At 60.2% G+C, this 103202-nt stretch carries 96 protein-coding genes, 2 tRNA genes, 2 rRNA genes, 3 pseudogenes and 1 riboswitch (2 of these 104 cut by a window edge); of the genes and pseudogenes, 51 read left to right on the forward strand and 52 right to left on the reverse strand.

The annotated features are described in order from the left end of the window. The 5 genes from ACY4LX_RS28165 to rplM all read right to left on the reverse strand — a co-directional run. Nucleotides 1–730 carry the 5' portion of a cytochrome c1 gene (locus tag ACY4LX_RS28165; RefSeq protein WP_149661099.1) on the reverse strand. Its footprint begins 50 nt before the window's first position, so 730 of the gene's 780 nt are visible here — the first part of the coding sequence; it begins with the start codon at nt 728–730; the stop codon falls past the left edge of the window. Continuing rightward, nucleotides 730–1941: a cytochrome b gene (locus ACY4LX_RS28170; protein ID WP_149661100.1), complete on the reverse strand. Its 1212-nt coding sequence runs from the start codon at nt 1939–1941 to the stop codon at nt 730–732. Before ACY4LX_RS28170 ends, ACY4LX_RS28165 begins: the two co-directional genes overlap by 1 nt. Then, nucleotides 1941–2534, reverse strand: coding sequence for a ubiquinol-cytochrome c reductase iron-sulfur subunit (gene petA, locus ACY4LX_RS28175; protein WP_054045584.1), 594 nt, complete (start codon nt 2532–2534; stop codon nt 1941–1943). Before petA ends, ACY4LX_RS28170 begins: the two co-directional genes overlap by 1 nt. Before the next feature lie 267 nt (nt 2535–2801). After that, nucleotides 2802–3194: a 30S ribosomal protein S9 gene (gene rpsI / locus ACY4LX_RS28180; protein ID WP_003216038.1), complete on the reverse strand. Its 393-nt coding sequence runs from the start codon at nt 3192–3194 to the stop codon at nt 2802–2804. A 14-nt stretch (nt 3195–3208) separates the two neighbouring features. Next, complete coding sequence (gene rplM, locus ACY4LX_RS28185) at nt 3209–3637, reverse strand: 50S ribosomal protein L13 (RefSeq protein ID WP_092278175.1); 429 nt, start codon at nt 3635–3637, stop codon at nt 3209–3211. A 248-nt stretch (nt 3638–3885) separates the two neighbouring features. Here rplM and ACY4LX_RS28190 point away from each other — a divergent pair, with 248 nt between their 5' ends. Continuing rightward, nucleotides 3886–4926 carry an NADP(H)-dependent aldo-keto reductase gene (locus tag ACY4LX_RS28190; RefSeq protein ID WP_463258443.1) on the forward strand — a complete coding sequence of 347 codons (1041 nt, stop codon included), beginning with the start codon at nt 3886–3888 and terminating at the stop codon, nt 4924–4926. 129 nt (nt 4927–5055) lie between these two features. Here the strand turns inward: ACY4LX_RS28190 and ACY4LX_RS28195 are convergent, their stop codons facing one another. After that, nucleotides 5056–6192 carry an acyl-CoA dehydrogenase family protein gene (locus tag ACY4LX_RS28195; protein WP_054613556.1) on the reverse strand — a complete coding sequence of 379 codons (1137 nt, stop codon included), beginning with the start codon at nt 6190–6192 and terminating at the stop codon, nt 5056–5058. Between the two features lie 244 nt (nt 6193–6436). Between ACY4LX_RS28195 and ACY4LX_RS28200 the strand changes: the two genes are divergently transcribed. Then, nucleotides 6437–7333 carry a GlxA family transcriptional regulator gene (locus ACY4LX_RS28200; RefSeq protein WP_177332697.1) on the forward strand — a complete coding sequence of 299 codons (897 nt, stop codon included), beginning with the start codon at nt 6437–6439 and terminating at the stop codon, nt 7331–7333. A 183-nt stretch (nt 7334–7516) separates the two neighbouring features. Here ACY4LX_RS28200 and zapE read toward each other — a convergent pair whose 3' ends face one another. The 3 genes from zapE to ACY4LX_RS28215 form a co-directional block, all read right to left on the reverse strand. Next, nucleotides 7517–8611, reverse strand: coding sequence for a cell division protein ZapE (gene zapE, locus ACY4LX_RS28205; RefSeq protein ID WP_123410144.1), 1095 nt, complete (start codon nt 8609–8611; stop codon nt 7517–7519). 91 nt (nt 8612–8702) lie between these two features. Further along, nucleotides 8703–10058 carry a tryptophan--tRNA ligase gene (locus tag ACY4LX_RS28210; RefSeq protein WP_463258444.1) on the reverse strand — a complete coding sequence of 452 codons (1356 nt, stop codon included), beginning with the start codon at nt 10056–10058 and terminating at the stop codon, nt 8703–8705. A 24-nt stretch (nt 10059–10082) separates the two neighbouring features. Then, complete coding sequence (locus tag ACY4LX_RS28215) at nt 10083–10712, reverse strand: alpha/beta hydrolase (protein ID WP_463258445.1); 630 nt, start codon at nt 10710–10712, stop codon at nt 10083–10085. A 144-nt stretch (nt 10713–10856) separates the two neighbouring features. Here ACY4LX_RS28215 and ACY4LX_RS28220 point away from each other — a divergent pair, with 144 nt between their 5' ends. Further along, nucleotides 10857–11291 carry a Z-ring associated ZapG family protein gene (locus ACY4LX_RS28220; protein ID WP_123410141.1) on the forward strand — a complete coding sequence of 145 codons (435 nt, stop codon included), beginning with the start codon at nt 10857–10859 and terminating at the stop codon, nt 11289–11291. A gap of 84 nt (nt 11292–11375) precedes the next feature. Here ACY4LX_RS28220 and ACY4LX_RS28225 read toward each other — a convergent pair whose 3' ends face one another. Both ACY4LX_RS28225 and ACY4LX_RS28230 read right to left on the reverse strand, forming a co-directional pair. After that, nucleotides 11376–12101: a YiaD family glycine zipper/OmpA-like lipoprotein gene (locus ACY4LX_RS28225; RefSeq protein WP_149661105.1), complete on the reverse strand. Its 726-nt coding sequence runs from the start codon at nt 12099–12101 to the stop codon at nt 11376–11378. Nucleotides 12102–12202: 101 nt separating this feature from the next. Beyond that, nucleotides 12203–12847, reverse strand: a complete 645-nt coding sequence (locus tag ACY4LX_RS28230; RefSeq protein ID WP_348134017.1) for an MBL fold metallo-hydrolase — start codon at nt 12845–12847, stop codon at nt 12203–12205. A 335-nt stretch (nt 12848–13182) separates the two neighbouring features. Between ACY4LX_RS28230 and ACY4LX_RS28235 the strand changes: the two genes are divergently transcribed. Then, complete coding sequence (locus tag ACY4LX_RS28235) at nt 13183–13992, forward strand: PP2C family serine/threonine-protein phosphatase (protein WP_348134019.1); 810 nt, start codon at nt 13183–13185, stop codon at nt 13990–13992. A gap of 54 nt (nt 13993–14046) precedes the next feature. Here the strand turns inward: ACY4LX_RS28235 and ACY4LX_RS28240 are convergent, their stop codons facing one another. From ACY4LX_RS28240 to ACY4LX_RS28260, 5 genes are all read right to left on the reverse strand, one after another. Then, nucleotides 14047–16785, reverse strand: coding sequence for a LuxR C-terminal-related transcriptional regulator (locus ACY4LX_RS28240; RefSeq protein ID WP_463258446.1), 2739 nt, complete (start codon nt 16783–16785; stop codon nt 14047–14049). 287 nt (nt 16786–17072) lie between these two features. Further along, a complete protein-coding gene (locus tag ACY4LX_RS28245; protein ID WP_149661109.1) occupies nt 17073–18437 on the reverse strand; it encodes a DUF1329 domain-containing protein in 1365 nt (454 codons plus the stop codon). 28 nt (nt 18438–18465) lie between these two features. Further along, entirely contained in the window at nt 18466–20355 is a 1890-nt protein-coding gene (locus ACY4LX_RS28250) for a DUF1302 domain-containing protein (RefSeq protein WP_463258447.1), read from the reverse strand. A 346-nt stretch (nt 20356–20701) separates the two neighbouring features. After that, on the reverse strand, nt 20702–22384 hold the full coding sequence (locus ACY4LX_RS28255; RefSeq protein ID WP_463258448.1) for a fatty acid--CoA ligase: 1683 nt from the start codon (nt 22382–22384) through the stop codon (nt 20702–20704). A gap of 147 nt (nt 22385–22531) precedes the next feature. After that, on the reverse strand, nt 22532–23161 hold the full coding sequence (locus ACY4LX_RS28260) for a LysE family translocator (protein WP_463258449.1): 630 nt from the start codon (nt 23159–23161) through the stop codon (nt 22532–22534). Nucleotides 23162–23475: 314 nt separating this feature from the next. On the opposite strand from ACY4LX_RS28260, the gene ACY4LX_RS28265 reads away from it, so the two are divergent. The 3 genes from ACY4LX_RS28265 to ACY4LX_RS28275 all read left to right on the forward strand — a co-directional run bounded on the left by ACY4LX_RS28265 (nt 23476) and on the right by ACY4LX_RS28275 (nt 26309). After that, nucleotides 23476–24441 carry a 2-hydroxyacid dehydrogenase gene (locus ACY4LX_RS28265; protein WP_463258450.1) on the forward strand — a complete coding sequence of 322 codons (966 nt, stop codon included), beginning with the start codon at nt 23476–23478 and terminating at the stop codon, nt 24439–24441. 32 nt (nt 24442–24473) lie between these two features. Then, nucleotides 24474–25472 carry a methyltransferase gene (locus tag ACY4LX_RS28270; RefSeq protein ID WP_463258451.1) on the forward strand — a complete coding sequence of 333 codons (999 nt, stop codon included), beginning with the start codon at nt 24474–24476 and terminating at the stop codon, nt 25470–25472. A 40-nt stretch (nt 25473–25512) separates the two neighbouring features. Beyond that, a riboswitch (yybP-ykoY riboswitch) is annotated at nt 25513–25636 on the forward strand. Between the two features lie 88 nt (nt 25637–25724). Beyond that, a complete protein-coding gene (locus ACY4LX_RS28275; protein ID WP_463258452.1) occupies nt 25725–26309 on the forward strand; it encodes a TMEM165/GDT1 family protein in 585 nt (194 codons plus the stop codon). Between the two features lie 252 nt (nt 26310–26561). On the opposite strand, the gene ACY4LX_RS28280 is transcribed toward ACY4LX_RS28275, so the two are convergent. Continuing rightward, entirely contained in the window at nt 26562–27377 is an 816-nt protein-coding gene (locus ACY4LX_RS28280) for a M48 family metallopeptidase (protein WP_463258453.1), read from the reverse strand. A 1354-nt stretch (nt 27378–28731) separates the two neighbouring features. Here ACY4LX_RS28280 and ACY4LX_RS28285 point away from each other — a divergent pair. Next, a pseudogene (locus ACY4LX_RS28285) lies at nt 28732–28929 on the forward strand (HAMP domain-containing protein); the annotation flags it as partial. A gap of 111 nt (nt 28930–29040) precedes the next feature. Then, nucleotides 29041–29784 (forward strand): methyl-accepting chemotaxis protein, encoded by a 744-nt coding sequence (locus ACY4LX_RS28290; protein WP_372242364.1) that lies wholly within the window; start codon nt 29041–29043, stop codon nt 29782–29784. Nucleotides 29785–29902: 118 nt separating this feature from the next. Here ACY4LX_RS28290 and ACY4LX_RS28295 read toward each other — a convergent pair whose 3' ends face one another. Genes ACY4LX_RS28295 through ACY4LX_RS28305 form a run of 3 tightly spaced genes read right to left on the reverse strand, consistent with a single transcriptional unit; the run spans nt 29903 to nt 31017 of the window. Next, complete coding sequence (locus tag ACY4LX_RS28295; RefSeq protein ID WP_133840280.1) at nt 29903–30526, reverse strand: SOS response-associated peptidase; 624 nt, start codon at nt 30524–30526, stop codon at nt 29903–29905. Between the two features lie 35 nt (nt 30527–30561). Further along, nucleotides 30562–30822 carry a putative signal transducing protein gene (locus ACY4LX_RS28300; RefSeq protein ID WP_149661117.1) on the reverse strand — a complete coding sequence of 87 codons (261 nt, stop codon included), beginning with the start codon at nt 30820–30822 and terminating at the stop codon, nt 30562–30564. A gap of 12 nt (nt 30823–30834) precedes the next feature. After that, the gene (locus ACY4LX_RS28305) at nt 30835–31017 is read right to left on the reverse strand and encodes a CPXCG motif-containing cysteine-rich protein (RefSeq protein WP_008153387.1); all 183 of its coding nucleotides are present in this window, start codon (nt 31015–31017) and stop codon (nt 30835–30837) included. Nucleotides 31018–31159: 142 nt separating this feature from the next. Between ACY4LX_RS28305 and ACY4LX_RS28310 the strand changes: the two genes are divergently transcribed. After that, nucleotides 31160–32323: a 1-acyl-sn-glycerol-3-phosphate acyltransferase gene (locus ACY4LX_RS28310; RefSeq protein ID WP_178129239.1), complete on the forward strand. Its 1164-nt coding sequence runs from the start codon at nt 31160–31162 to the stop codon at nt 32321–32323. A 209-nt stretch (nt 32324–32532) separates the two neighbouring features. Here the strand turns inward: ACY4LX_RS28310 and ACY4LX_RS28315 are convergent, their stop codons facing one another. Then, nucleotides 32533–32817 carry a hypothetical protein gene (locus tag ACY4LX_RS28315; protein WP_149661120.1) on the reverse strand — a complete coding sequence of 95 codons (285 nt, stop codon included), beginning with the start codon at nt 32815–32817 and terminating at the stop codon, nt 32533–32535. 174 nt (nt 32818–32991) lie between these two features. Between ACY4LX_RS28315 and ACY4LX_RS28320 the strand changes: the two genes are divergently transcribed. After that, complete coding sequence (locus ACY4LX_RS28320) at nt 32992–33198, forward strand: hypothetical protein (protein ID WP_010458215.1); 207 nt, start codon at nt 32992–32994, stop codon at nt 33196–33198. A gap of 211 nt (nt 33199–33409) precedes the next feature. Here ACY4LX_RS28320 and ACY4LX_RS28325 read toward each other — a convergent pair whose 3' ends face one another. Beyond that, entirely contained in the window at nt 33410–33994 is a 585-nt protein-coding gene (locus ACY4LX_RS28325) for a YajG family lipoprotein (protein ID WP_123410123.1), read from the reverse strand. A gap of 205 nt (nt 33995–34199) precedes the next feature. Between ACY4LX_RS28325 and ACY4LX_RS28330 the strand changes: the two genes are divergently transcribed. Beyond that, nucleotides 34200–34433, forward strand: coding sequence for a hypothetical protein (locus tag ACY4LX_RS28330; protein ID WP_054045638.1), 234 nt, complete (start codon nt 34200–34202; stop codon nt 34431–34433). A gap of 736 nt (nt 34434–35169) precedes the next feature. Further along, on the forward strand, nt 35170–36678 hold the full coding sequence (mqo, locus tag ACY4LX_RS28335) for a malate dehydrogenase (quinone) (RefSeq protein WP_149661121.1): 1509 nt from the start codon (nt 35170–35172) through the stop codon (nt 36676–36678). Nucleotides 36679–36826: 148 nt separating this feature from the next. On the opposite strand, the gene ACY4LX_RS28340 is transcribed toward mqo, so the two are convergent. The 3 genes from ACY4LX_RS28340 to ACY4LX_RS28350 form a co-directional block, all read right to left on the reverse strand. Beyond that, nucleotides 36827–37114: a PA4642 family protein gene (locus ACY4LX_RS28340; protein WP_092278109.1), complete on the reverse strand. Its 288-nt coding sequence runs from the start codon at nt 37112–37114 to the stop codon at nt 36827–36829. 63 nt (nt 37115–37177) lie between these two features. Continuing rightward, nucleotides 37178–37663 (reverse strand): hypothetical protein, encoded by a 486-nt coding sequence (locus tag ACY4LX_RS28345; RefSeq protein WP_149661123.1) that lies wholly within the window; start codon nt 37661–37663, stop codon nt 37178–37180. A gap of 151 nt (nt 37664–37814) precedes the next feature. Further along, the gene (locus ACY4LX_RS28350; RefSeq protein ID WP_123509212.1) at nt 37815–38372 is read right to left on the reverse strand and encodes a hypoxanthine-guanine phosphoribosyltransferase; all 558 of its coding nucleotides are present in this window, start codon (nt 38370–38372) and stop codon (nt 37815–37817) included. Nucleotides 38373–38536: 164 nt separating this feature from the next. Between ACY4LX_RS28350 and upp the strand changes: the two genes are divergently transcribed. Both upp and ACY4LX_RS28360 read left to right on the forward strand, forming a co-directional pair. Next, nucleotides 38537–39175, forward strand: coding sequence for a uracil phosphoribosyltransferase (upp, locus tag ACY4LX_RS28355; protein WP_123410117.1), 639 nt, complete (start codon nt 38537–38539; stop codon nt 39173–39175). 2 nt (nt 39176–39177) lie between these two features. Continuing rightward, nucleotides 39178–40452, forward strand: a complete 1275-nt coding sequence (locus ACY4LX_RS28360; protein ID WP_133840270.1) for a uracil-xanthine permease family protein — start codon at nt 39178–39180, stop codon at nt 40450–40452. 139 nt (nt 40453–40591) lie between these two features. Here ACY4LX_RS28360 and hemH read toward each other — a convergent pair whose 3' ends face one another. Both hemH and ACY4LX_RS28370 read right to left on the reverse strand, forming a co-directional pair. Then, nucleotides 40592–41617 carry a ferrochelatase gene (gene hemH / locus ACY4LX_RS28365; RefSeq protein ID WP_463258454.1) on the reverse strand — a complete coding sequence of 342 codons (1026 nt, stop codon included), beginning with the start codon at nt 41615–41617 and terminating at the stop codon, nt 40592–40594. A gap of 13 nt (nt 41618–41630) precedes the next feature. After that, nucleotides 41631–42533, reverse strand: coding sequence for a TIGR01777 family oxidoreductase (locus ACY4LX_RS28370; RefSeq protein ID WP_149661126.1), 903 nt, complete (start codon nt 42531–42533; stop codon nt 41631–41633). A 196-nt stretch (nt 42534–42729) separates the two neighbouring features. Here ACY4LX_RS28370 and ACY4LX_RS28375 point away from each other — a divergent pair, with 196 nt between their 5' ends. The 12 genes from ACY4LX_RS28375 (at nt 42730) to ACY4LX_RS28430 (ending at nt 52873) form a co-directional block, all read left to right on the forward strand. Then, nucleotides 42730–43716 (forward strand): NAD(P)/FAD-dependent oxidoreductase, encoded by a 987-nt coding sequence (locus tag ACY4LX_RS28375; protein WP_149661127.1) that lies wholly within the window; start codon nt 42730–42732, stop codon nt 43714–43716. Next, on the forward strand, nt 43713–43928 hold the full coding sequence (locus ACY4LX_RS28380) for a TIGR02450 family Trp-rich protein (RefSeq protein ID WP_149661128.1): 216 nt from the start codon (nt 43713–43715) through the stop codon (nt 43926–43928). The genes ACY4LX_RS28375 and ACY4LX_RS28380 overlap by 4 nt, the downstream gene beginning before the upstream one ends. A gap of 213 nt (nt 43929–44141) precedes the next feature. Continuing rightward, complete coding sequence (locus ACY4LX_RS28385; RefSeq protein ID WP_463258455.1) at nt 44142–45101, forward strand: YbgA family protein; 960 nt, start codon at nt 44142–44144, stop codon at nt 45099–45101. Further along, on the forward strand, nt 45102–46043 hold the full coding sequence (locus ACY4LX_RS28390; protein WP_463258456.1) for a MerR family transcriptional regulator: 942 nt from the start codon (nt 45102–45104) through the stop codon (nt 46041–46043). 21 nt (nt 46044–46064) lie between these two features. Further along, nucleotides 46065–47510, forward strand: coding sequence for a deoxyribodipyrimidine photo-lyase (gene phrB, locus ACY4LX_RS28395; RefSeq protein WP_463258457.1), 1446 nt, complete (start codon nt 46065–46067; stop codon nt 47508–47510). Continuing rightward, on the forward strand, nt 47503–47925 hold the full coding sequence (locus ACY4LX_RS28400) for a nuclear transport factor 2 family protein (RefSeq protein ID WP_463258458.1): 423 nt from the start codon (nt 47503–47505) through the stop codon (nt 47923–47925). The genes phrB and ACY4LX_RS28400 overlap by 8 nt, the downstream gene beginning before the upstream one ends. Next, nucleotides 47922–48704: an SDR family NAD(P)-dependent oxidoreductase gene (locus ACY4LX_RS28405; RefSeq protein ID WP_463258459.1), complete on the forward strand. Its 783-nt coding sequence runs from the start codon at nt 47922–47924 to the stop codon at nt 48702–48704. Before ACY4LX_RS28400 ends, ACY4LX_RS28405 begins: the two co-directional genes overlap by 4 nt. Then, nucleotides 48701–49948, forward strand: a complete 1248-nt coding sequence (locus ACY4LX_RS28410) for an NAD(P)/FAD-dependent oxidoreductase (RefSeq protein WP_149661134.1) — start codon at nt 48701–48703, stop codon at nt 49946–49948. Before ACY4LX_RS28405 ends, ACY4LX_RS28410 begins: the two co-directional genes overlap by 4 nt. After that, nucleotides 49945–50760 carry a DUF1365 domain-containing protein gene (locus tag ACY4LX_RS28415; RefSeq protein WP_149661135.1) on the forward strand — a complete coding sequence of 272 codons (816 nt, stop codon included), beginning with the start codon at nt 49945–49947 and terminating at the stop codon, nt 50758–50760. The genes ACY4LX_RS28410 and ACY4LX_RS28415 overlap by 4 nt, the downstream gene beginning before the upstream one ends. Beyond that, nucleotides 50747–52018: an SAM-dependent methyltransferase gene (locus tag ACY4LX_RS28420; protein WP_149661136.1), complete on the forward strand. Its 1272-nt coding sequence runs from the start codon at nt 50747–50749 to the stop codon at nt 52016–52018. The genes ACY4LX_RS28415 and ACY4LX_RS28420 overlap by 14 nt, the downstream gene beginning before the upstream one ends. Further along, the gene (locus ACY4LX_RS28425) at nt 52011–52514 is read left to right on the forward strand and encodes a DUF2878 domain-containing protein (protein WP_149661137.1); all 504 of its coding nucleotides are present in this window, start codon (nt 52011–52013) and stop codon (nt 52512–52514) included. The genes ACY4LX_RS28420 and ACY4LX_RS28425 overlap by 8 nt, the downstream gene beginning before the upstream one ends. A gap of 53 nt (nt 52515–52567) precedes the next feature. Continuing rightward, nucleotides 52568–52873 carry a YkgJ family cysteine cluster protein gene (locus ACY4LX_RS28430; protein WP_149661138.1) on the forward strand — a complete coding sequence of 102 codons (306 nt, stop codon included), beginning with the start codon at nt 52568–52570 and terminating at the stop codon, nt 52871–52873. Nucleotides 52874–53010: 137 nt separating this feature from the next. Here ACY4LX_RS28430 and ACY4LX_RS28435 read toward each other — a convergent pair whose 3' ends face one another. From ACY4LX_RS28435 to hemA, 6 genes are all read right to left on the reverse strand, one after another. Further along, nucleotides 53011–53529: an acyloxyacyl hydrolase gene (locus ACY4LX_RS28435; protein WP_463258460.1), complete on the reverse strand. Its 519-nt coding sequence runs from the start codon at nt 53527–53529 to the stop codon at nt 53011–53013. A 122-nt stretch (nt 53530–53651) separates the two neighbouring features. Beyond that, nucleotides 53652–54443, reverse strand: a complete 792-nt coding sequence (gene murI, locus ACY4LX_RS28440; protein ID WP_463258461.1) for a glutamate racemase — start codon at nt 54441–54443, stop codon at nt 53652–53654. After that, nucleotides 54436–55191 (reverse strand): molybdopterin-synthase adenylyltransferase MoeB, encoded by a 756-nt coding sequence (locus ACY4LX_RS28445; protein ID WP_463258462.1) that lies wholly within the window; start codon nt 55189–55191, stop codon nt 54436–54438. The genes murI and ACY4LX_RS28445 overlap by 8 nt, the downstream gene beginning before the upstream one ends. Continuing rightward, nucleotides 55185–56015, reverse strand: coding sequence for a peptide chain release factor N(5)-glutamine methyltransferase (gene prmC / locus ACY4LX_RS28450; RefSeq protein WP_149661142.1), 831 nt, complete (start codon nt 56013–56015; stop codon nt 55185–55187). Before prmC ends, ACY4LX_RS28445 begins: the two co-directional genes overlap by 7 nt. Then, complete coding sequence (prfA, locus tag ACY4LX_RS28455; protein WP_149661143.1) at nt 56016–57098, reverse strand: peptide chain release factor 1; 1083 nt, start codon at nt 57096–57098, stop codon at nt 56016–56018. It abuts the gene before it with no gap. After that, on the reverse strand, nt 57095–58381 hold the full coding sequence (gene hemA / locus ACY4LX_RS28460; protein ID WP_149661144.1) for a glutamyl-tRNA reductase: 1287 nt from the start codon (nt 58379–58381) through the stop codon (nt 57095–57097). Before hemA ends, prfA begins: the two co-directional genes overlap by 4 nt. 182 nt (nt 58382–58563) lie before the next feature. Between hemA and ACY4LX_RS28465 the strand changes: the two genes are divergently transcribed. The 8 genes from ACY4LX_RS28465 to ychF all read left to right on the forward strand — a co-directional run bounded on the left by ACY4LX_RS28465 (nt 58564) and on the right by ychF (nt 65485). After that, nucleotides 58564–60288 carry a tetratricopeptide repeat protein gene (locus ACY4LX_RS28465; protein ID WP_463258463.1) on the forward strand — a complete coding sequence of 575 codons (1725 nt, stop codon included), beginning with the start codon at nt 58564–58566 and terminating at the stop codon, nt 60286–60288. Nucleotides 60289–60292: 4 nt separating this feature from the next. Beyond that, entirely contained in the window at nt 60293–60910 is a 618-nt protein-coding gene (gene lolB / locus ACY4LX_RS28470) for a lipoprotein insertase outer membrane protein LolB (RefSeq protein ID WP_463258464.1), read from the forward strand. 2 nt (nt 60911–60912) lie between these two features. Continuing rightward, on the forward strand, nt 60913–61764 hold the full coding sequence (gene ispE / locus ACY4LX_RS28475) for a 4-(cytidine 5'-diphospho)-2-C-methyl-D-erythritol kinase (RefSeq protein ID WP_149661179.1): 852 nt from the start codon (nt 60913–60915) through the stop codon (nt 61762–61764). A 36-nt stretch (nt 61765–61800) separates the two neighbouring features. Then, a tRNA-Gln gene (locus ACY4LX_RS28480) sits at nt 61801–61875 on the forward strand. 46 nt (nt 61876–61921) lie between these two features. Then, nucleotides 61922–62863, forward strand: coding sequence for a ribose-phosphate pyrophosphokinase (locus ACY4LX_RS28485; protein ID WP_003208392.1), 942 nt, complete (start codon nt 61922–61924; stop codon nt 62861–62863). 141 nt (nt 62864–63004) lie between these two features. Further along, on the forward strand, nt 63005–63607 hold the full coding sequence (locus ACY4LX_RS28490; protein WP_149661147.1) for a 50S ribosomal protein L25/general stress protein Ctc: 603 nt from the start codon (nt 63005–63007) through the stop codon (nt 63605–63607). A gap of 170 nt (nt 63608–63777) precedes the next feature. Beyond that, nucleotides 63778–64362: an aminoacyl-tRNA hydrolase gene (pth, locus tag ACY4LX_RS28495; RefSeq protein ID WP_008153430.1), complete on the forward strand. Its 585-nt coding sequence runs from the start codon at nt 63778–63780 to the stop codon at nt 64360–64362. Between the two features lie 22 nt (nt 64363–64384). Next, a complete protein-coding gene (gene ychF, locus ACY4LX_RS28500) occupies nt 64385–65485 on the forward strand; it encodes a redox-regulated ATPase YchF (protein WP_463258465.1) in 1101 nt (366 codons plus the stop codon). Nucleotides 65486–65648: 163 nt separating this feature from the next. Here ychF and ACY4LX_RS28505 read toward each other — a convergent pair whose 3' ends face one another. Further along, nucleotides 65649–66866: an MFS transporter gene (locus ACY4LX_RS28505; RefSeq protein ID WP_149661149.1), complete on the reverse strand. Its 1218-nt coding sequence runs from the start codon at nt 66864–66866 to the stop codon at nt 65649–65651. 333 nt (nt 66867–67199) lie between these two features. On the opposite strand from ACY4LX_RS28505, the gene ACY4LX_RS28510 reads away from it, so the two are divergent. Both ACY4LX_RS28510 and ACY4LX_RS28515 read left to right on the forward strand, forming a co-directional pair. Then, nucleotides 67200–69257 carry a methyl-accepting chemotaxis protein gene (locus ACY4LX_RS28510; protein WP_149661150.1) on the forward strand — a complete coding sequence of 686 codons (2058 nt, stop codon included), beginning with the start codon at nt 67200–67202 and terminating at the stop codon, nt 69255–69257. Nucleotides 69258–69373: 116 nt separating this feature from the next. After that, nucleotides 69374–69450: transfer RNA gene (locus tag ACY4LX_RS28515), tRNA-Met, on the forward strand. 67 nt (nt 69451–69517) lie between these two features. Here ACY4LX_RS28515 and ACY4LX_RS28520 read toward each other — a convergent pair. Continuing rightward, nucleotides 69518–70627, reverse strand: a complete 1110-nt coding sequence (locus ACY4LX_RS28520; protein ID WP_149661151.1) for a DUF2817 domain-containing protein — start codon at nt 70625–70627, stop codon at nt 69518–69520. A gap of 166 nt (nt 70628–70793) precedes the next feature. Between ACY4LX_RS28520 and ggt the strand changes: the two genes are divergently transcribed. Continuing rightward, entirely contained in the window at nt 70794–72626 is a 1833-nt protein-coding gene (gene ggt / locus ACY4LX_RS28525) for a gamma-glutamyltransferase (protein WP_463258466.1), read from the forward strand. A gap of 111 nt (nt 72627–72737) precedes the next feature. Here the strand turns inward: ggt and ddlA are convergent, their stop codons facing one another. Beyond that, nucleotides 72738–73832: a D-alanine--D-alanine ligase gene (ddlA, locus tag ACY4LX_RS28530; protein ID WP_463258467.1), complete on the reverse strand. Its 1095-nt coding sequence runs from the start codon at nt 73830–73832 to the stop codon at nt 72738–72740. Between the two features lie 124 nt (nt 73833–73956). Here ddlA and ACY4LX_RS28535 point away from each other — a divergent pair, with 124 nt between their 5' ends. Next, on the forward strand, nt 73957–75207 hold the full coding sequence (locus tag ACY4LX_RS28535) for an MFS transporter (protein ID WP_463258468.1): 1251 nt from the start codon (nt 73957–73959) through the stop codon (nt 75205–75207). Here the strand turns inward: ACY4LX_RS28535 and ACY4LX_RS28540 are convergent, their stop codons facing one another. Continuing rightward, a complete protein-coding gene (locus ACY4LX_RS28540) occupies nt 75208–75849 on the reverse strand; it encodes a LysE family translocator (RefSeq protein WP_149661180.1) in 642 nt (213 codons plus the stop codon). Between the two features lie 149 nt (nt 75850–75998). Here ACY4LX_RS28540 and ACY4LX_RS28545 point away from each other — a divergent pair, with 149 nt between their 5' ends. The 3 genes from ACY4LX_RS28545 to ACY4LX_RS28555 all read left to right on the forward strand — a co-directional run bounded on the left by ACY4LX_RS28545 (nt 75999) and on the right by ACY4LX_RS28555 (nt 77897). Next, the gene (locus tag ACY4LX_RS28545; RefSeq protein WP_463258469.1) at nt 75999–76808 is read left to right on the forward strand and encodes an AraC family transcriptional regulator; all 810 of its coding nucleotides are present in this window, start codon (nt 75999–76001) and stop codon (nt 76806–76808) included. Nucleotides 76809–76885: 77 nt separating this feature from the next. Beyond that, entirely contained in the window at nt 76886–77254 is a 369-nt protein-coding gene (locus tag ACY4LX_RS28550; RefSeq protein WP_463258470.1) for a cupin domain-containing protein, read from the forward strand. A 76-nt stretch (nt 77255–77330) separates the two neighbouring features. Further along, a complete protein-coding gene (locus ACY4LX_RS28555; RefSeq protein WP_149661157.1) occupies nt 77331–77897 on the forward strand; it encodes a GNAT family N-acetyltransferase in 567 nt (188 codons plus the stop codon). Here the strand turns inward: ACY4LX_RS28555 and ACY4LX_RS28560 are convergent. From ACY4LX_RS28560 to ACY4LX_RS28575, 4 genes and pseudogenes are all read right to left on the reverse strand, one after another. Next, nucleotides 77894–78043: pseudogene (locus ACY4LX_RS28560) on the reverse strand (flavin reductase); the annotation flags it as partial. The gene ACY4LX_RS28555 and the pseudogene ACY4LX_RS28560 overlap by 4 nt on opposite strands. Before the next feature lie 53 nt (nt 78044–78096). After that, nucleotides 78097–78528 (reverse strand): methyl-accepting chemotaxis protein, encoded by a 432-nt coding sequence (locus tag ACY4LX_RS28565; protein ID WP_372242365.1) that lies wholly within the window; start codon nt 78526–78528, stop codon nt 78097–78099. A 156-nt stretch (nt 78529–78684) separates the two neighbouring features. Next, a pseudogene (locus ACY4LX_RS28570) lies at nt 78685–79413 on the reverse strand (PAS domain-containing protein); the annotation flags it as partial. A gap of 242 nt (nt 79414–79655) precedes the next feature. Continuing rightward, nucleotides 79656–80969: an MFS transporter gene (locus ACY4LX_RS28575; protein WP_149661162.1), complete on the reverse strand. Its 1314-nt coding sequence runs from the start codon at nt 80967–80969 to the stop codon at nt 79656–79658. A gap of 169 nt (nt 80970–81138) precedes the next feature. Here ACY4LX_RS28575 and panB point away from each other — a divergent pair, with 169 nt between their 5' ends. Next, nucleotides 81139–81957: a 3-methyl-2-oxobutanoate hydroxymethyltransferase gene (panB, locus tag ACY4LX_RS28580; protein ID WP_149661163.1), complete on the forward strand. Its 819-nt coding sequence runs from the start codon at nt 81139–81141 to the stop codon at nt 81955–81957. Here the strand turns inward: panB and ACY4LX_RS28585 are convergent. Then, the gene (locus tag ACY4LX_RS28585; protein ID WP_463258471.1) at nt 81942–83339 is read right to left on the reverse strand and encodes an aminotransferase-like domain-containing protein; all 1398 of its coding nucleotides are present in this window, start codon (nt 83337–83339) and stop codon (nt 81942–81944) included. The genes panB and ACY4LX_RS28585 overlap by 16 nt on opposite strands. 182 nt (nt 83340–83521) lie before the next feature. Between ACY4LX_RS28585 and ACY4LX_RS28590 the strand changes: the two genes are divergently transcribed. Next, complete coding sequence (locus ACY4LX_RS28590) at nt 83522–84940, forward strand: short-chain fatty acid transporter (RefSeq protein ID WP_463258472.1); 1419 nt, start codon at nt 83522–83524, stop codon at nt 84938–84940. A 37-nt stretch (nt 84941–84977) separates the two neighbouring features. On the opposite strand, the gene ACY4LX_RS28595 is transcribed toward ACY4LX_RS28590, so the two are convergent. Together ACY4LX_RS28595 and ACY4LX_RS28600 are read right to left on the reverse strand one after the other, a co-directional pair. After that, entirely contained in the window at nt 84978–85322 is a 345-nt protein-coding gene (locus ACY4LX_RS28595) for a HepT-like ribonuclease domain-containing protein (RefSeq protein WP_463258473.1), read from the reverse strand. Then, nucleotides 85319–85609, reverse strand: coding sequence for a nucleotidyltransferase family protein (locus ACY4LX_RS28600; RefSeq protein ID WP_149661167.1), 291 nt, complete (start codon nt 85607–85609; stop codon nt 85319–85321). The genes ACY4LX_RS28595 and ACY4LX_RS28600 overlap by 4 nt, the downstream gene beginning before the upstream one ends. 247 nt (nt 85610–85856) lie before the next feature. Here ACY4LX_RS28600 and ACY4LX_RS28605 point away from each other — a divergent pair, with 247 nt between their 5' ends. The 3 genes from ACY4LX_RS28605 (at nt 85857) to ACY4LX_RS28615 (ending at nt 89588) form a co-directional block, all read left to right on the forward strand. Continuing rightward, nucleotides 85857–87554, forward strand: a complete 1698-nt coding sequence (locus tag ACY4LX_RS28605; protein WP_149661168.1) for an acid phosphatase — start codon at nt 85857–85859, stop codon at nt 87552–87554. Between the two features lie 153 nt (nt 87555–87707). Continuing rightward, nucleotides 87708–88880, forward strand: coding sequence for a hypothetical protein (locus ACY4LX_RS28610; RefSeq protein ID WP_463258474.1), 1173 nt, complete (start codon nt 87708–87710; stop codon nt 88878–88880). Nucleotides 88881–89063: 183 nt separating this feature from the next. Then, nucleotides 89064–89588: an SET domain-containing protein-lysine N-methyltransferase gene (locus ACY4LX_RS28615; RefSeq protein ID WP_463258475.1), complete on the forward strand. Its 525-nt coding sequence runs from the start codon at nt 89064–89066 to the stop codon at nt 89586–89588. Between the two features lie 6 nt (nt 89589–89594). On the opposite strand, the gene can is transcribed toward ACY4LX_RS28615, so the two are convergent. Beyond that, nucleotides 89595–90239, reverse strand: coding sequence for a carbonate dehydratase (gene can / locus ACY4LX_RS28620; protein WP_133840222.1), 645 nt, complete (start codon nt 90237–90239; stop codon nt 89595–89597). A gap of 152 nt (nt 90240–90391) precedes the next feature. Between can and ACY4LX_RS28625 the strand changes: the two genes are divergently transcribed. Then, nucleotides 90392–90796, forward strand: coding sequence for a serine kinase/phosphatase (locus ACY4LX_RS28625; protein WP_463258476.1), 405 nt, complete (start codon nt 90392–90394; stop codon nt 90794–90796). Nucleotides 90797–90961: 165 nt separating this feature from the next. Here the strand turns inward: ACY4LX_RS28625 and rimI are convergent, their stop codons facing one another. Beyond that, nucleotides 90962–91414 carry a ribosomal protein S18-alanine N-acetyltransferase gene (rimI, locus tag ACY4LX_RS28630; RefSeq protein WP_149661172.1) on the reverse strand — a complete coding sequence of 151 codons (453 nt, stop codon included), beginning with the start codon at nt 91412–91414 and terminating at the stop codon, nt 90962–90964. Continuing rightward, entirely contained in the window at nt 91407–92147 is a 741-nt protein-coding gene (locus tag ACY4LX_RS28635) for a P-loop NTPase family protein (protein WP_149661181.1), read from the reverse strand. Before ACY4LX_RS28635 ends, rimI begins: the two co-directional genes overlap by 8 nt. 220 nt (nt 92148–92367) lie before the next feature. Between ACY4LX_RS28635 and mksB the strand changes: the two genes are divergently transcribed. The 3 genes from mksB to mksF are packed head-to-tail and all read left to right on the forward strand — an operon-like array spanning nt 92368 to nt 97173. Then, nucleotides 92368–93645 (forward strand): Mks condensin complex protein MksB, encoded by a 1278-nt coding sequence (mksB, locus tag ACY4LX_RS28640; protein WP_178129241.1) that lies wholly within the window; start codon nt 92368–92370, stop codon nt 93643–93645. Continuing rightward, nucleotides 93635–94336: an Mks condensin complex protein MksE gene (gene mksE, locus ACY4LX_RS28645; protein WP_038981553.1), complete on the forward strand. Its 702-nt coding sequence runs from the start codon at nt 93635–93637 to the stop codon at nt 94334–94336. Before mksB ends, mksE begins: the two co-directional genes overlap by 11 nt. Continuing rightward, the gene (mksF, locus tag ACY4LX_RS28650; protein ID WP_463258477.1) at nt 94333–97173 is read left to right on the forward strand and encodes an Mks condensin complex protein MksF; all 2841 of its coding nucleotides are present in this window, start codon (nt 94333–94335) and stop codon (nt 97171–97173) included. Before mksE ends, mksF begins: the two co-directional genes overlap by 4 nt. Nucleotides 97174–97246: 73 nt before the next feature. Here the strand turns inward: mksF and ACY4LX_RS28655 are convergent, their stop codons facing one another. The 5 genes from ACY4LX_RS28655 to ACY4LX_RS28675 form a co-directional block, all read right to left on the reverse strand. Beyond that, the gene (locus ACY4LX_RS28655) at nt 97247–99550 is read right to left on the reverse strand and encodes a PqiB family protein (protein ID WP_463258478.1); all 2304 of its coding nucleotides are present in this window, start codon (nt 99548–99550) and stop codon (nt 97247–97249) included. After that, entirely contained in the window at nt 99543–100166 is a 624-nt protein-coding gene (locus ACY4LX_RS28660; protein ID WP_149661176.1) for a paraquat-inducible protein A, read from the reverse strand. Before ACY4LX_RS28660 ends, ACY4LX_RS28655 begins: the two co-directional genes overlap by 8 nt. Next, nucleotides 100153–100812: a paraquat-inducible protein A gene (locus ACY4LX_RS28665; protein ID WP_149661177.1), complete on the reverse strand. Its 660-nt coding sequence runs from the start codon at nt 100810–100812 to the stop codon at nt 100153–100155. Before ACY4LX_RS28665 ends, ACY4LX_RS28660 begins: the two co-directional genes overlap by 14 nt. 150 nt (nt 100813–100962) lie before the next feature. Continuing rightward, nucleotides 100963–101078, reverse strand: a 5S ribosomal RNA gene (rrf, locus tag ACY4LX_RS28670). 153 nt (nt 101079–101231) lie between these two features. Next, nucleotides 101232–103202: ribosomal RNA gene (locus ACY4LX_RS28675) — 23S ribosomal RNA — on the reverse strand (it continues 921 nt past the right edge of the window).

A 103202-nucleotide genomic window follows, 5' to 3' on the forward strand; every position in this document is an offset into this window, starting at 1 on the left:
AGAAGAACGCCAGGTAGAGCAATACATAGGTACCGATGCGCTGATGTTGCAGCTTTACCGGGTTAGCCGAGTAAGCGAGGAAGGTTACCAGATTCTTGACCTTCTCATCGAACTGCTCTTCATTCAGCGCACCGCTCTTCGGCACGATGGTCAACTGATCGCACGCTTCATGAGTCAGCGGCGTACCGGTCAGCGGATCATACTGCTTCTTGCCGTCCTCGACGATTTGAACCTGTTTGCAGCCGACCACCTGACGACCTTGCAGGCCGACCAGGACGTTAGGCATGCCGACGTTCGGGAACACCTTGTTGTTCACGCCCCAGGGACGCGCAGGGTCTTCATAGAACGAACGCAGGTAACCGTAGAGCCAGTCAGTGCCACGAACGCGAGCCACCAGGGTCAGGTCCGGCGGTGCAGCACCGAACCAGGTCTTGGCGTCTGCTGGCTGCATGCCGATGCTCATGTGGTCGCCGATCTTGGCGCCGGTGAACACCAGGTTTTTCAGCATCAGATCGTGAGGAATCCCCAGGTCGTCGGCAACGCGCTCATAGCGCTGGAACTTGGCACTGTGGCAACCCATGCAATAGTTGGCAAACGTACGTGCGCCGTCCTGCATGGCCGCTTTATCGGAGACGTCGATATCGACCTTTTCCAGTTCAGGACCGTGTTCGGCCGCGAAGGAAAACACCGGCAAGGCCGCAAGAATCAATACAGCAAATAGCTTTTTCATCAGCCAGTCACCCTTTCCGGAACCGGTTTGGTCTTCTCGAGCCTGGTGTAGAACGGCATCAGAATGAAGTAGGCGAAGTACAGGAAGGTGCAAATCTGCGACACCAGTGTCCGCTCAGGGGTTGGGGCCAATACGCCCAGCACACCGAGAATCACGAAGCAGATGCAGAACACCCAAAGCCAGATCTTGCTCAGCCAGCCCTTGTAGCGCATGGACTTGACCGGACTGCGGTCGAGCCAAGGCAGCACGAACAGCATGGCAATCGAAGCACCCATGGCGATAACACCCATGAGCTTGTCCGGAATGGCCCGCAAGATGGCGTAGAACGGCGTGAAGTACCAGACCGGAGCGATGTGCTCTGGGGTCTTGAAGGCGTTCGCCACTTCAAAGTTCGGTTTCTCGAGGAAGTAACCGCCCATTTCAGGGAAGAAGAACACGATCGAGCAGAAGATGAACAGGAACACCACCACGCCGACGATATCTTTCACGGTGTAGTACGGATGGAAGGCAATGCCGTCCAGCGGTACGCCGTTTTCGTCTTTGAATTTCTTGATGTCCACGCCGTCCGGGTTGTTCGACCCGACTTCGTGCAGCGCCAGGACGTGCAACACCACCAGGCCGAGAATCACGATCGGCAGCGCCACAACGTGCAAGGCGAAGAAGCGGTTCAGGGTGATACCGGAAATCAGGTAGTCACCACGGATCCACTGGGTCAGGTCGTTGCCAATGACCGGGATCGCACCGAACAGCGAGATGATCACCTGGGCCCCCCAGTAGGACATCTGACCCCACGGCAGCAGGTAACCCATGAAGGCTTCCGCCATCAGCGCCAGGTAGATCAGCATGCCGAAGACCCACACCAGCTCACGAGGCTTCTGGTACGAACCGTAGAGCAAGCCACGGAACATGTGCAGATAGACCACGATGAAGAACGCCGAAGCGCCGGTGGAGTGCAGCAGACGCAGGATCGAGCCGTACTCGACGTCGCGCATGATGTATTCGACGGACGCAAACGCTTCTTCCGCCGACGGGGTGTAGCTCATGGTCAGCCAGACACCGGTGACGATCTGGTTGACCAGAACGAGCAGCGCGAGGGAACCAAAGAAATAGAAGAAGTTGAAGTTCTTCGGGGCGTAGTACTTGCTGAGATGGTCTTCCCACATTTTGGTCGCGGGAAAGCGCGCATCAACCCAATCCATGAACTTGCTCATCACGCTTTCTCCGTATCGACGCCGATGACAATGATCTCATCGGTCTCATAGGAATGCGGGGGAACTGGCAGGTTCAAAGGCGCAGGTTGCGACTTGTAGACGCGGCCAGCCAGATCGTAGTGGGAACCGTGGCAAGGGCAGAAATAACCACCTACCCAGTCCTTGCCCAGATCAGCAGGTGCCACTTCAGGACGGAAGGTCGGCGAGCAACCCAGGTGTGTGCAGATACCGATCAGCAGCAGGACCTCTGGCTTGATCGAACGCGTTTCTGGATCGACGTAGGTCGGTTGTGTCGAGTTCTTGGAGGTCGGGTCAGACAGCTGGCCCTCGATCTTTTTCAGATTCCCCAGGATTTCCGCGGTTCGGCGGACAATGAATACTGGCTGGCCGCGCCACTCAGCAATCATCTGCTGGCCTGGCTCGATTTTGCTGACATTCACTTTCACCGGTGCACCTGCGGCTTTCGCCTTGGCACTGGGAAACCATGACCCCACGAACGGGACCGCAGCCCCCACCGCTCCTGCAGCACCCACCACGGATGTGGCTGCTACCAAGAAGCGACGCCGGCCTGCATTCACGCCGTCATTGCTCATTCAGTCCTCTCCCATCAGCTTTGTGGCCTGTTAAATCAGGCATCTACTAAGTTAAATCTATGTACTTATAAAAATTTTGCCGAATGGTAATGAAAAGCCCCAATTCTGACAAGGTAATTACCCAAGGGCTCCACTGCCAAGCCTTGCAGTATAGGGGCTCTACGGCTGTGGCAAGTTGTCACAGCGCAATTCTTTGAGAAATCGCACGCACAAAAAAACGCCCAGCTCCGTGAGGAGATGGGCGTTCTTTTTGAACGTGGAAGCGAATTAACGCTTCGAGTACTGCGGACGCTTACGCGCTTTACGCAGACCAACTTTCTTACGTTCAACTTCGCGAGCATCGCGAGTAACGAAGCCAGCTTTGCGCAGAGCGCCACGCAGGGTTTCGTCGTACTGCATCAGTGCGCGAGTGATACCGTGGCGGATTGCGCCAGCTTGACCACTCACACCACCACCGATCACGGTGACGTAGATGTCGAATTTCTCGACAGTCTCAGTCAGTTCCAGCGGCTGACGAACTACCATGCGGGCAGTTTCGCGGCCGAAGAAATTTTCCAGGGTGCGGTTGTTGATGGAGATGTTACCAGTACCCGGACGCAGGAAAACGCGTGCGGTTGCGGTCTTGCGACGGCCAGTGCCGTAATTTTGAGTCGCCGACATAATGAACTATTCCGTTAAAACTTCAGTTCTTGGGGCTGCTGAGCAGCATGAGGGTGAGCAGCGCCCGCATAGACTTTCAGCTTGCGATACATGTCGCGACCCAGTGGGCCCTTCGGCAGCATACCTTTAACCGCGATCTCGATCGGGGATTCAGGCTTCTTGGCGATCAGTTTTTCGAAACTGATCGACTTGATGCCACCCGGGAAACCGGAGTGGGAGTAGTAGATTTTGTCGGTGGTTTTAGCACCGGTTACACGAACCTGCTCGGCATTGATAACGACGATGTAATCGCCGGTGTCAACGTGAGGAGTGTACTCAGCTTTATGCTTGCCACGCAGACGGCTCGCGATTTCGGTAGCCAGACGACCCAGGGTCTGACCAGCGGCGTCGACGACAAACCAGTCGCGCACAACTGTTTCTGGTTTTGCAGTAAAAGTTGTCATTCTTTAATAGCCTCAGGGGCCGCCCTGTAAATTAGACGGCGGATCTTACTGAATAGTGCGTGCTTTGACAAGTCAAAGGCAGCCGGATACAGACGCTATCGGGGGCTCGGGTCGGCGCGTCCGTTCAACGGCAAGATCTCTTCCGCAGGCGGCGCATCACTTCCACTGCATAAAGAGGTGGGCAATTATGCAGATTGCGAAAAAATATTCAACCTGCTTTTATGATTGTTTTGCCCAAGGAGCACCCGATGGATTATCGACAGCTAGGCCGAACCGATCTGAACGTGAGTGCAATCTGCCTCGGAACCATGACCTGGGGCGAGCAAAACAGCGAGGCTGAAGCCTTCGCCCAGATCGAACGAGCCAAAGGCGCCGGGATCAATTTCATCGACACCGCCGAAATGTACCCGGTGCCCCCCAAGGCCGACACCTACGCCACCACCGAGCGCTACATCGGCAATTACTTCAAGAGTCGCGGCGATCGTGCCGACTGGATCCTGGCCAGCAAGATCGCCGGCCCGGGCAACACCATCGACTACATCCGCGACAAAAACCTGCGCCACAACCGCCAGCACATCACCGAAGCCGTGGACGCCAGCCTCAAGCGCCTGCAGACCGACTACATCGATCTCTACCAACTGCACTGGCCGGAGCGCAGCACCAATTTCTTCGGTCAGTTGGGCTACAAGCACAAGATCGAAGCCAACCTGACGCCGCTGGAAGACACCCTCGAAGCACTCGACGAACAGGTCAAGGCCGGCAAGATCCGCCACATCGGCCTGTCCAATGAAACCCCGTGGGGCACCATGCGCTTCCTGGCCTTGGCCGAAGCCCGTGGCTGGCCGCGCGCCGTGTCGATCCAGAACCCGTACAACCTGCTGAACCGCAGCTTCGAAGTCGGCCTGGCGGAAATCGCCATTCGCGAACAGTGCGGCCTGCTGGCCTATTCGCCGCTGGCGTTCGGGTTCCTGTCAGGCAAGTACGAAGGTGGCGCCCGTCCGCCAAAAGGCCGCCTGAGCCTCTACAGCCGCTTCAGCCGCTATTTCAACCCGCAGTCGGAAGCAGCGTGCAGCCGTTACGTAGCCCTGGCCCGTGAACACGGCCTGGACCCGGCGCAAATGGCATTGGCTTTCGTAAACCAGCAGCCGTTCGTGACCAGCAACATCATCGGGGCGACGTCGCTTGAGCAGTTGGACAGCAACATCGCCAGTTTCGAGCTGAAGCTTTCCGACGAAGTGCTGGCGGGGATCGAGGCGATTCACAAGGATCACCCGAATCCTGCGCCGTAACCAACAGTGATCGTTCCCACGCTCCTGCGTGGGAATGCATCTCGTGACGCTCTGCGTCACATTCAACAGCTGAACGCGGAGCGTCCCCGGCGGCATTCCCACGCAGAGCGTGGGAACGATCACGCGGCATTACAGCGACCGCGCAATAATCTCCTTCATGATCTCGTTGGTGCCGGCATAGATCCGCTGCACCCGCGCATCCGCCCACGCCCGGGCCACCGGGTATTCCCACATGAACCCGTAGCCGCCATGCAACTGCACGCACTCGTCGAGCACCTTGCATTGCAGGTCGGTGCCCCAGTATTTCGCCATCGCTGCCGTCGGCACGTCCAGCTTGCCTTGCAGGTGCAGTTCCAGGCATTTGTCGACGAACACCCGGCCAATCTGAATCTCGGTGGCCATCTCCGCCAGTTTGAAGCGAGTGTTCTGAAAATCGGCAATCGCCTTGCCGAACGCCTTGCGTTCGCGGGTGTAGTCCAGTGTCCATTGCAGCGCTGCCTCGGCCGAAGCGAGTCCGCCGACAGCCACGGTGAGACGCTCTTGCGGCAATTCCTGCATCAAGTAAGCGAAGCCCATCCCGGCCTGCCCCAAGAGGTTTTCCTTCGGCACGCGTACATCCTGGAAGAACAATTCCGACGTGTCCTGAGCCTTCATTCCGACTTTTTCCAGGCGCTTGCCCTTGGCGAAGCCCGGCGTATTGGCTTCCACCAGAAACAGACTGGTGCCCTTCGCGCCCGCTTTCGGATCGGTCTTGGCGACGACAATCACCAGGTCCGCCAGAAAGCCGTTGGTGATGAAGGTTTTCGAGCCGTTGATCACGTATTCGTCACCGTCCAGCACGGCGGTGGTTTTCACCCCTTGCAGGTCGGAGCCGGCACCCGGCTCGGTCATGGCGATGGCCGTGACCATTTCGCCCGACACCAGTTTTGGCAGGTATTTGTGCTTCAGTGCTTCGCTGCCGTAATGCAGGATGTACGGCGCGACGATGTCTGAATGCAGGGAGAAACCGATCCCTGTGAGGCCGAGGCGGCCGACCTCTTCGATCACCACCGCGCTGTAGAGAAAGTCCGCACCCAACCCGCCATATTCTTCCGGCAGGTGCGAACAGAGCATCCCCGCCTCCCCCGCCTTGTTCCACAGCTGGCGGTCGATGTAGCCCTGTTTTTCCCATTGCCCATGGAACGGCACGGCCTCTTTTTCGAGGAACGTTCGCACGCTGTCGCGAAAAAGTTCGTGCTCGGAACTGAACAAGGTTCTGGGGATCATGGGGCACCTGTCGTTATTGTTGGAAGAAGTTGACCTTCAGAGCCTAAGCCGCGCTTGCGATACAGGACACTGGACACATCAGACAAAAAATAAGACGATCCAGCCGTCTGGTGACCACTTTCCCCTATAAGAATAAAGTTGAATTATGTCTAACCAAGTCTCCACGCCCCTGCGGCGCGTCAGCATCCTGGCTATCGACCGGGTTTTCGCTTCCACCCTTATGCAAGCCAAGGATTTCTTCCACCTGGCCAGCCTGCGCTACGGCAAACAACTGGGCCACGGCCTGACACCGGCGTTCGAAACGCGCCTGGTCAGCCCCGACGGCAAACCGGTGAACAGCTTCAGCGATGTGATCATGCCGGTGGACGGCGGCCTGGAAAACGCTGACATCATCATCCTCCCGGCCTTCTGGGACGATTTCGAAACACTGTGCAAACGTTATCCACAGGTGCTGCCGTGGCTGCGCGAACAACACGCCCGTGGCGCCGTGCTGTGCGGCGAAGCCACCGGGGTGTTCTGGCTGGCGGAAGCCGGGCTGCTCAATGGCAAGGAAGCGACCACCTACTGGCGTTTTTTCAACGCGTTTGCCGAGCGCTATCCGCAGGTTCAACTCAATCAGGACAAGCACCTGACCGACGCGGACAACCTGTATTGCGCCGGTGGTACGACCTCGGCGTGCGACCTCTATATCTACCTGATCGAACGCTTCTGCGGCGCCAACGTGGCCCAGGCCGTGGCCCGGGACATTCTCTACGAAGTGCAGCGCAGTTATGCGCCGGGGCGCATCGGTTTTGGCGGGCAGAAGTTGCATCAGGACGTGATCATCCTGCAGATCCAGCACTGGCTCGAAGAACACTTCGCCGACAAATTCCGCTTCGAAGACGTTGCCCGCGAACACGGCATGAGCATCCGCAACTTCATGCGCCGCTTCCAGACCGCCACCGGCGACAAGCCGCTGCATTACCTGCAACGCCTGCGCATCGAAACCGCCAAGGGCCTGCTGTCCGGCAGCCGCAAGAGCATCAAGACCATCAGTTATGAGGTCGGCTACGACGATGCGAGCTTCTTTGCGCGGCTGTTCCGCCAGCACACCGAATTGTCGCCGAACCAGTATCGGCAGCAATTTCAGCAAGCCGCATAAGCGTCCCGACCGATCGTTCCCACGCTCTGCGTAGGAATGCCGCCATGGACGCTCTGCGTGCGCTTCGGAATGTGACGCGGAGCGTCACGGGATGCATTCCCACGCAGAGCGTGGGAACGATCAGTATCGGCGCGCATAAAAAAGGGCCTGCAATGCAGGCCCTTTTTTATTTTCCGAAACGTCCTACGGCTTATGCGCCCGGGACAGGAATTCGTGGGACTGCATCTCCAACAGACGACTCAGCGTGCGCTGGAACTCAAAGTTCAAGCGACCGCCGGTGTACAGGTCTTTAAGCTCGACTTCTGCAGAAATGATCAGCTTCACGTTACGGTCGTAGAACTCGTCGACCATGTTGATAAAGCGTCGGGCGATGTCGTCGGTGGTGACGCTCATCTGCTCGACACCGCTGAGCAGCACGGCGTGGAAGATCTTGCCCAGTTCGATGTAATCGTTCTGGCTGCGCGGGCCGTCGCACAGTTCGCGGAAGTCGAACCAGGCCACGTCATCGCAGGTGCGCAAGGCACGGATTTCGCGGTTTTCGATCATCAGCACATCGTTTTCGGTGGCCGCGGTGCATTCCGGCGTCAAGGCTCGAAAGCTCTTGCGCAAGCTTTCCTGGGACGCTTCGTCCAGCGGGAAGTGGAACAATTCCGCTTGTTCGAGGTGGCGCAGACGGTAATCGACGCCGCTGTCGACGTTGACGATGTCGGTGTTCTGCTTGATCAGTGCAATCGCCGGCAGGAAGCGCGCACGTTGCAGGCCGTCCTTGTACAGGCCGTCCGGCACGATGTTCGACGTCGCGACCAGAGTCACGCCGTTCTTGAACAGCTCTTCCATCAGCGTGCCGAGGATCATCGCGTCGGTGATGTCCGAGACGAAGAATTCATCGAAACAGATCACCCGGGCTTCGTCGGAGAAACGCTTGGCGATGATGGTCAGCGGGTTTTTCTCGCCACCGAGGGTCTTCATCTCTTCGTGCACGCGCTTCATGAAGCGGTGGAAGTGAGTGCGGACCTTTTCCTTGAACGGCAGGGCTTCGAAGAAGGTGTCGACCAGGTAGGTCTTGCCACGACCCACGCCGCCCCAGAAGTACAGGCCCTTGACCGGCGCCTGGTCTTTCTTGCCAAACAGTTTGCCGAACAGGCCCGGCTTGCTCTGCGAGGCCGCGACCAGGTCGTCGTACAGGCGCTGCAAATGACGCACCGCAGTTTCCTGGGCGGCGTCATGGAAGAATTCCGGGCGTTTCAGATCAGCTTGATATCGTTCTAGGGGCGTCATAATTCGTTAGCAAGGCAACAAAAACGGGCCGCCACTGTAGCGACGGCCCGTCAGAATGGCAATCAGCCCTTGGTCGGGCCGAGCCGCTGATTTATTCCTGAACCGGCGTCAACGCCACGCGCAGGGCGTCGATGGCAACGTCGCGAGCGGCGCTGTCGGCGAAGGTCGGGCTGTCGCCGACGCACTCGCCTTCCAGCCAGACGCTGAAGCTCAGGTCTTCGCTGCGCACGTCCAGCGGTTGGCCGGCTTGCAGCTGCTTGGTCACCTGACCAGCGGTTTTACCGTCGGCGAAGTTGCGTGACAGCAGCAATTGCTCGCCATCGGCCGCGAGCAGACGGAAGCGGAAACTGCCGTCGTCTTCACGAAAACTGACGAAACGCGCGGCTTTTGCGGCTTTTTTCTTGGTGGTCGCTGCAACTTGAGTCTGGGCGACAAAAGAACGCAGGCCGACCGCTTCGCGCAGTTCGTGGAGGAACGGCGTCGCCACCGAACGGGCCTTCTTGGCGCCGATCTGCAGCATGTCTTCGAGGTCTGCCGGACGTTCGATCAACTGGTGATAGCGCTCGCGGGACTCGCCCAGTTCGCTGTCCAGCAGTTGGAACAGACGATTCTTCGCCTCGCCCCAGCCCAGGCCCTGCAATAACTCGCTGCGGAACTCGTCGGACTGCGCCGGGGTGGCGAAGGCCTGGAACAAGGTGAACAGGTGCGAGTTGTCTGGATCTTTCGCTTCGCCCGGCGCGCGGGAGTCGGTGACGATCCGCGAAATCGCGTCCTTCATTTCCTTGGCGCTGCTGAACAACGGAATGGTGTTGTCGTAGCTCTTCGACATCTTGCGACCGTCGAGGCCTGGCAGCGTGGCGACGCTTTCTTCGATCAGCGCCTCGGGCATGGTGAAGAACTCTTTGCCCTGACCGAACAAATGGTTGAAACGCTGGCCGATGTCACGGGCCATTTCCACGTGCTGGATCTGGTCACGACCGACCGGCACCTTGTGGGCGTTGAACATCAGAATGTCGGCAGCCATCAGCACCGGGTAGCTGTACAAGCCCATGGTGATGCCGGCGTCCGGGTCTTCGCCGGTCTCGACGTTCTTGTCCACCGAGGCCTTGTAGGCGTGGGCGCGATTGAGCAGGCCCTTGGCGGCGACGCATGTCAGCAGCCAGGTCAGCTCGGGGATTTCCGGGATGTCGGACTGGCGATAGAAGGTCACGCGGTCCACATCCAGGCCACCGGCCAGCCAGGTCGCAGCGATTTCCAGACGCGAGCGCTGAATGCGCAGCGGGTCATCGCATTTGATCAGGGCGTGATAGTCGGCCAGGAAATAGAACGAATCGGCATTGCTGTCACGGCTGGCCAGGATCGCCGGGCGGATGGCGCCGGCGTAATTGCCCAGGTGCGGCGTGCCGGTGGTGGTGATGCCAGTGAGGATACGGGTACGAGTCGTCATGGGTAATCGCTTGTCAGACTGCAATCAATTCGAAAGACGCGGCAGGATCAGATCCTTGAGATCGGTCAGCTTGCCATGAAAAAAGTGTCCGCATTCTGCCACTTTCAGCAGCTCATGGGGGCGATCGAGTTTGTCGGACCATTCGTAAACAAGCTGCGGATCGATGACTTCATCGGTTTCCGGCTGGATCAGGGTCAGCTCGCCTTGCTGCGGCAGTTGATCCTGATCGCCCAGACGCATCACCGCCGGCGCGACCATGAACAGGTGCTTGAGCTGCTCACCCTTGGCTTCCAGACGTCCGCCGAGACTTGCTGCAACAAAACCGCCGAAGGAGAATCCGAACAGCGTCAGCGGCAACTCGGGGTGTTTGACTCGCAGCCATTCGGCCACTGCCTGGGCGTCGTCGACTTCGCCGGTGCCCATATCGTGGGTACCTTCGCTGGCACCGACGCCACGGTAGTTGAAACGTAAAGTAATCAAACCGGCGTCACGCGCAGTGCGCTGCAAGGTCGAGACGACTTTGTTGAGCATGGTGCCGCCCTGCACCGGGTTGGGATGACAGATCAGCGCCAGGCCGCGGGGCTGCTCGCTCTCCAGGTAAAGGGCTTCCAGTTGGCCGACCGGGCCATCAATCACTACAGGGGTTTCGCGCATAAGCAAGGAAGGAACTCCGTGACCTCGAATCGGGTCGACTCGTCTAGCAAATTGTCTGTGCCAATCTATTGCGAGTGAATCGCGGTATACAGCGCAGGTTCGAGCCGTTAACGTAAAGCAAAGCCGTTTATAGAGGAAGGACTCGTGGAACACTCGCTCTTAGTTTGGTTGTTGCCGACTCTTGCCCTGGTTGTGGGTGTCGCCGTTGGTTTCCTGATCGCTCGCCTGGTGCCGAATGCCGCTCCCAGCAGCACGCAACGTCAGCTGGATGACATTCAGGAACGTTTCGACAGTTATCAGAACGAGGTGGTTACTCACTTCAACAGCACGGCCTCGCTGGTCAAGAAACTGACTGCCAGCTATCAGGACGTGCAGGATCATCTCGCCGAGGGTGCCAACCGCCTGGCCCTGGACGAGCAGACTCGCCAACGACTGCTGGCCGCCCTGCACGCTGACGCAGCCGTGGCACCACGGGAACGCCTGACGCCGCCGCGCAATCAGGAGCCGCCTCGCGACTACGCGCCCAAAGCCCCGAACGCGCCGGGCATGCTCGATGAGCATTACGGCCTGAAGAAGTAATCAGGTTTCGCGCACTACAAAAAAGCCCGCCCGATCTGTTGAGGATCGGGCGGGCTTTTTTACGCCTGGGGTTCAGTCAGGCTATTACTGGTACTGCTGAACAGGCTGCCCCTGCTGCTGATACTGCTGGCCCGGAATTGCCTTCAGGTTGACCTCGACCCGACGGTTCTGCGCCCGGCCATTGACGTCACCGTTGCTGGCAATCGGGTTATCCGGCCCGGCACCGCGTGCCGACAGGTTGGCCCCGCTCACACCTTGGGAGGTCAGGTAAGTCGCCACGCTCTGGGCGCGACGCTGGGACAGGTCCATGTTGTGCTGGCGAGCACCCGTACTGTCGGTGTAGCCGACGATCTCGATCTGGTTCTGGCTGAATTCCTTGAGCGAGCCCGCCAGGTTGTTCAACGGCTGGTAGAAGCTTGAAGCGATGTTCGCCGAATCAGTGGCAAAGGTGATGTTACCCGGCATGATCAGCTTGATCTGATCGCCCTGGCGCTGCACCTCAACCCCGGTATTGGCCATGCTGGCCCGCAGCTTTTTCTCCTGCTGGTCGGCGTAGTAACCGTAACCGGCGGCGGAAGCCCCCACGACCGCAGCGCCAATCAACGCGCCTTTACCACGGTTATCGTGACCGATGGCGGCACCGGCCAACGCACCAGCCAAGGCGCCGAGGCCACCGTACTTGGCGGTTTTGCTCATGCCCTGGGAGCCGCTGTCGGCCTGTCCCTGGTTGTCATAAGGATTAGGTGAAGCGCAGCCGGACAACAGGGCCACAGCCGTTGCGACAATAATCAAACGCTGCTTGGTGAACATGAAGAGCTCCTACTTTTGCATTCTGTGGTGCAACGGGCCCAGGCATCGGCCTATGCGGGCGTTGGATCATTGGCGCGAGTAAAAATTCCACTGGTTACAATTCAGGCACGCACAAAAGGGTTCTCGCGCATCTCATCGCCCAGGCGCGTGTCCGGACCATGCCCGGTGACAACGATAGCTTCCTCGTCGAGGGTATACAGCCGTTGCTTGATCGAACGCACGATGGTCGCCTGATCGCCACCCCACAAATCCGTGCGCCCTACCCCGCGCTTGAACAGCGTGTCACCGGCAATCAGCAGCTTAGCTTCTGAAAACCAAAAGCTCATGGAACCTGGCGTATGCCCCGGCGTATGAAGCGCCACACCGCAACCGCAGGCCAGTTCTTCGTCATCGGCCAGCCAGCGATCCGGCGCTGGTACGGGCGTGTAAGGCACGCCGAACATTTGGCATTGCATCTCTAGATTGTCCCAGAGGAATTGATCTTCTTTGTGCAGGTGCAGGGTGGCGCCGGTTTTCTCTTTCAACTGACCGGAGGCGAGGAAGTGATCGAGGTGCGCGTGGGTGTGGATGATGCTGACCACCTTCAGGCCCAGGGCGTCGAGCCGGGCCAGGATCAACTCGTGATTGCCGCCGGGATCGACGACGATGGCTTTTTTAGTGATCGGGTCGCCGATGATGGTGCAGTTGCACTGCAAAGGGCCAACCGGAAAGGTTTCGCGGATAAGGGCTGTATTCGGGGTTTGCATGGGTTTGATCCTGATGCCAAGGCTGGGTAATGCAGTTGTGATCCGCAAAATTGATAGGTTATCCTCGCGCCGCGCCGATTTTGAAACAAGACGGCAGGAAGCCAATGCCCTTTCAATAGAACATGCACTCGTCGATAAAGTGTCCTTTTCTGTCTGCACCGCGCCGCAACATACCGTCCCTGCGAGGCGCCGACCTCCCCAGAGGGCATCCTGACGCGCTGGTTCAAACGACTCTTGAAGCGTTTTTTTGTAACGCTCAACTCAAAAGGATAATGCCATGCAAGACGACTATCTCTTTCGCCAGGAAGACCGCGCCGAAAACCCGGGTCTGAACCATGCCTGAGCAGCCGATCGACTTCACCTGTAAAACCGCCTGCGCTTTTTTGGCAGGACGCTCGCACCTCGAGACTCAAACGCCTTGCCTGGAGTATGTCGCGGCCAGAGCCTCGAACGAAGTGACCTGCATTTCATTGGCCGATGGCGCCGTCTCCCGTGCCCGATCCGATATTGGCGCCCAGGTAGCGGTCACCGCGACCCTGGGTTTTGTCTGCAAGAACTTTGAAAGCCTCTGGCAGAACATGGACAAACACAACGCGAAGGCAGCCCAGCGCCTGGTTAATCGCTGCCTTGACGCGTTCAGGCGCAAATCTGCAAAACTGGGCTGCGAGATCAGCGACCTGGCCTGCACCCTGTCGTTCGTCGCTTACTCAAAAGGCCGTTACCTGGCAGGCCACTTGGGTGACGGCATCATCGCGAGCGTTGATTCGGACGGTCAACTCCAGACCCTTTCTCCTCCAGAAAACGGCGAACTCGCCAACACCACGCTGTTTCTGACGGATCCCAAATCAGCGTCGCGGCTCAGGCTGTGCCGAGGGCAAATCGAAGCAACGGCGGGCTTTGCGATCATGAGCGATGGCTCAGCTGAAAGCCTCTATGACAAAGCCAGCGCCGTCCCCGCCCCGGCGATCCAGAAGCTGCTGGAGTGGAATGCGACGCTACCCAGAAAGAAAATCAAGGACGTGTTGGCCGACAACCTTCAACAGTCCATCGCCAGCAAAACCGCGGATGATTGCTCCATTGGCTTACTGTCGATCCTGAAACGCGATGGGCAACGTCAAGGCGTGGGTACTGGCGAGGCAACGTGAGCGATAACCTCCGACTCAAGACCCACCTTGTATCGGAGGTATTTCAAACGCCGACTACTGCAAGACACCCAACTCTTTCGCCCGGGCGACCGCTTGCGTGCGCCGCTCCACCCCGAGTTTGCTGTTGATATGGCTGGCATGGGTCTTCACGGTGTGGAGCGAAATAAACAGCTGATCGCTGATTTCCTGGTTCGAGCAGCCTTCGGCGATCAACCGCAGCACGGCCAGCTCGCGGTTGCTGAGGTTTTCCGCGCCTGGGGATAACTCCAACGCGGGACGCGCGGCGGTGACGGGCAGTTTCTCCAAAAGGTTTTGCGAAACAGCGGTCGACGCACCGAGCTGCAGTTGTCCACGCAACCAATCCGGATGCTCGGCCAACAACCCGTCGAACGGTTGCAGCACACCACCGGCCGCGGCTTCCAGTGCCTGGGCCAACGCCTTGCGGGCTTCGGGCTCGCGCCCGCCCGCCAGCAGCAACGTAATTTTCTGCGTCAGCGCCATCACGCTGAGCATCTGTCGACCCGATTGTTGCCCATGCTCGAGCAGCGCATTCAATCGCCCTTCCGCCAGCATCGGCTGGCCTTTGATCACGTCCAGCAAAGCTTGCTGCAATTCGATGTGCAGGGGCAGTTGCGGATGGAATTCCGGGGGGGCAGCGGCGCGTTCGCCGTTGTAGGTCTGGCCCAGGCGGGCGAGCCAGGCTTCGGCGAGGTCGGTGCGGCCCTGGGCCAGCCAGAGTTCGCATTTGACCAGAGTGATCATCGCCAGGTAGTAGATCGGCGGGACGTCCCAGATGTGCATCAGCCGTTCGGCTTCGGCCAGTTCGGCGAAGGCCTTGGCGAACTCGCCGCTGTTGCCCTCGAGCCGGGCGATCACACAGTGGCCGATCAACACGCTGATGTCGCGGCAGGCCCGGGCTTCGCCCAGACCGGCCTGCAAACGCAGTCGGGCGGCCTGAGGTTGCGAGCGCAGGGCCAGCAGAAAGCCTTCGTACAAGATCAGACGGGCGCGTACCGCATAGAGCCGTTGCGGCGACAAACCGTGCAGCCGTTGCAGACCCTGGCGGACCTCATCCAGCGAGCGCAGGATCTCCCCGCGCGCCTGCAACACCCGGGCGCGGTCGTAATGGGCCAAGGCCTCGAACAATGGATTGCCGACCCGTTGCGCCAACTCCAGGGACTCGCGATTCAAACCCCGGGCGCGCCACAGGTCGCCATCGGCAATGGCCAGGTTGGACAAGGTCGAGAGGCACATCAGGCGCTGGCCATAGCGCTTGGCCGGCAGGCTCTCCAGCGCTTCGGTGCAATAGAGCAGCGTCAGTTCACGATTGCCGCGCCCCCGGGCGATGATCCCGCTCAGGGCCAGCCATTGCGCCAGCATGGACTTCTGGGCTGTGGCCGACGGGGCTGGCAGGAAGCGACTCAGGTGATTGGCCAGTTCCTCGGCGGCATCCAGTTGGCACGCCAGCCCCAGCGCCCAACTGTAGAGCACGATCAACCGAGGCGTGCTGATCAGCAGGCTGTCGGGCAAGTCCATTTTCCAGCGCAACAGCATGCCGACGTTTTGCTCGGCCAGCAGTTGTTCTTCCGACAGGTTTTGCACCAGGTTCGCCGCGACATCCAGATGCCCGGCACGCAAGGCCTGCTCCACCGCTTCATCGAGCAAGCCCTGGGCGTTGAACCAGCGGCAGGCGCGCAAATGCAGGCTCGCGGCCGGCACCAAAGCCTGGGTCTTGGGCCGCGTGCGCAGCAAGTCGGAAAACAGGTGGTGATAGCGATACCAGTGACCATGCTCATCCAGCGGCACCAGAAACACTTGATGGGCCAACAGGAAACCCAGGATTTCAGCGCTGTCATGGGCCTCGCGCACCGCGTCGCACAGCTCGCTGCAAAAACGCTCCTGGGGCGCTGTGTCATAGAGGAAGGCCTGCACCTCGGCCGGCAAACAGTCGATGACTTCTTCCAGCAGGTAATCGCGGATCAGCCCTTCCCCGCCATGCAGCGACTGCGGTAACGCGCCATCGCTGCCCGCTTCGGAGGCCGCCAGCAACCAGAAACGCAGGCCCGCCACCCAGCCTTCACTGCGCTGGATCAGGTTTTCCAGGGCTTCGCCGCGCAACGAATTGCTGTGGCGATCGAGCAGGGTCAGGGCTTCGTCGTGGGTCAGGCGCAGGTCTTGCTCATGCAGTTCGAGCAGTTGCCGCGACAGGCGCAGCCGCGCCAGGTGCCAGTCCGGACGCTGGCGGCTGGTGACCATGACCAGCAGGCCATCGGGCAGGTGATTGAGGAAGAATTGCAGACAGCGATCGAGTACCGGGCCCTGGGCCAGGTGATAGTCATCCAGCACCAGCAACAGGGGCGTGATCGGCGACAGGTGCACGGCCAGCTCATCGAGCAAACCGTCCAGCCACTCCTCGAACGCAAAGGGTTGATGGCGCTGGCGCATTTTCAGCAGCCCGAGCGCCTTGCTGCCCAACTGCGGAAAGTAATCCTGGAGGCCTTCGAGCAGGCGCTCGAGGAAACGTCCCGGATCGTTGTCCCGCGGGCTCAGCCCCAGCCACAGGCTTTGCCAGTGCGCCGGCAAGCCCTGACAGAACTCCACCGCCAACGAACTCTTGCCAAACCCGGCCGGGGCACTGACCAACAACAATCGACCACCCAGCCCGGCACTCAGCCGCTCGCACAAGCGCGGCCGCAGCACATGGCCATCCGGCAGCGGCGGTCGGAAGAAACGCCCGTCCAGTGCCGCGACGGCAACGCTTGCAGGACCCGGAAGTGGGGACAGATCAGTCATGGCCGGCTCTTGTTTGAAATGCTGTTGGCGGCGTTACAGATGTCCGCAGACTAGCGGTAAACGAAGAGGTATTGAAGGTAGCTGCTACAAATGGCTACAAAAAGACCGTAGGAGCAAGGCTTGCCCGCGATTGGGGCTGGCGCGATGTATCGGGAATCATGCGGTGTTGGTACGGACGCCATCGCGAGCAAGCTTTGCTCCTACGGGGGCGTGGTGGGTCAGGCAAAAAAAAACGCCCCGAACCAGTCGGGGCGTTTTTCGAGGATGCGGCCTCTGTCTACAGCGTGTTAGCGAACACCATCCTGACGCAGTGCAGCCGGGGTGAAGTCGCTGGTGGTGGCGGTGAAGCCGAAGTCATACGCCGACTTCTCTTCGTTCTTCATGCCCAGGGCCAGGTAGCGACCCGATTGCAGGTCATACAGGGTTTCCAGGGCGTACCACGGCACTTGCTTGTCGTAGTAGTTCTCGGCGTGGGCTTCTGCCACGCGCCACAGCTGATTGCGACCGTCGTAATGGTCGATCACCGCTGCCTGCCAGGTGTCTTCGTCGATGTAGAAGTCACGTTTGGCATAGATGTGGCGCTGACCTTCCTTCAGGGTCGCCACCACATGCCAGACCCGGCGCAGCTCGTAACGAGCCAGGTCCTGGTTGATGTGGCCGGCCTTGATGATGTCGGTGTATTTCAGCTTCGGATCGTCGAGTTTGTAGCTGTCGGAGGCGATGTACATCTCTTTCTTGCCTTCGAGTTTCCAGTCGTAGCGATCCGGCGCACCGTTGTACATGTCCAGGTTGTCGGAGGTACGCAGGCCATCGGCGGCGGTACCCGGCCCGTCATAGGACACTTGCGGGGCGCGACGCACACGACGCTGACCGGCGTTGTAGACCCACGCCGAACGCGGTTCCTTCACCTGGTCGAGGGTTTCGTGCACCAGCAGCACACCACCGGCCAGACGTGCCGGCGCAGTCACTTTCTGCTTGAAGTAGAACAGGATGTTGCCCGGGTTTTTCGGGTCGTAGTCCTTCATCTTGTCGCGGAACACGAACTGATCCTGGAAGTACACCAGGCTGAACGAGCCGTTCGGTTGCGGCGTGGCCTGGGTCACCAGACGGGTCACGCTGCCGCCGCGATAGCGGGTGATGTGGTTCCAGATGACTTCGACGCCGCTCTTCGGAATCGGGAACGGCACGGCGGTTTCGAAGTTTTCCAGGCCATTGCCGCCGGACACCAGGTTGGTGTTGGTGGCGTTTTTCTTGATGGCGGCGAACACGTCATCCGGCACGGTAGCGCCGCGATGGGACGGGTAGACCGGCATCTTGAAGGTTTCCGGGTAGCGCTTGAACATCGCGTACTGGCCCGGGGCAAGCTTCTCTTTGTATTGGTCGACGTTCTGCGCAGTGATGGTGAACAGCGGTTTTTCACTGGCGTACGGGTCGGACAGGAAGCCCTTGCTGTCAACGCTGCCGGCATTCTTTGCCAGGGGTTTCCAGGCTGGAATGGAACCGTCGGCATTACCCGCCATTTCGGCGCCCATCGGCGTCAGGCTCTTGCCCAGTTTGTCCGCTTCCGCGGCAGGCACCGCGGCCATGACACTTGTCGCCAGCAGCGAAAGCCCCAGAACACCGGCGTGGAACAGACTCTTTGTTATTTTCATAGGTGTGTTCGTCCTGAAAAAGCAGTGCTTAGAAGTTCACGCCGAAGCTGAGCGCGACGAAGTCACGGTCATCCACGGTGGTGTACTTGCCATCAAAGAAATTGGTGTAGGCCAGGCTTGCGGTGTAGGTGTTCTGGTATTCGGCATCGACACCCAGGCTGACCGCTTTGCGACCTTCCTCGAAGTTGCCGCCAGGGCCAGGCGAGTAACCGCTGACGTCATGGGACCAGGCCACGTTCGGCTTGAGGTTCACCCCGGCAAACACGTCGTTGTATTCCCAGATGGCACGACCGCGGTAGCCCCACGAGGTGGCCGTGGTGAAGCCTCCGTTGGTGCAATTGCGGCTGCGGTTGTTCTGTGGCGAACCCGGGCCGGCGCCGTTGATGGTGCTGGCGTTGAGGATGTTGGCGCAGGTATCGGTGCCGCCGGTGGCGGGCAACTCACCCGGACCGTAGACCGGATCACGGCCGTAGCGGACATCGGACGTGCTTTCCAGGCCGCCGACGTGGGTCACGCCCACTTCGCCCACCAGGGTCAGACGGCTGGCGCCCATGACCTGGTCAAAGAAGTGCGTCAGGGTGGTCTGGAACTGGGTGATTTCCTTGCGGCGATAACCGTGCAGGTCCTGACCCGGTACGCCGGTCAGCAGGGACGCGTTGGACAACGCGCCACCGATAGGACGGACGCCGGCGAACAGGATGTCGGTGGAGTTCAGTTGCACCGGTGCGTTCGGACGGTAGCTCAGTTCACCGCTCCACGCCGTACCGGTAGGCAGGGTGGTGGAGAAGCTCAAACCGTACAGGCGGATGTCTTCCGGGTATTCGACGAAGTATTCCGAATTGCCTGCCACCAGCAGCGGTGCGAGTGCGGCGAACGGCCCTGGCAGCGCCCGTGCAGTGTTGTAGACCGACTGCGGGGCACCGGTGGCGCTGAAGATCGGCGCACGGCTGTGGTAGTTCATGAAGTAGGCGCCGAACTCGGTGTCGAGCGGGTCGAACATGTACTTCAGGGACGCGCCCCACTGGCCGCTGTCACGGGCGTCACGATCGCCACCGCGCTTGACCAGCACACCTTCTTCGTTGACGTCCACGCCATTGGCGGCCAATGGGCCCAACGCGATGGCTGGGATCTGCGAACGCTTGTTCAGCACGCGCAGGTTGCTGTCGCAACCGTCGGCAATGATGTCTGCCTGAGAGAAGAATGTGCCGCAGTTATCGACGACGGTCTGGTCCCACTCGAGCTGGTAGAACGCTTCGGCCGACAGGCTATCGGTCAGGCTCTGGGACACGTAGAACATGTTGACCGGAATCAGGCCTTCCTTGATCTCGGCGCCCGGACGACGGAACGCAGACACGTCGATCGGGTTGATCGAGTTGATGCCGCCGCCGATGAAGGTACTTTCACCCCAGCTCACGACCTGCTTGCCCAGACGCACGGAGCCCGGCTGATCGGCAATGGAGTAGTTGTGGTAGACGAAGGCGTCGAGGATCTGCCCACCGGCGGACTTGGCGCCTTCCTTGCGGTTGTTGTCGCTGATGTCCTTGAACTCGCGACTTTCGTCTTTCAGTTCAAAGTCGTACCAGTACTTGCCGCGGACGAAGACCCCGGTGTCGCCGTATTTCAATTCGAGGTCGTGGATGCCCTTGAAGATTTTCGAGAAGGTTTCCCCGCTCTTGAAGTTTGCGTGACCGTCATCGGACGTCTGGGACAGGCCATGGCCGCCGTTGTTGACGCCGATAAGGTTCTTGTTGGGACTCTGAGTAGACCAACTGGCACCGATCGACAGTGATGAGTCGAACTGACCTTCGATTTCACCGACGTTGAAACTGACGCCGAATGCAGGCCCGGCGAGCGAAGAGGCGATACTGACCGCCAGGGGCAGTTTCGCCCGGCGCCAGAACTGGTTTACTGATGTCATCGACGCTACTCCATGTGCATTATTGTTATGGCAGTGAGTACTTTTAAAAACGTTGTGGATGACCGAGAGCCAAGGCGTCCCGAATTCAATCCCAATGTGCATCGCCCCGTTTGTGCGTGTGCTCCGTTCTTAAAAATCCTTGAGCGGACTATAGCCAGCAGGTAGTACTGCTTGATCCCTCTAAAGTGTGATTTGCAGCTGCCGGCCACTCTGGAACAGTCCTTTCGCCAGTCCGACACATGTCGGCACGGCAAGGATGGCTGAAAATTCGGATTTCACAAGCCAAGCGCTTGCTTGGTGGGGCTGGCGTGCCCTTTCGGGCGCGCCAGGGAAGGTCAGAACACGCTCAAAGCGTCGAGAGGAAGGTGCTGTTGTTGGCCTGCCATTCGGTGATGTCGAGGCGGATGCGCTTCTTGTCGAGCTTGCCGACGCTGGTCTTGGGAATTTCAGTAACAAGGGCAATCTGGCTCGGGATGGCCCACTTGCTCAGATGCCCCAGCTCGACGAACGGCTTGAGGTGCTCCTTGAGTTCACGAGCCCCGATCTCATGCCCTTCGCGGATCACCAGCAGCGCAAACGGCCGCTCGCCCCACTGCGGATCGGCAATCCCCACCACTGCTACTTCACGTACCGCTACGTGACGGCTGATCAGGTCTTCGAGGTCCAGGGACGAGATCCACTCGCCGCCGGTCTTGATCACGTCCTTGATCCGGTCGCGAATGTCGATCACGCCCATGCTGTCCAGGGTCGCCACGTCGCCGGTGTGCAGCCAGCCGCCAGCCCAGAGCTCGGCGCCCTTCTGTGGTTCGTTGAAATAACCTTCGGTGAGCCACGGCGCGCGCAGCACCAGTTCGCCCTGGGTCTCGCCATCGGCGGGCAGGAAATTGCCGTCAGTGTCGACAATGGCCGCCTCTACCAGTGGCCCCGGCACGCCGGCCTTGATCCGATAGGTCGTGCGTTCGTCTTCGGTGCCGGCCATCAATTCGTCATTGAGGTGCGCGCAGGACACCAGCGGCCCGGTTTCCGACATGCCATAAGCAGCGGTCAATTGAATGCCCTTGGCCTTGGCGGCTTCGTACAGCGTGCGGTTGAGCGCACTGCCGCCGATGACGATTTTCCAGCCACCGAAATCAGTGTCTTGGGCGCCTTTGGCGTTGAGGACCATTTGCAGAATGGTCGGCACGCAGTGAGAGAAGGTGACTTTCTCTTTGCGCCACAACTCCACCAGGTATTCCGGGTCGTAGCGGCCGGGATAAACCTGCTTCAGCCCGAGCATCGTCGCCACATACGGCAAGCCCCAGGCGTGCACATGGAACATCGGCGTGATCGGCATATAGACGTCGTTGGTGCCCAGCAGCCGCACGCTGTCGATGGCGCCCATGATGGTCGACACGCCCATGGTGTGCAGCACCAGTTGCCGATGGGTGAAGTACACACCTTTGGGATTGCCGGTGGTGCCGGTGGTGTAGAAAGTGGTCGCGACCGAGTTTTCGTCGAAATCCTGGAAGTCGTACTGGGTGCTCGCAGCGGCCAGCAGTTGCTCGTATTCGCCGACAAGGTTCGGCAAATCGGCGGTTTTTTCTGGCAAGTCGGTCAGCAGCAGGGTTTTCTCAACCGTGGTCAGGTGCCCGGCGATGGCCTGGTACAGCCCCACAAACTCACTGTTGACCAGCACGAAGCGGTCCTCGGCGTGGTTCATGGTGTAGAGGATCTGTTCCGGCGACAGGCGCACGTTGATGGTGTGGATCACGGCGCCAATCATCGGGATGGCGAACATGCATTCCAGGTACCGATGACTGTCCCAGTCCATCACCGCCACGGTGTCCCCGGCCTTGACCCCGGCCGCCGTCAACACATTGGCCAGCCGTGCGACCCGTTCGATCAGGGTCGGATAGCTGTAGCGCAGCTGGTCGCGGTAAATGATCTCGCGGGTTTTCTCGTAACGAGCGCCGGACATCAGCAGTCGTTTGATCAGCAACGGATACTGGTAGGCGCCTTCGGCGGGCGGGATAACGCGAGTCTGCAACATAAGAATCCCTTTTCTGACTACACGGTCTTGGCTTGGAAGATAAGCACTCTAGAGCCCTTATACGCCAACCAAATCAGCCAAAGGTATGATTTGCAGAACCGTACAAATGCTAGCTTTGCGCCAGCATTTGGTAGGATCCGCGTTTGATCAATGCATCTCGGTGAACGCGAGTTTCACGCCGATGGCGATCAGCACCGCGCCCATGGTCCGGTCGAACCAGTGGCCCATGCGGGCGAAACCGGCGCGAACCCGTTGTTGGCTGAATAACCTGGCCACCAGGCAGAACCACAACGCCGTGGCGAACGCGAGGTAGATCCCGTAGCTGGCCTGCACGACCAGTGGCGTGTGCGGGTTGATCACCACGGTGAACAGCGACAGGAAGAACAGCGTGGCCTTGGGGTTCAGGCCATTGGTGACGAAGCCCGAAGTAAACGCGCCACGGGCGGTACGCTCGCCGACTTCCTTGTGCAGGTCGTCCGACACCGGTTTGGCCGGTTGTGCCCGCAATGCCTTGAAGCCGATGTACAACAAGTAGGCGGCCGCCGCCCATTTCAAGGCGTTGAACAGCACAATCGACTGGGACACGATCAGGCCGATGCCGAGCAGCGAATAACCGACGTGCAGGAAAATCGCCGTGCCCACACCCAGCGCGGTCCAGGTCCCGGCGCGGCGACCGTGGGTCACGCTCTCACGCACCACCACGGCAAAGTCCGGGCCGGGACTGGCGACGGCCAGCAGGTGAATCAGGGCGACGGTCAAGAATTCTGTCCAGTACATGGGGGGCTCCTTGGGGAAACTTGGTCGAAAAATAGCGCGAGCAAACTCAATTTCTATGGCTTGCATCACACCTGTGGCGAGGGAGCTTGCTCCCGTTCGGCTGCGAAGCAGTCGTAAAACCGGAAAACGCGGTCCGCCTGATAAAACTCGGCTGCCTGGGTTGGGGCTGCTACGCAGCCCAGCGGGAGCAAGCTCCCTCGCCACAGGTACCGCACCGGCCTTTAAAGTGGCTTGGGGGCGATGAGTAACCATTTGTTTCATCTGGTAGGCTCGGCAGATTACGCCTTCAGTTCATTGCACAAAAGGTACAGTTGATGACGAACACTCGCCGCGCCGTTTTCCTCGACCACCCGTCCCTGGACCTGGGCGACCTCGACCTGACGCCATTGCGCGATTGCTTCAGCGACTTGCAGTTGTTCGCCCAGACCACGCCGGATCAGGTGATCGAGCGCCTCAAGGGCGCCACCGTGGCCATCAGCAACAAGATCCTGATCGACGCCGCCGCCATCGCCGCCAGCCCCGAACTCAAGCTGATCCTGATCACCGCCACCGGCACCAATAACGTCGACCTGGCCGCCGCCCGCGCCCACGGGATCACCGTGTGCAACTGCCAGGGTTACGGCACGCCGTCGGTGGCCCAGCACACGATCATGCTGTTGCTGAACCTCGCAACACGCCTGGCCGATTACCAGAAAGCCGTCGGCGAAGGGCGCTGGCAGCAGGCCAAACAGTTCTGCCTGCTGGATTACCCGATCGTCGAACTGGAAGGCAAAACCCTCGGCCTGCTCGGTCACGGCGAACTGGGCGGCGCCGTCGCGCGATTGGCCGAAGCCTTCGGCATGCGCGTGTTGCTGGGGCAGATTCCCGGCCGCCCTGCCCGCCCGGATCGCTTGCCGCTGGATGAACTGCTGCCGCAAATCGACGCCCTGACCCTGCACTGCCCGCTCAACGAACACACCCGGCACTTTATCGGCGCCCGTGAACTGGCTTCGATGAAACCGGGTGCCTTCGTGGTCAACACTGCCCGCGGTGGCTTGATCGACGAACAGGCCCTGGCCGACGCTTTACGCAACGGTCACCTGGGCGGCGCGGCCACGGACGTGCTGAGTGTCGAACCGCCGGTCAACGGCAACCCGTTGCTGGCCGCTGACATTCCCCGACTGATCGTCACACCGCACAACGCCTGGGGCAGTCGCGAGGCGCGGCAGCGCATCGTGGGCCAGTTGACCGAAAACACCCAGGCGTTCTTCAGCGGTAAGGCACTGCGGGTCGTCAGTTGATAAACTGCCGCACTTTTTTCAAGGAGCAGAGTATGGATCCGCGCAGTGAAGTACTGCTTCGTCAGGCCGAGTTATTCCAGGGTTCGGTGTTGCTGGCCGGTTTGCCCGCCGACGACTTGCTGGGCCGCCTGCCCGACGCCCATGGCTGGTGCTGGCATGCCGGCGATCAAGCAGCGCTGGACGCACGCTTCGCCGAGCGCAGCCACTTTGGTGTGAACGCACCGGAGCGTGAATTCGACACGGCGGTGGTGTTTCTGCCCAAGTCCAAGGACCTGACCGACTACATCCTCAACGCCCTCGCCTCCCGTTTGGCCGGGCGCGAGTTATACCTGGTCGGTGAAAAACGCAGCGGCATCGAAGGCGCGGCCAAGCAACTGAACCCGTTCGGCAAGCCGCGCAAGCTCGACAGCGCGCGGCATTGCCAACTGTGGCTGGTCACCGTGGCCAACGCGCCAGAAGCCAAATCCCTGGAAAGCCTGGCCCAGGAATACGAACTGCCCTTGGCCGAAGGGCCGCTGAAAGTCATCAGCCTGCCGGGGGTGTTCAGCCACGGTCGCCTGGATCGCGGCAGCGCGCTGTTGCTGGAGCATCTGGACAAGTTGCCCAGCGGCCATTTGCTCGATTTCGGTTGTGGCGCCGGGGTGCTGGGCGCGGCGGTCAAGCGTCGTTATCCGCACAACCAAGTCACTTTGTTGGACGTGGATGCGTTCGCCGCTGCCAGCAGTCGCCTGACATTGGCCGCCAACGGTCTGGAAGCCGAGGTAATTACCGGTGACGGGATCGATGCCGCGCCGATGGGGTTGAGCGCGATTTTGAGCAATCCGCCGTTCCATGTCGGGGTGCACACCGATTATTTTGCAACCGAGAACTTGCTGCGAAAAGCAGCCAAACATCTGAAAAACGGTGGCGAACTGCGCTTGGTTGCCAACAGCTTCCTGAAGTATCAACCGCTGATCGAAGAGCACCTGGGCGTGTGTGCGATCAAGGCAGAAGGACAGGGTTTCCGAATCTACCGGGCCAAACGCGGCTGATAAATAAGTGCTTGCCTAACGGATTTTGCCTAGGCAGAATCCGCTCCGTCCTAGGGGAGTAGTCTCCCACGAGCGCCATGCTCGTCCGGCATACGTCAACATACTTGGTCAACAGGCCATGGCGTATGCGACCCAAGCGTCCACACAGATGGTCGCCAGGGTTTGACAAGACCTATGACACGAACACCTTACCCGGGGCGGGAAGGCTGTACGTGTCATAGCCGTGTCGACCCGCCCCTTAGGAAAACCCTGATGCTGGATTCTCTTCTCGTTCCCACCGCAATCGTTGCCTTGGCCGAAATCGGCGACAAGACGCAACTGCTCGCGCTCATTCTCGCCGCTCGCTTTCGCAAACCCTGGCCGATCATCGCCGGCATCGTTGCCGCGACCCTGGCCAACCACGCGGCAGCCGGTGCGGTAGGCGCCTGGTTCGGCAGCTTCTTCTCGAATGCAACGCTGCACTGGATCCTCGCCGCCAGCTTTACCGCGACGGCGTTGTGGACCCTGGTGCCGGACAAGATGGACGACGACGAAGCCAGCACGGCGCGCAAGTTCGGCCCGTTCCTGACCACATTGATCGCGTTTTTCCTGGCAGAGATGGGCGACAAGACCCAGGTCGCTACGGTGATGCTCGCCGCGCAATACCCGGAACTGTGGCTGGTGATCATCGGCACCACCGCCGGGATGTTGATTGCCAACGTGCCGGTGGTACTGGCCGGTAACTTTGCGGCGGACAAACTGCCGTTGACATTGATCCGTCGACTGGCGGCGTCGGCGTTCTTCGTGCTGGCGATTGTGGCGGTGTACAAGGCAATGCAGAGCAGCGGGTGGGTATAAAAACAGCGGCAAGCTACACGTTATAAGCCCAAAGATTGAAGCAGAGCAGACCCGCCTGACTGATCGTTCCCATGCTCTGCGTGGGAATGCCGCCCTGGACGCTCCGCGTCCGTTTTTGGGGCGTGACGCAGAGCGTCACAGGATGCATTCCCACGCAGAGCGTGGGAACGATCAAAGCTACACGTTATAAGCCCAAAGATTGAAGCAGAGCAGACCCGCTTTGCTTCAAGCTTGCGGCTTGCAGCTTGCAGCTTACTGCTTACTGCTGTTGTAAAGCGGCATGACTTTCGGAATCGCTGCCTGCAACGAAGCAATCCGACTGGTCGACGCCGGGTGAGTGCTCATGAATTCAGGTGGCGAACCTTCCGACGCCTTGCTCATCTTGTTCCACAAGGTGATCGCTGCGTTCGGGTTGTAGCCAGCGCGGGCCGCCAGTTCCAGGCCGATCAGGTCGGCTTCGTTTTCATTGGCGCGGCTGTTCGGCAAGGTCATGCCGTAGTTGGCCACGGTGTCGGCCAGGGCCAGGCTGTCCTGCCCCAGACCGAACAAGGCACCGGCGCCCTGCTTGGCCATTTCCATGCCATAGGCCTTGGACATCGCTTCACGACCGTGCTCGCGCAGGGCGTGGGCGATTTCATGGCCCATGACCGCGGCGATTTCATCGTCGGTGAGTTTCAGGCTGTCGATCAGCCCGGTGTAGAAAATGATCTTGCCGCCAGGACCGCAGTTGGCGTTGAGCTCGTCGCTCTTGATCAGGTTGACTTCCCACTTCCACTGGGCCGAATCCGGACGGAAGTTCGGCGCCTGGGCAATCAGCCGGTTGGCAATGGCCTGGATGCGCTTGGCATCGGCACTGGTCTTGTCCAATACCCCTTTGCTCGTCGCCTCGCCTACTGTCTTCTGATAGGACTGGGCATACATCTGGTCGACTTCCTGGCTCGACAGCATGCTGAACATGTACTGCTTGCGCTCAACCCCGACGGCTCCGCCGCTGGTGGTGTTGACCGACTGACAACCGGCGAGCAACAGACCCGCGCTCAATGCACTTGCAACCAATGTCTTGTTCATCAATAGAGCTCCCTGAAAACATGCCGCGTATCGTAGGCGGTGAATTGTATCGGCGCCAGATACAACAGACGTGTAGCACAGACTTTTCCGACAATATTTTCTGCGCTGCCGAAAAAAATTCACAAACTCGCGCAGGCCACGCCCGCCACGCTTCATTTACGACCTCCAGCACGCCAAAACAGTCATTTCGCCACGCCCCCGCTCATGGACCCCGATGCCCCGGCCGATACAACAGCGCAGACGTCCTCTTGCGTGCGGAGCACCCATGAAATTCAAGTCGATCCAGTTTTCCGTAGCGGCCCTCGCCGGCGCCATCGTCCTCAGTGTCGTCGCGGCCCTGGTGCTGTACGCGCTGTTTTCCGGCGCCCGGACGCAAGACATGGTCCAGGAACGGACCCAGGCGCAGTTCGAACAAGTCATCGAGCAGCGCCTCACTTCCCTGGCGCAAACCCAGGTCAGCCAGATCCAGCGCGAGCTCGAAGCACCGCTGCTAATTGCCGGCGGCCTGGTGCGGGTCAACGAGCTGATCGGCACCCCGGGCGCCGATGGCCAACCCCAGGTGAACATCAGCCGTGAGCAGTTGATCAGCCTGATCAAGCAAAACGTCGCCAAGAACCCGAAGATCCTCGGCACCTACATCGGCTGGGAAAAAAACGCCCTGGACCATAACGATGTGGCCTACGTCGATACCAAGGTGGTCGGTATCGACGCCGCCAACGGACGTTTCCTGCCGTGGTGGTTCCGCAACGAGGACGGCAGCCTGGGCCTGGACAAACTGGTGGACGTCGACGACCAGAAAACCCTGTCCACCGGCGTGCGCGCCAGCGAGTACTACCTGTGCTCGAAAGAAACCAAGAAATCCTGCGTGATCGATCCGGCGCCCTACAAGGTCGGCGACAAAATCGTCATGCTCGCCTCCTTTATTGAACCGATCATGCTCAACGGCGCCTTCCAGGGCATCGTCGGCGCCGACCTGTCGGTGAACTTCATCCAGGAAATGCTCCTGGGCGCCAACCAGAAACTGTACGGCGGCTCGGGCGTGATGGCGCTGATCGGCGGCAATGGCCGGATCGTCGCCTACACCAAGGACCCGAGCAAATTCGGCGAGAAGGTCAGCGACATCCTCGACAGCCAGCAGATTGCCAACATGGCGAATCTCAAGCGCGGCGAAGTGACCTACACCGTCGACAAGGCCAATGGCCGGATCGAATTGTACCTGCCGTTCGGCATCGGCCAGACCGACGCCCGCTGGACCCTGATGCTGCAATTGCCGCTGAACGCGGTGATGGCCGACCTGCAAAAACTCCAGGGCGACCTGGATAAACAGCGCAAGTCCGACACCTTCGGCATGGCGATGGTCGGCTTGCTGATTGCGGGTATCGGCTTGCTGGTCATCTGGCTGGTGGGCCACGGCATCGCCCGTCCGCTCAAGCAAATGGTGGCCATGCTCGACGACATCGCCCAGGGCGAAGGCGATCTCACGCGCCGCCTGAGCAGCGACCGCGCCGACGAACTGGGCTCGATTGCCAAGGGCTTCAACACCTTCCTGGCCAAGTTGCAGGCGATGATCACCCAGGTGGTGACGTCGGTGCAGAGCGTCAGCGATTCATCGGAACACACCGCCGACATCGCCATCCGCACCAACATTGGCGTGCACAAGCAGATGGCCGAGATCGATCAGGTAGCCACGGCAGTACACGAAATGACCGCCACCGCCCAGGACGTAGCACGCAACGCCACATCGGCAGCGCAGGCGGCCAGCCATGCGGACAAAGCGGCAGCGCAAGGCATGCAGATCGTGCGCGACACCTCGAATTCGATTGGCGTGCTGGCGGTGGAAATCGGTAAAGCGGTGGCCGTGGTGCAGACCCTGGCCAAGGACAGTGAGAACATCAACGCGATCCTTACCGCGATTCGCGGGATTGCCGAGCAGACCAACCTGCTGGCCTTGAACGCCGCGATCGAAGCTGCGCGCGCCGGGGAACAGGGCCGTGGTTTTGCCGTGGTGGCCGATGAAGTGCGCAACCTGGCACAGAAGACCCAGAAGGCCACCGAAGAAATCCAGACCATGATCCAGCAACTGCAACAGGGCACCCGCGATGTGGTGCGGGTCATGGAAGACAGCCAGAACCGTACAGATGAAAGCGTGCAGCATGCGGCGAAAGCGGCTGAAGCGCTGGAGACGATTACTCAGGCGGTGTCGGTGATCAACGACATGAACACCCAGATCGCCAGCGCGGCCGAGGAACAGAGTGCGGTAGCGGATGACATCAACCGCAACGTGATCAACATCGGGCAAGTGGCCAACGAAGTGGCCGGCGGGGCGGATGAGTCGAGTGCGGCCAGTGCGGACCTGACCAAGTTGGCGGAACAGCAGCGGCGGTTGATCAATCAGTTCAAGGTCTGAGGTGATCGTTCATGATCGTTCCCACGCTCCGCGTGGGAATGAATCCCGTGACGCTCTGCGTCACAGTGGACGCGGAGCGTCCGTGGCTGCATTCCCACGCAGAGCGTGGGAGCGATCACTATCCCGGCGTCAAACACTCCGGCCCGTTGAGCTTCGGATCATTCACCAGATTCGCCAACACCCGCTCGCGCAACGCTGCGGGCTCACTGGCCAGCAATCCCTGCAACACATGCAAAGGCGTCTCGGGATCAAGCCACGCGGCCTGCCCCGCCTCATCGAGAATCAACGGCCGGCGCTGACTCGCCGCCGGCTGGGTGATCACCGCCGTGCTCAGCCATATCTGCTCCTGCACTGGATACGCCTCCCAGATCGCCGCGAAAAACAGCGCCGAGCCCTCCCCCGGTGTCAGCCAATAGGGGCGCTTGCGTTGGGTGCCGCGCCATTCGTAGAAACCATTGGCCGGCAACAGGCAACGGCGCTCGCGCAGGGCCTGGCGAAACATCGGCTGTTCGGCCACGGTTTCGGCCCGGGCATGGGCCGGGGTGCGGGACAAATCGGTCAGCCACGGCGGCGTCAGGCCCCAGCGGGCGCGAGCCAACTCACGCTGACCGTCGGCACCGGCACGCAGCATCAACACCGAATCGTTGGGGGAAATATTCCACTGGGCCTGCTGATCGGCGGGGAAGCCAGGCAGGGCCGCGAAGGCGGGGTTCCAGCGAAACAGGGCATAACGTCCACACATGGGGCAACACGACTCTTGATAAAACGACCGTCAGCCTAACAGACCAGCGTGCCGGGAAAACTTTCCGGTTCATCACCGGGCATCGGCAACGCGGCATTGTAGGCGGTGATCAGTTCCCGGGCGTACTCGGCCTGATCGTTATCCACGGACAAACCCAACAAACCGTAAATCGGCAATTCACCGCTGCCACCGAGCAAATCCCGCCCCACCAGATGCGCTTCGATGCCCTCGCTGGCGAGCATGCCTTGCAGCAACTCGCCTTCCATCAGGTTTTCCGGTTCGTAGATTCGCTGCATCGGGCGCCCCTTTCATTCGTTCTCGCTATGAACTTCGAGCAACCATTCCTGACCGTCGGTTTGCAGGACAAACGTGATCGGCCTGCAACACACCGGACAATCCTCGATATAGGTCTGATCGCCGCCGGACAAATCCAGCACGGCCTCGGCCTCTTCACCACAATACGGACATTCGTAGCGCTCGGTTTCCAGCATCGCGGTCTCCCAGGTGACTTGTGCGTATAATCGCCGGTCTATTTGCAGGGCTATTTTTGTCTGACTACCTTTTCAGACCGTGCCCCGTTGGTTTTCGATCAAAACCTTTACTTACCCTAGCCGTTTCTAACAAGAGAGCATGATGGGCGAATTCGATGCCATCCGACCTTACGACGACAGCGAAGTCCCAGCGGTGCTGGCGCGGCTGCTCGGCGACAAGGCGCTTCTAGATATCCTCATTCACTTTCGCTTCCCGCGTTATGCCGGTGCTTTCGGCTGGATGCTCAAACCTCTTATAGCTCATCGGCTGCGCCGTGAGTTCGCCGGCGTCAACTCGGTGGCCACTTTGCAGGACAAGGTCGAGGTGTACGTCGACCACACCATCGAGCGCGCCACCGACGGTGTCACCTACACCGGCGTCGAGCAGTTCAAATCCGGCAGCGCTTACCTGTTTATCGCCAATCACCGCGATATCGTGATGGACCCGGCCTTCGTCAACTATGCCGTGTACCACGCCGGCCTGCCGACCCCGCGCATCGCCATCGGTGACAACCTGCTGCAAAAGCCATTTGTCAGCGATCTGATGCGTCTGAACAAGAGCTTCATCGTGCACCGCTCGATCACCGGTCGCCGCGAGAAGATGGCGGCTTACCAGTTGCTGTCGGCCTACATCAACCACTCGATCCGCAACGACTGCGCCTCGATCTGGATCGCCCAGGCCGAAGGCCGGGCCAAGGATGGCGACGACCGTACCGAGTCGGCGATCCTCAAGATGTTTCACATGAGCCGCAAGGACGAGCCGTTCGGCGAGGTCATCCAGTCGCTGAACGTGACCCCGGTGTCGATCAGCTACGAATACGACCCGTGCGACCAGGCCAAGGCCCGCGAACTGTTCATCCGCGCCACTACTGGCAGCTACAGCAAAGTGCCGGGCGAGGACGATGTGAGCATCGCCAAGGGCATCACCGGCTACAAGGGCCGGGTCCACGTGAATTTCGCCGCGCCGATCACCGAGCTGTTCGACGACACCAAGCAATTGGCGATCGAGATGGACAAGCAGATCCTCGGCGGTTACCGGTTGTTCCCGGTGCACTACCTGGCTTATGCGCAGTGGAAGGATGCGGATCCGCAGCTTCAGGTGCCCAAAGCCGCCGAAGTGTTTGCGGCGGATGAACTGGCCAAGGCTCAGGAAGAATGGCAGCGCCGGCTGGAGGCTTGCCCTGAGGAACATCGTCCGTTCCTGGTGTTGCAATATGCGACGCCGGTGCGCAATCAGTATCGGGTGAAGGCTGGGTTGCCGCTTTAAGCAGCTTGACCGGACACGACAACGGCGCCTTCGGGGCGCCGTTTTTTTGGCCTTATACCAACTGTGGCGAGGGGGCTTGCCCCCGTTCGGCTGCGCAGCAGTCGCAAAATCGGTGCTTGCGGTGTGCCAGACTGAACGCGGTGACCTTTGGGGCTGCTTCGCAGCCCAACGGGGGCAAGCCCCCTCGCCACAGGTCTTGTGTCAGAGATTCAGAAGCGGGTACTGATCCACGACACGACCAACGCCACACCCAGGCAGGCAAACCCGAAGCGATAGAAAAACCGGTTCATGCGCTGGGTGGCGCCATCGAGCATCAACATCGCGTCATCGACACGACGGCTCTGGGCATGCGCCTCCAGCACCGCCAGCGCACGCTGTTCGCGGCGACGGGTAGCATGCAGCAGCCAGCAGCCGGGGAAGGCAATCAGCAAGGCCAGCAGGTTGATCAACTTGGCGGGATGGTTGGTGAACAACGAAATCAAATGCAACGACATCACGGACCTCGGGCAAAACTAACGTGGCAGACGTCGGACCGACGACCGCGGCGCGGATTCTACCGAAAGCGTGCGACAAATAACGAACCATTGGGCCGATTGCTGTCTTGTGTCACGGCGTCGTCATCTGAATACGCCAGTCTGTCGCCCCTCGAAACCGACACAGAGCACAGCATGCTGCACGCCGAAAACCAGGACCGCCTCTACCTTATCGCGCAAAGCGACGAACAGCAGAATCTCGTCGGCAGCCTCGCCTTCAACGTCCAGGACCGCCACTGGCTGGTGTATTGCGCCCTCGGCGGGCATCAACATGCGGACTTGCCGGAAACGGATCTGCTGACCGGGGTGAGTGTGCTGGATTTCTATTCCCAAGCCGCCTGACCCCACCGAACTTTTGTAGGAGCGAGGCTTGCCCGCGAAGGCGGCGGCACATTCAACATCAATGTTGACTGACACACCGCCTTCGCGGGCAAGTCGAATCGTCGCACCGCTCGCTCCTACATGGGTTTTTGTATTCGTCCACAGAAATCGGCGGACATGAAAAAGCCCGGGACCATCACTGGCACCGGGCTTTTTTGTCTCTCGCGAAAGGTTATTCGCCGAGAATCTGACCCACGGTCGGGTCCTTGAACAGACGCGTCAGGGCATCGCTCAACACATCGCTGACCAGCTTGGTGTTGGTTTCCTGATTCGGCGCCATGCCGAAACGCTGGTCCAGGGAAGCGCCGTAACGACCGCTGTAACGACGGTTGGCGTTCTGCACGTCGGAGCGGAAGGTCGCGCCGATGGTGGCTTCGGTCACGTACATGCCTTCTTTAGGCGACTGATATTTCAGCTCCGCCAGGGTCACGGTCAGTTGCGGCGCATTCATGCCATTGGACACCGGGGTGAAGCCCAGCAAGCGCACGGCCGCCTCGGCCTGGGCCTGCAACTTAGGCAGAATCTGCGCGCCCTGCACGGTGATCGCGCTGGTCTCGGGGTACAGACCGCCACGGGTGCCCAGGGTTGGCGATGGACGGCCGTCCACCACTCGCACCACAACCTGCTGGCCATGGCCAACCGGCGCCAACTGAGTGGTCAGCTTTGGCTCCGGGTTCAGTTGTTGCGGGCTGTGGGCGCAGCCAACCAGGGTCAAACTGGTCACAGTGATCAAACCGAACAACAGGCGTTGCAACATGCTCTTCTCTCCAGAATCAGGCACAAACAGGCCGGCAGTATAGCGGTGGGCCATCGTCGCGAACTAGGGTCTCGCAACGATTGTTGAAATCTCTGACAAACCCCGCACGAGCCGGTTCCTGTCACACACCTGTAACCGTCCATACACGTTGGCGTCACGGCCTGCTGGCAACCTTCACAGCAGTCACCCCACAAGGTACTCCGCCATGCGTTATCTGATCTCGTTGTTCGCGCCACGTCCGTTGCACCGCAGCTTCGCCCTGCTCGACCGCAATGGCCATTGCCAGGCGTTCAAGCAGTGCAGTCTCCAACCCATGGGTGATGGCTGGGTCGAAATCGAAGAAATCCGCCTCAACTGGTTGCACCATCCCCTGCCCCCGAGCGCCCGCGTGCGCCAGCATCAACCTCGTTCACGGGTACAGGCGCTGTTGTCCATCTGACCAGACGCCTAATAAAAGTCATTATTCACGACCATTTCCCTGCGTTTCTTAGATACAATCTCCCCCCGATTATAAGGACGTCTCCTGATCGGGCCTCGCAGCACCGTCAATGCCCCGGTATTGGCACCCCGCACCGCCCACAGAGAGCCGCCCACACAGATCGAGTGAAGCTGGCGCGCTTGCTGTTCCCTGAGCAAAACCCCCACTTTTCGCGAATCTGCAGAGCTGTCATTACGCTCGGTCACTGAGCTGTTTGCCCGTTTTGCCTGTCATGTATCCCATGGCGGCAATCCATCCGGGCACGGTGCCAGGCTGGGACAGCCCTTTTTTGAGGTTCACGTCTTCAAAAGAGCGTGAAAAAAACGGGTTTTCACAACTTCACAAGAGTGTGGCGAGCAAATGAATAGTTTTGCGTCTGAACATGCACCATTAGCGTCTGAAACAGCCCAACGACACAGGACCGGGTACGCCTCAAATACCGGAGCCTGAAGCCTGTCCGCTACGGATTTGGTTGCACAAACGGATGTCTCGACCATAAGTCGAATTGCCAGTCGTGTGCTGAAATGAGTTCATATCACTCATAGGCCCGGCCGGTAGCGTCCGTCGAAGTTGCGAAAAATTGCGAAGATTCGGACATGGCGACACTGCCATGGGTACCTGGGGCATCACTGACTCGCCCTGAACGCCTGGCAGCCATGCCGACAATTTGGTGCTGCAGATTTTGGAGACGCGTTAAATGGCGCATAACGAAGCAGTCGACGTAGTACTCGTAGGGGCCGGCATCATGAGTGCCACCCTCGCTGTACTGCTCAAAGAGCTCGACCCCGCGATCAAGCTGGAAGTCGTCGAGCTGATGGATTCGGGTGCCGCGGAGAGTTCCAACCCGTGGAACAACGCCGGGACCGGTCACGCCGGGCTGTGTGAGCTCAACTACACGCCGCAGGCCGCCGACGGCACCGTCGACATCAAGAAAGCCGTGCACATCAACACCCAGTTCGAAGTGTCGAAGCAGTTCTGGTCGTACCTGACCAAGAAAGGCACCTTCGGCTCGTGCAAGACCTTCATCAGCCCGGTGCCGCACCTGAGCTTCGTGCAAGGCGACAGCGGCGTGTCGTTCCTCAAGTCACGCTTCAACGTGCTGAGCAAGCACCACGCCTTTTCCGATATGGAATACACCGAAGACAAGGCCAAGATGGCCGAGTGGATGCCCCTGATGATGCCGGGCCGCTCGCCCGACGAAGTCCTGGCCGCCACCCGCGTGATGAACGGCACCGACGTCAACTTCGGCGCCCTGACCAATCAATTGCTCAAGCACCTGACCAGCGCACCGGATGCCCAGGTCAAGTACTGCAAGCGCGTCACCGGCCTGAAGCGTAACGCCAATGGCTGGACCGTCAGCATCAAGGACGTCAACAGCGGCAACACCCGTGAAGTCGACGCCAAATTCGTCTTCCTCGGCGCGGGCGGCGCGGCATTGCCGTTGCTGCAAGCGTCGGGCATCGAGGAAAGCAAAGGCTTCGGCGGCTTCCCGATCAGCGGCCAGTGGCTGCGTTGCGACAACCCGGAAGTGGTCAAGCACCACCAGGCCAAGGTCTACAGCCAGGCCGCCGTGGGTTCGCCGCCGATGTCGGTGCCGCACCTGGACACCCGCGTGGTCGATGGCAACAAGTCCCTGTTGTTTGGGCCATACGCCGGTTTCACCACCAAGTTCCTCAAGCACGGCTCCTTCATGGACCTGCCGCTGTCGGTTCGTGCCGGCAACATCGGCCCGATGCTGGCCGTGGCGAAAAACAACATGGACCTGACCAAGTACCTGGTCAGCGAAGTGATGCAGTCGATGGAGCAGCGCCTGGAATCCCTGCGTCGCTTCTACCCTGAGGCGAAAGCCGAAGACTGGCGCCTGGAAGTGGCCGGCCAACGGGTGCAGATCATCAAGAAAGACCCGAAAAAGGGCGGCGTTCTGCAGTTCGGTACCGAACTGGTCGCGGCCAAGGACGGTTCCCTTGCTGCATTGCTCGGCGCTTCCCCTGGTGCTTCGGTGACGGTTTCGATCATGCTTGAGCTGATCGAGAAGTGCTTCCCGAACAAAGCCTCCGGTGAATGGGCAGCCAAACTGGCGGAAATCTTCCCGGCTCGGGAAAAAGTCCTGGAAACCGACGCGGCGCTGTATCGCAAGATCAACGCGCACAACAACGTCGCGCTGGAACTGGTTGAAGCCAGTAACGAGACTGAAAGCTACGCTTGATTCGGTCCCACAAAAAACGCCCCGTTCTCAGTGAGAGCGGGGCGTTTTTTTATGCGTCTATCTGTAGGAGCATGGCTTGCCCGCGATGGCGTCCTTCAGAGCGCTATCGCGAGCAAGCTTTACTCCTACGGGCACAGGTGTCCGCGATTCAACCGCGAGCCTTGGCGATCAACTCGATGTACTCAGCCGCATTACGCTGATCCTTGATCACCGCAACAAAATCATTGCCATGCTCATCCTTGCCGTCCAGGTCAAACCCGGCCTCGACGAAAAACGTCAGGAAGCGCTCGAAGTCGTCGATGCGCAGGCCGCGATAGGCCTTGATCAGTTTGTGCAGGGACGGGGAAGTGGCGTCGACCGGTTCAAAATCGAGGAACAGTTTGATTTGCTCATCGCCGATCTCGTCACCAATCACTTGCTTCTTATCTTTACGCATTGCCGACTCCAGCTCGCAGACATTTCACGGGGCGGGCAGTTTACCCCTCGATTGAGGCCAGGCTCAACGCGAACGCACGCTGCCGGTGTGCAGATCGGCCCAGACATGGCCGTTGGCGTAACTGAGGAACTGGCAATACACCGTGTCGTTGCGCAGCAAATCGATCACCACCCGGTATTGAGCCAGCGGGTAGTAGAGCGTCAGGGTTTTGCTCTTCTCGTCGTAGATCGGCTTTTTCAGGCTTTTGCTTTCGCCATCGAAATTGACCATCACCTGGCTGATGGTCGCGCCCTTGTTCAGGGATTTGCCCTTGAGGCGGATCAGCAGCGGTGACGTCACCGGGATCGGTTGTTGGGTCGACTGGCGTTGGCTACCCACCACCACCGAATAATCGGTGACCTGCAGCAGTTGTTGCTGCTCCGGTTCGGCGTCGCGCAGGGTCAGGTCGTCCGGCGGCAGGAACTGCGCGTGCATCGGCGCCGGGGCGGCGACCAGAGGCAGGCTGAGGGTCAGCAACAGGGCGGCGCAGCTGCGGATCAAAAGGCTCATGACGGGCTCCGGAGGCGAGGCCGGGCACTTTATCACGGGAGCTGTAGGCGCAAAGCTTGCTTGCGATGACGTCGGCACATTCAAACGAACTGTGTCTGGAAAACCGCTATCGCGAGCAAGCTTTGCTCCTACAGAAAACCACCTTCGGGGTTTACATGCCTTTAACGGCAAAAATCCCATTGGCGTTGCGCCAGTAGCCTTTGTAGTCCATGCCATAACCGAAGATGTAACGGTCGATGCACGGCAGACCAACGAAATCGGCTTTCAGGTCCGGGCGAGCCTTGCGGTCGTGGTCCTTGTCGATCAGCACGGCGGTGTGCACTTTGCGCGCGCCGGCGTGTTTGCAGTAGTCGATGATCGCGCCCAGGGTGTGACCTTCATCGAGGATATCGTCGATGATCAGCACGTCGCGGTCGAGGAATGAGACTTCCGGCTTGGCTTTCCAGAACAGGTCGCCGCCGCTGGTTTCGTTGCGATAGCGGGTGGCGTGCAGGTAGGACGCTTCCAGCGGGAAGTGCAGATGGGTGAGCAGCTTGCCGGCGAAAATCAGGCCGCCGTTCATCACACAGAACACCACCGGGTTGGTCTCAGCCAGCTGTTCGTTGATGTGTGCACCGACGCGGGCGATGGCCGCCTCGACTTCAGCTTCGGTGTACAGGCAGTCAGCCTCTCGCATGATTTGACGGATATGCTCGAGATCAGCAGGCATGTCGCTCTCCAAGGGGTGGCGGATTCAGGAAAAGCGGGCAAAGGTACGCATCCCGCCCGGCCGAATCAAGCGTTTGTGGACTAACGTACCTTATGTCTATAGGACAACACCCTCGGATAGATTAATCTAGGCCGGTTTTTTTGCCCGCCGCCGGAGCTTTCCCCATGCCCATCCAAGAGATCCGCCATCCGCTGATCCGTCATAAACTTGGCCTTATGCGCCGCGCAGACATCAGCACCAAGAATTTCCGTGAGCTTGCTCAGGAAGTCGGTGCCCTGCTGACCTATGAAGCCACCAAAGACCTGCCGCTTGAAACCTACGATATCGAAGGTTGGGCCGGCACCGTGTCGGTCGAGAAAATCGCCGGCAAGAAAATCACCGTGGTGCCGATCCTGCGCGCCGGTATCGGCATGCTCGAAGGCGTGCTGAGCCTGATCCCGGGTGCCAAAGTCAGCGCCGTGGGCGTGGCCCGCAACGAAGAAACCCTGCAGGCCCACACCTACCTGGAAAAACTGGTTCCGGAAATCAACGAACGCCTGGCGATGATCATCGACCCGATGCTCGCCACCGGCAGTTCCATGGTCGCCACCATCGACCTGCTGAAAAAGGCCGGTTGCCGCGACATCCGCGCGATGGTGCTGGTTGCCGCCCCTGAAGGCATCGCTGCCGTCGAGAAGGCGCACCCGGACGTGATGATCTACACCGCCTCCATTGATGAACGTTTGAACGAGCACGGTTACATCATCCCGGGCCTGGGCGATGCCGGTGACAAGATCTTCGGCACCAAGCAGAAGGACGCTTGAGCATGCAGGAAGAGTTCAACGATCCGCTCTGGCGCACGGTGCTGTCGGGTGCACAGATGCTGTTCGTGGCGTTCGGCGCTCTGGTGTTGATGCCGCTGATTACCGGCCTTGATCCAAACGTGGCGCTGTTCACCGCCGGCCTGGGGACGATCCTGTTCCAGATCGTCACCGGGCGTCAGGTGCCGGTGTTCCTGGCGTCGAGTTTTGCCTTTATCACCCCGATCATTCTCGCCAAGGGCCAGTTCGGCCTCGCGGCGACCATGGGCGGCGTGATGGCGGCGGGTTTCGTCTACACCTTCCTGGGCCTTGCCGTGAAGATCAAAGGCACCGGGTTCATTGATCGTTTGCTGCCACCGGTGGTGATTGGTCCGGTGATCATCTCCATCGGCCTGGCCATGGCGCCGATTGCCGCCAACATGGCGATGGGCAAGGCGGGCGACGGCTCGGAGCTGATTCATTACCAGACCGCGATGCTGATCTCGATGCCGGCGCTGCTGACCACCCTGATCGTCGCGGTATTCGGTAAAGGCATTTTCCGCCTGGTGCCGATCATCTCCGGCGTGCTGGTCGGTTTTGGCATGGCGTTCTATTTCGGTGTCGTGGATACCGCAAAGATTGCCGCTGCCCCGTGGTTCGCGATTCCGCACTTCACCGCGCCGGAATTCAACTGGCAGGCGATTCTGTTTATCGTCCCGGTGGCGCTGGCCCCGGCCATCGAGCACATCGGCGGCGTGATTGCGGTCGGTAGCGTGACCGGTCGCGATTACCTGAAGAAACCCGGCCTGCACCGCACCCTGCTCGGCGATGGCATTGCCACCACCGCGGCCGGCCTGTTCGGCGGCCCGCCCAACACCACCTACGCCGAAGTGACGGGCGCGGTGATGCTGACCAAGAACTACAACCCGAAAATCATGACCTGGGCGGCGATCTTTGCCATCAGCCTGGCGTTTGTCGGCAAGTTCGGCGCATTGCTGCAAAGCATTCCGGTGCCGGTGATGGGCGGGATTCTGTGCCTGTTGTTCGGCTCGATTGCGGCGGTGGGCATGAACACGCTGATTCGCCACAAGATCGACCTGGGCGAGGCGCGTAACCTGGTGATTGTCTCGGTGACGTTGGTGTTCGGGATTGGCGGTGTGCTGGTCGGCACCGGCACCGGGCCAGACGACTTCGGCCTCAAAGGCATCGCGCTGTGCGCGGTGGTGGCGATTGCGCTGAACCTGTTGCTGCCGGGTAATGACAGCTGGAAGCACAAGAAGGCGGATGAGCCGTTGTTGTAACAGACGCCTCAATCCCTGTGGCGAGGGGGCTTGCTCCCGCTTGAGTGCGCAGCACTCACAAAATCTTCATTGACTGCAAGAATTTTGGGGCCGCTTCGCGACCCAGCGGGAGCAAGCTCCCTCGCCACAGTTTGTGTGATTAAAGGGCCAACGGCGCCCGCTCACACAACGCATTCAACGCCTTCGCCCACTGCGGGTCATCGTTGAGGCACGGCACCAGCACCAACTCCTCCCCTCCCGCTTCGCGGAACTGCTCCAGCCCACGATCCCCGATCTCTTCCAGGGTCTCGATGCAATCGGCGACGAACGCCGGGCACATCACCAGAATCCTCTTCGCGCCACTTTTGCCCAACTCGTCGAGGCGTGCTTCGGTGTAGGGTTCGATCCACTTCGCTCGCCCCAGACGCGACTGGAACGATACCGACCACTTGCCATCCGGCAAGCCCATGCGCTTGGCAAATTCGTCCGCCGTGCGCAGGCACTGGGCGCGGTAGCACGTCGCCAATACCGCCGGTGAGGCATTCTTGCAGCAGTGTTCGTTCTTGAAGCAATGCTGGCCGGTCGGGTCGAGCTTGGTCAGATGCCGTTCCGGCAAACCGTGGAAACTCAGCAGCAGGTGATCGTAATCCTGCTCCAGATACGGCCTGGCACTGGCCACCAGCGCATCGAGGTATTCCGGCTGATCGTAGAACGGTTGCAGAATCGAGAGCTGCACATCGAGCTTCTTCTCGCGCACCACCCGTTTGGCTTCCTCGATCACCGTGGTCACGGTGCTGTCGGCGAACTGTGGATAAAGGGGCGCGAGGGTGATGCGCTTGTGGCCCTGAGCGGTCAGTTGCAGCAGCTTCGATTCGATCGACGGCTCGCCATAACGCATCGCCAGCTCGACGGGGCCATGGGTCCATTGGGCGGTCATGGCCTGTTGCAGACGTTTGCTGAGCACCACCAGTGGCGAGCCCTCCTCCCACCAGATCGACGCGTAGGCGTGGGCCGACTGCTCCGGACGTTTGAACAGGATCAGCGACACCAGCAAGCGTCGCACCGGCCATGGCAGGTCGATCACATACGGGTCCATCAGAAATTGATTGAGGTAGCTGCGCACATCCGCCACCGAAGTGGAGGCCGGCGAGCCCAGGTTGACCAGAAGCAACGCGTGATCGGTCATGCAACGTCCTATTTCAGAGGCGGCTGGACAGATCGTCCAGGGCCGCGCGTAAATCAGTGAACTGGAACTTGAAACCCGCTTCCAGCAAGCGCGCCGGCACAGCCTTCTGGCCGCCCAGCAACAGCAACGACATCTCGCCCAGGCCGACCTTCAATGCCAGCGCCGGCATGGGCATGAACGCCGGGCGGTGCAACACGCTGCCCAGCGTCTTGGCGAATTCGCGATTGCGCACCGGTTTCGGCGCGCAGGCATTATATGGACCGCTGGCATCAATGCGATGCAGAAGAAAATCAATCAGGGCGATTTGATCCTTGATATGAATCCACGGCATCCACTGCCGACCGTTGCCGATCGGCCCGCCCAGCCCCAGTTTGAACGGCAGCAACAGCCGCGACAAAAAACCGCCCTCGGCCGACACCACCAACCCGGTGCGCACCAGGATCACCCGAATGCCCAAGGCCTCGGCACGCTGGGCGGTTTCCTCCCAGGCGATGCACAACTGGCTGGCGAAATCATCGATCACCGGCGGCGAGTCTTCAGTCAACTCGCGCTCGCCGCCATCGCCGTACCAACCCACCGCTGAGCCGGAGATCAGTATCTGAGGTTTTTGCTCGCGGGTTTCGAGCCAGGCCAGCAGGCTTTCGGTCAGGCTGATGCGGCTGCTCCACAACAGCGCCTTGCGCCGGGTCGTCCACCAACGATCACCTATCGGAGCGCCCGCCAGGTTGATGATGGCATCGAGCGGTTCCTCGCCGAGGTCTTCGAGACGGGCAATGCCGCGCGCTTGAGCACCGCAGATTTTCGCGACTTTTTCTGGAGAACGACTCCACACCGTCAGGCGATGCCCCTGACTTAACCAGTGACGGCAGAGCTGACGTCCTATCAAACCAGTACCGCCGGTCAGCAATATGTGCATGACTTCTTCCTCGCGTGGCGTTTTACCTTGATCACTAGTCTATTTTTATAAGCAGGGATCTTTGGTATCAGGCAGTGTCTGTGTTTAACAATAGGCCAAGCTGTCAGAACGAGAACGCTAAAAGTTATACCAAAAAACAATATTGTACAGGTTTAAACCACGGCGTAGTCTGTACAGAAAGGTAAACGAGGCCCCTATGACTGTACCTATCGCAATCATCGGCACCGGCATCGCCGGGCTCTCAGCCGCCCAGGCCCTGACGGAGGCCGGGCATGTCGTTCAACTTTTCGATAAAAGCCGTGGCAGCGGCGGACGCATGTCGAGCAAGCGCAGTGACGCCGGTGCTCTGGACATGGGTGCGCAGTATTTCACGGCCCGTGACCGACGCTTCGTCACCGAAGTGCAGCGCTGGCAAGCCAACGGCTGGGTCGCTGAATGGACGCCGCAGCTCTACACGTTCCAGGGCGGCCAGCTCAACCTGTCGCCGGATGAACAGACGCGCTGGGTCGGCACGCCGCGCATGAGCGCGATCACCCGCGCCCTGCTCGGCGACCTGGAAGTGCATTTCGCCTGCCGCATCACCGAGGTCTATCGCGGTGAAGAGCATTGGCATCTGCAGGACGCCGAAGGCTTCACCCATGGTCCGTTCAGTCACGTAGTGATTGCGACGCCGGCGCCTCAGGCCACCGCGCTGCTGGCCTCCGCGCCGAAGCTCGCGGGGGCTGCGGCCGGGGTCAAAATGGACCCGACCTGGGCCATCGCCCTCGCCTTCGACACCCCGCTGGATACGCCCATGGAAGGTTGCTTCGTGCAGGACAGCCCGCTCGACTGGCTGGCCCGCAACCGCAGCAAACCGGGGCGCGACAACACTTTGGACACTTGGGTGTTACACGCCACCAGCACCTGGAGCCGGCAACACATCGACCTGCCCAAGGAAGCCGTGATCGAGCAACTGCACGGGGCGTTCGCCGAGCTGCTGCACAGTGCGATGCCGGCGCCGACCTTCAGCCTTGCCCACCGCTGGCTCTATGCCCGCCCCGCCAGCAGCCATGAATGGGGCGTCTTGGCGGATGCCGACCTGGGCCTGTATGTGTGTGGCGACTGGTGCCTCTCCGGTCGGGTCGAAGGGGCCTGGCTCAGTGGCCAGGAAGCCGCCCGCCGCTTGCATGCGCACCTGCAGTGAACCGCCTCAATCCCGCTAAATTGCTGCTGTCGAAATGGACAGCAGCCCAACCGAAAAACCGCGAAAAACATTTTCTGGTGACGCAGCTGTTCCGCGATGAGGATGGCACGGTGCTGGAAGTTGAGTTGCAGGCGGTGTTGACCCAGCGCAGTGAGCGCATCGATTGGCAAACCTTGAAAGACAGCAACACTTGGCTGTTGGGCTGGAACTGATCGTTCCCGCGCTCCGCGTGGGAATGCCTCTGGGGACGCTCCGTGTCCAGTGACGCGAAGCGTCACGGGCTGCATTCCCACGCAGAGCGTGGGAACGATCGAGCCTCGAAAAAACCTATACAAATAATTTGACTTGTACAGCTTCGAATCTATGATGAAGATTATGTTGTACAGAGCCAACACTCTGTACAGGTTTAGATTCGAGGTGCTTCGATGTCCAACGCCACCGCCAAACCGAAAATAGCGATCAGCGCCTGCCTGATGGGCGCCGAGGTGCGCTTCAACGGCGGGCACAAGGAGTCGCGGCTGTGCAGTCGTACCCTCACTGACTATTTCGATTTCGTCCCGGTGTGCCCGGAAGTCGCGATTGGCCTCGGCATTCCCCGGGAGCCGATCCGGCTCGTGGGCGATCCCGACCGTCCCGAAGCTATCGGCACCGTCAATCCCGAGATCAACGTCACCCAACCCCTCGCCGCCTACGGCCAGCAAATGGCGGCCGAGCTGGGTGATATCTGCGGCTATATCTTCATGCAGAAATCGCCGTCCTGTGGGCTGCTGCGGGTCAAGGTCTACCACGCCAACGGCGCCCCGGTGGACGGCGGCGGTCGCGGCATCTACGCCCGGGCTTTTTGCGAACAGCATCCGGATTTGCCCGTGGAAGAAGACGGCCGGCTCAACGATCCGGTGCTGCGGGAAAATTTCCTCACCCGAGTCTTTGCCTACAGCGCCTGGCAGCAGTTGCTCCAGCAAGGCCTGACCCGCCGCGGCCTGATCGACTTTCACTCGCGCTACAAATACCTGCTGATGGCCCACAACCCGGTGCAGTACAAAACCCTCGGCAACCTGCTGGGCAACATGGGCCAGATCGATCCGAAAGCCCTCGGCCCGCGTTATTTCAGCGAGCTGATGGAGGCGCTGAAAAAATGCGCCACCCGCCGCACCCACACCAACGTCCTGCAACACATCAGCGGTTATCTCAAACAGGCCATCAGCGCTGAAGACAAGCAGGAAATGCAACACGTCATCGGCCAATACCGCCACGGCATCGTGCCGCTGGTGGTGCCGCTGACGTTGCTCAAGCACTTCTTTCGCCAACACCCGGATCCGTACATCGCGCAACAGGTTTACCTGCAACCGCACCCGGAAAACCTCAGCCTGCGAAATGCGATCTAAATGAAAAGCCCACTCGACACCAGTGCCAGCGAAGACCTCGGCGCCGACTTCAAGAAAGCCCTGGACGAAGGCTGGCTGCCGATTCGTGAAGTCGCGCGCCAGACCGGCGTCAACGCCATCACCCTGCGCGCCTGGGAACGGCGCTACGGCCTGATCGTGCCGCAACGTACACCCAAGGGCCATCGGTTGTTCTCGGCCGAGCATGTGCAACGGATCCTGACGATTCTGACCTGGCTCAATCGCGGCGTGGCCGTCAGCCAGGTCAAGCAACTGCTCGACACGCCACAGGCCTTTACCGAAACGGTGGAAAACGACTGGCAGTTGTTGCGCAACACGCTGCTGCAAGCGGTCACGCAACTGGCCGAACGCCCCCTCGATGACACCGTCAACCAGGCCATGGCGCTGTACCCGCCCCGTACCCTGTGTGAGCAGTTGCTGCTGCCGTTATTGAGCGAACTGGACCAACGCTGGCAAGGCCAGTTTGGTGCGCAGATGGAGCGTGTGTTCTTTTATTCCTGGTTACGCAGCAAATTCGGCGCGCGCATCTACCATAACAATCGTCAGCTGCACGCCGCACCGCTGCTGTTGATCAATCACTCGGACCTGCCACTCGAACCTCACGTGTGGCTCACCGCGTGGCTGATCAGCAGTGCCGATTGCCCGGTGGAAGTGTTCGATTGGCCACTCCCGGCCGGCGAACTCGCACTGGCGGTCGAACACCTGCAAGCCCGAGGCGTACTGCTGTATTCCAGCAAAGCCATGAACCTGGCGCAGCTGCCGAAACTTTTGAATGGCGTCAGTTGCCCAAAAATGATTGCCGGACCAACGGTGTGCATCCACCACGCCGAGTTGTCCGTAAAAACTACTGAAATTGCTGATTTGTTCCTGGCCGAAGATCCCTTGTCGGCCCATCAGGTTCTCGTTCAGCGTGGGCTTATTTAGATGTTAAGCACGGACACCACCATGCAATTGATCTGGCTGCGCAGCGACTTGCGACTACACGACAACACCGCCCTCTCGGCCGCCGCAGCCCGCGGCCCGAGTGTGGCGGTGTACCTGCTGAGCCCGGAGCAGTGGCGCGCGCATGACGACGCATCGTGCAAAGTGGATTTCTGGCTGCGTAACCTGGCCGAACTGCGCGATGCCCTGGGCAAGCTCAATATTCCCCTGCTGATCCGCAGCGCGCCGCACTGGGACGACGCGCCCAAGGTGCTGCTCCATTTGTGTCGGGAGTTAAAGGTTGACGCGGTGCACGTCAACGAGGAATACGGCATCAACGAAACCCGCCGTGATCAGGCTGTGGGCCAGGCTCTGAAGGCCGATGGCATCGACTTTTTCAGTTACCTCGATCAACTGCTGTTCACGCCAGGCACGGTGCTGACCAAGACCGGAACGTATTTCCAGGTATTCAGCCAGTTCCGCAAAGTCTGCTACGACCGCTTGCGCCACTCATTCCCCAAACTTGTGAGCGCCCCCGGCATTCAGGCGCCGTTGAGCATCGACAGCGATCAGGTCCCTTCCTGCATCGAAGGGTTCCCAACACCCGCCGAGCGCTTGATCAAGCTCTGGCCCGCCGGTGAAGTCGAAGCCCGACGTCGCCTCGACACCTTCGCCGATGCACAAATCGACTACTACAAGAGCGAACGCGATTTCCCGGCCAAGCCCGGCACCAGTCAGCTCTCAGCCTATCTGGCGGCCGGGGTGATTTCCCCACGCCAGTGTTTGCACGCGGCACTGCAAAGCAACCAAGGCGAGTTCGAAAGCGGCAAGGTTGGCGCCGTCACCTGGATCAACGAACTGCTGTGGCGTGAGTTCTACAAACACATCCTGGTGGGCTACCCACGGGTGTCCCGCCACCGCGCCTTTCGCCCGGAAACCGAAGCCCTGGCCTGGCGCGATGCCCCGGATGAACTGGCCGCGTGGAAAGAAGCCCGCACCGGCCTGCCGATCATCGACGCGGCCATGCGCCAACTGCTGGAAACCGGCTGGATGCACAACCGCCTGCGCATGGTGGTGGCGATGTTCCTGACCAAGAACCTGCTGATCGACTGGCGTGAGGGCGAGCGCTTTTTCATGCAGCACTTGATCGACGGCGATCTGGCGGCGAACAACGGCGGCTGGCAGTGGAGCTCGTCCACTGGCACCGATTCGGCGCCCTACTTCCGCATCTTCAACCCCCTGAGCCAATCGGAAAAATTCGATGCCGAAGGCGTGTTCATCAAGCATTGGCTGCCGGAACTGGCCGGGCTGAATAAAAAAGAAGTGCACAACCCGGCCAACGTTGGCGGTTTGTTTGGCGTCGCCGATTATCCATCGCCCATCGTCAACCTGAGTACTTCACGCCAACGCGCACTGACGGCGTTCAAGAACCTGCCGTCGCGGCAGGCGGCTGGAGGTGGCTATGAGTGAATTCTTGCAACGCTTTGCCCGGCAATTTGCGGACCTGGACAAGGACAACCTGCAACGCCTCAATCAGCTCTACACCCACGACGTGCAATTCACCGATCCGCTGCACGAAGTGCAGGGCCTGGTGCAACTGCGCAGTTACTTTGAAGAGCTCTACGCCAATGTCAGCGAACTGCATTTCGACTTTCACGGCTTCGACCAGATCAGCGAAGGCGAGGGTTACTTGCGCTGGGTCATGAGCTACCGCCATCCGCGCCTGGCCGGTGGCCAGTTGATTCGGGTCGACGGCTGCTCGCACCTGCTCTGGCACGACAAGGTTTATCGCCACCGGGATTATTTCGATGCCGGGGCACTGCTTTATGAACACCTACCTGTATTGGGCCGGGCGATTGCCTGGCTGAAAAGGAGAATGGGATGAGCCTTACGCCTCCACGTCGATACTGGTTGACGGGCGCCAGCAGCGGTATTGGTGCCGCGCTGGCCGAGGAAATATTGAAAACCGGGGCGCACCTGGCGGTCAGTGCCCGCTCGCTGGTGCCGCTCAAAATCCTTTCCCAGCGTTATCCGGGACAAGTATTGGTGGTCGCCGGGGACCTGACCAATAGCCAGACGGTACGTGAAATCGGCGAGCGGATCGCCGAGGACTGGGGCTCGCTGGACACGGTGATCCTCAACGCCGGTACCTGCGAATACGTGGATGCCAAGCAATTCGATGCGTCGATTGTCGAGCATGTGGTGCGCACCAATCTGCTCGCCAGCAGCTATTGCATCGAAGCCGCCTTGCCGTTGCTGCGCAAGGGCACCGCGCCGCATCTGGTGGGCGTTGCCAGTTCGGTGACCTACCTGCCCTTGCCACGGGCCGAAGCCTATGGCGCCTCGAAGGCCGGGTTGCGTTATCTGTTCGAATCCTTGCGCATCGACCTGGCGCCAGAAGGTATTGAAGTCACCGTGGTCAGCCCAGGGTTTGTCGACACGCCGCTGACCGAGAAGAACGACTTTCCGATGCCGCTCAGCTGGCCTGTGGATAAAGCGGCGCGGCATATCTTCGCCAAGCTCAAGAATCGGCCACTGGAAATTGCCTTCCCGGCGTTGTTCATGGCGGCCTTGTGGCCCCTGTCGAAAATGCCGGCGCGGGTGAAACTGGCGATCGGCAAGCGCATGGTGCGCAGCAACCCGCCGATCAAGGATCAGCCGTGAACATCGCCATTATCGGCAGCGGTATCTCGGGCCTGACCAGCGCCTACCTGCTCAATCGCAGCCACGAGATCACCCTGTTCGAAGCCGGCGACTGGATCGGTGGGCATACCCACACGATCGAGGTGACCGTCGACGGCCAGCGTTACGCCGTGGACACCGGGTTCATTGTGTTCAACGACTGGACCTACCCGAACTTCATCCGCCTGCTGGGGCAACTCGGCGTGGGGTTCAAACCCACCGAGATGAGTTTCTCGGTCACCGACCCGGATTCGGGTCTTGAGTACAACGGCAATAACTTCAACAGCCTGTTCGCTCAGCGGCGCAACCTGCTGTCGCCGGGGTTCTGGGGCATGTTGCGCGACATCCTGCGCTTCAACAAAGAGGCCCTGCGCGATCTCGACGAACACCGGATCGCCGCCGACACCACCCTCGATCAGTACCTGAAGGCCGGCGGCTACGGCGAGCGCTTTATCCTGCATTACATCGTGCCGATGGGCGCGGCGATCTGGTCGATGTCCATGGCCGACATGCTCGGTTTCCCGTTGCAGTTCTTTGTGCGGTTCTTCAAGCACCACGGTTTGTTGTCCGTCGGCAATCGTCCGCAATGGTGCGTGATCGAGGGGGGTTCCAGCGCCTACATCGCGCCGCTGACCGCCTCCTTTAAAGACAAAATTCGCCTCAACTGCCCAGTGACCCGCGTCGAACGCGAGGCCGACGGTGTGGTTATCCACAGCCCCGCCGGCAGCGAGCGCTTCGACAAAGTGGTGTTCGCCTGCCACAGCGATCAGGCGTTGCAACTGCTGGCCGAGCCGAGCGCTGCTGAACAGTCGATCCTCGGCGCCCTGCCCTACGCCGACAACGAAATCGTGCTGCACACCGATACACACCTGCTGCCCAAGCAAAAGCTCGCCTGGGCCAGTTGGAATTACCGGCTCGGGGCCGCCGGGCACACGCGGGCCACCGTCACCTATGACATGAACATCCTGCAAGGGATCCAGAGCGACACCACGTTCTGCGTCAGCCTCAACCAGAGCGCCGGCATCAGCCCGTTCAAAGTGCTCGCCAAATACACCTATGCCCACCCGCAATTCAGCCTCAAGGCCGTGGCCGCGCAAGGACGCTGGGAAGAGTTGAACGGCGCGCAGCACACGTATTATTGCGGCGCCTACTGGGCCAACGGCTTTCACGAAGACGGGGTGGTCAGTGCCTTGCGCGTGGCCCGATCGTTGGGTGAAACCTTGTGAACAGCGCCCTCTACAGCGGCTGGATCGCCCATCGGCGGTTTGCTCCAAGAGCCCATCAATTCCGCTATCGGATCGGCCTGCTGTACCTGGACCTCGACGAACAGGAGGCCGTGCTCGGTTTGTCGCCGTTGTCGGGCGATAGCCGCTTCGCGCCTTTTTCGTTCCGCGAAAGCGACTACCTGAAAGCCTTCACCGGCACCGGCCAGCGTTTGATCGACGCGGTACGCCAGCAGGTCGGCCAGGTGCTCGGCCATGAGCCCCAAGGCGCGATCTGCCTGCTGACCCAGCCCCGCAGTTGGGGCCTGGCGTTCAACCCGGTGAGTTTTTTCTATTGTCACGAAGCCGATGGCCAACTGGCGGCGATTCTCTGCGAAGTCACCAACACCCCGTGGCGCGAGCGTTATCACTACGTGCTGCCAGCCCGAGCCGTCGAAGGGCTACAGAGTCAGCATCAGCATTTCGCCGTGGCCAAGGCGTTTCATGTCTCGCCGTTTCTGCCGCGGGATCTGGAATACCGCATGAGCTTCAGCCCTGCCGCGCAAAAGCTCGGCGTGCACATGGCGGACTGGCAAGGCGAACTGAAACTGTTCGACGCCACGCTCAACCTGCAACGTGAATCGCTGGACCGCTACAGCCTGCACCGTTACTTGCGGCGCTTTCCGTGGATGACCGCGAAAACCTGCCTGGCGATCTATTGGCAGGCCGTGCGCCTGTTGCTCAAACGTACACCGATTTTTGCTCATCAGGCTGCCGATGGCAGCGTCCAGACCGCCATCGATATCCCACAGGATCGCCGCCATGAAATCCTCTAGCGTTACGGCCAAAGCCAACCTGCTCAGCACCAACGGCTGGTCCGGCTCGCTGCTGCGTCGCGGTGTCCTGCGGCAACTGGCGCACCTTAAGCACGGGCAATTGGTGGTGATCGAGGACGGCGAACGGCACGTCTTCGGCACGCCCGGCGGCCATCTGCTGGGCGAGATTCATGTCCTGGATGCGGCGGTCTGGGGGCTGGTGGCGAGCAACGGTTCGATTGGTGCCGGTGAAGCGTTCATCCACGGTTACTGGACCTCGCCGGACCTGACGGCGGTGGTCCGGGTGTTCGTCAGTAATCTTGAGGTGCTGGATGCACTGGAAGGTGGCCTGGCCAAACTCGGCCGACCTTTCGTGCAGGGCCTGCACTGGCTCAACCGCAATACGCGCAAGGGTTCGCAGAAAAATATCGCGGCTCATTACGACCTGGGCAACGACCTGTTCGAACAGTTTCTCGACCCGACGATGATGTATTCGGCGGCGCAATTCCTCAGCCCCGACGACACCCTGGAACAGGCGCAGTTAAACAAGCTCGAACGGATTTGTCAGAAACTCGACCTCAAGCCGAGCGATCACTTGCTGGAAATCGGCACCGGTTGGGGCAGCATGGCGCTCTACGCCGCGCAGCATTACGGCTGCAAAGTCACCACCACCACACTGTCAAAAGAACAGTACGCCTTCACCGCACAACGGATCGAAGCCCTGGGTTTGCAAGACCAGGTCACTTTGCTGCTGTCGGATTACCGCGACCTCACCGGTCAGTACGACAAACTGGTTTCCATCGAGATGATCGAAGCCGTCGGCCATCGCTTCCTGCCGACCTATTTCAAGCAATGCGCGCACCTGCTCAAGAGCAACGGCTTGATGCTGTTGCAGGCGATCACCATCCGCGAGCAGCGCTACGAACAGGCCAGGAACAGCGTCGACTTTATCCAGCGCTACATCTTCCCCGGCGGTGCGTTGCCCTGCGTGCAGAAGATGCTGGAGATCGTCAGCCGCGACACCGACATGAACCTGCTGCACATGGAGGACTTCGGCCTGCACTACGCCCGGACCCTGCGCCTGTGGCATGAGAATTTTCGCCACGCCCACGGCCGCTTGAGCGAATTGGGCTACGACGATGCGTTCCTGCGGTTATGGGAGTTTTACCTGTGCTACTGCGAGGGCGGCTTCCTGGAGCGCACCATCGGCACCGCACAATTGCTGCTGGCCAAACCGGCTGCGATGCCGGCGCCCCTGCTCGGCCGATTCGATGCTTGAACGTCTGGCCAATGCCGCGCTGTTTCAACTCGGCTGGTTCGCCTGCGTGGTGGGCGGCAACAGTCTGTGGCTGTTGGTGGCATTGGCGGTACTGGTGATTCATCTGCTGTGGATAAGTCGTTGGGGCGATGAAGGCCGATTGATCCTCAGCGTGGTGTTATTGGGCACCACGGTAGACAGTTCATTGCGCTGGCTGGGCGTGTTCGATTTCACCGACGTCGCACCATTGATTCCGCTGTGGCTGATGCTGTTGTGGGCGCTGCTGGCGACCACCTTGCGCCACTGCCTGCTGTGGAGCGCCAATCCGTGGTGGCTGGCCAGCGTGTTGGGCGCGGTCGGCGGACCGTTGTCGTATTACGCCGGCAGCCAACTGGCGGGGGTGCAGTTTCCCTACGGCCAACTGCCCACGCTGCTGGGCATCGGACTGCTCTGGGCGCTGCTGTTTCCGACGCTGCACTTCATGGCCCAGCGGCTGGCGGCGGAAGACCGCGACTGAGCGTCCGTCAGGCCTTTCACACAGCGACGGCCCACTGCCTTACACTGCGCCCCATGAAAACCATCCCCCACACGCAAATCGCCGAACCGGCGGTCACTTGCTCGACGTGCTCGGCCTGCTGCTGCCAGCTCGAAGTCATGCTGATCACCGAAACCGGCGTGCCCGAACGTTTTATCGATACCGATGACTGGGGCGGGGAAGTCATGTTGCGTCTGGATGACGGCTGGTGCGCGGCGCTGGATCGCAACACGATGATGTGCACCATCTACGAAAAACGCCCGCTGATTTGTCGCGAGTTCGAGACGGGGTCGCCGGAGTGCATGGAAGAGCGGCAGGGGATTGTGTCGGTTTACCGGTAAAACTGCATCGACTGAAATTACGCCTTCGCGGGCAAGCCTCGCTCCTACAGGTTCGTGTCATACGCAATATCGCGAACGACGCAAAACCTGTAGGAGCGAGCGGGCGGCGATCCGACTTGCCCGCGAAGCTTTTGACCTTACAACGGCATCGTGTAGTGCAAGGAGTAACTCTCTACACCATCGTTGTTGCTGCTGATCCCGGCATTGGAATAGTGCGTCGCCCGAATCCCGACTTCATGTCCGCCGGCAAAGCGCAGGCCGAAGCCGAAACGGTCTTCGAATTGAAAGGCCTGGCCAATGTTGTTGTCTTCCAGCCGGGTATTGGAGAACAACGCGACACCGATCCCCGCCTCCACATACGGCTTGACGGTTTGCCCGGCAAACTCGTAGACAAATACAGGCGCGAAGGAAACGCTGCTGGTGCTGGAGGTCTTGTCGCCGTCCCAATAGGTATAAGCGCCACTCCAGTAACCGGTCACTCGACCGACGTCACTTTGCAGCCAGCTCTTGTCCCAGTCCAATTGCATGCCCAACCGGTAGGTCATGGTCGAATCGCTGGTCTGACCGACCCCGAACTCCACGCCCGCCGCCTGTGCGGTCAAACTTTGCCCCATCAACGCGGCCGCAATCGCAGCCAAACAGAATAGTCGCTTCATTAGAAACATCCTTTTCCGAACGATTTCGTATGGTTTCTTTTTTGTTGCTCACAGACAGAGCTATAGAAGTCGACGCTTAATCAGAAGTTCACCCCAATTACTCGCATGCCCCGGCTTTTTTTCTAGTCCTTGAAGCTTTGCACAATGCCAGCCGAATTCCACAATACCGGCAGGATATTTCTGAAATGCTCCGGATCGGCACTCGTCCAGAATTGCGCGGCGCGAACGGGCCCCTCAGCGAGCAATTCGCGCTCGGCCAACAGACGTTGCAGTTGCCGCGCCACCGCGGCGCCCGTGTCGATCAGGCTGATAGTCTCTGGGATCATCTGCCTAAGCATCGGCTTTAGAAAGGGGTAATGCGTGCAGCCGAGGATTATCGTGTCGGCGCCTGCCGCCAGCAGTGGTTCGACGTAGCCCTGGAGCAGTTGGCGCAGGGTCGCGCTGTGCAAATCGCCGCTTTCAATCAGCTCCACCAGCCCGGGACAAGGCTGGGTGATCACCCGCACATCCGTGGCAAAGCGGTCGAGCAACGCGGCGAACTTGGCACTCTGCAAGGTGCCGGTGGTGGCAAGGACGCCGACCACGCCACTGCGGGTGGCCGCGGCGGCGGGCTTAACCGCCGGCTCCATGCCGACAATGGGCCACTCGGGATAATCGCGACGCAGATTGGCCACGCCAGCGACGGTGGCGGTGTTGCAAGCCAGCACCAACGCCTTGGCGCCCTGCTGCTGGAAAAAACCGGCGATGGCGCTGCAGCGTTGCTGGATGAATTCCGGGGTTTTCTCGCCATAGGGGATATTCCCGCAATCGGCGACGTACAGCAGCGACTCGTTGGGCAGCAAACGCTGGATCTCGGCCAGCACCGAAAGCCCACCGACGCCGGAGTCGAACACGCCAATCGGCGCTTCACGCATGGGCCGTACCACAGACGCTGCAACCCGGATCACGCTTGACCCGCAACTCGCGAAAGCGCGTGCCCAAGGCGTCGATCAACAACAAGCGCCCTACCAGCGGCTCGCCGAAACCGGCCAGCAACTTCAGGGCTTCGAGGGCTTGCAAGCTACCGACCAGGCCCACCAGCGGGCCGATCACCCCGGCTTCGCTGCACGTCAATTCGGCTTCGCTGCCGTGCCCGTATAAACAGTGGTAGCACGGACTTTCCGGGCGACGCGGATCAAACACCGACAACTGCCCTTCCAGGCGAATTGCCGCGCCGCTGACCAAGGGTTTGCGCGCAATCACGCACGCGGCGTTGACCGCCTCGCGGGTGGAGAAATTGTCGGAACAGTCCAGCACCAGATCCACTGCAGCAACCGCTGCGGCCAGGGAATCTTCATCCAGCGCCGCACGATGGGCGACCAGATGAATCTCGGGATTGATTGCGCTCAATCGGCGAATCGCCGAATCGACCTTGCTCACGCCGACGCTGTCGGTGTCGTGAATGATCTGGCGTTGCAGGTTGGTCAGGTCGACCGTGTCGAAGTCCGCCAGATGCAACTCACCGACACCGGCCGCCGCCAGGTACAACGCCACCGGCGAGCCAAGGCCGCCGAGGCCGACGATCAGCACACGGCTTTGTTTCAGCCGTAATTGGCCGTCGATGTCGACGTGTTGCAACAAAATCTGTCGGCTGTAGCGCAACAACTCCTGATCATTCAGCACGGCAGGCGCCCCAGGCTGATGCGTTCGTGACCGCCCAGATCGGTGCGGCTGTGGACGTGTTCAAAACCGCGGGTCAGCAGCAAATCGCGCACCGCGTCGGCTTGGTCGTAACCGTGTTCAAGCATCAACCAGCCGCCGGCGTCGAGGTAGTCCGGGGACTGGGCGACGATCAAACGCAGATCGTCGAGCCCGTCGACACCGGCGACCAGAGCACTGGCCGGCTCGAAACGCACATCGCCTTCCACCAGATGCGGATCGGCCGAGGCAATGTACGGCGGGTTGCTGATGATCAGTTGAAAACGCTGGCCTTCCAGAGCGCTGAACCAATGGCTGCTCAGCACCGTGGCGTTGTTCAGGTGCAGACGCTGGCGATTGCGCTCGGCCAATGCCACGGCTTCGATCACGCGATCCACGGCGGTGACGTGCCACGCTGGCCGTTCGCTGGCCAGGGCCAACGCAATGGCGCCGCTGCCGGTGCCGAGGTCGAGGACCTTGGCCGGTGTCGCGGGCAACAGGTCCAGCGCGGTTTCCACCAGCAATTCGGTGTCCGGGCGCGGGATCAGCGTGTGTGGCGCGACTTCCAGGTCAAGCTTCCAGAAACCCTGCTGGCCGAGGATGTACGCCACCGGCTCACCGCCACGACGGCGCTGCAAATAGCTGGCAAAGGTCAGCGCCGCTTCGCTCGGCACGATGCGCTCGGGCCAGGTGTGCAGGAAGCTGCGGGACTTGCCCAATGCCGCCGCCAGCAACAGTTCGGCATCCAGGCGCGCCGTCGGCGAGTCGGGTAGGTCTGCTGCACGCAATAAACTGGCAATGATCGTCATTTATTCACCTATCGCCGCCAATTGGTCGGCCTGGTATTCGGCCAACAACGGCTCGATCACTGCATCGACGCCGCCGGCGAGGATTTCGTCGAGGGAATACAGCGTCAGGTTGACCCGGTGGTCGGTGACCCGGCCCTGGGCAAAGTTGTAGGTGCGGATGCGCTCGGAGCGATCACCCGACCCCACCAGCAGTTTACGCTCGCTGGCGATGGCATTCGCCGCGGCGGTGGTCTGCTGGTCGTTGAGCTTGGCCGACAGCCAGGACATCGCCCGGGCGCGGTTCTTGTGCTGGGAACGTTCTTCCTGGCACTCCACGACAATACCGGTGGGCAAGTGGGTGATGCGAATCGCCGAGTCGGTCTTGTTGACGTGCTGGCCGCCAGCGCCCGAGGACTTGTAAGTGTCGATGCGCAGGTCGGACGGGTTGATCTCGATCGCTTCCTGCTCGTCCGGCTCGGGCAACACCGCCACGGTGCAGGCCGAGGTGTGGATGCGGCCCTGGGATTCGGTGGCCGGCACCCGTTGCACGCGGTGGGCGCCGGATTCGAATTTCAGCTTGCCGTAGACGCTGTCGCCTTCGACCCGGGCGATGACTTCCTTGAAGCCGCCGTGCTCGCCGATGTTCTCCGAGAGGATCTCCACCCGCCAGCCACGCCGCTCGGCGTACCGCGAGTACATGCGGAACAGGTCGCCGGAGAAAATCGCCGCCTCGTCGCCGCCGGTGCCGGCGCGGATTTCGAGGAACACGTTGCGCCCGTCATTCGGGTCCTTGGGCAGCAACATGCGTTGCAGCCGGCCTTCGATTTCGATCAGTTGCTCTTTGGCTTCGCGCACTTCTTCCACGGCCATTTCGCGCATGTCCGGGTCGCTGTCCTTGAGCAGTGCCTGGGCGCCTTCGAGGTCGCCTTGCACTTTGAGCAGCTGTTTATAGGTTTCGACAATCGGTTCGACTTCCGCGTATTCCTTGGAATAGGCGCGGAATTTGGTCTGGTCGGAAATGACTTCGCCATCGCCAAGCAGAGCGGTCAATTCCTCGAAACGGTCCTGGAGGATGTCCAGCTTATTGAGCAGTGACGCTTTCATTGCGGTCTTTTATCCGAGCTATCCGACGAGCCCTCACCGAGGGCAAAGAGTTCCTGGGCCATGGCCAACGCATCGAGGCGGCCTTCGGCAGTCAACTTTTTCAACTGCACGCTAGGCGCGTGCAGCAATTTATTAGTCAGGCCGCGCGCCAGTTGCACCAGCACGTCTTCGGCGCTGCTGCCGTTGGCCAGCATGCGCTGGGCCTTTTGCAATTCTTCGTCACGCATGCGCTCGCTTTGCTGACGATAGGCCTTGAGCACATCCACCGCCGCCAGTTCGCGCAGGCGCACCATGAAGTCGTCGGCGCCGATCGCCACCATCTCTTCCGCCGCCTGGGCAGCGCCTTGGCGGCTCTTGAGGTTTTCGGCGACCACTTCGTGCAGATCGTCGACGCTATACAGGTAGACGTCGTCCAGCTCGCCGACTTCAGGCTCGATGTCCCGAGGGACGGCGATGTCCACCATGAAGATCGGCTTGTGCTTGCGCAGCTTCAGCGCGCTTTCCACCGCACCTTTACCCAGAATCGGCAATTGGCTGGCGGTGGAACTGATGACGATGTCGCTGCGCACCAGCTCGGCCGGGATGTCCGACAGCAGCACCGCGTGGGCGCCGAACTGTTCGGCGAGGATGCTCGCGCGTTCCAGCGTGCGGTTGGCGACGACGATGCGCTTCACGCCCAATTCGTGCAGATGGCGGGCGACCAGGGTGATGGTCTCGCCGGCGCCGATCAGCAAGGCCTGGCTGCGTTGCAAGTCGCTGAAAATCTGCTTGGCCAGGCTGACCGCGGCAAACGCCACGGACACCGGGTTTTCACCGATGGCGGTGTCGGTGCGCACTTGCTTGGCGGCGTTGAACGTCGCCTGGAACAGCCTGCCGAGCAGCGGACCGATGGTGCCCGCCTCACGCGCCACGGCGTAGGCCGATTTCATCTGGCCAAGAATCTGCGGTTCGCCCAACACCAGGGAGTCGAGCCCGGAGGCGACCCGCATCATGTGACGAACTGCCGCATCATCCTCGTGCACATAAGCGCTCGCGCGCAGCTCATCGAGGCTCAAATGGTGATAATCGGCCAGCCAGCGCAGGATGATGTCCGCCGAAAGGTGGTCCTGCTCTATATAAAGCTCACTGCGATTGCAGGTGGAAAGGATCGCAGCTTCGCGGCTGTCGGTGAGTCGGCAGAGCTGTTGCAAGGCCTCCACCAACTGCTCAGGGGTAAAGGCCACGCGCTCGCGGACGTCTACTGAAGCAGTCTTGTGGTTAATACCGAGTGCAAGAAAGGCCATTCAAGGTCGCTGATAGTGACGTGAAGCCGGCAATTGTCCTACTTCGACACTGACAGAACAACTACCGCCGACTATTGTCCCAATCACTTGCCTCTATAAAGGCATCAATTGAGACTCGGTTATGTTTGGCCGAAGGCTTGTGTCATGATGATCCGACCGCAGGTTAGTCGTCCTTCTCCTATATGAATAGATCTTCCGCGTTGCTCCTCGCTTTTGTCTTCCTCAGCGGCTGCCAGGCTATGGCGCCCGTTTCGTCGGACGGCACGCCGCCGACTGAAGACAGCACTCCGGCCCCTGAAAAGCCCAAGGTCTACAGCTCCTTCAGTGAAGAAACCATCTTCAGTCTGTTGAGTGCCGAACTGGCTGGCCAACGCAATCGTTTCGACATTGCGCTGGACAACTACGTGACCCAGGCCATCAACACTCAGGATCCGGGCATCTCCGAACGGGCCTTCCGCATCGCCGAATACCTGGGCGCCGATCAGGCGGCCCTGGATACCGCGCTGATCTGGGCGAGAAACGCCCCGGACGACCTCGAAGCTCAACGGGCCGCCGCCGTGCAACTGGCGCGTGCCGGGCGTTACGACGACTCCATGGTCTATATGGAGAAAGTCCTGCTGGGCAAGGGCGATACGCATTTCGACTTTCTCGCCCTGTCTGCGGCTGACACCGACCAGGACACGCGCAATGGTCTGATGAAAAGTTTTGACCGTTTGTTGCAGCGCCATCCGAAGAACAGCCAGCTGATTTTCGGCAAGGCGTTGTTGATGCAACAGGACGGCGACTCGAAAGGCGCGCTGACCCTGCTCGAAGACAATCCGCCGGACGCCGGCGAAATCGCCCCGATCCTGCTGCGCGCGCGCCTGCTGCAAACGCTCAACCGTGGCGATGAAGCCCAGCCGCTGCTGCAAAAAAGCATCAAGAAATACCCGGACGACAAACGCCTGCGCCTGACTTACGCGCGGATGTTGGTCGAGCAGGACCGCATGGACGACGCCAAGGTCGAGTTCTCCAGCCTGGTTCAGCAGTACCCGGAAGACGACGAATTGCGTTACTCCCTGGCGCTCGTGTGCCTGGAAGCCAAGGCCTGGGACGAGGCCAAGGGTTACCTGGAAGACTTGATCGCCCGGGAAAGCCACGTGGATTCGGCGCACCTGAACCTCGGCCGTATCGCTGAAGAGCGCAACGACCCGCAAGGCGCATTGATCGAGTACGCCCAGGTTGGCCCCGGCAACGATTACCTGCCGGCGCAATTGCGTCAGGCCGATATCCTGATGAACAACGGCAAGACCGCCGAAGCCCAGAGCAAACTGGTGGCCGAGCGCGACGCCCAACCCGATTACGCGATTCAGTTGTACCTGATCGAAGCCGAAACCCTGTCGGCCAACAACCAGGGCGACAAAGCCTGGGGTGTGCTGCACAAAGCCTTGCTGCAATACCCGGACGACCTGAATTTGCTCTACACCCGGGCCATGCTCGCGGAAAAACGCAATGACCTGGCGCAGATGGAAAAAGACTTGCGCCTGATCATCAAGCGCGACCCGGACAATGCCATGGCGCTGAACGCCCTCGGCTACACCCTGTCCGACCGCACCACCCGTTATGAAGAAGCCAAGGCCCTGATCGAACACGCGCACCAGCTCAATCCGGAAGACCCGGCGGTCCTCGACAGCCTCGGCTGGGTGAATTTCCGCCTGGGCAATCTCGATGAAGCCGAGCGTTTGCTGCGCCAGGCTCTGGAGCGCTTCCCCGATCAAGAAGTCGCGGCGCACCTGGGCGAAGTCCTGTGGGCCAACGGCAAACAGCGGGAAGCCAAGCAAATCTGGGGCAAGTTCCTCAAGGACCAACCCGACAGCCCTACCCTGCGCGGCACCATCAAGCGCCTGACCGGATCAGAGACTCTTTAAGATTATGTTTTTGCGCCACGTTATCGTCTTCAGCTTCATCGCCCTGCTCGCCGGTTGCGCCGGTTTCGGTGCCCGTGAATCGGTCCAGGGCCAGGGTAATCCGGCCCAGTGGAACACCTACAAACAGCAGATGACTGCCCTCGACGGCTGGCAGATTAACGGCAAGATCGGCATTCGCGCCCCCAAGGATTCGGGCAGCGGCACGCTGTTCTGGCTGCAGCGACAGGATTACTACGACATCCGCCTCTCCGGCCCCCTGGGTCGCGGCGCTGCTCGCTTGACCGGCCGCCCGGGCAAAGTGTCGCTGGAAGTCGCCAATCAGGGCCGCTACGACGCTACGACGCCTGAAGCCCTGCTGGAAGAACAGCTGGGCTGGAAACTGCCGGTGTCCAATCTGGCCTGGTGGGTTCGCGGACTCCCGGCCCCGGACAGCAAGAGTCGCCTGACCCTGGACGCCGACAGCCGCCTGGCCAACCTTGAACAGGATGGCTGGCAGGTCGAATACCTGAGCTACGCCGAACAAAACGGCTATTGGCTGCCCGAGCGGATCAAACTGCACGGCACCGACCTTGATGTCACGCTGGTGATCAAGGAATGGCAACCACGCAAACTGGGGCAGTGAACATGACTGCTGCGCGCTTGACGCTGCCCTCGCCGGCCAAACTCAATCTGATGCTGCACATTCTCGGGCGCCGTGAAGACGGCTATCACGAGTTGCAGACGATTTTTCAGTTTCTCGATTACGGTGATGAAATCACCTTCGCCGTACGCGACGACGGTGTGATTCGTTTGCACACCGAATTCGACGGCGTGCCTCACGACAGCAATCTGATTGTGCGTGCCGCGAAAAAACTTCAGGCGCAATCCGGTTGTGCACTTGGCATCGATATCTGGATCGAAAAAATCCTGCCCATGGGTGGCGGCATCGGTGGCGGCAGTTCAAATGCCGCGACCACGTTGCTCGGCCTCAATCACCTGTGGCAGCTGGGTTGGGATGAAGATCGACTGGCTGTGCTGGGCCTGACACTGGGCGCTGACGTCCCGGTTTTCGTGCGAGGTCACGCGGCTTTTGCCGAGGGTGTCGGGGAGAAACTGACCCCTGTAGACCCCGAAGAACCGTGGTATCTGGTGCTCGTGCCGCAAGTATCTGTAAGTACAGCAGAAATTTTTTCAGATCCTTTGTTGACACGTAACTCTTCTCCCATTAAAGTGCGCCCCGTTCCCAAGGGAAACAGTCGAAATGACTGCTTGCCAGTAGTAGCAAGGCGTTATCCAGAGGTACGTAACGCGTTGAATTTGTTAGGTAAATTTACCGAAGCAAAACTCACTGGCACTGGAAGTTGTGTGTTTGGGGGCTTCCCAAGCAAAGCTGAAGCTGATAAAGTCTCGGCCCTTCTTACAGAGACCCTTACAGGGTTTGTAGCAAAGGGAAGCAACGTTTCGATGTTGCATCGCAAGCTGCAAAATCTGCTTTAAAGGAATCGATTACTGGGTAATCGTTGCAACAGATACAGGGGCGTCGCCAAGCGGTAAGGCAGCAGGTTTTGATCCTGCCATGCGTTGGTTCGAATCCAGCCGCCCCTGCCATTTTCCTATACTCATCCAGGTTACCCTCAGCCTTCAGGTACTGCGCGTGTCCAAGATGATGGTCTTTACGGGGAACGCTAACCCCGATCTGGCTCGGCGTGTTGTACGTCAGCTGCATATCCCTCTCGGTGACATCTCTGTCGGTAAGTTCTCCGACGGTGAAATTACTGCCGAGATCAATGAAAACGTCCGCGGTAAAGATGTCTTCATTATTCAGCCGACTTGCGCTCCGACCAACGATAACCTGATGGAACTGGTAGTGATGGCTGATGCCTTCCGCCGCTCCTCGGCTACTCGTATCACTGCTGTTATTCCTTACTTTGGTTATGCCCGTCAGGATCGCCGTCCGCGTTCCGCACGTGTGGCTATCAGCGCGAAAGTCGTTGCTGACATGCTTACCGTAGTCGGCATCGATCGTGTGCTCACGGTTGATCTGCATGCTGACCAAATCCAGGGTTTCTTCGATATTCCGGTAGATAACATCTACGGCTCCCCAGTATTGGTGGATGACATTGAAGATCAGCGCTTCGAAAACCTGATGATCGTGTCCCCGGACATTGGTGGCGTCGTGCGTGCACGTGCTGTTGCCAAATCCCTGGGCGTGGATCTCGGGATCATCGACAAACGCCGTGAGAAAGCCAATCACTCTGAAGTGATGCATATCATCGGTGATGTCGAAGGGCGTACCTGTATTCTGGTCGATGACATGGTCGATACCGCCGGCACTCTGTGCCACGCGGCCAAGGCCCTGAAAGAGCATGGCGCTGCCAAGGTTTTCGCCTACTGCACACACCCTGTGCTGTCCGGTCGGGCGATCGAAAACATCGAAAATTCCATGCTGGACGAACTGGTGGTGACTAACACCATCCCGTTGTCCGCTGCTGCTCAAGCCTGCTCGCGTATCCGTCAACTGGATATCGCGCCGGTAGTTGCCGAGGCGGTCCGCCGCATCAGCAATGAAGAATCGATCAGCGCGATGTTCCGTTAAGGGCCCTGCCCTTCTCGAATGTCTCGTTGACGAAAAGCGCCCCGCCCCGGCATTCCTGTCGGGGCGGGGCTTTTTTGCCCATATCGCCTTTAGCGCTGGTCGCAACCGCTGGGGCGAATGTGGTTATTTTGGAGATACAACATGAACGATTTTACTCTGAATGCTGAAGTGCGTTCCGACCTGGGGAAAGGTGCGAGCCGCCGCCTGCGTCGTCTCGCAAGCCTGGTACCAGCTGTAGTTTACGGTGGCGAAAAAGCCCCTGAATCCATCAGCATGCTGGCTAAAGAAGTTGCCAAACTGCTCGAAAACGAAGCGGCTTACAGCCACATCATCGAGCTGAACGTTGGCGGCAAAAAGCAAAACGTCATCATCAAAGCCCTGCAGCGCCACCCGGCTAAAGGCCACGTGCTGCACGCTGACTTCGTACGCGTAGTCGCTGGCCAGAAACTGACCGCTGTTGTGCCTGTACACTTTGTTGGTGAAGAAGCCCCGATCAAGAAAGGCGGCGAAGTTTCGCACGTTGTTGCTGAAATCGAAGTGACCTGCCTGCCGAAAGATCTGCCTGAGTTCATCGAAGTCGATCTGACTGACGCTGAAATCGGTTCGATCATTCACTTGTCCGACCTCAAAGCCCCTAAAGGCGTTGAGTTTGTTGCTCTGGCACACGGTGATGACAAGGCTGTTGCCAACGTCCACGCTCCACGTGTTGCTCCAGAAGCTACCGAAGAAGGCGCAGCAGAGTAATTCACTCTGTGAAGCCGGAGTGATCAAGTAACATCGCGGACTGGAACGTAGCGAGAAAGCGGGCGAGAACGCGGAGTTTACATAATGGTAAATGAGCACTTGTCGTCCACTTTCGCCGCACTCCCGGATTGCGGCGATGTTATCCACCACTCCAAGGAAGGGCCCCTATCGTGACTGCCATCAAACTGATCGTTGGCCTGGGAAATCCAGGCGCTGAATACGAACAGACCCGGCATAACGCAGGGGCCCTTTTTGTTGAGCGCATCGCGAACGCGCAAGGTGTGAACCTTGTGGCCGATCGCAAATATTTCGGCCTGACCGGGCGCTATTCGCACCAGGGTCAGGATGTTCGTCTGCTGATTCCCACCACGTACATGAACCGCAGCGGCCAAGCCGTGGCGGCACTCGCCGGTTTCTTTCGCATCACGCCTGAAGAAATCCTCGTGGCGCATGACGAACTCGACTTGCCTCCGGGCGTCGCCAAGCTCAAGCAGGGCGGCGGCCATGGCGGTCACAACGGGTTGCGCGACATCATCGCGCAACTGGGCAATCAGAATACCTTTCACCGCTTGCGGCTTGGCATTGGCCACCCGGGCGTTGCCAGTATGGTTTCAAATTTCGTCCTGGGTCGTGCGCCACGCGCCGAACAGGAAAAACTCGATGCCAGCATCGACTTTGCCCTCGGCGTGCTGCCGGATATCCTCGCCGGGGAATGGAACCGCGCGATGAAAAACCTGCACAGCCAGAAGGCCTGACTCACTCCTCGGGGAAAACACCATGGGATTCAATTGCGGCATCGTCGGCCTGCCTAACGTCGGCAAGTCCACCCTATTCAACGCCCTGACCAAATCCGGGATCGCGGCCGAGAACTTCCCCTTCTGCACCATCGAGCCGAACACCGGTATCGTGCCGATGCCGGATCCGCGCCTGGAAGCCCTGGCGGCCATCGTTAGCCCCAAGCGCATCCTGCCGACCACCATGGAATTCGTCGACATCGCAGGCCTGGTGGCCGGCGCGTCGAAAGGTGAAGGCCTGGGTAACAAGTTCCTGGCCAACATCCGTGAAACCGATGCCATCGCCCACGTGGTCCGCTGCTTCGAAGACGAGAACGTGATTCACGTCTCCAACAGCGTCGACCCGAAACGCGACATCGAGATCATCGACCTGGAACTGATCTTCGCCGACCTCGACAGCTGCGAGAAGCAACTGCAGAAAGTCGCGCGCAACGCCAAGGGTGGCGACAAGGACGCGGTGGTCCAGAAAGGCCTGCTGGAACAATTGATCGCTCACTTCACCCTCGGCAAGCCTGCGCGCACCTTGATGAAGACCATGAACGCCGACGACAAAGCGGTGATTCGCGGTTTCCACCTGCTGACCACCAAGCCGGTCATGTACATCGCCAACGTCGCTGAAGACGGTTTCGAGAACAACCCGCTGCTGGACATCGTCAAGGCCATCGCCGAAGAAGAAGGCGCCATGGTGGTTCCGGTCTGCAACAAGATCGAAGCCGAAATCGCCGAGCTGGACGACGGTGAAGAGAAAGACATGTTCCTCGAAGCCCTGGGCCTCGAAGAGCCTGGCCTGAACCGCGTGATCCGCGCCGGCTACGAAATGCTGCACCTGCAGACCTACTTCACCGCCGGTGTCGAAGAAGTCCGCGCCTGGACCGTCCGCGTCGGTGCCACCGCACCCCAGGCCGCCGGCGTAATCCACACCGACTTCGAAAAAGGCTTCATCCGCGCCGAAGTCATCGCCTACGACGACTTCATCCAGTACAAGGGCGAAGCCGGCACCAAAGAAGCCGGGAAATGGCGTCTGGAAGGCAAGGACTACATCGTGAAAGACGGCGACGTGATGCACTTCCGTTTCAACGTGTAAAAACCGCTACGCAACAAAAAGCCGCGTTTGATACGCGGCTTTTTTGTGCCTGGAATCCGGGCAACACCACCAAACCTGTAGGAGCGAGGCTTGCCCGCGAAGGCGTCATCACTGACGCTAAAAGCTTCGCGGGCAAGCCTTGCTCCTACGGGTCCGCGTATTGTCAGGCCTTTTTGGTGCGCGGCAAGAAGATCGCCAACACCCCAAACAACGGCAGGAACGAACACAGGAAGTACACGTATTCAATCCCGTGGACATCCGCCAGATGCCCCAGCAACGCCGCGCCAATCCCGCCAAAACCGAACATCAGGCCGAAGAACACCCCGGCAATCATCCCGACATTGCCCGGCACCAATTCCTGCGCGTACACCACGATCGCGGAAAACGCCGAGGCCAGGATGAAGCCGATGACCACGCTGAGGATGCTGGTCCAGAACAGGTCAACATGGGGCAGGATCAAGGTGAACGGCGCCACGCCGAGGATCGAGAACCAGATCACGGCCTTACGCCCGATCTTGTCGCCAATCGGCCCACCGAAGAAGGTCCCCGCCGCCACCGCGCCCAGGAACAAAAACAAGTGCAGCTGCGAACTGGCCACCGATAGGTCGAACTTCTCGATCAGGTAGAAGGTGAAGTAACTGGTGAAACTGGCCATGTAGAAATACTTGGAGAACACCAGCAAGCCCAGGACCACCAGCGCGCCGATCACTCGGTTTTTCGACAAGCCGTGAGTCGCGGCCTGACCCTGCTTGAGCTTGAACAGGTTCAAGTGATTGGCGTACCAGCGGCTGATGCGATAGAGCACGAACAGCGCAAACACCGCGAACAACCCGAACCACGCAACGTGGCCCTGACCGTAAGGAATGATGATCGCCGCCGCCAGCAACGGACCGAACGCCGAACCGGCGTTACCACCGACCTGGAAGGTCGATTGCGCCAGGCCGAAACGCCCGCCCGAAGCCAGTCGCGCCACGCGAGAAGCTTCCGGGTGAAAGGTTGAAGAGCCGATGCCGATCAATCCCGCCGCCAGCAGGATCATCGGGAAGCTGCCCACCTGCGACATCATCAAAATGCCGATCAATGTGCAGACCGTCCCGGCCGGCAACAGCCACGGCTTGGGATGGCGATCCGTGTAGTAACCGACCCACGGCTGCAAGAGCGAGGCGGTCAACTGGAACGTCAGGGTGATCAGGCCGACCTGGGTAAACGTCAGGCCATAATTGGCCTTGAGCATCGGGTAAATCGACGGCAGCACCGACTGAATCAGGTCGTTGATCAAATGCGCCAGCGCCACCGCGCCGATGATGCGCATGACTAAGGGACTGCTTTGCGGCGTCGCGGATGCCGGCGTTGCGCCGGTCTGGGCATTGCTGATAGCCATGGGAATTTCCGTACTACAGATGGGTGCACACGGGCAGGTGCGCCAATGTGCCATTTTTCAGTGCAACAACGCTATCCCCTTAGCCTGCTAACGACCTCGACGTTCATCGAAGAGTGGGTGATAGCGCAACGCCATGGTCTGAATCTTGCCTTGTTTCTCCCCTTCAACGCGGCCCCCTTACAAAGGGGATCGAGAATGGGAAGTTTCGCTACAGAGTCGGCCTACAGAGCTGGCGAGGGTGAACTTTCGAGGCCTTTTAAAAGGGCACAAGTCGCGGTCGCAACGATCACGACGCACGCCAATGGTGCGTGGTGTCCAGAGGAGTCATGGGGCATGCAGGCTTTTTTATCACCGGGGATCGGGCTGCTGGGGCGTTTTGGCTTCGCGCGCAAATTTCAGCTGCTGTTTCTGCTGTTTATCCTGCCGTTGGGCGGCAGTCTGTGGATGATCGGTCAGGATTATCGGGACAAACTGCAGCTCATTTCCGGCGAACGTGCCGGGGTTCGTCAACTGCTGGCCCTGGATGCGCTGGATAACCTGCTCGCCGCCCAGCGTGACCGCGCCGCGCGCTGGCGCGCCACCGAAACCAATCGCCAGCCAACCCCCGCCACCATCGCCGCCATGGGCGCGTTCGACGCCGTGCAACCCGCCGTCGCCCAAGCCACCACGGACCTGGGCAACGCGCTGAAAACCGAAGGCGCCGAAGGTGAAACCCTGGCCCGCTATCAAGCCCTGCAAACCGCCCTCAATGGCCTGGACTCGAAAAGCCTCAGCGGCGTCGGCTGGTGGCCGGACGGTTACGATCGCTTCACCAACGCCTTGAGCGCCCTGCAAGCCTTGCGCGAACAGATCGCCATGGACAATCGCTTGACCCTGGCGCCCTGGCTGGAAACCTATTTGCTGACGCAGATCTCCACCCAACACGCGCCGGACCTGATTGAACGGGTCGGACGCCTTGCAGCGGTTGGCCAGGCGTCAGTGGTGTCCGGGCAGTTCACGCTGCAAAGCCGTCTGCAACTGCGGGACTTGCGCGGACGCATCGGTGATGCCCGCGAACAGCTTGTCAAAACGGCTAGCCTGCTGGAAGCCCGCCTGCCCAGCGCCCTGCAAACCTGGGCCGGGCAATACCATGACAGCCTCAAGCATCTCGATGGGACCTTGAAGGTCCTCGACGACGGTGTGTTCGGCGGCAGCATCAACCTCAAGCCGGACGACTTCGAACACAACCTCGACGCGCTGCTGACCGACCTCGCCTCCCTGCGCCAGCAATCCCTGGTGTCGCTGGATCAACGCCTGGATTACTACCACACCTCGGCCATTCGCCAGTTCATCCTGGTGGCGGCGATCTTTGGTTGCCTGCTGTTGGCCGCGCTGTACCTGTTCGTGTGCTTGCAGGCCTCGATCCGGCGCAGCGCCAGCGGTATCACCGTGCTGGCCGAAGCCTTGCGTGACGGCAACCTGAGCCTGCAAGTGCCGGTGCAAGGTCGCGACGAATTGGCGGCAATCAGCACCGCGCTGAACGTCGCGGTGGTGCAACTGCGCAACAGTTTGCTCGGGGTCGATCACGAGACTTTGCAGTTGAGCAACGCCGTGCGCACCCTCAACGATCATTCCAGCGGCGCCTTGGGCGAAGTCGAGGCTCAGCAAATCCAGATCAGCCAGATTGCCGCTGCTGCCACGCAACTGGCCGCCACCTCCCAAGGGGTCGCCCAGAGTTGCGAACAGGCGTCCGGCAGCGCCCAGCATACCCAGCGAATCGCCGCCGACAGCAGCCGCGACAGCCAACGCACCACGGCGAGCATTCAGCAGCTCAATCAGCGGCTCAACGACACGGCGGCAGCCTTGGGTCGGGTCAGTGAGCAGGGGCAGCAGATTCAATTGGTGGTCGACACCATTCGCGGCGTTGCCGAGCAGACCAACCTGCTGGCGCTCAACGCCGCCATCGAGGCGGCTCGCGCCGGAGAGCAAGGTCGCGGCTTTGCCGTGGTGGCCGATGAGGTACGCAGTCTGTCCCAGCGCACGCAATCGTCCACCGCGCAGATCGCCAGCACCGTCGACAGCCTGCGCAGCACGGTGAATGAAGCAGTGACCCTGATGGAAGCCGCTTGCGGCCAGGCTCAGACCGACGCTGAAGCCGTCACGGGCCTCGGCGCACGCCTGGGGGAAATCGCCAGCGCCGTGCAAAGCGTCACCGACACCCTGGCGCAAATCGCCACCGCTGTCGAAGAGCAAGCGAGCACCGCCGATGAGGTCAGCGGCAACATCCAGCAGGTCGATCAAGCAGCCGTCAGGTTGCTGGAAGGCGCGCGGGCCGTGAACCTTGCGGCAGATACCTTAAGCCAGGGCAGCAAGGCCTTGAGCGCGAATACCGGGAGATTTCAGCTCAGCTGACACCCTGCCCTGCCCCGGTTTTTCGGCTCAGGACGATAAGCGGTTGAAAGTGTAGAGAAATATTTTAGATTTGCGCTTGACGCATCTGCATTACCGGTGAATAATGCGCGCCACTTGGCTACATAGCTCAGTTGGTTAGAGCATAGCATTCATAATGCTGGGGTCCGGGGTTCAAGTCCCTGTGTAGCCACCAAGTACTAAAAACGGCTTACCGAAAGGTAGGCCGTTTTTTTATGCCTCGAGAAAAGTGCTGCGCCCGATCAGGCACGCAGCGTCGACAACGCGGACAAGCCCCGCTCCCAAATTTGCCAGGTACGCAGCCAGACCATGGCCTGCCAGTCGCTGTCAGCCGGATAGAACTGCTCCAGTAAATTGAGCTTGATCCCGCGCCCCACCGCATCACTCGGATTGCCATGCAGGTGCAGCCAGTGGTCATCGCGCAAATGCCGATGAACGTCGGCCCCCGGATACGTCCCGCACTCGATCACAAACGGCATCAATCGCACGTCAGGCAAAGCATTAAGCAGCGCTTGCGAGGTGTAACCCGTCGCAGTCGCGGCCACTCCGGTTTCGCTCGTGGTGTTGGCGCCAGTGTGCAAGGTGTAGAGCCATGGGCCGTAAATCGCCTGGGCATCGTCCAGCGCCGGATAGGCCGCTTCGGTAATGGTCAGCAGCATCGGATGACCGTATTCACCCGCGCCCGTGTGCAAGTCGAAACACAGGGCGACCTCGGCGTGGGCGATGTGTTGCTGAATGATCCGGTGCAGCGTGCGGTTCGACCAGCTCGGCGCCAGGCCGCCAAAGAACAATCCATCGGGATGACTGTGCTGGCCACCCTCGACGATCGACATCACCGCCGGCCAGCCGTGCTCTTTGATCTGCGCCTCAAGCAAGGCATCCGCCCGATCACGCTCGGGGCCGTGCAACTCAGCGCAGGCATAGATTTGATGCAGCAACCCATAAGCCTGGTTATCCGGCAAAGGACGTTCGAAGTTCAGGTGATTGCGGTTCAGATCGATGTTGTCTTCATTGACCCGACGCAACCACGCCGTGCCCCACGGGTTGATCAGATGGATCATCACCACCGCGACATCCGCCGGTAGCGAACGCTTACCCAAGTCTTGCAACCATTTGATCTGACAGCCCGAGCCATAGAAGCCTTCGACCCCGTGGGTGCCGCTCAGCGCGATCAGCAGCCGTTTGGCGCGCGGATCGCCCAGCACCGCCACATCGGTGCTCAACGGCTCGCCGAACGGCCCTTTGAGCGGATGCGGATACTCGGTCAAGGTCGCGCCGGCCGCCGTGGCCGCCGCGAGGAATTGTTCACGTTGCCCACGGTAACTCGGCTGGGTAGGAAACTCGGTCTGCATGTGTGCCTCTTGTTGGTTTTCTGGCCGCTGTGTTGCTCTCGACCCTACAGAAAATTCACCGACTGATGAAGGGCAAAAGTGTTGTGGCGGTCGGACGCGGTTTGCGTCGCACCCTGTCGGCCGATAAAGTCCCCGGATCTTTTATCCCACGGACGGAGTGCCCCACGTGTTCCCAGCCTTCCACTTGAGCCGCTATCGCTTGCCAGCCTTGTCGCTGATCGCCGCCGCATTAACCCTCGCTGCCTGCAACGCACCGCCCACGTCGACATTGCCCCTCGCTCCGGAGGCCGGCTCGGGTTATCGCACCGACCTGCAAACCCGTCACGCCTCCAGGCACATGGCGGCAGCGGCCAACCCATTGGCGGCCGAGGCCGGGCGAGAGATGTTGCGTCAGGGCGGCTCGGCCATTGATGCGGCCATTGCGATGCAAGCCGTGTTGACCCTGGTGGAACCGCAATCCTCGGGTATCGGTGGCGGCGCGTTGATTGTGCTGTGGGACGGGAAAGCCGTGCGCACGTATGACGGTCGGGAAACCGCTCCGTCTGGCGCCACCGAGAAACTTTTCCTGCAAGCCGATGGCACGCCGATGCCGTTCACCCAGGCGCAGATCGGTGGCCGTTCAGTGGGGACGCCCGGGGTGTTGCGAGCGCTTGAGCTGGCGCATCAGAAACACGGACGCCTGCCCTGGGCGAAGCTGTTCGAACCGGCGATAAAACTCGCGGAACACGGCTTTGCCATCTCGCCGCGTTTGCATCAGCTGATTGCTTCCGACTCGTCGATGCAGCGGTCGCCGGACATGATGGCGTACTTTCTGAATGCCGATGGCAGCCCGAAAGCGGTGGGGACATTGCTGAAAAACCCGCCGCTGGCCGCCGTGCTGAAACGCATCGCCAAAGAAGGGCCGGATGCGTTGTACAAAGGGCCGGTTGCCGAAGAAATCGTCGCCAAAGTCCAGGGGCATAAAAACCCGGGCAGCCTGTCGCTGAACGATCTTCAAGGCTACAAGGCCAAGGAGCGCGCGCCGCTGTGCACCGACTACAAACGCTGGCAAGTCTGCGGCATGCCGCCACCGTCGTCCGGCGGGATTGCCGTGGCGCAGATCCTCGGCACCCTGCAAGCCCTGGAAACCCGCGACCCGCGCCTGGCCCTGGCGCCGCTCAAACCCCACAAGACCGATAAACCCGCCGGCATCGAACCCGCCCCCGAAGCCGTGCACCTGATCTCTGAAGCCGAACGCCTGGCCTACGCCGACCGCGCGCAATACGTGGCCGACACCGACTTCGTGCCCGTGCCGGTCAACGGCCTGGTAGATCCCGCTTACCTGGCCAGCCGCGCCGCCCTGATCGGCGATCGCAGCATGGGCACGGCCAAACCCGGCACGCCGCCGGGCATTCAAGTCGCTTACGCGCCGGACCGCTCGCCACTGCGCATCTCCACCTCGCAAGTGGTCGCCGTCGATGACGAAGGCGGCGCAGTGTCCATGACCACCACCGTCGAATCGGCGTTCGGCTCGCACCTCATGGTCCAGGGCTTCATGCTCAATAACCAGATGACCGACTTTTCGTTCATCCCCGAAGAGAACGGGCAGAAAGTCGCCAACCGCGTCGAACCCGGCAAACGCCCGCGCTCTTCCATGGCCCCTACCCTGATCTTCGACCGCCAGAGCGGTGAATTCCTCGCCACCGTCGGCTCCCCTGGCGGCTCGCAAATCATCGAATACGTCGCCAAATCCACCATCGGTCTGCTCGACTGGAACCTCGACCCACAAACCGCCATCAGCCTGCCCAACTTCGGCAGCCGCAACGGCCCGACCGAACTGGAACAAGGGCAGTTCAGCCCGGCGTTGATTCAGGCGCTGAAAGACAAGGGGCATGTGGTGAATGAAATCGACATGACCAGCGGGACTCAGGCGATTGTTCGGGTCAAGGATGCGCAGGGAAAGGCTTCGTTGGAAGGTGGGGCCGATCCGCGGCGTGAGGGGGAAGCGTTGGGGGATTGAGTCATACGCAGGAATGAGAAAAGGCTTACCGGGAGGTAGGCCTTTTTGATATTGCCTGCCAGACAGTTGCGCGCCGAGAGGCGGATGTCGCGGAGTGAATCGTTACCAAGCCTAGCGGCTGATCTTCAGCGCCTGCCGCGCCTGATGCTTTTCCAGCGCCAGGTCGATCAGGCGGCTGACCAGTTCGCTGTAAGTCATGCCCGTGGCCTGCCACAGCTTGGGGTACATGCTGATGCGGGTGAAGCCGGGCAGCGAGTTGATCTCGTTGATCAGCACTTCGCCGCTGTCGGTCAGGAACACATCGACCCGCGCCAGGCCAGAACAGCCCAGCACCTGGAAGGCCTCGACGGCCAGGGCGCGAACACGTTCGCTCGCTTCGACGCTGATGTTGGCCGGAACCACCACCTGGGCGGCCTGGTCGTCGATGTATTTGCTGTCGTAGGAATAGAAGCCGCTGCTCACGACGATCTCGCCACAGCCACTGGCGATCGGCTGATCATTGCCCAGCACCGCGCATTCAATCTCGCGACCGCTGACGGCAGATTCGATCAGTATTTTTTCATCAAAGCCCAAGGCCAGTTCGACCGCCGCCGTGTATTCGGCTTCGTTGGTCACTTTGCTCACGCCCACCGAAGAACCCTGGTTCGCCGGTTTGACGAACAGCGGCAGGCCCAGTTTGCCTTGTACTTCAGCGAACCCGGTGCGCTTGGCACTGGCGCGATTCAACGTCACAAAGGGCGTGACCGCGATCCCCGCGTCACGCAGCAGGCGCTTGCTGATGTCCTTGTCCATGCACACCGCAGAACCCAACACATCGGAGCCGACAAACGGCAAATCCGCCATGCGCAGCAAGCCTTGCAGGCAGCCGTCTTCGCCGAGGGTGCCGTGGACGATCGGGAAGATCACATCGACGTGGCCCAGCAGTTCCTGGCTCGAAGATTCCACCAATTGCTGACTGGCCTTGCCCGGCACCACCGCCAGTTCGCGATTGGATTGATTGAGGGCGATCAGCGCCGGGTTTTCCTGATTGAGCAGGAAGTTGGAGGGGTCGTTGAGGTGCCAGTGCCCCTGTTTGTCGATGCCGATCAGCACCGGTTCGAAGCGCGAACGGTCCAGTGCATCGACAATGTTTTTCGCCGATTGCAGCGACACTTCATGCTCCGCCGAACGGCCGCCAAAAATAATTCCTACCCGCAGCTTGCTCATTGCCTGGCCTCATGGTGAATGTGCTGTTTGATACCACGGTAACGCCGATGAGTTAAAGACTGAAACTTCGTGCAACCTCGACGGGTCATTGCTAATACGCATCCCGCCATACAGAAGGCCGCCCTTGAACGCTCCGACCGATCGTCGCAACAGCCTCTCCCTGGACGGGCTCAACTTCTTTCTCGCCGACGTGCGCGACGGGCTCGGGCCGTACCTGGCGATCTATTTGCTCGCGGTGCACCACTGGGACCCGGCCAGCATCGGCCTGGTAATGACCCTGGCCGGGATCGCCGCGTTGCTGACCCAGACGCCTGCCGGTGCGCTGATCGACCGCACTCGCCGCAAACGCGGGGTAATCATCGTGGCGGCGCTGCTGGTGACGGTGAGTTGTCTGCTGCTGCCGTTCATTACGTCGTTCACCCTGGTGGCGATGACCCAAGCCTTGAGCGCCGTCGCGGCCTCGGTGTTCGCCCCGGCCATCTCTGCCATTTCACTGGGCATCACCGGGCCACGGGCCTTTACCCGTCGCACCGGGCGCAATGAAACTTTCAATCACGCGGGCAATGCTGTCGCGGCGTTGCTGGCCGGTGGTTTTGCCTATTTGTTTGGTCCGGTGGCGGTGTTTTACCTGATGGCGGTAATGGCCCTGGCCAGCGTGATTGCCATCAGCTTCATCTCGCCCCAAGCCATCGATCACGACGTTGCCCGAGGCTTCGACCCGCAGGGCCCGGCCCATGGCGAACAGCCTTCCGGCCTGAATGCCTTGCTGCACAACCGACCGCTGCTGGTGTTCGGCATCTGCTGCGGGCTGTTCCACCTGGCGAATGCGGCGATGCTGCCGCTGGTGAGCCAGAAACTGTCCCTGGTGAATCTGCAGATGGCCACACCGCTGACATCCGCCTGCATCGTCGCCGCGCAATTGGTCATGGTGCCGGTGGCGCTGCTGGTGGGATGGAAGGCCGATGTCTGGGGGCGCAAACCGTTGCTGCTCGCCGGCTTCCTGATCCTGCCCTTGCGCGGGGTGCTGTATACCCTGTCGGATGATCCGTACTGGCTGGTGGCGGTGCAGTTGCTGGACGGCGTCGGTGCCGGGATCTTCGGCGCCTTGTTTCCGGTGGTGATCAAGGACCTGACCCAAGGCACCGGACGCTTCAATGTGAGCCTGGGCGCGCTGTCGACGGTGTTCGGCCTGGGCGCCGCACTGAGCAATGGCTTGGCCGGGCTGGTGGTTCAGCAAGCGGGGTACAGCGCGGCATTCCTCACCTTGGCGGCGATAGCGGGAGCAGCGCTGGTGTTGCTCGTGGTGGCGATGCCCGAGACGTTGAATCGCGGGTCCACCATGGCTGACCAACCGGTGGCCACTGCGCTGACCTGATCAGCGACTGGCCACCAAATGCGCGCCGAACAGCAGGTAACAACTGCCGGCAAAACGGTCCAGCCATTTGCGCGAACGCTCATAAACGCCGGCGACCCGGCGACTGGCAAACAGTAGCGCCACGCTGCAATACCAACTGAACGACAGGCTTGCCATGGTCAACACCGCCAGCGCCAGCAACATCGGTGGCGGTGAGGCCGGCATGGCCGTGGCGAAAATCGTCGCGACGAACAGCGCCGACTTGGGATTGGTCATGTTGCCCAAAAAGCCCCGCCCATAGGCCGACAGCAGCGTACACCCTGCCCCGTCCAGCGAGTCGCTTGCACCCGGCACCCGCGCCGGTTTGCGCTTGAACTGCTTCAACCCCAGATAGATCAGGTAACAGCCACCGGCAATCTTGAACGTCAGATAAAGCGTTGGCGCCGCGCTGAACAGCGACTTGATGCCCAGGCCTCCGGCCAAGCCCCACAACACCGTGCCCGTGGCGACGCCCAACGCGGAGACTACGCCGTGCCGTCGGGAACAACTGGCCGACAATTGTGCGATGTTGAAGAAGTTGGGGCCCGGCGTGATGACGGCGACCGTCCACAAAAGGGCCAGAGACAATAACGGCGCGGCGTAACTCAGGTGACTCAGTTCCATTGGAAGAATCGCCTTCATGGCACCGGAGGATTTTGCACCTTGCAACATTTTGTCGCGCTTTTCTACTTGTCGTTGTGATGTATCGGTCAGCAGACAGACCCTTGTTCCTGGGTTAACGTGCTCTGAACCGAGTACAAGACAACAGCACCATGACCAAGCACACGCTCCCCAACGACTGGCTTCACCGCGCGCCCAACGTTGGCGGGCTGGAGCGTATCGAGGCGTATTTTGCCGGCCACGGCTACGAGCTGCATCGTCATGACACCTACGCCATCGGCCGCACCCTGGCCGGGGTGCAGCGCTTTCAGTACCGCGGCGGCTGGCGGCACAGTCTGCCGGGTGGGACTTTGGTGCTGCACCCGGACGAGATCCACAATGGCGAGGCCGGCACCGACAGCGGCTTTCATTACCGAATGATGTACATCGAACCGGCGCTGATCCAGCAGATACTCGGCGGTCAGCCGTTGCCGTTCATCAAGACTGGCCTGTCCACCGATCCACGCTTGTTCGCGGCCACCGATGTGCTGATGCGCAGCCTGGACGACCCGCTCGACCCACTGGAGGAACAGGACGCACTGTTCGATCTGGCGCACGCCCTGAGCACCGTTTCCGGCACACCTGGCAAACGCCAGGGCTTCGACTATGTGGCGGCGGAGCGAGCCCGGGAGTTCATGCACGGCGCCCTTGATCGCACCGTGACCCTGGAGGAACTGGCGCAGCACAGCGGGCGGGATCGCTGGAGTCTGTCGCGGGATTTCCGCCTGTTGTTCGGCACCAGCCCTTATCGCTACCTGACCATGCGGCGCCTGGACCTGGTCCGCGCGCTGCTGATCCAGGGCCAGTCGCTGGTCAGCGCCGCCCTCACCGCCGGCTTCACCGATCAGAGCCACATGACCCGCCAATTCAGCAAAACCTACGGCCTGTCACCGGCGCGCTGGATGAAAATGCACCGGCGCTGAAGCACGCACAATCGTTCAAGAATTCACATCGACAGGCTGGTTATCGTGGGCCCGGAATCAATCTGGAGTACCCCTCGATGAACACATTCAAAAGCCTGAACTTCCTGCAGAAAATCGAACTGATCGACCAGCACTGGTCACCCCGGGTCATCGCTGAAATGAACGACTATCAGTTCAAAGTGGTGAAGCTGCTGGGGGATTTCATCTGGCACGATCACCTGGACACCGACGAAACCTTCATCGTCCTCGAAGGGCAATTGCGCATCGACTTTCGCGATGCTCATGTGCTGATTTCGGCTGGTGAAATGTACGTCGTGCCCAAAGGCGTCGAGCACAAGCCGTCGGCGGAACAGGAAGTGAAACTGCTGCTGATCGAACCCAAGGGCGTGGTGAACACCGGCAGCGAAGGCGGCGAACGCACGGCGGTGAATGATCTGTGGATTTGAAAAACAGCGCCAATGCGCAGACTGTGGCCGTCGCGATCACTTGACCGACTTCCCGGTCGACGAATAAGGACATTCCATGAGCGACTTCCCGACCCTCGAAACACCGCGCCTGCTGTTACGCGAAATCGTAACGGCCGATGCCCCTACGGTGCTGGCGATTCACGGCGATGAACAGGCGATGCGCTGGTTTGGCATGGACCCGATGACCGACATCGCCCAGGCCCAGGCCTTGGTCGAGACATTCGCCGAGTCGCGCACGCTGCCCAATCCCGGTATCCGCTGGGGCATCCAGTCCCGGGAGCAGAATGAATTGCTCGGCAATTGCGGCCTGTTCAAATGGAACAAACCCTGGAAGAGCTGCTCGCTGGGTTTTGCGCTGGGGCAATCGGCCTGGGGCAAGGGCATCATGTCCGAAGCGCTGCAAGCCACGCTGGTTTGGGGGTTTGCACAGATGCAGCTCAATCGGATCGAAGCCACGGTCCACCCGGACAACCAGGCGTGTTTGAAGCTGCTCGAACGCTTGGGTTTCGTCCAGGAAGGTTGCCTGCGCCAGGCGGGTTTCTGGCTGGGGGAACATCACGATTTGCTGCAACTTTCATTGTTGCGCGCAGAGTTTGCACCCTCGCCGATCCGGGGGACTTAGTCAGACTCGCTCAGGGCCTTGCCATCCACCGGGTCACCGATCTTCAAGAAGTGCCCACCGGCGACATGGTGCAAGGTGCGCAACGCATCGTGCCCCTCGACGTGCCAGCGGCCATCGCTGAACACGCGTTCATCGGCCTGGACGGCAGTCTCTGCTCCTGGGAAAAGCGCCGATTGTAGCGGGATCCCCCGGGTAAACATCAAGTCGCCAATTGATTGGCAAACTGGCCCACCGCGTTCACCACTTTCTGCGCGCCGTCGCGAATCTCGACGATGACCGTGCCCGCCTCCGCCGCCAGCGCCAGACCTTGTTCTGCCTGGACTTTGCCGTCGGTCATCAGGCTGACGGCATTGCGCGCCATGTCCTGGTTCTGCCGGACCACGCCGACAATTTCATCGGTGGCCTGGCTGGTGCGTGACGCCAGTTGCCGGACCTCGTCCGCCACCACCGCAAACCCTCGGCCCTGCTCACCGGCCCGCGCCGCTTCGATGGCCGCGTTGAGCGCCAACAAGTTGGTTTGCTCGGCAATGCCGCTGATGGTCTTGACGATGGTGCCGATCACCAACGATTGCTCGTTCAGCGCTTCGATGCCCTCACCGGCGGTTTGCATGTGTTTGGCCAGGTCGCGCATCACGTCCACCGCCTGAGTCACCACCGCCGTGCCGCGCTGGGCGCAGTTATCGGTTTGCAGCGACGTGCTGTAGGCAATGTTGGCGGCCTCGGCGACGGCTTGCTCCTGATTGATCTGATCGGTAATCACCGTGGCGAACTTCACCACTTTGTAGAGTTTGTTGTTGGCGTCGACCACCGGGTTGTAGGACGCCTCCAGCCAGACCTCGCGACCGTGACTGTCGATGCGTTTGAAACGGTCGGCGATAAACTCGCCATTGTTCAGACGGCGCCAGAAATTCTGATACTCGGCACTGTTGTACTCCTCAGGTGTACAGAAGGTGCGGTGATGTTTGCCCTGGATCTGCGCCAGGCTGTAACCCATGCCGTTAAGGAATCGCTCGTTGGCAGTCAGTACGTTGCCATTGAGGTCGAACTCGATCACCGCCGTCGAACGCACCAGCGCACCGATCAGGTTCTCGTGTTCGCGAGACGCTTCGATGGTGCGGGTCAGGTCACTGGAGTAAATCGAGAAATGCTTGATCCGCCCGTCCGCCGAGCGCACCGGCTGCAGGATGGAGCGCAGCCACGCCTCGGCACCATTGCCGCGCGACAAACGCACGGTACCGGCGAAATGCTCACCGCGAGTCAGCGCATTTTTGAAGCGCCGATGGAATTCGTCGGACTTCACATGCGTCGGCACGATGTCTTCGATGTGCCGCCCGATCAGGTCATTGCTCTTGTAGAGCATCTCGCCAAGAAAATTCTGATTGACCGATTGCACCCGCCCATCAGGATCGAGGGTCAGGACCATCATCTCGCTTTCCAGGCTGTCCTTCACTTGCAGGAGGCTGGAGAGTTCTTCGCGAAGAGCGGACAGCTCCTGCTTCAAGCGTTTGTTGAACATGGGAAGGCACCGATGGGCAGGGAAAGAAAGCGGGATACAGCCTAGCCATCGGCCTTGTGGATATTTTCTGAAGAGTGGTTGAGGGTTGTCCTACAAAAATAATGGCGAGGTGCCATTTGCCACAGAAGTCCCGTAAGGGCCGGTTATAAAACCCACCGCTCTAGCCCGGCCACATGAGGTGTCCTCCGTTGCTGTGGTAGCGCTGGTTGACTGGAGCCCCCCCTCGTCTATCCCCGATATCGCTACAGACAAGGCGCCACGGAACGACTCTCGACCTTGGGCATGCGCGTGCCGAAATACGCCGCGCTGCTCACGCCCACCGCGCCCATCACCGCGCAGAAGATCACGCAGATCCACGGGCTCCACGGCATCAGGCCGATCAGCAACAGCGGTGTGATACTCGCCCAGGCGGCGTAGGCAATGTTGTAGGTGAAGGAGATCCCCGAGACGCGAATCCGCGCCGGGAACAGGCTGACCATTACCGACGGCACCGCGCCGACCACGCCACAACTGAGGCCGGCAATCGCATAGGCCAGACCGATCCAGTCCCCCCCGATGATCAGGCAGGTGTAGAGCACGCCAATGCCCAGCGGCAGTAGCAGGCTGTAGAGCATCACCGTGCGCCAGGCGCCGATGCGGTCGACCAGCAAACCGGCGAGCACGCAACCGATGTTCAGGAACACGATGCCTAACGCACTCAGGGCGAAGGTGTGGCTGGCGGTCATGCCGAAGGTTTTCTGCATCATGGTCGGAGTGATGACGACGAACACCACCACCGCCGACGTCAGCACGCAGGTGAGGATCATGGCTGGCAACATTGCCAGACGATGCTCGCGCAGCACCGTGCGCAGCGGCAGTTCGACCGCTTCATCGCGGCGGGCCTGCATGGCCATGAACACCGGGGTTTCGCTGAGCCAGCGCCGCAGCCAGACACCGATCACACCAAACACGCCACCGAGCAGGAACGGGAAGCGCCAGGCGTAATCGAGAATTTCAGCCGGCGTAAAAGCCTGGGCCAGGAAGGTCGCGGTCAGTGCGCCGATCAAGTAGCCGAACGTCAACCCGGCCTGGAGAAATCCAAGCGCATAACCGCGATGACCGGCCGGCGCGTGCTCGGCGACGAACACCCAGGCGCTCGGCACTTCACCGCCCACCGCCGCGCCCTGGAGGACGCGCAGCGCCAACAGCAGCAAGGGCGCGAAGTAACCGATCTGCGCGTAGGTCGGCATGATCCCGATCAGCAGGCACGGCAGCGCCATCATCAAAATGCTCAGGCTGAACACCTTCTTGCGCCCCAGTTTGTCGGCGAAGTGCGCCATCAGGATCCCGCCCAGCGGCCGCGCCAGGTAACCGGTGACGAAGATCCCGAAACTTTGCAGCAAGCGCAGCCATTCGGGCATTTCCGGCGGGAAGAACAGCTGGCTGAGGGTCAGGGCGAAAAACACGAAAATGATGAAATCGTAGATTTCCAGCGCCCCGCCGAGCGCCGCAAGGCCCAGGGTCTTGTAATCCGAACGGGTAAACGGCACCGGGCGCGTTTCGGTATTGGCAGTCATGAAAAGAACTCTGGCATGGGCAAAAAACCAAGGCGCCCATGGTCTACGCAAATGCGCCGGTGGACAACCCGATCAGCGCCCTGGGTTGGTTTTTAACGGTTCTCTGTGCATTGAATTCGGCCCCACGACACCAATAATCGGGGGCTTTCCAACCCACAGGAAAGCCGCCATGAGCAGCCATACCCGCAGCAAACGCCTGACCGTTCCCCAATTGGTGGCCATGAAAGGCCAACAGAAAATCGTCTCGCTGACCGCCTACACCCGCTCGATGGCCGAGTTGATGGACCCGTTTGTCGACTTCGTGCTGATCGGCGACTCCACGGCCATGGTCGGCTATGGCCGCACCTCGACCCTGGACATGAGCCTGGAAGAAATCATCGGCCACACCCGCGCAGTGGTCGCCAGCACGCGATTGGCCTGCGTGATTGCCGACATGCCGTTCGGCAGCTATCAGGAATCACCCCAGCAGGCCTACCGTAATTGCGCCGAAGTGCTGGCCCGCACCGGTTGCGACGCGCTCAAGCTCGAAGGCGGCAAGGCCTTGGCCGGCACTGTGGAGTTTCTGGTGCAGCGCGGCATTCCGGTGATGGCGCATATCGGCCTGATGCCGCAATACGTCAACGTCATGGGCGGCTTCAAGGCTCAGGGGTTGAACGACACGACCGCCGCCGCCATCGAGGAAGATGCCCGCGCTCACCTCGCCGCCGGTGCGTTCAGCCTGTTGCTGGAAGGCGTGGCCGAACCGCTGGCCCGGCGCATCAGCGATTTTTCCGCAATGCCGATCATTGGCATCGGCGCCTCACCAGCCTGCGACGGGCAAGTGCTGGTGACCGAGGACATCCTCGGTCTGGGCGGCGACTATGTGCCGCGCTTCGTCAAACCCTATGCAGATGTCGGCGCGTTGATCAGCCAGGCGTTCGAGTGTTTCGCCGATGAAGTGCGCAACGGTCAGTTTCCGCAGATGCAGCATTGCTACGGCGTGAGCTGACGCTCTTGCTCAATGGCTGCGGCCAGGGTCTTCACGGCCAGGCCGATGTCCTTGCTCCAATCCACGGTGTAGCTCAGGCGCAAGCAATCGCGCCACAACCCCTGTTGGCTAAACATTTCGCCGGGCGCAATCACAATGCCTTTGGCCAACAGGCGCTCGAACACCCGGCGCATGTCCACCGGGTGGACGGATTGCGCCCACAGCGTTGCGCCCCCCGCCGCTGCCACCACGTTGAGCTGGTCGGCGGCGTGCTCCTGGAGCAGGCAGGTCATTTGCGTCATGCGTTCATGGAGCAGACCGCGCAACACCTGAGTGTGCTGATCGATGCGTCGCGAACCGTACAAGCGGGCCAGGGCTTTCTGCCGGATCGGCGACAGGCGAAACGCGCGGTCGAGGCACTGGCGCTGCATCGCAGCCTCCTGGCCACGAATCAACACATAGCCGAACGGTGCTTCCGAACCGATGACCTTATCGAAGGTAGAAAACACCACCAACCGCTCGGGATCGGCGAAATCCCGATAGCGCGGCTGTTCCGGCAGGAATCCGAATTCGCCATAGCTGTCGTTCTCGAACAACCAGACACCCCGTTCACTCAGCCATTCGCACAGCTGCTGTTTGTCGGCCGCTGGCATCAGGCTGCCGTGGGGAAGGCTCACGGTCGATGAGAACACCGCCAGCGCGACGGTTTCACGCTGCAACAGGTCGTGAACCTGCTGCAGGTCAAAGCGGCCATCGACGTGCAGCGGTACCTCGATCACGCGGATATCCGCAGCGTGCAACTGGCGCAAGATCGCCCAGGAACACGGCGACTCGACCAATGCCACGGTCCCGCGCAGGTTCAGTGCGGCCAATGACATGTCCAGCACACTGCGCAGATCGGCGCCGATGAATACCTGTTCCGGCCGCCAGTAATGCGCGGTCGAACGGGTGTAGCGCTCCGCCAGCACCGTGCGCAGTTCGATCTCGCCGAAGGGCTGATACAACGGCACCGCCGAACGCGGGTATTGGCGCGACAGTTCGCGCTCGGTCATCAGCAACGGGTTTTCCAGGGACAGCAACATCGATGGCGCATCGCTGCTCAGCGCCAGCATGCCGGGCTGGCGCGCGTAGGCGTAAATGTTGTCGAGCAGGTTGGCGGCCGGTGTCGGCGGTTGCATCGAGCCGGCCCGGCAGAAGTACCCGAGCTTGGGTCGAGAAAAAACCCGGCCCTCATCTTCAAGCAAGGCGTAGGCAGATTTGGTGGTGGACACCGAGACGTTCAGGCGCAACGCCAACTGGCGCAATGACGGGAGCTTCCACTCGCCCTCGGTCCGGGTCGAGTCGATCAGCTCGACCAGGTAGCGGTACACGGCCTGATAAGCGAAGGGGCTTTCCTTGTTCAATCGCGGTCATTCCTTGAGGTAGGCACGGAGCAGCATCCTCCCATGATGCGCGGGGTGCAATGTGCGTCCCCCGCTAAAACAGCGCCGCAAAAAAACCGTGATTGATTTACTGTTGGCACCTGACCAGCCGGGCCTTTGCGGCCCGGAACATCACCATAATCATAAAAATCCGAGGTACTCCCGTGGCCGCTGATATCGACGATAGCCGCTATGCCCGTTTTGCCCTGCGCTGCTCCAGTTTTGCCGAACGCTGGTTCCCCGATTCCTGGGTGTTCGCCGCTCTGGCAGTGATCATCGTGGCCGTGGCGACGATGGCCATGGGCGCCAAACCCACTGACGCCGCCATGGCCTTCGGAGACGGGTTCTGGAGTTTGATTCCGTTCACCATGCAGATGGCGTTCGTGGTGATTGGCGGTTATGTGGTCGCCAGTTCGCCACCGGCGGTGAAGCTGATCGACCGCCTGGCGCGGATCCCGAAAAACGGCCGCTCCGCCGTAGCCTGGGTCGCACTGATTTCGATGGTCGCGTCGTTGCTGAACTGGGGTTTATCGCTGGTCTTCGGTGGTTTGCTGGTCCGCGCCCTCGCCCGCCGCACCGATCTGAAAATGGATTACCGCGCTGCCGGTGCTGCGGCGTATCTGGGTCTTGGCGCGGTGTGGGCGCTGGGGCTGTCATCGTCCGCCGCGCAATTGCAGGCTAACCCGGCCAGCCTGCCGCCGTCGATTCTGTCGATCACCGGCGTCATCCCGTTCACTCAAACAATCTTTCTCTGGCAGTCCGGCGTGCTGTTGCTGGCGCTGATCGTGGTCTCGCTGATCATCGCCTACGCCACCGCCCCCGGCCCGAACAGCGCGCGCAATGCCAAGGCTTGCGGGATCGACCCGAGTTTCAACCTGCCGCCGCTGCAACCGCGCACCCGCCCCGGCGAATGGCTGGAACACAGTCCGTTGCTGACGATTTTGCTGGTGCTGTTGGCCGGCGGTTGGCTGTTCCATGAGTTCTCGACCAAACCGGCGATCAGCGCGATCTCCGGCCTGAACACCTACAACTTCCTGTTCATCATGCTCGGCGCCCTGCTGCACTGGCGCCCGCGCAGCTTCCTCGACGCGGTGTCCCGGGCGGTGCCGACCACCACCGGCGTGCTGATCCAGTTCCCGCTGTACGGCTCGATCGCCGCGCTGATGACCACCGTCAAAGGCACCGATGCCCAGACGTTGGCTCACCATATCTCGACCTTCTTCGTACAGATCGCATCCCACGACACCTACGCGCTGTTGATGGGCGTGTACTCGGCAATCCTCGGCTTCTTCATCCCGTCTGGCGGCGGTAAGTGGATCATCGAAGCCCCGTACGTAATGCAAGTGGCCACTGACCTCAACTATCACTTGGGCTGGGCCGTGCAGATCTACAACGCCGCCGAAGCCCTGCCGAACCTGATCAACCCGTTCTACATGCTGCCGCTGCTGGGCGTGCTGGGGCTGAAGGCGCGGGACTTGATCGGGTTTTCATTCGTGCAGTTACTGGTGCATACGCCGCTGGTGCTGTTTCTGCTGTGGGCGTTGGGGACGACGCTGGTTTATACGGCGCCGGTGATGCCTTAATCGAGTTGGCTGCACCTGCTCGGGGGAGTGGGTGCGGTCAGGTTTGATCGGTAGGTAACACTTTCAACAATTCGGGCAACGCTGCCTGAACCGTGTCCCACACCACTTCAAGATTGATATCGAAATAGCCGTGAGCAATGCGATTGCGCATACCGCGCATGCTGCGCCATGGCACTTGGGTATTCTGAGAAGCGAACTCCCCGTAGCGATCCATAACCTTGGTCGCCGCCTCGCCAATGATGATGAGGCTCATGATGACGGCTTGTTGAGTACGCTTGTCGTCGAAAAACTCTTCCTTGCTCAGCCCTTCGACAAAAGTCAGCGCATCGGCCGCTGCCTGGCGCATATGGTCAAGGTAGTCGCCAAGTCGGTTCTCGGTCATACGGGCCGTGCCTGATCAAGCACCTGCTGACGAAACTTCAATGGAAGGTCGCCCGGTGTCAGCAGGTCAACCGTAACGCCGAGCAAATCCTCAAGCTCAACCTGAAGACCGCCGAGATCAAACAGCGTGGCGCCGGGCAGAGCATCTACCAGCAGATCAAGATCACTTCCCTCTTTATCCGTACCGAGCAGCACCGAGCCAAATACTCGAGGGTTGGACGTACGGAATCGACCGACGACCTCGCGCACGGCTGCACGTTGTAGATCAAGCGCTGTAGAGGGTTTCATGATTCACCTTAACCAGGTCCGGTATCGCGCCAGTCTAGCAGCGCTTGAGGATGGTAAACACCGTGCACCAATACTGGATACGTGGCCAGGGCCGTTCCTCGCCACTACACCACAGTTCCCATGCCTGCCTTGCACCTGCAGATCGGATCCAACTTCGTGTAACCTCCCCGTCACATCGCGCTGCTAGCGTCCCGCCGAAACAACTCGCAACAAATTGCCACAATTCTGCAAGAAAACAGGAGCCGGAATGAACGACGAAAAAGATGGAAACGACATCCCCTCCCCTGAAACCGATCAACCCACCGATACCAGTCGCCGCCGTTTCCTGGGTGGTGTAGCGGTATTGGGTGTCGGGGCGACGTTGAGCGCCTGCGGCACCAAAGACAACGAGCCCGGTAAACCGGTCGAACGCCCGCTGACGCCCGCCGAGCTGGACAAGGCCCTGCGCGAAAACGTGAAGAACGTCGTGGTGATCTACGGCGAAAACCGCAGCTTCAATAACCTGTTTGCGGATTTCCCGGGGGTCGAGAAACCGTTGTCGGCGCTCAAGCCCGATGATTACGTACAGAAAGATCGTGACGGTAAAGTGCTGGCGAACCTGCCTCCGGTTTGGGGTGGCCTGAACCAGGTCGGCCCGCAAACCCTCGATGGCGTGGTCTACCCTGCCGGTACGCAGTATCAGGAACACTTGCCCAACGCGCCCTACGCCCTCAAAGGCCCGCAAGGCGAAGACCTGCCGCTAAGCCTGGTGACCCGCGATCTGTGGCATGTGTTCTATCAGAACCAGATGCAGATCAACGGCGGCAAGAATGACGGCTTTGTCGCCTGGGCCGATTCCGGTGGCTTGACCATGGGGCATTACACCCAGACTCGCTACTCCTTGCGTTTGTGGGACGTGGCCCGGGAGTTCGTGCTCTGCGACAACTTCTTCCAGGGCGCTTTCGGCGGCTCGTACCTGAACCATCAATACCTGATCAGCGCCCAAGTGCCGTTCTACCCGGATGCCGCCAATTCGATCGCCAAGCCGCAGATCGCCACGCTGCAAAGCGATGATCCGACCGACAACCGCCTCAAGCCGCTGGACGCTTCGCCCGCCAGCGCCATGACCGGCCCGCCACAGTTCGGGCCAAGCCTGCTGACCCCCGACGGCTACGCGGTGAATACCATGGCGCCGCCCTATTGGCCGACCTGGATCCGCGACCCCGAGCGCCCGGACTACGCCAAGCCGTTGCCCAGCGTGCTGGTGCCGCAAACCCACGAACACATCGGCGACAAGCTGTCGAAAAAGAACGTCGACTGGGCCTGGTACGGCGGCGCGTGGCAAGCCACGATTGATGAGTACAAGGATTCGGGCGCCATTCCAAAGATTCCCAACTTCCAGTACCACCATCAGCCGTTCAACTACTTCAAGCGCCAAGGCCCGGAAAACCCGGCCGAGCGCGCCAAGCGCCTGCGCGACGGTGGCTTGGGCGATGAGTCGAGCACCAACAAGTTCCTGGCCGACGCCGAAGCCGGCAAGCTACCGGCGGTGACGTTCTACAAGCCCCAGGGCAACCTGAACATGCACGCCGGGTACGCCGACATCGCCTCGGGCGACCGTCATATCGTCCGCGCCCTCAAAGTGCTGCAACAAAGCCCGCAATGGAAAAACATGGTGGTGGTGATCACCGTTGATGAAAACGGCGGCTGGTGGGACCACGTTGCGCCGCCCAAGGGCGATCGCTGGGGCCCGGGAACGCGGATCCCGGCGCTGGTGATTTCGCCGTTTTCGCGCAAGGGCACGGTGGATCACACCGTCTACGACACCGCGTCGATCCTGCGATTGATCACTCGCACGTTCCAGCTGGAAACCCTCGATGGGATCAAAATGCGGGATGACGCGATGATTGCCCGGGGGCAGAAGCCGATGGGGGATTTGACCAATGCCCTGCATTTTTCGGGCTGATTGAAAGCAAGATCAAAAGATCGCAGCCTTCGGCAGCTCCTTGGCATGTCGTCGGCTGCGATTTTTTGCGTGGGTACTGGACCGCTCGACACATCTGGTTTCAGTATGTACCCGCCCCCGCCTACGAGGGCCCACGCTGAAAAGGATCTGAGCATGTTCAAACTCGCAGGACTTACCCTCGCCGCCCTCACCCTGAGTGCCGCCGCCCACGCCGATGTCGATCTCAAGCTGGGCAGCACCGAACGCGTCACCCGGCTCTTCGCCTACCCCAACAACTGCAACGTGATCTGCTTTCGCAACTGGACGCTGGAGCAGACTGTCGAGCATTACCTGACCCAGAGCGTGCAGCGCGATGGCTACAGCGCCGCGAAAGTCCGGGTAAAAACTGATAACCATCAGCTCTACGCCGAAATCACCGGCGTACCCAAGGGGTATGACAAACCCCTCGCAGCCTTGTTGGATGCCGGTGATCTGGCCTACAACGGCGCCAAAAAGCTCAACATGGATGGCAAATGGGCTTATAGCTGGTACCTGTTCCTGCCATTGGGCATGGCCCTGGAAAACCGCAAAAGCGTCGAGTTGCTGCACTTCCCGCCGGATTACTCGTTGACCCAGGCCCAGGACTATCTGGAGTCCGCCACCACCGATCGCTGGGCCACGCTGCTGGTCGATAACGGCATTCCGGCCGCCCAGACCCCGGCCTACCAGACCATCATCGACATCGCGCCGATTGCCGCGCCATCCAGCGCCGGCAAGGACCTGGAAGGCGTCTACGACTACTTCAAGGACTACCAGACCACCATGGTCAAGGAAGTCAGCCAGAACGCCAAAGGTGCAGCGTTGCCGATGGTCGCCTTCGGCGCGCCGGTACGTAACTGGATCAAGCAGCAATACGGGGCGACCGTGGGTGTATTGGGCCTGGCCACGATCAGCCCAAGCGCCGGGGTGAAAGTGCCGGTATTGGGCTCTAACCACCCGAGCTACATCTGGTACGCCGCCGACCCGGACAGTTACACCGGCCCCGATGCCCAGGCCAAGGCGGATGCCGCCGGCCTGACGGTCATGGGCCAGGACCTGAGCGCCGCGTGCTGGCAGGCGGGGATGGGCAGCAAACCAGGCAGCGATCCAGCGGCGCAGCTGAAAAGCTGCACCCAGACCTGGCAGGTGACCCAGAAAGAAAAAACCTGTGAGCTGTTCTACACCTCGATCCGCAACCTGACGCCGGCCGACGCAGCGGCCAAGTGCGCCACACCGCCGGTCAAATCGCAGCTGCAACAACTGCAAGCCCCGGCCCCAGCGCCAGCGGTCCCTGAACCACACCTCTGAAACGCGGGAAGCCTTTTGTGCGTCAGCCAATGCTGACGCGCAAAAGCGCCTATTTCGCCTGTCAGTTCTGACAGTAGACCGGGTGTTAGATTTGCGAGAGGCTTGAGGCGTACCCAAGTGTTGCAGGGCTGACAGGATCGTCGGCTTCCGGAGGTCGCAACACCTTTGCCGACAAGGATCGTTATGAAACTCCAGACGCTGGACGGGATGCGCGCCCCCCCCACCCATGGCCTCTATCCCTTTGCAGAATTACCCATCCGCCTTGGATTTCCGTCCCGGGCTGATTTCGAACTCATCCTGGATGCCCACGGCTCGGCAGAGGCCGTCGCGGCACTCCGACAGTTCCCACGGATCAGCCGAATCTGCCGGGCTTCAGGGCATCTACTGCCCTATCGCTGTCGGCATACACGGCAACTGGCCCCCGGCATCCACGTCTACGACCCGCACTTGTGCGGGTTGCTGCGTCATTCCTGCGACCCCAACGTGTTTCTCGACATGAGCGAGCTGTGGTTATGGGCGCTGCAAGACATCAACCGTGGCGACCGGCTGACCATGGATTACGCCTCCACCGAAGACAAACTCCTGCGCCAGTTCGCCTGTCAGTGCGGTTCGGCGGAGTGTCGCGGCTGGATCACCGGCTACGATGAACCGCCGAACGCCGACGGCCAGTTGTTTTTGCAACACTGGCGTCGGCGCAGCCTGTGCTGAACGGCGTTACACCGCCCCGACCGGACGCAGGCGATATTGCGGCGGCAGTTGCTCGAAACCGCTGATGGTCGCGTTCAGGCTTTTCCAGCGACCGTCCTTGATGCCGTAGATGCAACCGTGGATCGACAAGCTCTGCCCGCGATGCCAGGCGTTTTGCACAATGCTGGTGTGACCAACGTTGGCCACTTGCTGGACCACGTTCAGCTCACAGAGACGGTCGACCCGTTCTTCCTCGGTGGGCAACTTGGCCAGTTCTTCGCGTTTCTCGTAATAAAGATCGCGAATCGAGCGCAGCCAGCCATCGATCAGGCCCAGTTGGCGGTCCTGCATCGACGCCCGCACGCCGCCACAACCATAGTGGCCGGTGACCAGGATGTGTTTGACCTTGAGCACATCCACCGCGTACTGAATCACCGACAGGCAATTGAGGTCGGTGTGCAGCACCACGTTGGCGACGTTACGGTGCACAAACAGATCGCCGGGCAGCATGCCCACGATCTCGTTCGCGGGTACCCGTGCGTCGGAGCAACCGATCCACAGGTATTCCGGGGTCTGCTGGCGGGCCAGTTTGGCGAAGAAATCAGGATCTTCTTTGGTGATCGCGTCAGCCCAGCGCTCGTTGTTATCAATCAGATCTTGTAATTCGTTCATGCAAGGAAGCCTCAAGAATGATGCGCAGCTTTGACAGACGACCGCCCGTCTGGGTCACGCGCGTGATGTAGATAGCCGGTATTCCAGGTCGGCGGAATTCTCAGGAGTACAGTGGGTCCACCCTAGTAAGGCCCACAGTATGAGGAATTGCCATGACTGAATCACGACGTCCGTACGATGCGGTGCAACCGGAGCCCATCGACGACAACGAAGACCGCATGGGTTCGATGCATGAGCTGGATTTCGACGAGGAAGAACCGAGCGCCAAAATCGGCGACGAGTTACCGGAAAATGAACGCGAACGCCTGATGCCCAGGGAACGTGTGCGCGAAGCCGGGATGACCGGGGCCTCGACCGATGACCATGAGTCTACCGACGATGACATGAGCCCGGAGACGTTGATTCTTGAAGATGGCGCGCGGGATGCCGGTGAGGCGGGTGAAGTCGATCCGGCTGATTGGGATTTGAGCAATGTCGATGAGGCCGACATTGGCGGAGGGAATGGATTGGATGAGGCGGAGATGGCGCGGCGGGATCCGTTGGACGGGAATCGTTGATTTCTGGCGCCTGACAGTACGCCTTCGCGGGCAAGCCTCGCTCCTACAGGTTTGGCGGCGTTTTTGTGATGGCCATCCCACTGTAGGAGCAAAGCTTGCTCGCGATAGCGCCCTCAAGATCGCCATCGCGAGCAAGCTTTGTTCCTACGGCGAAGCTTTTAAATCTCAATCGACCAGTGTGCAGGCCATGACGACAGCGTCTTCGCGGCCGCCGACCGCCGGGTAGTAATCCCGACGCCGACCAATCTCGTTAAACCCATACCGCTCATACAACCGGAATGCCCCACGGTTGCTGTCGCGCACTTCCAGGAAGCACTCCCGCGCCTTGGCGTCATACGCCCGGGACATCAAATGCTCCAGCAACGTCAAACCCAGGCCACGGCCCTGATTCTCCGGTTTGACGGTGATGTTCAGCAGATGCGCTTCATCGAGAATAATCTGCACCACCCCGTGGCCGACCTGCTGCGAGCCTTCGAACATCAGCCAGATCTGGTACTTGCCCAGGCCATCGAGAAAAATCCCGCGGGTCCACGGGTGACTATAGGCCGCGTATTCGATCTTCAGTACAGCGTCCATATCCGCCTCGGTCATCGGGCGGAACGATACAGCGTCACTCATTCGATTCTTTCCAACGCGCCATCAGCCGACGCATGGCTTGCCAGACATCAGCCTTACGCTGTGGCTCTTCCATTAATAATTCCAGGCCCGGCAGGGCCCAGACCGAGCCCAGGCCTTCGACCTGGAGTTCACGGTTGAAGGATTCGGCGTTCGCCTCCCCGGCAAACCTCACGGCCGGCAGGCCGATCAGCCACAGGCACACGCAGGGTGCGTCTTCGATCCGGGCCGAGAGAAAGCCCTGGACGAAATCCCGCGCCGCTTCCGGCCCCTGGTCCATGGTGCCGCGGACCAACAGCGGCCAGCGCACCGGTTCGCCGACGATCTGCGGGCTGTCCGGCAGACCGGCGGCGCGCAGCATGTCCTTGAGCAACATGTACGCGGGATCGCGAGTCTGGAACGGTTCGCCTGTGGGTAACTCCACCAGCAGCAGGCAACGCCCTGCCCGCAACAATTGCAGGGCAAAGCGCGGCGGCGGCACGACGGGGGCCTTGGCCACCACCGGCGCGGCCTCTTCTTCGGCCTTGGCGTTGGTCCGCGTGCTGGCCAACGATGGCCGCGGCACCTCGATTTTCACCCGCTCGGCGGGTTTGACCACCGGTGCCACGGGTGCCTCAGCCACAGTCGCCGGCACCACCGGGGCGACGACCAACGGTTCAGGCGCCTCCAGCAACTCGGGGCGTGAGGGCGCGGCAAAGGGCAATTCGGTGCGCGGCAGCCAGTTGACCACCTGCATGGCGGTCAAATAAGCGCGGCGACGGGACTCGATAAGCAAAGGTCGGCCACTTGTGGATAACTAAAAGTGCGCTGATTCTACCGCCCTTCGCTCAAGATCGCCCGCCCTTGATCGATACTCTTGCCCACAGAAACAGCGACTGCCCGTCCCGCGAGTGAATCGCAACGGGCGTGATGCAGTACAATCGCCGCTTTTATTCGACAACCAGCCGGCCATCCCGATGATCGAACCCAAGCGCGTCTTGCGCGCCCTCGCTGAACACTGGGCACTTCTGGAGCCACTGTGCGAGCACTTCGACCAAGGCACTTTGAGCCTCAACGAATTGCGTTCACAGTTGGCCGCCCAGCAACTGGACAGTACGCCGCAGGACATCACCAGCCTGCTGGACGTGTGGATCCGCCTCGACATCCTGGTTCCTGTGGCGAAAAGCCCGAACCGTTTCGAGCTTAATGCGCAGATCCACGACTTCCTCGCCTACCTGCGCCGTGAGCACCGGCTGGGCCTGTGCCTGGAAATCGAAGCCTATCTGCGCCACCTCGAACGGCTGGCCGGTTACATCCAGGACGCCTTCGACATCCGCGACGGCCACGACCTGGCGCGCCAATTGCGCTTGCTCGACATGCGCGTGCGGGACGTATTGAAGAAACTCGCCAACGACGAACAGGCCCTGGTGGCCGTCGCCGAACGGGCGAAGACCAGCGACCGGCAAATCCCGCTGCGTCAGCGCTACGCCGAAGTACTGGCGACCTGGGACGAATACGTCGAGCCGATGATCCAGTTGGTGAACGCCGACGGCGCCTTCGAACAAGGCGTACGCAAGGTCGAGAACGTGCTGTTGCGCATGCTCACCGAACAGCAGCGCCTCGGCCATCTGGTCGACGACGACATGCTGCTGCGCACCCACGCGCGCATCCTCGAAATGCAGACCAGCGCCCAGCTCACCTTGCGTCACGCCCGAGAACTGCTGCTGCCGCTGCGTGAAGAAGCGCGCCGTCACAACGCCGTGACCCGTGGCGCGGCGCTGGCCTTGTCAGCCATTCGTCGCAAAGGCATCGATGCGGTGCCCCAAGCGGCGATGCCGATGTTCACGCGTCCGCAAAGCACCTTCCTGGGCAGCGCCAGTCAGGTTGAAGCCTACGTTTATGCGCTGGCCCGTTTCGAGCCGAAACCGGCGCGTTTCCCCAAGGCCCACAAGACCCAGAAAGGTGAAGCTCCGCGCGCGCCACGCACAGTTCGGGAAATGCTCGAACGCTGCGAAGACGCCCTGCCGATGCCGGACCTGATGACCTGGCTGCTGGAGCAGGAACCGGACGGCGCCACCGACGAATTGCTTTATTGGTTCTCGCGCCTGTCCCGGGAAAAACGCTTCACCCGCGAGCGTCTGGAACGCCGCGATTACCACACTCATGAGCACCAGGTCAGCCTGCGCTCCTTCGCCCTGCTCTCGGCCCGCGACAGCGCCGCCGAGGATTCTGCGAGCACCCCAAATGCATCTTGATCTAAACGAACTCTCCCAACTCGCGCCGATTTTTCGCGAGTTGTTCAAGGGCTACCACGTCAGCCGCCGCGACCCGGAGCTATACGCGCAACTGTCGAACTTCCAGGACCAGTACCGCACGCTGTTCAAGGCGTTGGGCTTTGAACTGGTGTGCGACACCCGTGGCTTCTACTACTTCGTGCCGGACCTCGCGGCGGCGGCGGTGAACAAGACCGCACAACGCCTGGCGCTGTTCACCTTCATCCTCGTCGAGCATCTGGCCGACCAGGGCCGCGATCCGGTCGCCGTACTGGATGGCGGCAGCCTTGGCCGCGATGAATTGCCATCGCTGCTGGAAAAATACCGCGACCTGTTCATCCAGGCTGAAGTGCAGACCGTCGAAGAGCTCGAAGAAAAAATCATGCGCCGCATGACCCAACTCGGTTTCGCCGGTGAAGAAAACGGCATCTACCGTTTCCTGCCGCCGATGCACCGCTTCCTCGATGTGTGCCTGTCGGTGCAGCAGGACCGCGATCTGGCGGCCAGCCTGCACAGCGTGTTGCCGCTGCCGGTTCCAGTGCTGATCGATGACGACAGCGACGAAAAGCTGCTGCAAACCGATGACCCGCTTGATCTGAGTGACTTCGAAGAAGAAAGCGAAGAAGACGCCATGGCCCGCGCCATTGCCGAAGAACAGGAGACCGACGCATGAGTAAGGAACGCTACGGCATTCGCCGCTTCGCCCTGTTGAACACCGCCGGTTACAGTCTCGGCCTGTTCCCGCTGGAAGAACCGCTGTCGGTGTACGGCGCGAACAACCTCGGTAAATCCGCCTCGATCAACGCCTTGCAGTTCCCGATTCTGGCGCGCATGTCGGACATGAGCTTCGGCAAGTACAGCCTGGAGCAATCCCGGCGCTTCTATTTTGCGTCGGACACCAGTTACATCCTGGTCGAAGTCTCGCTGCCCCACGGTCCGCACGTGATCGGCGTGGTTGGTCGCGGCCCGGGTGGTGGTTTCGGTCACCAGTTCTTTGCCTACGCCGGCAAGCTGGACCTGGCCCACTACCAGAAAAACGACACCTGCCTGCGCCAGAAAGAGCTGTTCACCAACCTTGAACGCGAAGGCTTGAAAGCCTACGAACTCAAGCCCGATGAACTGCGGCGTTTGCTGGTCGGCGGTCACACCTCGATTCCTCTGGACCTGACGCTGATCCCGCTGCGTTCCACCAGCGAACAGAGCCTCAAGACCTTCCGTGCGTTGTTCATCAACCTGCTGCACATGCGCGAAATCACTGCGGCCAAGCTCAAGCAGTTGTTCCTCGATGCCTTCGAGCACAGCCTGCGTTCCGGTAGCGTCGATTACATCGCCGCGTGCGAAGAAGCGTTCCGCGATGTACGACGCATGGAGCAGGACTACAACTCGCTGGTTACCGCCGGCCCGCTGGTTGAAGCACTGGCTTCCGGGGTTGCCCAGCGCAACATCCTGCGCGGTAAGTTGCATCGCATCTCGCCGCTGCTCGATTCGTTGCTCGGCACCTGGTCGGACTACGCCAGTGCGCGCAAGGAAGAGCTGACCATCCAGGCCGAGCACTACCGCAACGAGCAGGACGCCCTGCAAAACGATCAGCGTGGCGGCACTCAGGAACTGATGCGTCTGGAGCGGGAAATCACCGGGATCCAGCGCTGGCTCGGCGAATTGTCGGTGCTCAAGCATCGCTTCGCGTTGGTCACTGACGTTAAAGTCCTGGAACAGCAACTGCTGGCAGCCAAGGATGCCCACGATGAGCTGGCCGGTGCCTTGGCCCAGTCGCGACAGTTCAGCGCCGAAGACCTCGACGAGCGTCTGCGGGATCTGGAAAAACGCCTGAAGTCGGTGAAGCAGCAACTCGATCACGCCGACAACAACAGCTACGCCCGTCTGCGCGAAGAGTTTTCGCAACAGGACGTCGAGCGCCTGATGCGCCTGTTCAACAGTGCGCTGTTCAGCCTGCCGCTGGGCGAGCACGGAATTACGCTGGACGAGGACGGTCAGTGGGTCAAATCCCTGGAGCTGATCCTCGATGGCTTCAAGGGCGAGCGTTTCGAAGTGCCGGGTTTGGCCATCGACATCTCGCACATCGAGCCGCCCGCGCTGCAAGCCTTGGCTGACCGCGCCGCGTTACGTGATCAGAAAGAGCGTCTGGAAAAAGAGCTCAAGCAACTGAAAACCCAAGCTGCCGTGGTCGCTGACCGCGCCGCGAGCAAGACCCAGACCGAAGCGCTGTACCAGCAAGTGCTGGATGCGCAAAAAGCGCTGGAAGATTTCCGTCGCTCACAAACCCTGAGCGCCGAAGAAGACGACAAGCTTGCGCAACTGGCGCAGATGGAAGCGGCCCAGGAAGAATTGAAACGTTCAAGCGATGCGTTCACCGAGCGTGTCCAGCAACTGTCGGCCAAGCTGCAACTGGTCGGTCGGCAGATCGGCGATATGGAAGCCAAGCAACGCACCCTCGACGACGCCCTGCGCCGCCGTCAGTTGTTGCCGGCAGACCTGCCGTTCGGTACGCCATTCATGGACCCGATAGACGATTCCATGGACAACCTGTTGCCGCTGCTCAACGACTATCAGGACAGCTGGCAGGGTTTGCAGCGCAGCGATGGTCAGATCGAGGCGCTGTACGCGCAGGTCCGCCTCAAAGGCGTGGCCAAGTTCGACAGCGAAGACGACATGGAGCGTCGCCTGCAACTGCTGATCAACGCCTATGCGCACCGCACCGACGAAGCCCTGACCCTCGGCAAGGCGCGGCGTGCCGCCGTTACGGACATCGCCCGGACCTTGCGCAACATCCGCAGCGACTACGACAGCCTCGAGCATCAACTGGCGCTGTTCAACCGCGAGATCAACAAGCGTCAGGTGTCCAACCTGCAGAGCTTCCGTATCGTCCTCGCGCCGAACAAGGACGCCCTCAAGCACATCGACCAGATCATCCACAGCGCCGGCCAATACGAAGAAGGCGAAACCCTCTCCGTGTTCGACCTGAGCCAAAGCGCCGATCAGGACAACAAGAACGAAGAAGCCAAGGAATACCTGGCGCGGTTGGTGGCGGCGAACCACAACCAGCTCGGGCTCAAGGACTTGTTCGAGCTGGCGTTCGAAATCACCAAGGTCAACGGTCAACCGGTGATCCACACCGACATCGACGGCGCGGCGTCCAACGGCACCACCATGACCATCAAGGCGCTGACCAACATGTACTTGTTGCTGCACTTGATGGACCGCGACCAGGCCGGTCGCGTGCGTCTGCCGTACTACCTCGACGAGGCGGCGGACATTGACGAGAAGAACCAGGCAGCCTTGCTCGAAACCAGCCTGCAACTGGGCTTCGTGCCGATCCTGGCGAGTGTGAAGCCGCAGGTTTGCGCCAGTGTCGCGATTGATCTGGAAGGTGGCAGCGGGCCGAACGGGATCTATATCGATGAGGCGGACTGGAAGTACATTCGTCGTCACGATGAGGTCAAGGCGACTGTGAATGTCGAAGCGGATGAGCCGGAGCTGGATGCGGTCTGATGCTTGATTGAAGGTCATGAAAAAGGCCGCGATCCATTGGATCGCGGCCTTTTTTCATATCTATTGCCTGGGTTTACTTGCCGAGTGAAATCTTCGGCGCCCAGGTCAGCCATTCATCTTCGAACTTGTCGAACAGCGGGAACGTCTGTTCTGGCCGGGCCGGCGTGCCCATGCGTTCACCGTCCGGTGTGGCAAAAGCGATGCCGCCCTGGATCAGGGTCTCCAGCGATTCGGTTCGCACCGTCGCGCCTTTGAACAGGCCAAAGTCCAGGCCAAAGCCACTGGTGTTCCAGAACCGCGTGCCACTGCGCACCAAGGGCGCGTACTTCGGCTCGATCAGGATGTGCACCAGCACGCGATCTGCCGTCGAGCCCAACTCATAGCCCGTCACCTTGCCGACGGTGATTTCGCGATAGGTCACCGGCACACCGGTTTTCAGCGAACCACGGCGGGCGGCGCTCAATACCAGGCTCAACCCGGCTTCAACCTTGGCGGACTCCGGCGGATTGGCCAGTGCGACAAAGTTCTTCTGCGGACCGAGGTTCTTCGCTGCCGGTTGCACTTCGATGTATTGGCCGGTGACCAGGGTTTCGAGGTTCGAGGTCTTGATCAATCCCAGCTCTGGCTTGACCACCCAGAACTGACTGCCGACCCGCGCAATGCGTTCCGGCACTTCGGTAATCCGGGCGGTCAGCATCACCGACTGCAAATCATCCGTGAGGTCGACGTCCTCGATCTTGCCGACATCCAGTCCTTTGAAGCGGATGGGCGTGCCGGTGCGCAAACCGTCAGCGCGATCGACTTTGATGGTGACCACCGCGCCTTTCTGGTTGGCTTCGTCATGACTCGGGAACAGACGGAAACGCGGGATTTTCTTTTGCAGCGGCGCCTTGGCTTCCGGGGTTTCGAAAGCAATACCGCCGGCCATCAGGCTTTGCAGCGATTCACTCTTGACCTGGATGCCACCGGTCAGCCCACCGCTGAGGGTGATGCCGCTGGCGTTCCAGAACCGCGATGAGGCGTTGACCAGCCCTTCGTATTCTTTCTCGATGTGAACGCCAATCACCAATTGTTTCTTGGTCTTGGAGAACTGATAACTCTGGACCGAACCGACTTTGACCTGCTTGTAGAGCACCGGGCTGCCGACTTCCAGGGAACCGAGGTTCTCGGTAAACAGCACCATATGCAGGCCCGGTGAACGCAGGTCCAGCGGCGGCGCCTTGGCCCGTGCCACGAACTCGCGTTGTGGCGCGCTGCCCTTGTCGCCCGGGCGAATCGCGATGTAGTTACCTTTGACCAGGGCTTCCAGGCCGGTGATACCCGCCAGGGAAATCGACGGTTTGACCACCCAGAACTGCGTACCGGTCACCAGGTAATCCTCGGCCAGTGGGTCCAGCGTCAATTCAGCGGTGGCGGCGGACAGGTCCGGATCAATCTTCAGCGCCTTCAGGTTGCCGACCTGGATGCCTTTGTACATGACGGGCGTACGGCCGGCCTGCAGGCCTTCAAAGTCGCTGAGCTTGACCTTGACCCGGATACCGGCAGCCGCCGCATCGAAGTCTTCATAGAGTCGGAACGGCAGGCTCGGATCGGTCGGAGGGCTGTCCTTGCGGTTTTCTGGCGTGGCGAACGCGATACCGCCGGCGACGATGCTGGCCAGGGATTCGCTGCGGATTTTCACCCCGGACAGGTTGGCGTCGATGCTGATGCCGCTGGAGTTCCAGAAACGCGTGTGTTTGCGCACCAGGCTGGCGTAGGTCGGCTCGATGAACACTTTGAGCTCGACGGTGCTTTGGTCTTCGGACAGCAGGTAGCTTTTGACCTGGCCGACCTTGATCTGCTTGTAGAACACCGGGCTGCCGCGGTTCAACGACCCCAGGCGGTCAGCCTTGATGGTCAGGTGCAGACCGGGCTTGGAGTCCGACAGTGGCGGCTCTTCGGCCAGCGCTTTGAACTTGCGGGTCGGTTCGCCTTCACCGGGACTGACGGCGACATAATTGCCCGAGACCAGGGTTTCCAGACCGGTGATACCGGCCAGGCTTACGCTCGGCTTGACCAGCCAGAAACGGGTGCTGGTCTTGAGGTATTGCTCCACGTCTTTGTTCATCTCGATGGTAGCGATCACGCCTTTGGAGCTGCCTTCATCATCGAGTTTGAGGGTCTTCACCTTACCGACCGACATGCCTTTGTAGACCACTTCGGTCTTGTTGGCCTGAATGCCCTCGCCGCTTTCGAAGCGAACCTGAATCTCGATACCGGTTTCGTTGTAGGCACGCCAGCCGAGCCAGCCGCCAATGATCAGGGCGATCAATGGCAGGACCCAGATAGCTGACCAGTTCGAGGCCGGTCGGGTTTTCGCTGTAGGCAAATCAGTCATGGTCGTCGTCCGACTCCGTGTTATCCCAAATCAGTCGGGGATCGAAAGTAACTGCGGCAAGCATCGTCAGAATCACCACACTGGCAAAGGCGATGGCGCCAAGATTGGCTTCGACGCTGGCAAGCCGTCCGAAATTCACGACCGCCACCAGGATGGCGATCACAAAGATATCCAGCATCGACCAACGGCCGATGAACTCGATAAAGCGGTACATCACAATTCGCTGGCGGGCCGACAATGGCTGGCGGCGCTGCACCGAAAACAGCAGTAACGCGATACCGACGAGTTTGAACGTTGGTACCAGAATGCTGGCGATAAAAACCACAGCCGCGATCGGAATCATCCCGTGCTGAACCAGTTGGATCACACCGGACATGATGGTGCTGGGATCGCCCTTGCCCAGGGAGCTGACGGTCATGATCGGCAGCACATTGGCCGGGATATAGAGAATCGCGGCGGTGACCAGCAACGCCCAGGTGCGCATCAAACTGTTCGGCCGACGGGCATGGACCAGCGCACCGCAACGGGTGCACTCCTGCTCGTCGGTGTCAGCTTCCTGCTTGTTCAACTCGTGGCATTCGATACAAATCAGAATGCCTGCATCAATCGCCCGCATGGGCATCTTCTCCTGACAAAGCCTGCCAGATCTGGTGAGGCGACATCACAACCTCCAACCACACCTGGACCAACAACAAACTGATAAAGCACGCCAGGCCAAGACCGACGGTGATGGCTGCCATATCTGCCAGTTTGACGATCGCGACCAGCACGCCCATGAGGTAAACCTCAAGCATCCCCCAGTCCCGAAGGTGGTGGTAAATGCGGTAAAGCAACAATCCGTAGCTGCGCCCGATATTGAAACGAATGCTCAGGAGCACAAGCAACTGACAGAGTAATTTGAGCAGCGGGATCCCCATGCTGCACAGGAACACAACGACTGCGACACCTTGCATGCCGGTATTGAACAGGCCGACAACGCCGGTCCAGACAGTGTCTTGCGACGATTGTCCGAGTAGATTGAGTTGCATGATGGGCAAAAAGTTCGCCGGCACATACAACAACAATGCGGCGATGACCAAAGCGAGGCTGCGCTGAACGACGTTGTGCCGATGAGCATAGAGCTCATAACCACAACGTGGGCAGAGGGCTTTCTCGCCACGGGCGAGTTCGGGCTTGCGCATCAGCAGGTCGCACTCATGACACGCTACCAAGTCGTCCAGCGGTAAATCTGACAGCCCTGGGGTGTCAACCGGATCTGGCATAAAAGGCTCTTGCTCCGAAAAAGGTGGGCCTATTCTAGTGTTCTGAATCGAAAATAACTGTGCAAATTTGTGCGGCTGGTTTAGTGCGCTTTTTGGCAGGCAAAAACAAAACCCCTACCTGCATACGCAGATAGGGGTTTCGGAATTTAATCTTGACGATGACCTACTCTCACATGGGGAAACCCCACACTACCATCGGCGATGCATCGTTTCACTGCTGAGTTCGGGATGGGATCAGGTGGTTCCAATGCTCTATGGTCGTCAAGAAATTCGGGTACTGAGTCGCGGCCAGCTGGCCTCGCTTCAGCAAATTGGGTATGTGATAGCTTTCGGTGTTTAGTGAGTCTTTCGAACTTTCGGTTCGTTTCGTCTTCACACACCGCAATCTGCTCTTTCGACGCAAATTGCTTGGGTGTTATATGGTCAAGCCTCACGGGCAATTAGTATTGGTTAGCTCAACGCCTCACAGCGCTTACACACCCAACCTATCAACGTCGTAGTCTTCGACGGCCCTTCAGGGGACTCAAGGTCCCAGTGAGATCTCATCTTGAGGCTAGTTTCCCGCTTAGATGCTTTCAGCGGTTATCTATTCCGAACATAGCTACCCGGCAATGCCACTGGCGTGACAACCGGAACACCAGAGGTTCGTCCACTCCGGTCCTCTCGTACTAGGAGCAGCCCCTCTCAAATCTCAAACGTCCACGGCAGATAGGGACCGAACTGTCTCACGACGTTCTAAACCCAGCTCGCGTACCACTTTAAATGGCGAACAGCCATACCCTTGGGACCGGCTTCAGCCCCAGGATGTGATGAGCCGACATCGAGGTGCCAAACACCGCCGTCGATATGAACTCTTGGGCGGTATCAGCCTGTTATCCCCGGAGTACCTTTTATCCGTTGAGCGATGGCCCTTCCATACAGAACCACCGGATCACTAAGACCTACTTTCGTACCTGCTCGACGTGTCTGTCTCGCAGTCAAGCGCGCTTTTGCCTTTATACTCTACGACCGATTTCCGACCGGTCTGAGCGCACCTTCGTACTCCTCCGTTACTCTTTAGGAGGAGACCGCCCCAGTCAAACTACCCACCATACACTGTCCTCGATCCGGATAACGGACCTGAGTTAGAACCTCAAAGTTGCCAGGGTGGTATTTCAAGGTTGGCTCCACGCGAACTGGCGTCCACGCTTCAAAGCCTCCCACCTATCCTACACAAGCAAATTCAAAGTCCAGTGCAAAGCTATAGTAAAGGTTCACGGGGTCTTTCCGTCTAGCCGCGGATACACTGCATCTTCACAGCGATTTCAATTTCACTGAGTCTCGGGTGGAGACAGCGCCGCCATCGTTACGCCATTCGTGCAGGTCGGAACTTACCCGACAAGGAATTTCGCTACCTTAGGACCGTTATAGTTACGGCCGCCGTTTACCGGGGCTTCGATCAAGAGCTTCGCGTTAGCTAACCCCATCAATTAACCTTCCGGCACCGGGCAGGCGTCACACCCTATACGTCCACTTTCGTGTTTGCAGAGTGCTGTGTTTTTAATAAACAGTCGCAGCGGCCTGGTATCTTCGACCGGCATGGGCTTACGCAGTAAATGCTTCACCCTCACCGGCGCACCTTCTCCCGAAGTTACGGTGCCATTTTGCCTAGTTCCTTCACCCGAGTTCTCTCAAGCGCCTTGGTATTCTCTACCCAACCACCTGTGTCGGTTTGGGGTACGGTTCCTGGTTACCTGAAGCTTAGAAGCTTTTCTTGGAAGCATGGCATCAACCACTTCGTGTTCTAAAAGAACACTCGTCATCAGCTCTCGGCCTTAGAATCCCGGATTTACCTAAGATTCCAGCCTACCACCTTAAACTTGGACAACCAACGCCAAGCTGGCCTAGCCTTCTCCGTCCCTCCATCGCAATAACCAGAAGTACAGGAATATTAACCTGTTTTCCATCGACTACGCTTTTCAGCCTCGCCTTAGGGACCGACTAACCCTGCGTCGATTAACGTTGCGCAGGAAACCTTGGTCTTTCGGCGTGGGTGTTTTTCACACCCATTGTCGTTACTCATGTCAGCATTCGCACTTCTGATACCTCCAGCAAGCTTCTCAACTCACCTTCACAGGCTTACAGAACGCTCCTCTACCGCATCACCTAAGTGATACCCGTAGCTTCGGTGTATGGTTTGAGCCCCGTTACATCTTCCGCGCAGGCCGACTCGACTAGTGAGCTATTACGCTTTCTTTAAAGGGTGGCTGCTTCTAAGCCAACCTCCTAGCTGTCTAAGCCTTCCCACATCGTTTCCCACTTAACCATAACTTTGGGACCTTAGCTGACGGTCTGGGTTGTTTCCCTTTTCACGACGGACGTTAGCACCCGCCGTGTGTCTCCCATGCTCG

Source organism: Pseudomonas sp. Emmai (assembly GCF_055179735.1).

Bases quoted from the DNA above. Each gene is read 5' to 3' on its own strand.
- zapE (WP_123410144.1), bottom strand. From the start codon at position 8,611: ATGACGCCCCTAGAACGATATCAAGCTGATCTGAAACGCCCGGAATTC.
- rplM (WP_092278175.1), bottom strand. From the start codon at position 3,637: ATGACAACTTTTACTGCAAAACCAGAAACAGTTGTGCGCGACTGGTTT.
- ACY4LX_RS28345 (WP_149661123.1), bottom strand. From the start codon at position 37,663: ATGAGCCTTTTGATCCGCAGCTGCGCCGCCCTGTTGCTGACCCTCAGC.
- ACY4LX_RS28520 (WP_149661151.1), bottom strand. From the start codon at position 70,627: ATGCAGACCGAGTTTCCTACCCAGCCGAGTTACCGTGGGCAACGTGAA.
- ACY4LX_RS28540 (WP_149661180.1), bottom strand. From the start codon at position 75,849: ATGGAACTGAGTCACCTGAGTTACGCCGCGCCGTTATTGTCTCTGGCC.
- ACY4LX_RS28505 (WP_149661149.1), bottom strand. From the start codon at position 66,866: ATGGCTATCAGCAATGCCCAGACCGGCGCAACGCCGGCATCCGCGACG.
- prmC (WP_149661142.1), bottom strand. From the start codon at position 56,015: ATGACGATCATTGCCAGTTTATTGCGTGCAGCAGACCTACCCGACTCG.
- ACY4LX_RS28300 (WP_149661117.1), bottom strand. From the start codon at position 30,822: ATGCAGCGAATCTACGAACCGGAAAACCTGATGGAAGGCGAGTTGCTG.
- upp (WP_123410117.1), top strand. From the start codon at position 38,537: ATGCCCATCCAAGAGATCCGCCATCCGCTGATCCGTCATAAACTTGGC.
- ispE (WP_149661179.1), top strand. From the start codon at position 60,913: ATGACTGCTGCGCGCTTGACGCTGCCCTCGCCGGCCAAACTCAATCTG.
- phrB (WP_463258457.1), top strand. From the start codon at position 46,065: ATGCAATTGATCTGGCTGCGCAGCGACTTGCGACTACACGACAACACC.
- ACY4LX_RS28240 (WP_463258446.1), bottom strand. From the start codon at position 16,785: ATGACTGATCTGTCCCCACTTCCGGGTCCTGCAAGCGTTGCCGTCGCG.
- ACY4LX_RS28325 (WP_123410123.1), bottom strand. From the start codon at position 33,994: ATGTTGCAACGCCTGTTGTTCGGTTTGATCACTGTGACCAGTTTGACC.
- ACY4LX_RS28210 (WP_463258444.1), bottom strand. From the start codon at position 10,058: ATGACGACTCGTACCCGTATCCTCACTGGCATCACCACCACCGGCACG.
- ACY4LX_RS28320 (WP_010458215.1), top strand. From the start codon at position 32,992: ATGCTGCACGCCGAAAACCAGGACCGCCTCTACCTTATCGCGCAAAGC.
- can (WP_133840222.1), bottom strand. From the start codon at position 90,239: ATGAACGAATTACAAGATCTGATTGATAACAACGAGCGCTGGGCTGAC.
- ACY4LX_RS28170 (WP_149661100.1), bottom strand. From the start codon at position 1,941: ATGAGCAAGTTCATGGATTGGGTTGATGCGCGCTTTCCCGCGACCAAA.
- mksF (WP_463258477.1), top strand. From the start codon at position 94,333: ATGAGTAAGGAACGCTACGGCATTCGCCGCTTCGCCCTGTTGAACACC.
- ACY4LX_RS28550 (WP_463258470.1), top strand. From the start codon at position 76,886: ATGAACACATTCAAAAGCCTGAACTTCCTGCAGAAAATCGAACTGATC.
- ACY4LX_RS28245 (WP_149661109.1), bottom strand. From the start codon at position 18,437: ATGAAAATAACAAAGAGTCTGTTCCACGCCGGTGTTCTGGGGCTTTCG.
- ACY4LX_RS28270 (WP_463258451.1), top strand. From the start codon at position 24,474: ATGGATCCGCGCAGTGAAGTACTGCTTCGTCAGGCCGAGTTATTCCAG.
- ACY4LX_RS28230 (WP_348134017.1), bottom strand. From the start codon at position 12,847: ATGCAAACCCCGAATACAGCCCTTATCCGCGAAACCTTTCCGGTTGGC.
- ACY4LX_RS28425 (WP_149661137.1), top strand. From the start codon at position 52,011: ATGCTTGAACGTCTGGCCAATGCCGCGCTGTTTCAACTCGGCTGGTTC.
- ACY4LX_RS28265 (WP_463258450.1), top strand. From the start codon at position 23,476: ATGACGAACACTCGCCGCGCCGTTTTCCTCGACCACCCGTCCCTGGAC.
- ACY4LX_RS28385 (WP_463258455.1), top strand. From the start codon at position 44,142: ATGTCCAACGCCACCGCCAAACCGAAAATAGCGATCAGCGCCTGCCTG.
- ACY4LX_RS28315 (WP_149661120.1), bottom strand. From the start codon at position 32,817: ATGTCGTTGCATTTGATTTCGTTGTTCACCAACCATCCCGCCAAGTTG.
- ACY4LX_RS28280 (WP_463258453.1), bottom strand. From the start codon at position 27,377: ATGAACAAGACATTGGTTGCAAGTGCATTGAGCGCGGGTCTGTTGCTC.
- ACY4LX_RS28565 (WP_372242365.1), bottom strand. From the start codon at position 78,528: ATGCGCGACCTGGCCAAACACATGCAAACCGCCGGTGAGGGCATCGAA.
- ACY4LX_RS28390 (WP_463258456.1), top strand. From the start codon at position 45,102: ATGAAAAGCCCACTCGACACCAGTGCCAGCGAAGACCTCGGCGCCGAC.
- ACY4LX_RS28290 (WP_372242364.1), top strand. From the start codon at position 29,041: ATGGCCGAGATCGATCAGGTAGCCACGGCAGTACACGAAATGACCGCC.
- ACY4LX_RS28490 (WP_149661147.1), top strand. From the start codon at position 63,005: ATGAACGATTTTACTCTGAATGCTGAAGTGCGTTCCGACCTGGGGAAA.
- ACY4LX_RS28660 (WP_149661176.1), bottom strand. From the start codon at position 100,166: ATGCGGGCGATTGATGCAGGCATTCTGATTTGTATCGAATGCCACGAG.
- ACY4LX_RS28400 (WP_463258458.1), top strand. From the start codon at position 47,503: ATGAGTGAATTCTTGCAACGCTTTGCCCGGCAATTTGCGGACCTGGAC.
- ACY4LX_RS28555 (WP_149661157.1), top strand. From the start codon at position 77,331: ATGAGCGACTTCCCGACCCTCGAAACACCGCGCCTGCTGTTACGCGAA.
- ACY4LX_RS28625 (WP_463258476.1), top strand. From the start codon at position 90,392: ATGACTGAATCACGACGTCCGTACGATGCGGTGCAACCGGAGCCCATC.
- ACY4LX_RS28600 (WP_149661167.1), bottom strand. From the start codon at position 85,609: ATGAAACCCTCTACAGCGCTTGATCTACAACGTGCAGCCGTGCGCGAG.
- ACY4LX_RS28225 (WP_149661105.1), bottom strand. From the start codon at position 12,101: ATGTTCACCAAGCAGCGTTTGATTATTGTCGCAACGGCTGTGGCCCTG.
- ACY4LX_RS28430 (WP_149661138.1), top strand. From the start codon at position 52,568: ATGAAAACCATCCCCCACACGCAAATCGCCGAACCGGCGGTCACTTGC.
- ACY4LX_RS28235 (WP_348134019.1), top strand. From the start codon at position 13,183: ATGCCTGAGCAGCCGATCGACTTCACCTGTAAAACCGCCTGCGCTTTT.
- ACY4LX_RS28575 (WP_149661162.1), bottom strand. From the start codon at position 80,969: ATGACTGCCAATACCGAAACGCGCCCGGTGCCGTTTACCCGTTCGGAT.
- ACY4LX_RS28435 (WP_463258460.1), bottom strand. From the start codon at position 53,529: ATGAAGCGACTATTCTGTTTGGCTGCGATTGCGGCCGCGTTGATGGGG.
- ACY4LX_RS28420 (WP_149661136.1), top strand. From the start codon at position 50,747: ATGAAATCCTCTAGCGTTACGGCCAAAGCCAACCTGCTCAGCACCAAC.
- ACY4LX_RS28655 (WP_463258478.1), bottom strand. From the start codon at position 99,550: ATGACTGATTTGCCTACAGCGAAAACCCGACCGGCCTCGAACTGGTCA.
- ACY4LX_RS28250 (WP_463258447.1), bottom strand. From the start codon at position 20,355: ATGACATCAGTAAACCAGTTCTGGCGCCGGGCGAAACTGCCCCTGGCG.
- ACY4LX_RS28635 (WP_149661181.1), bottom strand. From the start codon at position 92,147: ATGCAGGTGGTCAACTGGCTGCCGCGCACCGAATTGCCCTTTGCCGCG.
- hemA (WP_149661144.1), bottom strand. From the start codon at position 58,381: ATGGCCTTTCTTGCACTCGGTATTAACCACAAGACTGCTTCAGTAGAC.
- ACY4LX_RS28605 (WP_149661168.1), top strand. From the start codon at position 85,857: ATGAACGACGAAAAAGATGGAAACGACATCCCCTCCCCTGAAACCGAT.
- ACY4LX_RS28260 (WP_463258449.1), bottom strand. From the start codon at position 23,161: ATGTACTGGACAGAATTCTTGACCGTCGCCCTGATTCACCTGCTGGCC.
- petA (WP_054045584.1), bottom strand. From the start codon at position 2,534: ATGAGCAATGACGGCGTGAATGCAGGCCGGCGTCGCTTCTTGGTAGCA.
- mksB (WP_178129241.1), top strand. From the start codon at position 92,368: ATGATCGAACCCAAGCGCGTCTTGCGCGCCCTCGCTGAACACTGGGCA.
- ACY4LX_RS28375 (WP_149661127.1), top strand. From the start codon at position 42,730: ATGACTGTACCTATCGCAATCATCGGCACCGGCATCGCCGGGCTCTCA.
- ACY4LX_RS28610 (WP_463258474.1), top strand. From the start codon at position 87,708: ATGTTCAAACTCGCAGGACTTACCCTCGCCGCCCTCACCCTGAGTGCC.
- rpsI (WP_003216038.1), bottom strand. From the start codon at position 3,194: ATGTCGGCGACTCAAAATTACGGCACTGGCCGTCGCAAGACCGCAACC.
- ACY4LX_RS28215 (WP_463258445.1), bottom strand. From the start codon at position 10,712: ATGCGCGAAACCCCTGTAGTGATTGATGGCCCGGTCGGCCAACTGGAA.
- rimI (WP_149661172.1), bottom strand. From the start codon at position 91,414: ATGAGTGACGCTGTATCGTTCCGCCCGATGACCGAGGCGGATATGGAC.
- hemH (WP_463258454.1), bottom strand. From the start codon at position 41,617: ATGACCGATCACGCGTTGCTTCTGGTCAACCTGGGCTCGCCGGCCTCC.
- ACY4LX_RS28330 (WP_054045638.1), top strand. From the start codon at position 34,200: ATGCGTTATCTGATCTCGTTGTTCGCGCCACGTCCGTTGCACCGCAGC.
- ACY4LX_RS28370 (WP_149661126.1), bottom strand. From the start codon at position 42,533: ATGCACATATTGCTGACCGGCGGTACTGGTTTGATAGGACGTCAGCTC.
- ACY4LX_RS28195 (WP_054613556.1), bottom strand. From the start codon at position 6,192: ATGATCCCCAGAACCTTGTTCAGTTCCGAGCACGAACTTTTTCGCGAC.
- ACY4LX_RS28545 (WP_463258469.1), top strand. From the start codon at position 75,999: ATGACCAAGCACACGCTCCCCAACGACTGGCTTCACCGCGCGCCCAAC.
- prfA (WP_149661143.1), bottom strand. From the start codon at position 57,098: ATGAAAGCGTCACTGCTCAATAAGCTGGACATCCTCCAGGACCGTTTC.
- ACY4LX_RS28350 (WP_123509212.1), bottom strand. From the start codon at position 38,372: ATGCCTGCTGATCTCGAGCATATCCGTCAAATCATGCGAGAGGCTGAC.
- ACY4LX_RS28340 (WP_092278109.1), bottom strand. From the start codon at position 37,114: ATGCGTAAAGATAAGAAGCAAGTGATTGGTGACGAGATCGGCGATGAG.
- mqo (WP_149661121.1), top strand. From the start codon at position 35,170: ATGGCGCATAACGAAGCAGTCGACGTAGTACTCGTAGGGGCCGGCATC.
- panB (WP_149661163.1), top strand. From the start codon at position 81,139: ATGAGCAGCCATACCCGCAGCAAACGCCTGACCGTTCCCCAATTGGTG.
- murI (WP_463258461.1), bottom strand. From the start codon at position 54,443: ATGCGTGAAGCGCCGATTGGCGTGTTCGACTCCGGCGTCGGTGGGCTT.
- ACY4LX_RS28665 (WP_149661177.1), bottom strand. From the start codon at position 100,812: ATGCCAGATCCGGTTGACACCCCAGGGCTGTCAGATTTACCGCTGGAC.
- ACY4LX_RS28190 (WP_463258443.1), top strand. From the start codon at position 3,886: ATGGATTATCGACAGCTAGGCCGAACCGATCTGAACGTGAGTGCAATC.
- ACY4LX_RS28295 (WP_133840280.1), bottom strand. From the start codon at position 30,526: ATGTGTGGACGTTATGCCCTGTTTCGCTGGAACCCCGCCTTCGCGGCC.
- ACY4LX_RS28255 (WP_463258448.1), bottom strand. From the start codon at position 22,384: ATGTTGCAGACTCGCGTTATCCCGCCCGCCGAAGGCGCCTACCAGTAT.
- ACY4LX_RS28275 (WP_463258452.1), top strand. From the start codon at position 25,725: ATGCTGGATTCTCTTCTCGTTCCCACCGCAATCGTTGCCTTGGCCGAA.
- ACY4LX_RS28305 (WP_008153387.1), bottom strand. From the start codon at position 31,017: ATGCTGGAAACCGAGCGCTACGAATGTCCGTATTGTGGTGAAGAGGCC.
- ychF (WP_463258465.1), top strand. From the start codon at position 64,385: ATGGGATTCAATTGCGGCATCGTCGGCCTGCCTAACGTCGGCAAGTCC.
- ACY4LX_RS28360 (WP_133840270.1), top strand. From the start codon at position 39,178: ATGCAGGAAGAGTTCAACGATCCGCTCTGGCGCACGGTGCTGTCGGGT.
- ddlA (WP_463258467.1), bottom strand. From the start codon at position 73,832: ATGAGCAAGCTGCGGGTAGGAATTATTTTTGGCGGCCGTTCGGCGGAG.
- ACY4LX_RS28510 (WP_149661150.1), top strand. From the start codon at position 67,200: ATGCAGGCTTTTTTATCACCGGGGATCGGGCTGCTGGGGCGTTTTGGC.
- ACY4LX_RS28405 (WP_463258459.1), top strand. From the start codon at position 47,922: ATGAGCCTTACGCCTCCACGTCGATACTGGTTGACGGGCGCCAGCAGC.
- ACY4LX_RS28310 (WP_178129239.1), top strand. From the start codon at position 31,160: ATGGGCGAATTCGATGCCATCCGACCTTACGACGACAGCGAAGTCCCA.
- ACY4LX_RS28465 (WP_463258463.1), top strand. From the start codon at position 58,564: ATGAATAGATCTTCCGCGTTGCTCCTCGCTTTTGTCTTCCTCAGCGGC.
- ACY4LX_RS28615 (WP_463258475.1), top strand. From the start codon at position 89,064: ATGAAACTCCAGACGCTGGACGGGATGCGCGCCCCCCCCACCCATGGC.
- ACY4LX_RS28595 (WP_463258473.1), bottom strand. From the start codon at position 85,322: ATGACCGAGAACCGACTTGGCGACTACCTTGACCATATGCGCCAGGCA.
- mksE (WP_038981553.1), top strand. From the start codon at position 93,635: ATGCATCTTGATCTAAACGAACTCTCCCAACTCGCGCCGATTTTTCGC.
- lolB (WP_463258464.1), top strand. From the start codon at position 60,293: ATGTTTTTGCGCCACGTTATCGTCTTCAGCTTCATCGCCCTGCTCGCC.